Here is a 111,498-nt window from a genome sequence, read left to right as displayed (position 1 = left end):
TCTGCATCGACACGCGCCACAGGATCACCTGCGATATGCCGCACTCGGAGGCGGCCTTGAGGGTGTCGTCGTTGTAGTTGCCGTACGGCGGGCGGAAGCGGACCGGCTTGGTGCCGAAGCGCTTCTCCAGGTGTTCCTGCTGGCCGCATATCTCCTTCTTCTGCGCCGCGAAGGGCAGGGTCCGGAGGTTCGGGTGCGTCAGGGTGTGGTTGTTGATCGTGCTGCCGGAGCCGTTGTCACGGAGCTTCTCGAAGTGCCCGTAGTCCGACGAGGCGATGTTGTCCGTCAGGAACATGCTGATCGGCAGCTTGAGGTCGGCCGCCATCTTCAGGAACTCGGGGTCCTTCTCCGCGCCGTCGTCGAAGGTCAGGAAGACGACCTTGTCGCCGGCCGGGACGGGTATTCGGTCCACCACCTGGGCCTTGCCCGGGGCGGCCGGGGCGATGGCGGGCTTCTGGGCCGGCTTCGGGGCGAACTGGAGGGGGGACTTCAAGCCCCACTTCTTGTACGCCTCGTCGCCCGGCATGCCGGACGACGGTGACGGCGACGCGGCCGCCGTCGGCGGCCGCGTCGTCTCCGGAGTCTTGCCGCCCAGCCTCTCGACCGGGTCCACGCTGTCCCCGCACCCCGTCAGGGACAGCGCGAGCGCGCCGGCCGCCAGCGTCCCGGCCACGAACCGGCGCGCGTACCTCACAAGTAGTCCTCCAGGCGAGCCACGGCGTACCCCTTGTCCGTGACGGTCTTCATGACATGACGGATCATGTCAGGCATGGACCCCTTCCAGTCCTCCCGCCCTCGGAAATGAGTCAGGATGATGTCTCCAGGGTGGAGGTCCCGGTCCCATTCCCGCCAGTCCATGCGGTTCGGGAAGGCCTCCGCGTTCCACAGCGGGACCGCCTTGATGCCGCAGGACTTCGCCGCGCGCAGCGTGTCCTCGTTGTAGTTGCCGTACGGCGGCCGGAACAGCGTCGGCCGTTTGCCGAACTGCTTCTGGATCGTGTCCTGCTGCCCGCAGATCTCCTCGTGCTGCGCCTCGTACGAGAGCGCCGGCATGTAGCGGTGGTTGAGCGTGTGGTTGTTCAGGGAGACGCCGGCGGCCTGCATCTCCTTGAAGTAGGGATAGTTGTCGCGGATGAGGTAGTCGCTGAGGAACGCCGTGTACGGGATCTTCAGCTCCTGCATCATCTTCAGGAACTCGGGGTCCTTCTCCGCGCCGTCGTCGATCGTCAGGAAGACGACCTTGTCCTCCGTGGGGACGGTGGTGAAGACGGGCGGGAGGTCCTCCTGGCCCTCGACCTCGAAGCCCTCGCGCGTGGTGATCTCCGGCTTCGTCTTGGGCGCGGCCGGCGCGGTCAGCGGCGGCTTGGCCAGCTTCCACTTCTTCGCCGCGGCGACCCGGGCCTGCTGGGCGGCCTTCTGCTGCTCGGCGGGGTTCGCGACCGCGCCCGCGGCGCCCGCGGGCGCGTCCGCGGGCTTGCCGCCCTTGCGGGCGGGAGCGGAGTCGGCGGCGGAGCCGCATCCCGTTCCGAGGGCGGCGACCAGCAGTGCGGCCAGCGCCACCCCGACGCGGCCGCGCGGACCCGCCGCGGACCGGTGACCATGAAGCGTCTTATGTTCGTTTTGTCCGACTAGCTGCATAGCAGCGCATCCTGGCACCCGCCACGCGCGCTTCCCGGACGACACCTCGCGCCGCGCTGCCACGTTCCTCCGACCGGCCCACACGCACCCGCCACCGGCGGGGGAGCCGACAATGGAGGCGTGACCCCCGAAGACTTCGCCGCCCTCCTCACCCCCGAGGGCCGCGCCCTCCTCGACTCGCTCCGCGACCACGACCCGGCCCAGGAGCTCGCCCTCGCCACCCGGCTGCGCCGCGAGCACCCCGCCGCGCTGGTCTCCGCCGCGCTCGGGCAGGCCCGGCTGCGGCAGCGCGCGGTGGCGAAGTTCGGGGCCGAGGACGCGTTCCGGATGTACTTCACGCCCGGCGGCGGCGAGATGGCCACCCGCGCCCCGGTGGCCTCGTACCGCGCCGAACGGCTCGCGGAGCTCGGCGTGCGCAGCGTCGCGGACCTGTGCTGCGGCATCGGAGGGGACGCCCTCGCCCTGGCCCGGCTCGGCATCCGCGTCCTCGCCGTGGACCGCGACCCGCTGACCGTCGCCGTCGCCCGCGCCAATGCCGAGGCCCTGGGGCTGGCCGAGCTCATCGAGGTCCGCGAGGCGGACGTGACCGACATCGACGCCTCCGGGTACGAAGCCGTCTTCCTCGACCCCGCCCGGCGGTCCGGCCGCGGCCGGACCTTCGACCCCGAGAGCTACTCGCCGCCGCTGTCGTGGGCCGTCGAGGCCGCCCGTACGGCCAAGTACGCCGCCATCAAGGTCGCCCCCGGGATCCCGCACGAGGCCGTGCCGGCGGAGGCCGAGGCCGAGTGGATCTCGGACCAGGGGGACGTGAAGGAGGCCGTGCTGTGGTTCGGGACCGCGCCCGGCACCGTACGCGCCACCCTGCTGCCGGGCCCGCGCACCCTGCACACCACCGATCCGCTGCCCGACCCCGAGGCCGGGCCGGTCGGCCGCTACCTCTACGAGCCCGACGGCGCCGTGATCCGCGCCCACCTCGTCGCCGAGGTCGCCGAGCAGCTGGCCGGCCGGCTCATCGACCCGACCATCGCGTACGTCACCGCCGACGAACTGCGCGCGACCCCGTACGCCACCGCGTACGAGATCACCGACGTGCTGCCGTTCGGCCTCAAGAAGCTGAAGGCGCTGCTGCGCGAGCGCGGGGTCGGCATCCTGACCGTCAAGAAGCGCGGGTCGGCCATCGAGCCCGAGGAGCTGCGCAGGAAGGTCAAGCCGCAGGGGCCGCACTCCGCGACCGTCTTCCTGACCCGGGTCGCCGGGGCCCCGTCGATGCTGATCGGCTCGCCCGTCGGCGCGCCGTAGCACCGCCGACCGGCCCGCCCGCCGGTCAGTGCGCCGCAGGAACGCCGACCGGCCCGCCCGCCGGTCAGTGCGCCGCCGCGCCGCCGCTCTGCGCCGCGGCGCCGCCGCGGAAGGCGCGCACCGCCCACCGGTAGTGCGCGCCGGCCTTCCCGAGGCCCAGCAGGCCGGTGATCCACAGGATCATGCCGAGGCCCATGTAGTACGTGACCTCCCCGTACGTGGTGACGCCCGGGCGGGCCGTCGCCGCCGAGCCGAAGGTCACGTACAGCCCGAACGCGCCCAGCGCGAAGGAGGTCAGCAGCCAGGTCAGGCTCCGCCCCGGGGCGCGGACCCCGGCGTCGGCCGCCGGATCCCGGTCCGACTCGGCCCAGGCGCGCAGCAGCTGGTCGACCAGCCGGTCCCGCCGGGCGCCCCGGGCGAACCAGAACCCCGCCGGGATCAGCACGCCCGCGCCGAGCAGGCCGAAGATCAGGCCGAAGACGTACGAGAACGGGTCGCCCGGCGTCTCGAAGGAGATCAGGGCCATCGCGACGAAGGACCAGCCGAGCGCGAAGACGGCGGCGACGGCCCAGAGCAGCAGCAGCCGCCCCAGGCCCAGGCTGCGCCGGCCCAGGTCCTTCAGGAAGCGGGCGCGGTCGGCGCGTACGGCGTTCTCGTCCAGCCAGTCGCGCAAGTGGGCCGGAGGCGGTGGAGGCGGCAGGTCACGGCGAGGCATGCTCATGACGATAACGGCAGCGGGCCCGAGTCCCGCTCACGAGTCGCTGGAGGGCGCCTCGCGTGTCAGGTTCCGCTGGTCTCCACCGACTCGAACCGCCAGCGGTGCACCGGACGGGTGACCAGATCGGCTGCGGGCTCCGGGAGTTCGGGCAGTTCCGCCGCCACGCCTTCGGCCGCCTCCCACCACGTGACGACCAACACCCGGTCCTGCGGGGCCCGCAGGAGCTCGCGGCGCACCGGATCGCGCTCCAGCACCTGCGAACGGGCCCACTCCAGCAGCTCGTTGCCCCGCCCGGCGGCGGCCCGGGCCTCCCACATCAGCGCGACGGTGCTCATCAGTACAGGTTGTCCTTGCTCAGCTCGTGCACGTGGTCGTGGTCGTGGGAGTGGCCCTGCGCATGGGCGGTACCCGGCACGTGCGGGTCCGTCACCGGGAGGGAGGAGTCGGCCGACAGGTCCCAGTCCGAGGCCGGCCGGTTGCGCTTGACCATCTCCGCGCCCAGCGCCGCCACCATCGCTCCGTTGTCCGTGCACAGCTTCGGCCGCGGCACCCGCAGGATGATCCCCGCGGCGTCGCAGCGCTCCTGCGCCAGCGAGCGCAGCCGGGAATTGGCCGCCACACCGCCGCCGATCATCAGGTGGTCGACGCCCTCGTCCTTGCACGCGCGGATCGCCTTGCGGGTCAGCACGTCCACCACGGCCTCCTGGAAGGACGCCGCCACATCGCGCACCGGCACCTCCTCGCCCGCGTTCCGCTTCGCCTCGATCCAGCGGGCGACCGCCGTCTTGAGGCCGGAGAAGGAGAAGTCGTACGCCGCGTCGCGCGGCCCCGTCAGCCCGCGCGGGAAGTTGATCGCCTTCGGGTCGCCCTCGCGGGCGAGCCGGTCGATGACCGGGCCGCCCGGGAAGCCCAGCTGCAGTACGCGGGCGATCTTGTCGAAGGCCTCGCCGGCCGCGTCGTCGATGGTCGCGCCCAGCGGCCGTACGTCGGAGGTGATGTCCGGGGCGAGCAGCAGCGAGGAGTGCCCGCCGGACACCAGCAGCGCCATGGTCGGCTCCGGCAGCGGCCCGTGCTCCAGCTGGTCCACGCAGATGTGCGAGGCCAGGTGGTTCACCCCGTAGAGCGGCTTGCCGAGCGCGTACGCGTAGGCCTTGGCCGCCGAGACGCCCACCAGCAGGGCCCCCGCGAGGCCGGGACCCGCCGTGACGGCGATGCCGTCGAGGTCGCGGGCGCTGACCCCGGCCTCCTTCAGGGCGCGCTCGATGGTCGGGACCATCGCCTCCAGGTGGGCCCGGGAGGCCACCTCGGGCACGACGCCGCCGAAGCGGGCGTGCTCGTCGACGCTGGAGGCGATCGCGTCGGCCAGCAGGGTCGTGCCGCGGACCACGCCGACGCCGGTCTCGTCGCAGGAGGTCTCGATGCCGAGGACGAGCGGTTCGTCAGCCATTGCTCTCAGTGCTTTCAGTCGTCGCTTGTGCGGGGTCGGTCAGGCGCATCACGAGCGCGTCCACGTTGCCGGGCTGGTAGTAGCCCCGCCGGAAGCCGATCGGCTCGAAGCCGAAGCGCTCGTAGAGCTTCTGGGCCCGGGTGTTGTCCACCCGTACCTCCAGCAGCACCTCGGCGCACTCGAACGCGGTGGCGGCGCGCAGCAGGTCGGTGAGGAGCCGGGCGCCGAGCCCGGTCCCCCACTGGTCGCGCGCGGCCGCGATGGTCTGTACGTCGGCCAGGTCACCGGCGGCGGCCAGCCCGGCGTAGCCGACGATGCGGCCGGTGGCGGGGTCGTCGGCGACCACGTAGCGGCGGGTGGCGCGCGGGCCGCGGGCGTGGGCGAGCTCGGACCAGAACATGCCCGCGGACCAGGCGTCCTCGGGGAACAGCTCGTGCTCCAGTTCCAGCACGGGCTCGATGTCCCACCAGCGCATCTCGCGCAGTACCGCTGTCGGTGCCGTCACTGCGGGGTGACCACCTTGTAGTTCTTGGGCACCTGCGCGTCGGGCCGGCGCAGGTAGAGCGGCGTCGGAGGAAGGAACTCCGCCCCGGCCGCGAGCCGTTCCACGGCCAGGGAGGCGAGCGCGGCGGCGCTCTGGTGCTCGGGGGCCCGCGCGTCCGTGAAGACGTCCGGGTACAGCAGCGCGCCCTGGCCCACCGCGGGCACCCCGGCGACCCGCTCGGCGATGTCGGCCGGGCGGTCCACGGCGGGCTCGCCGACGCGCGTGCGCGGGTCCTCGTACCGGGCCCAGTAGACCTCCTTGCGCCGCGCGTCGGTGGCGACGGTGAAGGGGCCCTCGATCCCGGCGGCGCCCGCGGCGTACGCGAGCCCGTCGAGGGTGCACAGGCCGTGCACGGGGATGCCGAGCACGGTGGCGAAGGTGGAGGCGGTGACGAGGCCCACGCGCAGCCCGGTGTAGGGGCCGGGGCCGACGCCGACGACGATGCCGGTGAGGGCGTCGAGCTTCAGCCCGGCCTCCGCGAGGACCTTGTCGACGGAGGGCAGCAGGAGCTCCCCGTGGCGGCGGGCGTCGACCTGGTTCGACTCGGCGAGGACGGACTCGCCGTCGTGCAGGGCGACGGTGACGGCGGGCGTGGCGGTATCTACAGCGAGCAAGAGCACGCGAACAGCCTACGACTCCGGGGGCCCGGGCCCTCGCGGCCGGTCGCGGGGCACCCCGGCTGCTACCTTCGACCCAGGTATCGGCCGAGCCCGGGCCGGGGCACGCAGGCGCTGCCCGGCAGGCGCTCCGGCGCAGGGGAAGCACGGGAGAGGTGGAGCAAGGTGGCACGCAGCAGCTCGGGAATCGTGGCCGGGCTCACCGTGGTGGCGATCGCCGCCGTCGGCTTCCTCGGTTACCAGGCCTCCGCGACCGCGCCCGCGCATCCCCCGAAGGCGGCGGCGCCGCCCGCGGCCCCCTCCCCCGCACCGTCCGCGCAGGCGCCCGAGCAGGCGAAGCCGGCGGCCGTGCCGGCCGAATCGGGCACCGGCTCGCGCGTCGTGTACTCGGTGAGCCAGAAGCGGGTGTGGCTGGTCAACGAGAGCGGTCAGGAGCCGAAGTCCTTCCAGGTCAAGCCCAGCACGGCGCACCCGAAGCCGGGCACGTACCTGGTGAACTCGCGCTCGGGCGCGGTCACCGGCTCGGACGGGGTACCCATCGAGCACGTCGTACGGTTCGCGACGGCGGACGGGGTCGTGGTCGGGTTCAGCTCCCGGGTGGACGGCCAGATGCCCGAGCCCGACCAGAGCAAGAAGACCGGCGGCATCCGGATGACGCGGGCCGACGGCGATGCCATGTGGGCCTTCGCGACGATCAACTCGAAGGTCGTCGTCCTTCCCTGATTGACGGCCGCCGCGACCGGCGCGACCGCCCGGCCACCGCCGCCGCGGATTCACCCGTACGGACTACGGCGCAGGGCAGGGCAGCAGCAGCGGCAGGTGCAGGTGCAGAACGCACGCGGGCTTCTCAGGCCGCCTCGGACTCCGGGGCGGCCTGTTCGCGTACGTCCACCGGGTCGGCCCCCGGCGCGTCCGAGGCCTCCCGCACGGGAGGCGTCGAGACGGCGGTGGCTGCCGCGCCCGCGGCGAGCAGCGCCCCCATGGGCACGACGGACGGGCGGGGGTCGCGCTGCACTCCTGCTGCGGACATGGCTCCTCCTGGCTTGGGCCGGCCCGTACTTAGGCAAACCTAACCAGCCCTCCGTACCATGTGACCACGCCGGACTCCATCGGCGCAATATCTTGCCGACGAGTTGTCGGTACGTTTGTTACAGCGCGGCCAGCGCGCCCGGAGCGGACCAGCGCGCCCCGATGCCGCGCACCGAGACCTCCCGTACGTCGTCGAGGACCTCCTCGTGGCCGACCGCCCGCGCGATCACCACGTGCAGCCGGTCGTCGGAGAGCTCCTCGACCTTGCCGTCGCCCCACTCCACGACGACCACGGACTCGGGCAGCGAGACGTCGAGGTCCAGGTCCTCCATCTCGTCCAGCCCGCCGCCCAGCCGGTACGCGTCCACGTGGACCAGCGCCGGTCCGCCGCTCAGCGAGGGGTGGACCCGGGCGATCACGAAGGTCGGCGAGGTCACGGCGCCCCGTACGCCCAGCCCCTCGCCCAGGCCCCGGGTCAGCGTGGTCTTGCCCGCGCCGAGCTCCCCGGTCAGCAGGACGAGGTCGCCGGGGCGGAGCAGGCCGGCGAGGGTGCGGCCCAGCTCCTGCATGGCCTCGGGCGAGCCGACGGTGATGCGCGCCTCGGCGTCGGCCGTCTCAGTTCCCTGCTGCGGTGCCTGACGGTGCGGCGCTCGGGGCGCTTCCAGCGGTACTTCTTCCATGCCCGCCAACGTTAGTCGCTGCGGGCACCGCGCCGGTGCGCGCCAGCAGGTCGGTCAGCAGCCCGGTCACCGTGTCGGGGTACTCCAGCATCATCAGGTGCCCGGCGGACTCCAGGACCGCCAGCTCGGCGGCCGGCAGCGCGTCCTTGATGGCCTGGCTGTGCGCGGCGGGGGTGACCATGTCGCGGTCACCGGCGATGACGGTGACGGGGATGTCGGCGAACCGCTGGAGGGCGGCGCTCTTGTCGTGGATCTGGAAGGCCGGGTAGAACTCGGCGACCACGTCGATCGGGGTGGCCTCGATGAGCCGCTCGGCGAAGCGCGCGACGCCCGGGTCCACCTCGCGGGGGGCGCCGAACGAGTACATCTTGATCATGCCGGCGAAGAGGTCGGCGGTGGCCCGCCGGCCCTTCTCGACGAGCTCCACCTGCGAGCCGAGCGCCTTGAGCACGGGCGGCAGGATGCGCCGTACGGCGCCCATGCCGACCGAGGGCAGCCCGTACGTCACCTGGTCGAGGTGGCCGCTGGACGTGCCGACCAGGGCCACGCCGATCACCCGGTCGCGGATCAGCTCGGGGAACTGCTCGGCCAGCGCCATGATCGTCATGCCGCCCATCGAGTGGCCCACCAGGATCAGCGGGCCCTCGGGCGCGGCGGCGTCGATGACGGTCTTCAGGTCGCGGCCGAGCTGGTCGATGGTGACGCGCTCGCCGTCGGCCTGGGCGAAGCCGCGCGCGCTGCGGCCGTGGCTGCGCTGGTCCCAGTACACGGAGCGGACCAGGCCGCGCAGGGCGGAGCGCTGGAAGTGCCAGGAGTCCTGGGCGAGGCAGTAGCCGTGGCAGAACACGACGGTCGGCGCGGCCGGGTCCTTGCGGCGCAGCCGGCCCCGCTTCTTGGGGCCCTCGGGCGGCTCGTCGACCTCGTAGTAGAGCTCGGTGCCGTCCTCGGCGTAGCAGGCTCCCGGCGTCCCGCGCAGCGAGCCGTAGTCGCCGGTGGCGTCGAGCGCGAGGCGCGCCTTGCGGCGCATGCCGCGCCCGACCGTGATCCGTTCGACCGCGACCCCGGCCGCCGCGCCTGCGGCTATCACGCCGATCGCGGCGCCGGCCCAGCCCGCCTTGCGCCAGTTCTCGCTCACGCCGTCCTCACTCAGCCCTCAGCCGCCCAGGTAGACCCGGGGAACCCGCACCCCGACACGGGTGACGATCTCATAGGCGATCGTGTGTGCCGCTTGAGCCCAGTCCTCGGCGGTGGGCTCGCCGTGCTCGCCGCTGCCGAAGAGGACGGCCTCGTCCCCGGCGCGTACCAGGTCGCCGCCCAGGTCGACGACGAACTGGTCCATGGCGACGCGGCCCGCGACGCGGCGGACCTTGCCGCCGACGGAGACGGGTCCGCTGCCGGAGGCGTGCCGGGGGATCCCGTCGGCGTACCCGGCGGGGATGAGGGCGAGGTTCGTCTCGGCCTCGGTGACGTAGTGGTGCCCGTAGCTCACCCCGTGGCCGGCGGGCACGGTCTTGACCAGCGCGACGGAGGCCTTGAGGGTCATGGCGGGCCGCAGTCCCAGCTCCTCGGCGGTGCCGAGCTCGGGGGCCGGGGAGACGCCGTAGACGGCGAGGCCGCAGCGGACGAGGTCGAAGTGGCTCTCGGGCAGGGTCAGGGTCGCGGGCGAGTTGGCGATGTGCCGGACCTCGGGCTCCACGCCCTCCTTCTCGGCGTACGCCAGCATGTCGCGGAAGGAGGCCAGCTGGAGCGCGATGGAGGGGTGGCCGGGCTCGTCGGCGCAGGCGAAGTGCGACCAGATGCCGGTGATCTTGACGGTGCCCTCGGCCTGGGCGGCGACGGCCGCGCCGACGAGCTCGGTCCAGTCGGCGGGCTGGCAGCCGCCCCGGCCCAGGCCGGTGTCGGCCTTGAGCTGGATCCTGGCCGTGCGGCCGGCGGCGAGCGCGGCCTTGCGCACCTCGTCGAGGGCCCACATCCCGCTGACGGAGATGTCCACGTCGGCCTCGACGGCCGCCTGCCAGGGCCCGCCGGGGGTCCACAGCCAGCACAGGATCGGTCCGGTGATCCCGGCGGCGCGCAGGGCGAGCGCCTCCTCGGGGAGGGCGGTCCCGAGCCAGGCGGCACCGGCGTCCTGGGCCGCGCGGGCGCACGGGACCGCGCCGTGGCCATAGGCGTCCGCCTTGACGACGGCCATCAGCTCGGCCCGGGGTGCCCGCGCGCGCAGGGCGCGTACGTTCGCCCGTACGGCGTCAAGATCGATCTCGGCGTACACGCGCGTCGGTGTCTCGTTCATCGCCCCCAGTCTCTCAGAGCGGGGCCGTGGCCCGCGCGACCGCCGTTCACACGCCGACATATTGGACGATTTTCACCCCTGATGACACATCAGGGGTGGTGGGACCGGCCTCGGATGTCGCGCCAGGCGTCCGGGAGGGACTCCGCGATCTGCTGGGCGAGGAGCGGGGCTCCGGAGGCGGCCCGGCGCCCCGCCAGGCCGTGCACGTACGCCGCCACCGACGCGGCGTCCGGCGCCGCCAGCCCCGAGGCCAGCAGGGATCCCGCCAGGCCCGACAGGACGTCGCCGCTGCCCGCGGTCGCCAGCCACGGGGTTCCCGTCGGGTTGACCCGGACCGGGCCGCCCCCGGCGGGCGACACCAGCGTCGTCGATCCCTTCAGCAGGGCCGTGGCCCCGTACCGCTCCGCCAGGGACCGTACGGAGGACAGCCGGCCCGACTCCACCGCCTCGCGGTCCACGCCGAGCAGCGCCGCCGCCTCCCCCGCGTGCGGGGTCAGCAGGGTCTCGGCCGGCCGGGCCCGCAGCACCGCCGGCTCCAGCCCGCGCAGCCCGTCCGCGTCCACCAGTACGGGCACCGGGTCGGCCAGGGCCCCGGCGACCTCCCCCGCCCGGCCCTCGCCCAGCCCCGGACCGACCACCCACGCCTGTACCCGGCCCCGCCCGATCAGCGTCTCGGGGTACCGCGCGAGCACGGCGTCCGCCGCCGGGCCGACGTACCGCACGGCGCCCGCGCCGCCGCGCAGCGCCCCCGCGACGGCGAGCACCGCCGCGCCCGGGTACTGCACCGACCCGGCGACGATGCCGACCACGCCCCGCCGGTACTTGTCGCTCGACGCCGCCGGAGCCGGCAGCAGCGCCGCCACGTCGGCGTGCTGCAGGGCCTCCGCGTCCGGTTCCGGCAGCGCCAGCCCGATGTCCACCAGGCGCAGCGCGCCCGTGCGCGAAGCCCCCGGGTCGATGAGCAGCCCCGGCTTGTACGCCCCGAAGGTCACCGTGACATCGGCGTGGACGGCCGCTCCGGCCACCTCGCCGGTGTCCGCGTCGACCCCGCTCGGCAGGTCCACCGCGACGACGACGGCGCCGGCCGGGATCCGCTCCACCAGCGCCGCCGCGGCCGGCCGCAGCCCGCCGCGGCCGCCGATGCCGACGAGCCCGTCCAGGACGAGGTCCGCCCGGCCGGGAACGGCCCGCGCGACCCGGCCCCCGGCGGCCAGCAGCGCCCGCAGCCCCTTCGCGTGCACCCGCTCGGGGTCCATCGGGACGGCCGTCACCCCGGCGCCGCGCCGGGCGAGGCGGGCGCCCGCGTACAGCGCGTCGCCGCCGTTGTCCCCGGGCCCGACGAGCAGCACGACGCGCGCCCCGTACACCCGGCGCAGCAGTCCGGCGCAGACGGCGGCCAGCCCGGCCGCCGCGCGCTGCATCAGGGCGCCTTCCGGCAGCCGGGCCATCAGCTCGCGCTCGGCGGCCCGTACGGTCTCCACGCTGTAAGCAGTACGCATGGCACCAGCCTGCCCGAAAAGGAGGCTCAGCCCTCGGCGATCACCACGGCCGAGGCGATGCCCGCGTCGTGGCTCAGCGAGATGTGCCAGGACTTCACGCCCAGCGCCACCGCCCTGGCCTCGACCGTGCCCGAGACCCGCACCCGCGGCTGCCCGGTCTCCTCCACGTACACCTCGGCATCGGTCCACAGCATCCCGCCGGGCGCGCCGAGCGCCTTGGCGAGGGCCTCCTTGGCCGCGAACCGGGCGGCGAGCGAGGCGATGCCGCGCCGCTCGCCGCTCGGCAGCGTCAACTCGGAGTCGACGAACAGCCGCTGCGCCAGTTGCGGCGTCCGGGCCAGCGACTCACCGAACCGCTCGATCTCGGCAACGTCGATTCCCACTCCGATGATCACAACGCCAACTCGCTTCGCTCACTCCACCGTCACGGACTTTGCGAGGTTACGCGGCTGGTCCACCTCGTTGCCCCGCGCCGTCGCCAGCTCGCAGGCGAAGACCTGCAGCGGCACCGTCGCCACCAAGGGCTGGAGCAGCGTCGGCGTCGCGGGGATCCGGATCAGGTGGTCGGCGTACGGGACGACCGCGTGGTCGCCCTCCTCCGCGATCACGATGGTCCGCGCCCCGCGCGCCCGGATCTCCTGGATGTTCGACACGATCTTGTCGTGCAGCACGGAGCGCCCGCGCGGCGACGGCACGACCACGACCACCGGCAGGTCCTTCTCGATCAGCGCGATCGGGCCGTGCTTGAGCTCGCCCGCCGCGAAGCCCTCGGCGTGCATGTACGCCAGTTCCTTGAGCTTGAGCGCGCCCTCCAGCGCCACGGGGTACCCGACGTGCCGGCCGAGGAACAGCACGGTGTTCTTGTCCGCCAGCGAGCGCGCCAGCTCCCGGACCGGCTCCATGGTCTCCAGTACGGTGTCCACGGCCGCGGCGATGTCGGACAGCTCGCGGATCACCGTCTCGATCTCGTCGCCCCACTTCGTCCCCCGCACCTGCCCGAGGTACAGCGCGACCAGATAGCAGGCCACCAGCTGCGTCAGGAACGCCTTGGTCGAGGCGACGGCCACCTCCGGACCGGCGTGCGTGTAGAGCACGGCATCCGATTCGCGCGGGATCGTCGACCCGTTCGTATTGCAGATGGCCAGCACCTTGGCCCCCTGCTCACGCGCGTGCCGCAGCGCCATCAGGGTGTCCATGGTCTCGCCGCTCTGCGAGATCGCGACCACCAGCGTCCGCTGGTCCAGGATCGGGTCGCGGTAGCGGAACTCGCTCGCCAGCTCCGTCTCGCACGGGATGCGGGTCCAGTGCTCGATGGCCAGCTTCGCGATCATGCCCGCGTGGTACGCCGTACCGCACGCCACGATCACGACCTTGTCGACCTCCCTGAGCACCGAGACGGGGATGCGCACCTCGTCCAGGCTCAGCGAGCCGCTCGCGTCGATCCTGCCCAGGAGGGTGTCGGCGACGGCCTTCGGCTGCTCGGCGATCTCCTTGAGCATGAAGTAGTCGTAACCGCCCTTTTCGGCCGCCGAGGCGTCCCAGTCCACGTGGTACGCCCGCACGGACGCGGGCGCACCGGCGAAGTCGGTCACCGTGACCCCGTCGCGGCGGAGTTCGACGACCTGGTCCTGCCCCAGCTCGATCGCGGACCGGGTGTGGGCGATGAACGCGGCCACGTCCGAGGCGAGGAAGTTCTCGCCTTCCCCGACGCCCACCACCAGGGGGGAGTTCCGGCGGGCCCCGACCACCACGTCCGGCGCGTCGGCGTGCACCGCGACCAGCGTGAACGCGCCCTCCAGCCGCCGGCACACCTGCCGCATGGCCTCCGCAAGGTCCCCGCCGGCCTCGAACCGCTCGGCCAGCAGGTGGGCGACCACCTCGGTATCCGTCTCGGACTCCAGCCGGTGCCCGCGCCCGGCCAGTTCGCCGCGGAGCGCGGCGAAGTTCTCGATGATGCCGTTGTGGACGACGGCCACCCGGCCCGCGTTGTCGAGGTGCGGGTGGGCGTTGACGTCGGTGGGCCCGCCGTGGGTGGCCCAGCGGGTGTGCCCGAGTCCCGTGGAACCGGCCGGCAGCGGGTGCCCGACCAGTTCCTTCTCCAGATTGACCAGTTTTCCGGCCTTCTTGGCGGCGACCAGCCCCCCGTCCGCGAGCACGGCGACGCCCGCCGAGTCGTAGCCGCGGTACTCCAGCCGCTTGAGTCCGGCGATGACCACATCGAGCGCCGACTGCGCTCCCACGTAACCCACAATTCCGCACATACGGCGCAGCGTACGCGGAAGCGAGCCGCCTGCCCCGTACCTGAACAAGACGAAAAACCCGCCCCGGCGAATGCGCCGGAGCGGGATTGACGTCGTTCGAAGACCCGTACGGGCCGGACCTCAGCCGAGCTTCTTGGCCTGGATCTCGACGACGGCCTTCGGCTGCTCGGCGGAGCCGCTCGGGCTCACGGCCGAGAAGGTGGCGATGATGTTGCCCTTGCGCACGACCACGAGCTCCGTGGAAGCCTTCTCGCCGTCCACGTCGGCCACCGCGGTGTAGGCGAGCGCCTCGTCGCCCGCGGTGACCGGGGCGCCCGGGACCACCTTGGAGATCTTGAGGGAGTCACCGGCCTGGCTGCCCGTGTAACCGCCGGCGCAGGCCGTGGCCGCCGCCTTGACGGAGGCGAAGGCCGCGTCGGCGCCCTTGCCCTCGTACGAGGCGAGGGCGATGGACGTGACGGTGGCGCCCAGGACGTCGCCCGCGGACTTCGGCAGGGCGACCGCTTTGGTGCCCGCCCTGCCCGCCGGGGTGCCGACCGGGGCCGTGGACTGCGCCTTGACCAGCGGCAGGCACTCGGGCTTGTCGCTCCCGGCGCTTGCCGCCGCCGCGAGTTCGGCCGGGGTGGCCGCCCGGACCGCGTGGGTCGGCAGCTCGGCCTGCGTCACCAGCAGCGCGACCAGCTCGGCGTCGGTCTTCGCCTTCGCCGCCGGCGCCGCCGAGGTCGCCGCGCCGGAGGGGGTCGGCGTGGCGCCGCCCACCTTGTCGTCCGCCTTGTCGGAACCACAGGCGGTGGTCAGCAGCGCCAGGGACACCGCGGAAACGGTCAGGACGGTACGACGGACAAGAGTGCTGCGCACGAAAAAATCTCCCCCAGAAACCAAAAACGGCAAGCGGCGGCCGCAAAGAGGCCGCGGTGATCACAAATCTACGGGCGGCTCCGACGACCGCCACCGCTTTTCCGCCCGCGCGCCCCCGATCGTGACCGGGGTGAGACCCCGGGGCGCGGCCCTCCGCCACGTGACCGACCCCACCACCCACAACCGCCCCCGAGCCACGACAATGGCCCTGTGATCACTTCGCCGCCACGAAGCACGCCGCCGGAGAGCGCGATGGAGCGCCCCGACCGCCCCGAGCGACCCCACCGCCGGGCCGAGGTCTCCCCGTACGTCGACCTCACCCGCGACGAGTGGAGCGCGCTGCGCGAGCGGACCCCGCTCCCCCTCACCGCCGAGGAGGTCGAGCGGCTGCGCGGCCTCGGCGACGTCATCGACCTCGACGAGGTCCGGGACGTCTACCTGCCGCTCTCGCGCCTCCTCAACCTCTACGTCGGCGCCACGAGCAACCTCCGCGGCACCCTCAACACCTTCCTCGGCGACGCCGGCAACGGCCACGGCGCCCAGCAGGGCACCCCTTTCGTCATAGGGGTCGCCGGCTCCGTCGCCGTCGGCAAGTCCACCGTGGCCCGCCTCCTCCAGGCCCTCCTCGCCCGCTGGCCCGAGCACCCCCGCGTCGAGCTGGTCACCACCGACGGGTTCCTCTACCCCATGAAGGAGCTCCAGCGGCGCGGGCTGACCTCCCGCAAGGGCTTCCCGGAGTCGTACGACCGCCGCGCGCTCACCCGCTTCGTCGCGGACATCAAGGCGGGCAAGGACGAGGTCAGCGCCCCGGTCTACTCGCACCTGATCTACGACATCGTCCCCGGCGAGAAGCTCGTCGTGCGCCGCCCCGACATCCTGATCGTCGAGGGGCTCAACGTCCTCCAGCCGGCGCTGCCCGGCAAGGACGGCCGTACGCGCGTCGCGCTCGCCGACTACTTCGACTTCAGCGTGTACGTGGACGCCCGGCCCGAGGACATCGAGCGCTGGTACCTCAACCGGTTCCGGAAGCTGCGCGAGACCGCGTTCCAGAATCCCTTCTCCTACTTCCGCAAGTACACCCAGGTCTCCGAGGAGGAGGCGATGGAGTACGCGCAGACCATGTGGCGCACGATCAACAAGCCGAACCTCCTGGAGAACGTCGCCCCCACCCGCGGCCGCGCGACGCTCGTCGTGCGCAAGGGCCCGGACCACAAGGTCCAGAAGCTCAGCCTCCGCAAGCTCTGACCCCGCCGCCGACTAAGGTGCGGCCATGCTGCACCTTCGGTTGATCACACCGGCCGACCGGACCGACGCCGTGGTCTCGGTCATCGAATCGACGGTCGGCACCACCCACCTGGTCGTACTGCCGGGCGCCGCCCGCGATCCGCGCGGCGACCTCGTGCTGTGCGACGTCGCCCGGGAGGCGGGGGACGAGCTGCTGCACGAGCTCAGGGAGCTGGGCGTCGAGGAGGACGGCTCGATCGCCGTCGAGAACATCGACCTGTCGCTGTCCCGGCGGGCCGACGCGGCCGAGGAGGAGGCCCCGGGCGAGGGCGCCGACGCGGTGCTGTGGGAGCAGCTGACCGAGGCCACGCACGAGGAGTCCACGCTCACCATCACGTACGTCGCGTTCATGATCATCGCCACGATGATCGCGGCCTGCGGCGTGGTCCTCGACAACGCCGTCCTGATCGTGGGCGCGATGGCGGTCGGCCCGGAGTTCGGTCCGCTCGCCGGAGTCTGCACCGGCGTGGTGCGGCGCCGGCCGCGGCTCGCGCTGCGGTCCCTCACCGCACTGCTGATCGGTTTCGCCGTGGCGATCGCCGCCACCACCGTCTTCAGCCTGGGGATGGACGCCATCGGGCAGTTCCACGCGGGGATGCTGGACCGGCCCCGCCCGAACACCGGCTTCATCTGGCAGCCGGACTCGTTCTCCTTCGTGGTGTCGCTGCTCGCGGGGATCGCGGGAGTGCTGTCCCTGACCTCGGCGAAGTCCGGGGCGCTGGTGGGCGTCGCGATCTCGGTGACCACCGTCCCGGCGGGCGCGAACGCCGCCGTGGCGCTCAGCTACGGGGAGTTCGCCCAGATGTGGGGCTCCGCCGAGCAACTGCTGCTCAACCTCGGCGGGATCATGCTGGCCGGCGTCCTGACCCTGTACGGCCAGAAGGCGCTGTGGCGGACCCAGCGCGGCCGGTGGTCCCGCCGGCCCACGACCTGAGCGGATCCCGCCGCGAACGCCGTCGGCCCCGCCCTCCGGGATCAGCGGGAGGGCGGGGCCGACGCGGAAAGGGACCTCGGACCGGTCCGGGCCGTCTAGCCGAGCGCCGACTTCACGGCGTCCGCGAGCCGCCCGGCGACCGCGCGGGCCTGCTCGATGTCGGCGGCCTCGACCATCACCCGTACGAGCGGCTCGGTACCCGACGGACGGAGCAGCACCCGCCCGGTGGTGCCCAGCTCGCGCTCGGCGTCGGCGACGGCCGCGGCCAGCTCCCCGGAGGTCGCGACCCGGGACTTGTCCACGTCGGGGACGTTGATCAGCACCTGCGGCAGCCGCCGCATGACACCCGCGAGCTCGGCGAGCGAGCGGCCCGTGGCCGCGACGCGGGCCGCGAGCAGCAGGCCGGTGAGCGTGCCGTCGCCGGTCGTGGCGTGGTCGAGGATGATCACGTGGCCGGACTGCTCGCCGCCGAGCGCGTAGCCGTTCGCCTTCATCGACTCCAGCACGTACCGGTCGCCGACGCCGGTCTGCACGACCTCGATGCCCTCGCCCTCCATGGCCAGCTTGAAGCCGAGGTTGGACATCACGGTGCCGACGACGGTGTTGCCGCGCAGCTGCCCGGCCTCGCGCATGGCCAGGGCCAGCACCGCGAGGATCTGGTCGCCGTCGATCTCGGCGCCGGTGCCGTCGACAGCGAGGCAGCGGTCCGCGTCGCCGTCGTGCGCGATGCCGAAGTCGGCGGCGTGCTCGACCACGGCCTGCTTGAGGAGCTCCAGGTGGGTGGAGCCGCAGCCGTCGTTGATGTTGAGGCCGTCGGGCTCGGCGCCGATGGTGACGATCTCCGCGCCGGCCCGGGTGAAGGCCTCGGGCGAGACGAACGCGGCGGCGCCGTGCGCCTCGTCCAGGACGATCTTCAGGCCGTCGAGGCGGTTGGGGAGGACCCCGATGAGGTGGGCGACGTACTTGTCGAAGCCCTCGGTGTAGTCGGAGACGCGGCCGACGCCGGCTCCGGTGGGCCGGTCCCACGGGGCGCCGGTGCGGTGCTCCTCGTAGACGGCCTCGATGCGGTCCTCCAGCTCGTCGGCGAGCTTGTGGCCGCCGCGGGCGAAGAACTTGATGCCGTTGTCGGGCATCGCGTTGTGGCTGGCGGAGAGCATCACGCCGAGGTCGGCACCCAGCGCACCGGTGAGATACGCCACCGCCGGGGTGGGCAGCACACCGACGCGCAGGACGTCCACGCCCGCGCTCGCGAGGCCCGCGACGACCGCGGCCTCCAGGAATTCGCCGGAGGCGCGGGGGTCGCGGCCGACGACCGCGGTCGCCCGGTGGCCCGCGAAGGTGCCCGCCTCGGCGAGTACGTGGGCAGCTGCCACGGAGAGGCCGAGCGCGAGCTCAGCCGTCAGATCCGCGTTGGCGACGCCGCGTACACCGTCCGTCCCGAAGAGTTGTCCCACTGTTGTCCTCCCGAGTTCACGCTTCGTTTGTGACCGCTTGTGACATGTATTTGCCGCTTGTGGCGGTAAACGAACCGCCCCGGCAGCACAGAGAGTGCTGCCGGGGCGGTTTGTTGCTGAACAGCAGGCGCAGATTAACGCTTGCTGTACTGCGGAGCCTTACGGGCCTTCTTGAGACCGGCCTTCTTGCGCTCGACCGCACGGTCGTCGCGGGAAAGGAAGCCGGCCTTCTTCAGCGCCGGGCGGTTGTTGTCGACGTCCGCCTCGTTCAGGGCGCGGGCCACACCGAGGCGCAGGGCGCCGGCCTGACCGGAGACGCCGCCACCCGCGATGCGGGCGATGATGTCGTAGCGACCGTCGAGCTCGAGGAGCTTGAACGGCTCGTTGACTTCCTGCTGGTGCACCTTGTTGGGGAAGTAGTCCTCAAGGGTGCGACCGTTGATCTTCCACTTGCCGGTGCCCGGAACGATCCGGACGCGGGCGATGGCGTTCTTGCGACGGCCCAGGCCGGCGGCCGGCTGCGGGTCGCCGAAGCGGCCGGCAAGGGACTCGGAGGTGTAGTCGCCCTCGACGACGACCTCAGACTCGGTGGTGTACTCCTCGACGCCCTCGAACTCTTCGACGGGGGTCTCGGCGGTGGTCTCGGCCACGATGCTCCTCAGAATTTTCTACGTCTTAGGGGGTGGCCGGAACTACTGCGCGACCTGGGTGATCTCGAACGGCACCGGCTGCTGGGCAGCGTGGGGGTGCTGGTCGCCCGAGTAGACCTTCAGCTTCGAGAGCATCTGACGGCCCAGGGTGTTCTTGGGGAGCATGCCCTTGACGGCCTTCTCGACGGCCTTCTCCGGGTTGTTCGCCAGGAGGTCGTCGTAGCGCACCGAACGCAGACCGCCCGGGAAACCGGAGTGGCGGTACGCCATCTTCTGGGACGCCTTGTTGCCGGACAGGTGCACCTTGTCGGCGTTGATGATGACGACGAAGTCGCCCATGTCCATGTGAGGCGCATAGGTCGGCTTGTGCTTGCCACGCAGGAGGGCAGCGGCCTGGGTCGCCAGACGGCCGAGGACAACGTCCTGGGCGTCGATGACGAGCCACTGGCGCGAGATGTCGCCGGGCTTGGGGCTGAACGTACGCACGCGTATGCCTTCGCTTCTTCAGTGGTGGTATCCCACGGGCGCAAGCCCCACGGGAAGGTCCTGACAGGGTCACCACGGACGATCACGACAGCCCTCGTTCACATCAGGGACGCAACCCGTGTGAACCGCTGGTCATCGGTCCGGTGGACCGGCGTAAGGCCCTTTCACGTGAGAATGAGCAAGCCAATACGCATAACAAACCAGCAGGATACCCAAGCAGACCCGTACGGGTCAAAACGCGGTCCGCGATGCCGATTCTGCTGGCGTCGCGGCGCACTCCGGTTCGGTCCTGGGTGGGGACCCCGCAGTTGTTACGGGTCCCAGAGTAACCCGACCGGAGAGCAACGCACGACGCGCCAGCAGAATCGCCAGCCCGCACAGGGTGGCGCAGTCCTTGAAGGCGCGCCGCTTGTGGGCCAGCTCCGAGGGCCACGGGATCAGGGCCACCTGGGGCGCCAGGGCCAGCCAGAACCAGGGCGAGCGGGGCATCGAACCGGGCCGCACCCCCGAGGCCAGCAGCAGCGGCAGCACCACCAGGAGGTAGTGGTCGAAGGAGGGACGGGAGACCAGGAATGCGGCGAGCATCACCATGCAGGCCGTCTCCACCAGCCGCAATTGCCCCTGGTCGCCCGCCTCGCCCTCGGCGGAGTCCGGCCGCCGCCAGCGCCGCCAGGCGCCCCACAGCCCGGCCGCGGCCCCCGCGAAGGCCACCGCCACCGCCACCGGCTGCGGCACCCCCAGCCGCGGCAGCACCGCGATCGGCGAGGCGTCCCAGGGCAGGGCGTAGGCGTCCTGCCCCTGGAAGAGGAACGGCAGGGTCTTGGTGAAGAACAGCGACGGGCTCGGCATCAGCAGCGCCCCCACCAGCGAGGCCCCCAGCGGCACCAGCACGGCCGCGGCCAGCCCCCGCCACTGCCGGGCCAGCAGGAACAGCAGCCCGATCGGCACCAGCATCGGTTTGCAGGCGATCGCCAGCCCCACCACCAGGCCCGCCGCCGCCCACTGCCTGCGGTGCGCGAGCAGCAGCGCCACCGGCAGCGCGGCCGCCGATATGGCCGTCCAGTTGCCGATCAGCACGAGGTTCACGTACGGCTTGTAGGCCAGGGCCAGCACCGCGAAGCCGCCGACCGCCAGCCGCGAGCGCAGCGGCACCGAGAACAGCCGCAGCGAGGCCAGCCAGCCCGCGCCCAGCAGCCCCGACATCCCCACCGGGAGCAGCCAGCGCAGCACCGTCTGCGGCAGCAGTGCCTCCGGTACCGCCATCAGCACGGCGCTCGGCAGGTACAGGAACCGCTTGTCCTCGTACGGGGAGCCGCCGTCCAGCAGCGTCCGCGCGGCCTTGACCACGAAGGCGTTGTCCGAGCCCCAGTTCTCCCGCAGGCTCGTGGAGACCGCGATGCCGAGCACCACGGCCAGGGCCACGGCCCGCAGGGGCCCGGACGCCGGCCGGAGCAGCCAGAGCACCAGCCGGTGCCCGAACGCCGGATCCCTTACGGTGTCCCATCCCCTGAGCCAGCCGTCAGGCCGCAGCCGCACAACGCCTCCCGATCGACCCGCCCGGGGGCAGTCTCCCCCCAGCGCTTCCGCTCGACCCTACGTTCGTCCCCAACGGGTTCCCGAGACCCGTTCCCACCGCCGCCCTCGCACCCCTCGGCCCCAGGGGGCCTCAGGGGCTTCGGACGGCTGCGCCGGACTCCGTCCGCCGAGCGGGGCCGAACACCCGTGTCAGCGGCGGCGCTCCACGCGCCGCTCGTCCCAAACGGGTTCCTGAGTCTCTCGCACAACACCGTCGGAACCGAAGACCAGGAAACGGTCAAATGTCCGCGCGAACCACCGGTCGTGCGTGACGCACAGCACAGTGCCCTCGTACGACTCCAGACCGTCCTGGAGCGCCTCCGCGGACTCCAGGTCCAGGTTGTCGGTCGGCTCGTCCAGCAGCAGCGCCGTGGTACCCGCCAGCTCCAGCAGCAGGATCTGGAAACGCGCCTGCTGGCCGCCCGACAGCCGCTCGAACGGCTGCTCCCCCTGGCGCTCCAGCTCGTAGCGGCGCAGGACGGCCATGGCGGGGCCGAGCGGCTTCGCGGCCTCCGTCCACAGGATGTCGACGAGCGTGCGGCCGAAGAGCTCGGGGTGGGCGTGCGTCTGCGCGAAGTGACCGGGGACCACCCGGGCGCCCAGCTTGAAGCCGCCCGTGTGCTTGACGTCCTCGCCCGCCAGCAGCCGCAGGAAGTGCGACTTCCCGGAGCCGTTCGAGCCGAGCACCGCGACCCGCTCTCCGTAGAAGACCTCCAGCGAGAACGGCTTCATCAGCCCGGTGAGCTCAAGATTCTCGACGGTCAGCGCGCGCACGCCGGTCCGGCCGCCCTTCAGGCGCATCTTGATGTCCTGCTCGCGCGGCGGCTCCGGCGGCGGGCCGGCCTCCTCGAACTTCTGGAACCGCGTCTGCATCGCCCGGTAGCGCGAGGCCATGTCGGGGCTGCTCGCCGCCTGGTTGCGCAGCCGCAGGACCAGCGCCCTCAGCCGGGCGTGCTCCTCGTCCCAGCGCCGCTTGAGCTCCTCGAAGCGCGCGAAGCGCTCCTTGCGGGCGTCGTGGTACGTGTCGAAGCCCGCGCCGTGCACCCACACGTCCGTGCCCGTGGGGCTCGGCTCCAGGCTGATGATCTTCTCGGCAGCCCGGGACAGCAGCTCCCGGTCGTGGGACACGAAGAGCACCGTCTTGCGGGTGGCCTTCAGCTGCTCCTCCAGCCACCGCTTGCCCGGGACGTCCAGGTAGTTGTCCGGCTCGTCGAGCAGCAGCACCTCGTCCGGTCCGCGCAGCAGCGCCTCCAGCACGAGCCGCTTCTGCTCACCGCCCGACAGCGTGCGCACCTCGCGGAACTGCGCGGCGTCGTACGGGATGGCCAGCGCGGCCATCGTGCAGACGTCCCACAGGGTCTCCGCCTCGTAGCCCTGTACGTCGGCCCAGTCGCTGAGCGCCTGCGCGTACGCCATCTGCGCGGACTCGTCGTCCACCGTCATGATCAGGTGCTCGGCGCGGTCGACGGCCTTCGCGGCCTCCCGGATCCGCGGCTGGGCCACCGAGACCAGCAGGTCCCGTACGGTCGTCTCGTCCCGTACGGAGCCCACGAACTGCGACATCACGCCGAGGCCGCCGCTGACGGTGGTCCCGCCGCCGTGCGGCTGGAGGTCGCCGGAGATCAGCTTCAGCAGGGTGGACTTGCCGGCGCCGTTCGCCCCGACGAGGGCGACGACCGACCCCTCCCCCACGCGGAAGGAGACGTCGGGGAGCAGGACCCGCCCGTCGGGAAGGTAGTACTCCAGGTGGCTGGCTTCGAGATGTCCCATGCGGGGCATTGTCCAGGCCCGGCGCCGATCCGCCCAAACGGATTCGGCGGCGGCCGCCGGCGGGTCAGCAGCAGCCGGCGCCCGGGAGGGTGCGCATGTTGCGCGCCTCCTTGCTGCGGGCGGCCAGCAGCTCGTCCGCCGGGTAGCCGACCTCCTCCAGGGTGAGCCCGTGCGGCTTCACGACGTGCACCGAGGAGTCCCGTACGGCGGCCCGCAGGACCTTCCCCGGCCAGTCGGTCGGCCGGTGCCCGTCCCCGACGTGCAGCAGGGCGCCGACCAGCGAGCGGACCATGTTGTGGCAGAAGGCGTCGGCGCGGACGGTCGCGGTGACGATCCCGTCCTCGGCGCGCTCCCAGCTGAGCTGCTGGAGGGTGCGGATGGTCGTGGCGCCCTCGCGCTTCTTGCAGTACGCGGCGAAGTCGTGCTCGCCGAGCAGCGCGGCGGCGGCCTCGTTCATGGCGTCCACGTCCAGCGGCCACTGGTGCCACAGCACGTGCCCGCGGCGCAGCGGGTCCACGCCGCCCTGGTGGTCGCCGACGCGGTAGGCGTAGCGGCGCCAGATGGCGGAGAACCGGGCGTTGAAGCCCTCGGGGGCCTCGGCGGCCTTCCACACCCGTACGTCGTGCGGCAGCCGGCCCGCGAGGCGGCGCAGCAGCTTGTCGTGGTGCTCGGCCCACACCTCGTCGCGCACGTCGAACTGGGCGACCTGCCCGCGCGCGTGCACGCCCGCGTCGGTCCGCCCGGCCACCGTCAGCTCGACCGGGTCCGGCAGCCGCATCACGGTCTGCAGGGCCGACTCCAGCTCGCCCTGGACGGTCCGCAGCACGCGCTGCTTCGCCCAGCCGGAGAAGTCCTTCCCGTCGTACGACAGGTCCAGCCGTACCCGGACGTGCCCGGGCTCCACCTCGTCACTCACGTGACCGATCCTCTCAGAAGCTCAAGAACGTCAGAAAACGCAGAACGGGCCCGCCCCGGGAAGGGGCGGGCCCGTTCAGAGCCGATCAAGCAAGCTCGATCCCGAAGCGGGATCAGGCCTCCTTGGTCTCCTCGGCGGGGGTCTCGACAGCCTCCGCCTCCTTGACCGCGCGCTTGGTGGCGGCCTCGGCCTCACCGGTGGCCTGCTGGGCGACCGTAAGGGCCTCGACCAGCTCGATCACGGCCATCGGGGCGTTGTCGCCACGACGGTTGCCGATCTTGGTGATGCGCGTGTAACCACCGGGGCGGTTCTCGTAGCGCGGGGCGATCTCGGTGAACAGCGTGTGCACGATGCTCTTGTCCGTGATCGTCTGCAGCACCAGGCGACGGTTGTGGATGTCGCCCTTCTTGGCCTTGGTGACCAGACGCTCGGCGTAGGGACGCAGGCGGCGGGCCTTGGCCTCGGTGGTGGTGATGCGGCCGTGCTCGAAGAGCGCCTTCGCGAGGTTCGCGAGAAGGTGCTTCTCGTGCGCGGCGCTGCCGCCCAGACGGGCACCCTTTGCGGGACGCGGCATGGTGTTACTCCTTCATATCTGCACCGGCCGTGTCAGGTACCGGTGTCAGTTCCCCCGCGGCGGCTGCCGCGGGAAAGTTCTACGGGTGGTGCTCAGTACTGCTCGGTCTCCACGAAACCGGCGTCCGCGTCGTCGTCGGCGCCGAAGGCGTCGGCGGCGGCGGTCGGGTCGAATCCGGGCGGGCTGTCCTTGAGGGCCAGGCCCATGCCGGCCAGCTTCGCCTTGACCTCGTCGATCGACTTCGCACCGAAGTTGCGGATGTCGAGCAGGTCGGCCTCGGAGCGGGCGACGAGCTCACCCACGGAGTGGATGCCCTCGCGCTTGAGGCAGTTGTACGACCGAACGGTGAGCTCGAGCTCCTCGATCGGCAGCGCCAGGTCGGCGGCCAGGGCGGCGTCCGTCGGGGACGGGCCCATGTCGATGCCCTCGGCGTCGATGTTGAGCTCGCGCGCCAGACCGAACAGCTCGACCAGGGTCTTGCCGGCGGACGCCATGGCGTCGCGCGGGCGCATGGCCTGCTTGGTCTCGACGTCGACGATGAGCTTGTCGAAGTCGGTGCGCTGCTCGACTCGGGTCGCCTCGACCTTGTAGGTGACCTTGAGGACCGGGCTGTAGATGGAGTCGACCGGGATGCGGCCGATCTCCTGGCCCAGCTGCTTGTTCTGGACGGCGGAGACGTAGCCGCGACCGCGCTCGACGGTCAGCTCCATCTCCAGCTTGCCCTTGCCGTTGAGCGTGGCGAGGACGAGGTCCGGGTTGTGCACCTCGACACCGGCCGGGGGCGCGATGTCGGCAGCGGTGACCAGGCCGGGACCCTGCTTGCGCAGGTACATCACGACCGGCTCGTCGTGCTCCGAGGAGACGACCAGCTGCTTGATGTTGAGGATGATGTCGGTGACGTCTTCCTTGACACCGGGCACGGTGGTGAACTCGTGCAGGACGCCGTCCACGCGGATGCTGGTGACAGCGGCACCCGGGATCGAGGACAGGAGCGTGCGGCGCAGCGAGTTGCCGAGGGTGTAGCCGAAGCCCGGCTCGAGCGGCTCGATCACGAACCGCGAGCGGTACTCGTCGACGACCTCTTCGGTCAGCGAAGGACGCTGAGCGATAAGCATGTGTGTTCCTTCAGTCGTGGACGCCCACTATTTGACGCCCGACGGGTAAAGCCAGGTACTGCAAGGGTACGGGCGGCACGTCCCCCCGAAGGGGTTCGTACCGCCCGGACACTCAAAGACGCACAAGTGCGTCCGCTGCGTCAGACGCGGCGGCGCTTCGGCGGGCGGCAGCCGTTGTGCGGGGTGGGGGTGACGTCCTGGATCGAGCCGACCTCGAGGCCGGTGGCCTGGAGGGAGCGGATCGCGGTCTCGCGGCCGGAGCCCGGACCCTTGACGAAGACGTCAACCTTGCGCATGCCGTGCTCCTGCGCGCGGCGGGCGGCCGACTCGGCGGCCATCTGCGCGGCGAAGGGGGTGGACTTGCGCGAGCCCTTGAAGCCGACGTGGCCGGCGGAGGCCCAGGAGATCACGTTGCCCGAGGGGTCCGTGATCGAGACGATCGTGTTGTTGAACGTGCTCTTGATGTGGGCGTGCCCGTGAGCGACGTTCTTCTTTTCCTTGCGGCGCACCTTCTTGGCAGCGCCCTGACGACCCTTGGGGGGCATCTAAATCTCCTACGGGAGGTGGTCGGTCCTACAGCGCAAGACCGCTGAACAGGACTACTTCTTGCCCGGCTTCTTCTTACCGGCGATCGCGCGACGCGGGCCCTTGCGGGTACGCGCGTTCGTGCTGGTGCGCTGACCGTGCACCGGGAGGCCGCGACGGTGGCGGATGCCCTGGTAGCACTGGATCTCGATCTTGCGGCGAATGTCGCCCTGGATCTCGCGGCGGAGGTCACCCTCGGTACGGAGGTTGGCGTCCACGTACTCGCGGATCTTGACGAGGTCCTCTTCGGCCAGGTCACGAACGCGGGTGTTCGGGTTCACGCCGGTGGAGGCGAGGATCTCCTTGGACCGGGTGCGCCCGATACCGAAGACGTAGGTGAGTGCGATCTCCACGCGCTTTTCGCGCGGGATGTCAACACCGGAAACGCGTGCCACAAATGGCTCCTGTGTGTTCGGGGGTCTTCCGCAGAACCACTCCCGACCGCCGACCACCCTGATGGATGGTGGTACGTCCGGGTCCCCGGCCCCCGCCGGAGGTGCCGCCGGCCCTTCTCAGGGCTGGGCGGGTTCTGCGTATGTACGTTTTCTTACGTCGCGCGAAGAACTGCGTAGTGCAGGTCGGTCGGCGTGCGTCAGCCCTGGCGCTGCTTGTGGCGCAGGTTGTCGCAGATGACCATGACCCGACCGTGACGGCGGATCACCTTGCACTTGTCGCAGATCTTCTTGACGCTCGGCTTGACCTTCATGTTGGTGAGGTTCTCCGGGTCAGTGCCACCACCCGCACCGGGACGAGACGTCCGGGCAGGAGTGAGGACAAGATCTACTTGTATCGGTAGACGATCCGGCCACGCGTGAGGTCGTACGGAGACAGCTCCACAACGACCCGGTCATCCGGGAGGATGCGGATGTAGTGCATACGCATCTTGCCGCTGATGTGCGCGAGGACCTTGTGACCGTTCTGCAGTTCCACCTTGAACATCGCGTTCGGGAGGGACTCGATCACGGTGCCCTCGATTTCGATGGCACCTTGCTTCTTGGCCACGCTTCGCCCTTCGAATCGGCTACCTTGATCAGCTCCCTGCTTCGCATGCGGACATGCGGGTGCAAAGGAGCCGACGAGTCAGTCTACGTCAGGGCACCCAGAAAGACGAATCCGGAAAGTTTGCCCCACAGCGTAGATCATTAACCGAGCGGGTCCGGCGCGGTGGTGACGCCGTACTCCGCCAGCTTCGCCTTGCCGCAGTCCGGGCTGGTCAGGACGATGGGCCCGGCCTCGGTCAGGGCGATGGAGTGCTCCCAGTGCGAGGACCAGGTGCCGTCCGTGGTGATGACCGTCCAGTCGTCCGCCAGGACCTCCGTCTGGGGGGTGCCCAGGGAGACCATCGGCTCGATCGCCAGGCAGACGCCCGGGACCAGCTTGATGCCCTTGCCCCGCTTGCGCGAGACGTAGTTCAGCAGGTGCGGGTCCATGTGCATCTCGGACCCGATGCCGTGGCCGCCGTAGTCCTCGATGATCCCGTACTTGCCGGTCGCGGGCCGCGGCTGGCGGCGGATGTAGCCCTCGATCGCCTTGGAGATGTCCACGAGGCGGTTGCCGAGCTTCATGGCCGCGATGCCGGCCCACATCGACTCCTCGGTCACCCGCGAGAGCTCGATCAGCTCCGGAGCGTGACCCGTGCCCACGAAGGCCGTGTACGCGGCGTCGCCGTGCCAGCCGTCGACGATCGCGCCGGCGTCGATCGAGATGACGTCGCCGTCCTTGAGGACCGTCTTGTCGTCCGGGATGCCGTGGACCACGACCTCGTTCACGGACGTGCAGATCGTCGCGGGGAAGCCGCCGTAGCCGAGGAAGTTCGACTTGGCCCCGGCATCCGCGATGACCTTGCGGGCCACCATGTCCAGATCCCGCGTCGTGGCGCCCGGTACGGCCGCCTCACGGGTCGCCGCGTGGATCGCGGCGACGACCAGCCCTGCCTCGCGCATCTTCGCGATCTGCTCGGGGGTCTTGATCTGGACCATGGGTAGTGCCTTCCACCTTCGGACTTCGGTCTGCGTTCATGCCGGTGTGCCGGTCGTCTCAACAGTACGGCCGCGGGGTCCTGGGGACACCGCGGCCGTTCTGCTCACCACAAGGTTGCTACTTCTTGAGCGCGTCCATCGCACGCTGCGTGACGTCCGCGACCTCGCCGAGGGCGGGGATCGTCACCAGCAGGCCCTGGGCCTTGTAGTAGTCGATGATCGGCTCGGTCTGCGTGTGGTAGACCTCCAGCCGGTTGCGCACCGTGGCCTCGGAGTCGTCGTCACGCTGGTACAGCTCGCCGCCGCAGGTGTCGCAGACACCCTCGGTCTTCGGCGCCGCGTACACGACGTGGAAGACGTGCGCGGAGTCGTTGCGGCAGATCCGGCGGCCGGCGATGCGCTTGACGACCTCGTCCTCCTCGACCTCCAGGTCGAGGACGGCATCCAGCTTCATGCTGGCGGCCTGCAGCATCTCGTCCAGCGCCTCCGCCTGGGAGACGTTGCGCGGGAAGCCGTCCAGCAGGAAGCCGTTCACGGCGTCCGGCTGCTCCATCCGGTCCTTGGCCATGCCGATGGTGATCTCGTCGGGGACGAGGTCACCGGCGTCCATGAACGCCTTCGCGCGCTGGCCCAGCTCGGTGTTCTGGCTGATGTTGGCGCGGAAGAGGTCGCCCGTGGAGATGTGCGGGATCGACAGGTTCTTCGCAAGGAACGCGGCCTGCGTTCCCTTGCCCGCACCGGGCGGTCCGACGAGGACGATTCGCATCAGCGGAGGAACCCTTCGTAATTGCGCTGCTGGAGCTGGCTCTCGATCTGCTTCACGGTTTCCAGACCCACACCCACGATGATGAGGATGCTCGTCCCGCCGAACGGGAAGTTCTGGTTCGCTCCGAAGCCGGCCAACGCCATCGTCGGCACAAGAGCGATGAGACCCAGGTACAGCGACCCCGGCCAGGTGATCCGGTTGAGCACGTAGCTCAGGTACTCGGCGGTGGGTCGACCGGCACGGATACCCGGGATGAACCCACCATACTTCTTCATGTTGTCTGCAACTTCCTCGGGGTTGAAAGAAATCGCCACGTAGAAGAACGCGAAGAAGACGATCAGGAGGAAGTAGGCCGCGATGTAGTACGGGTGGTCGCCCTTGACGAAGTGCTTCTGGATCCAGGTGGCCCAGCCGGCGGTCGAGCCGCTGAACTGCACGATCAGCGCCGGGATGTACAGCAGCGACGAGGCGAAGATGACCGGGATGACACCGGCCTGGTTCACCTTGAGCGGGATGTACGTCGAGGTGCCCCCGTACGCGCGGCGGCCGATCATGCGCTTCGCGTACTGGACCGGAATCCGACGCTGCGCCTGCTCGACGAAGACGACGAGCGCGACCATGGCCAGGCCGACGAGGATGACCACGCCGAACTCGACCCAGCCGTCGGCGATCTTGCCCTGGAGCTTGATCTGCCACAGGGCACCGATGAAGCCGGCGGCGATCGAGATGAACATCAGGATCGACATGCCGTTGCCGATGCCGCGGTCCGTCACGAGCTCACCGAGCCACATGACGACACAGGTGCCCGCGGTCATGGTGATGACCATGACGATGGTGGTGAAGATCGACCGGTTCGGGACGATCTGGCTGGCGACCTGGCAACCCTGGAACAGGGCACCAGTGCGGGCGGTGGCGACGAGGCCGGTGCCCTGCAGGATCGCGAGTGCGACCGTCAGATAGCGCGTGTACTGAGTGATCTTCGCGGTGCCGGACTGACCCTCTTTTTTGAGGTTCTCCAGTTTCGGGATGACCACGGTCAGCAGCTGCAGGATGATGCTCGCCGTGATGTACGGCATGATGCCGAGCGCGAAGATCGTGATCTGCAGCAGCGCACCGCCGCTGAACATGTTGACGAGACCGAAGAGGCTGTTGCTGCTCCCGGCCTGGTCCACACAGATCTGAACGTTCTTGTAGCTCACGCCGGGTACCGGGATGTGGGACCCGAGCCGGAACAGCACGATGATGCCGAGCGTGAAGAGCAGCTTCTTGCGCAGGTCGGGCGTCTTGAACGCCCGGGCGAACGCGGTGAGCACGGTGCCTCCTGCGACCCCCGCGCTACTGCGTCAGAGGTGACGGTCTGAGGGATCGACGAATACGTACAAGCAAAGGTGCAGGCCACCTTACCGGCGACTGCGCCCCCCGTGGAACGACCAACCGGGGATGCCCCATATGTGAGGCATCCCCGGTCGGGTTTCTAGCTATCTGTCACCTGGTTCGTCTTAGACGAGCTCGGTGACGGTGCCGCCGGCAGCGGCAATCTTCTCCTTGGCGGAGGCGGAAACGGCGTCAACCGAAACCGTCAGCGCCACGGAGATCTCGCCCTGGCCCAGGACCTTGACGAGGCTGTTCTTGCGCACCGCGCCCTTGGCGACCAGGTCGGCCACCGTGACCTCTCCACCCTCGGGGTAGAGAGCGCCGAGCTTGTCCAGGTTGACAACCTGGAACTCGGTGCGGAACGGGTTCTTGAAGCCCTTGAGCTTCGGCAGACGCATGTGGAGGGGCATCTGCCCACCCTCGAAGCGCTGCGGGATCTGGTAACGGGCCTTCTGGCCCTTCGTACCACGACCGGCCGTCTTACCCTTCGACGCCTCACCACGACCGACACGGGTCTTCGCGGTCTTGGCGCCGGGGGCGGGACGGAGGTTGTGGGCCTTCAGCGGGCTGTTCTCAGCCATGATTAGTCAACCTCCTCAACCGTCACGAGGTGGCGGACGGTGTGAACCATTCCGCGGAACTCGGGGCGGTCCTCCTTGACGACCACGTCGTTCAGGCGCTTGAGCCCGAGCGAACGCAGCGTGTCGCGGTGGTTCTGCTTGCTGCCGATGTACGACTTCGTCTGCGTGATCTTGAGGCGGGCCATTAGACACCCGCCCCAGCACGCGCACGAAGCAGGGCCGCGGGGGCGACGTCCTCGAGGGGCAGACCACGGCGAGCCGCGATCTCCTCGGGACGCTGCAGGCCCTTGAGGGCCTCCACGGTCGCGTGCACGATGTTGATCGCGTTGTCGGAGCCGAGCGACTTCGACAGGATGTCGTGAACGCCGGCGCACTCCAGAACGGCGCGCACCGGGCCACCGGCGATCACACCGGTACCGGGGGAAGCAGGCTTCAGCAGGACAACGCCGGCCGCCTTCTCGCCCTGGATCGGGTGCGGGATGGTGCCCTGGATGCGCGGAACCTTGAAGAAGTTCTTCTTGGCTTCCTCGACACCCTTGGCGATGGCCGCGGGAACTTCCTTGGCCTTGCCGTAACCGACACCTACAGTGCCGTCACCGTCGCCCACCACGACCAGCGCGGTGAAGCTGAAGCGGCGACCACCCTTGACAACCTTGGCGACGCGGTTGATCGCGACAACGCGCTCAACGTAAGCGGTCTTCTCGGCGGCAGGGCCACCGTCGCGACCCTTCCGGTCCCGCCGCTCGCCGCCACCGGCACCGCTTCCGCGGCGCTGGGGTCCAGCCATTGGATTACCTCTCTCTGTTACGTCCGTGAGTCCCGGAACCGGGGCTTAGAACTTCAGCCCGGCTTCGCGGGCGGCGTCAGCCAGAGCGGCAATGCGCCCGGCGTATCGGTTGCCACCGCGGTCGAACACGACGGTCTCGACACCCGCGGCCTTGGCACGCTCGGCGACGAGCGCGCCGACAGCCTGGGCCTGCGAGCTCTTGTCGCCTTCGCCACCGCGGATCGAAGCGTCCAGGGTCGACGCGGACGCCAGGGTGTGACCCTGGAGGTCGTCGATGACCTGAGCAACGATGTTGCGGTTGGAACGCGTCACGACGAGGCGCGGACGCTCCGCCGTACCCGAGACGTTCTTGCGGATGCGGATGTGGCGGCGAGCCTTGGCAGCGCGCTTGTACGCGTCGCCCTTGGCGATCTTCACACCGTATGCCATGGCTACTTACCAGCCTTTCCGACCTTGCGGCGGATGACCTCGCCGGCGTACTTGACACCCTTGGCCTTGTACGGGTCGGGCTTCCGCAGCTTGCGGATGTTGGCGGCGACCTCGCCGACCTTCTGCTTGTCGATGCCCTCGACCGAGAACTTGGTGGGCGACTCGACCTTGAAGGAGATGCCCTCGGGCGCCTCGATCAGGATCGGGTGGCTGTAACCAAGCTGGAACTCCAGAGCGGAGCCCTTCGCGGCGACGCGGTAACCGACACCGCTGATCTCGAGAGCCTTGACGTATCCCGTGGTCACACCGGTGATCATGTTCGCCACCAGCGTGCGGGACAGGCCGTGCAGGGCCTTGTTCTGACGCTCGTCGTTGGGGCGGGTGACGTTCAGAACGCCGTCCTCACCCTTGACGATCTCGATCGGCGCGGCGACGGTGTGCGAGAGGAGACCCTTGGGGCCCTTCACCGCGACCGTGCGGCCATCGATGGTGACGTCCACACCGGCGGGAACCTGGATGGGGAGCTTGCCGATTCGCGACATTGCTTTTCCTCCGTTCCCGACTACCAGACGTAGGCGAGGACTTCCCCACCTACGCCCTTCTTGCCTGCCTGCTGGCCGGTGAGGAGACCGTGGGACGTGGAGATGATCGCCACGCCCAGGCCGCCGAGCACCTTCGGCAGGTTGGTGGACTTTGCGTACACGCGCAGACCGGGCTTCGAGATCCGCTTGATGCCCGCGATGGAGCGCTCACGGTTCGGCCCGAACTTCAGCTCGAGGACGAGGTTCTTGCCGACCTCGGCGTCCTCGACCTTCCAGCCGGTGATGAAACCCTCCTGCTTGAGGATCTCCGCGATGTGCGACTTGATCTTGCTGTGCGGCATCACGACGGTGTCGTGGTACGCCGAGTTAGCGTTACGCAGACGGGTCAGCATGTCTGCGATCGGGTCAGTCATGGTCATGAAGTGGCCTTCGGCCTCTCTCGCCGGGGTTTCCTGTATGCGCCATCCCTCTCCCCACTCAGTGGCGGGACGGGTGCGGTGCGGGGACCTACGGCGTAGTAAGTCGTTATGGACGGCGGACGCCCAACCCCACAAGCCTACGGCATGCGGAGCAGGGCACCCACCGACCAGATGCTTACCGAGAGTCTCTGGAACTTCCCAAGTCCTTGCGGACTGGAGGGAATTACCAGGAGCTCTTGGTCACGCCCGGCAGCTCGCCACGGTGAGCCATCTCACGAAGGCAGACGCGGCACAGGCCGAACTTGCGGTACACGGAGTGGGGACGACCGCAGCGCTGGCAGCGGGTGTACGCACGCACACCGAACTTGGGCTTGCGGGCAGCCTTCGCGATGAGAGCCTTCTTCGCCATCTCGCTTACGCCTCCTTGAAGGGGAAGCCGAGGTGACGAAGGAGCGCGCGGCCCTCAGCGTCGTTGGTCGCCGTGGTGACCACGGTGATGTCCATACCCCGGGTACGGTCGATCTTGTCCTGGTCGATCTCGTGGAACATGACCTGCTCCGTGAGACCGAAGGTGTAGTTGCCACGGCCGTCGAACTGCTTCGGCGACAGACCACGGAAGTCACGGATACGCGGCAGCGCGAGCGACAGCGTACGGTCCAGGAACTCCCACATGCGGTCACCACGGAGGGTGACGTGGCAGCCGATCGGCTGACCCTCACGCAGCTTGAACTGCGCGATGGACTTGCGGGCCTTCGTGACGGCCGGCTTCTGACCGGTGATCGTCGTCAGGTCGCGGATGGCGCCGTCGATCAGCTTGGAGTCGCGGGCGGCGTCGCCCACACCCATGTTGACCACGATCTTCACGAGACCGGGGATCTGCATGACGTTCTCGTACGAGAACTCCTCACGCAGCTTGCCCGCGATGTCCTCGCGGTACTTCGTCTTGAGACGCGGAGTGGTAGCCATCAGATGTCCTCACCCGTCCGCTTGGCAACGCGGATCTTGTTGCCCTCGTCGTCGAAGCGGAAACCGACGCGGGTAACGACCTTCTGGCCGTCCTTCTCCACAACCAGCTGAACGTTGCTGACGTGGATCGGCGCCTCGGTGATCACGATGCCACCGGTCTGCGAACCACCAGCGGTCTGACCGGCCTTGGTGTGCTTCTTGACCCGGTTGACACCCTCGACGAGGACGCGGTTCTCGCTGGGCATGGCCGCGATGACCTTGCCCTGCTTGCCCTTGTCCTTACCGGTGATGACCTGGACCAGGTCGCCCTTCTTGATCTTCATGCTTACAGCACCTCCGGCGCGAGCGAGATGATCTTCATGAACTTCTTCTCGCGCAGCTCACGGCCCACGGGGCCGAAGATACGGGTGCCACGAGGGTCGCCGTCGTTCTTGAGAATGACAGCGGCGTTCTCGTCGAAGCGGATGTACGAGCCGTCCTGGCGGCGGCGCTCCTTGACGGTGCGAACGATGACCGCCTTGACGACGTCACCCTTCTTCACGTTGCCACCGGGGATCGCGTCCTTGACGGTGGCGACGATGACGTCACCGATGCCCGCGTAGCGGCGACCGGAGCCACCGAGAACACGGATGCAAAGGATCTCCTTGGCACCAGTGTTGTCGGCGACACGCAGTCGCGACTCCTGCTGGATCACGTCTATCTCCTGTTTGTCTGCCGGTTCCCGGCGGGGGCTTCACTCCGAGGAGCGAGGCCCCCACCGAGCCTGGCGGAACTGACCTGAGGGAAACCCCTCAGGTGATTACTTGGCCTTCTCGAGGATCTCGACGATGCGCCAGCGCTTGCTCGCCGACAGCGGACGCGTCTCCATGATGAGGACGCGGTCGCCGACGCCGGCAGCGTTCTGCTCGTCGTGAGCCTTGAGCTTGTTCGTACGGCGGATGACCTTGCCGTACAGCGCGTGCTTGACGCGGTCCTCGACGGCGACGACGACGGTCTTGTCCATCTTGTCGCTGACGACGAGACCCTCACGGGTCTTGCGGAAGCCGCGCTCGTTCGTCTCAGTCACGTTCTTCTCGCTCATCAGGCGCTCTCCACCGTCTCGATACCGAGCTCACGCTCGTGCATCAGGGTGTAGATGCGAGCGATGTCCTTACGGACGGACTTGAGCCGGCCGTTGTTCTCCAGCTGACCCGTGGCCGCCTGGAAGCGGAGCTTGAACAGCTCCTCCTTGGCCTCGCGCAGCTTGCCAACGAGCTCCTCGTTGCCGAGCTCACGCAGCTCGGACGCCTTGGTTCCCGTCGCCATCACGACTCACCTGCCTCGCGCCGAACAATCCGGCACTTCATCGGAAGCTTGTGAGCAGCGCGGGTGAGCGCCTCACGAGCAATCTTCTCGTTCGGGTAGGACAGCTCGAACATGACCCGGCCCGGGTGCACGTTCGCGATCCACCACTCGGGAGAACCCTTACCGGAACCCATGCGGGTCTCGGCCGGCTTCTTCGTCAGCGGACGGTCCGGGTAGATGTTGATCCAGACCTTGCCGCCACGCTTGATGTGGCGGGTCATCGCGATACGAGCCGCCTCGATCTGGCGGTTCGTCACGTAGGCGGGGGTGAGCGCCTGGATGCCGTACTCGCCGAACGAGACCTCAGTACCGCCCTTGGCCATACCGCGGCGCTTCGGGTGGTGCTGCTTGCGGTGCTTGACCCTACGAGGGATCAGCATGTCGGTCAGGCCTCCGTTCCGGTGCTCTCGGCCGGAGCGGCGGCGGGAGCGTCGGCCTTGGGGGCCTCGGCACCAGCAGCCTGCTGCGGCTTGCGGCCACCACGGCCGCCGCGCTCGCCACCACGGCCACCACGGCCGGCGGGACGGTCGCCAGCGCCGGCACCACGGGCCGGGCGGTTACCCGCACGGGCCGCAGCGTTCTCGGCGCGAACCTCGGCGATGTTCTTGACGTCGCCCTTGTAGATCCAGACCTTCACACCGATACGGCCGAAGGTGGTCTTGGCCTCGAAGAAGCCGTAGTCCACGTTCGCGCGCAGCGTGTGCAGCGGCACACGACCCTCGCGGTAGAACTCGGAGCGGGACATCTCGGCGCCGCCGAGACGGCCGCCACACTGGATCTTGATGCCCTTGGCGCCGGCCTTCATCGTGCCCTGCATGCTCTTGCGCATGGCACGACGGAAGGAGACGCGGGAGGAGAGCTGCTCGGCAACGGCCTGGGCAACCAGCTGAGCGTCGAGCTCGGGGTTCTTGACCTCGAGGATGTTCAGCTGGACCTGCTTGCCCGTGAGCTTCTCGAGGTCACCGCGGATGCGGTCGGCCTCGGCGCCACGGCGGCCGATGACGATGCCCGGACGAGCGGTGTGGATGTCCACACGCACGCGGTCACGGGTGCGCTCGATCTCAACCTTCGAGATGCCGGCGCGCTCCATGCCGGACGTCATCATCCGACGGATGGCGACGTCTTCCTTGACGTAGTCCTTGTACAGCTTGTCGGCGTACCAACGCGACTTGAAGTCGGTGGTGATGCCGAGCCGGAACCCGTGCGGGTTTACCTTCTGGCCCATTACCGGGAACCTTCCTTGCTGCTGACGACCACGGTGATGTGGCTGGTCCGCTTGCGGATCCGGTAGGCACGGCCCTGGGCACGCGGACGGAACCGCTTCAGGGTCGGGCCCTCGTCCACGTACGCCTCGCTGATGACCAGCGTGGAGGCGTCCGGGTGGTTGTAGTTGTGTGCGGCGTTGGCAATGGCGCTGTCCAGCACCTTGCCGACCGGCACGCTCGCGGCCTGCGGGGCGAAACGCAGGACCGCCTGAGCCTCCGTGGCATCCATGCCACGGATAAGGTCCACCACGCGGCGGGCCTTCATGGGCGTGACGCGGATGTACCGCGCCTGGGCCCTGGCTTCCATGGTTGTCCCTTCGGTGTAAGTCATAGTCGTTACCACCCCGCCTTTAGCGGCGCTTCGACTTCCGGTCGTCCTTGACGTGGCCGCGGAAGGTGCGAGTCGGCGAGAACTCGCCGAGCTTGTGGCCGACCATCGACTCGGTGACGAACACCGGGACGTGGGTCTTGCCGTTGTGCACCGCGATGGTGTGACCCAGCATGGCCGGGATGATCATCGAGCGACGGGACCAGGTCTTGATGACGTTCTTGGTACCAGCTTCGTTCTGAGCGTCCACCTTCTTAACGAGGTGTCCGTCGACGAAGGGTCCCTTCTTGAGACTGCGCGGCATCTAAACCCGCTCCTAGCGCTTCTTGTTCGTCTTGCGGCGGCGGACGATGTACTTGCTCGAAGCCTTCTTCGGCGAGCGAGTACGACCCTCCTTCTGACCCCACGGGGAGACCGGGTGACGACCACCGCTGGTCTTGCCCTCACCACCACCGTGCGGGTGGTCAACCGGGTTCATCGCGACACCGCGGACGGAGGGGCGAACGCCCTTCCAGCGCATGCGGCCGGCCTTGCCCCAGTTGATGTTCGACTGCTCGGCGTTGCCGACCTCGCCGACCGTCGCGCGGCAGCGCGCGTCGACCAGGCGGATCTCACCGGACGGCATACGAAGGTGGGCCATCGTGCCCTCCTTCGCCAGCAGCTGCACGGAGGCACCCGCGGAACGGGCGAACTTGGCGCCACCACCGGGACGGAGCTCGATCGCGTGGATCGTGGTACCGACCGGGATGTTGCGGAGGGCCAGGTTGTTGCCGGGCTTGATGTCGGCCGTGGGGCCGTTCTCAATCCGGTCGCCCTGGGACAGACCGCGGGGAGCGATGATGTAGCGCTTCTCGCCGTCCGCGTAGTGCAGGAGCGCGATGCGCGCCGTGCGGTTGGGGTCGTACTCGATGTGCGCGACCTTGGCCGGCACGCCGTCCTTGTCGTGACGACGGAAGTCGATCACGCGGTAGGCGCGCTTGTGTCCGCCACCCTGGTGGCGAACGGTGATCCGACCGGTGTTGTTACGGCCGCCCTTGCTGTGCAGCGGGCGAACCAGCGACTTCTCCGGCGTGGACCGCGTGATCTCGACAAAGTCGGCGACGCTGGAGCCACGACGGCCCGGGGTCGTCGGCTTGTACTTGCGGATACCCATTTCTCAGTCCTCGTCCGATTCCGGACGACTAGACCTCCGTTAGGAGGCCTGGCCGCCGAAGATGTCGATTCGGTCGCCCTCAGCGAGGGTCACGATGGCGCGCTTGGTGTCAGCGCGCTTGCCGAAACCGGTCTTGGTGCGCTTGCGCTTACCCTGACGGTTGATCGTGTTGACCCCGGTGACCTTGACCCCGAAGACCGCCTCGACGGCCTGCTTGATCTGGGTCTTGTTGGAGCCGGGCGCGACGATGAACGTGTACTTGTTCTCGTCCAGCAGCGCGTAGCTCTTCTCCGAGACAACCGGCTTGATCAGCAGGTCGCGCGGGTCAGTGAAGGTCTTGCTGGTAACGGTCGCCTCGGACATCAGGCGTCGCTCCCTTCGGTCTCATCGGCCTTGGGGCCAGACACGAAGGACTCGAGCGCGGCCTGGGTGAAGACCACGTCGTCAGAGACGATCACGTCGTACGTGTTCAGCTGGCCCGGCTCCAGGATGTGAACCTGGGGCAGGTTGCGGGCGGACAGCCACGCGGCCTCGTCGGCGCGCTCGACGACCAGGAGCAGGTTCTTGCGCTCCGAGATCTTGCCGAACAGCGTCTTGGCGGCCTTCGTGGAGACGGCACCCTCGACCACGCCGGTGACGACGTGGATGCGGGAGTGACGCGCACGGTCCGAGAGGGCACCACGGAGGGCGGCGACCTTCATCTTCTTGGGGGTCCGCTGCGAGTAGTCACGCGGCTGCGGGCCGTGGACGACGCCACCGCCGGCGAACTGCGGAGCGCGGGTCGAACCCTGACGGGCGCGGCCGGTGCCCTTCTGGCGGTACGGCTTGCGGCCACCACCACGGACTTCGCCACGGGTCTTCGTCTTGTGCGTGCCCTGACGGGCAGCAGCCAGCTGAGCGACGACGACCTGGTGGATCAGCGGAACGCTGGTCTTCGCGTCGAAGATCTCCGCGGGGAGCTCGACGGTACCGGCCTTGTCGCCTGCCGGCGAAAGGATGTCAATGGTGCTCATTAACCTCAAGCCCCCTTGGCCGCGGTACGGACCAGGACGAGGCCGCCGTTCGGACCGGGGACTGCGCCCTTGATGAGGAGCAGACCCTTCTCCGCGTCTACCGCGTGGATGGTCAGGTTCTGGGTGGTGACGCGCTCGTTGCCCATACGACCAGCCATGCGCATGCCCTTGAAGACACGCCCAGGGGTGGCGCAGCCACCGATCGAACCGGGGGAGCGGTGCTTGCGCTGCACACCGTGACCGGCGCCGAGGCCCCGGAAGTTGTGCCGCTTCATGACACCGGCGAAGCCCTTGCCCTTGCTGTTGCCCGTGACGTCAACCTTGACGCCGGACTCGAACACCTGGGCGGTGATCTCCTGGCCGAGCGTGTACTCGCTGGCGTCGGAGGTGCGGAGCTCCACCAGGTGGCGGCGCGGGGTCACGTCGGCCTTGGCGAAGTGGCCCTTGAGGGGCTTGTTCACCTTGCGCGGGTCGATCTCGCCGAAGGCGATCTGGACCGACTCGTAGCCGTCGATGTCGTTCGTACGGACCTGGGTAACGACGCAGGGCCCGGCCTTGACGACGGTCACCGGGACGACACGGTTGTTCTCGTCCCAGACCTGGGTCATGCCGAGCTTCTCGCCCAGGACGCCCTTGATCTGCTTTGCCATCTTCTCGACGCCTCTCAGAGCTTGATCTCGATGTCAACGCCGGCCGGAAGGTCCAGGCGCATCAGCGAGTCAACGGTCTTGGGCGTCGGGTCGAGGATGTCGATCAGGCGCTTGTGCGTGCGCATCTCGAAGTGCTCGCGCGAGTCCTTGTACTTGTGCGGCGACTTGATGACGCAGTACACGTTCTTCTCAGTGGGCAGCGGCACCGGGCCTGCGACCGACGCACCAGTGCGGGTCACCGTCTCGACGATCTTCTTCGCCGAGGAGTCGATGACCTCGTGGTCGTAGGCCTTGAGCCGGATGCGGATCTTCTGTCCCGCCATGGCTACTCCGTAGTCCTGTCTGTTGTGGAAACGCTCTGGCCCTCGGTCGGCTGTGGATCTCTCCACCGCTTCTCTCCGACCCACGCGGTCGGGCGTGTCGCACTCCCTCTACAGAAAATTCCCATACGGAAATTCCCTCGTCCAAGGGGGTGCGGCCCAAGGCCGCGGTTCGGGGGAGAAACACCCACCGAGCGCCTGGCGGGCACCGTGCTGACGCTTCCCAGAAGATTCCCGTACGTCCGCCCCATTGCTGCCCCGAGAGGCAGGTAAAGGCGACGAGTACTGTGGGACTCGCTTCCGGTCCTCCCGGCGGGAGGCGCGCAGCATCGGCACTCAGCCGAGCAACTTGAGTAGTCTGCCATACAAGACACGTACTGCGCCAATCGGGCCGAAGAGAATACCCCTCCCCGGTGAGTGGTCAAACCGCGCCACGCGACGGAACGGCCCGGGCCCCGCCTGGGGTCCGCCCGGGCCGTCCCACGGGCCTCAGCTGCGCGAGAGAGTCCCGCAGCCCTCCCGGTCGCCGGAGTCGATGGCCTTGCTGCGGTCGTACGGGTCCACGGGCGTCCCGGAGGGGGCGGGACCCGCCTGCCGGTCCTCGTCGAAGACGGGGTGCAGGAATCCGTCGTGGACGTCGCAGGCGGTGTTGGCGAGGTCGACGTTCGTCTTCTCCAGCCAGATCTTGCCGGCGGTGGCCTGCCACTTGCGCGGGTCGGCGATCGAGAAGGTGATCTCGCGCCGCACGATGGCGCGCTCCACCTGCTCGGCGCCCGGCTTCGCCTTCACGAAGGGGTGGACGAAGGTGTAGTCGGCCAGCACGTTGGCCTGGCCGGCCTCCTTGCCGGGCTCCACCCACATCCGGCCGCGGACCTTGACCACGTCGCCCGCGGGCTTCAGCTCGGCCGGCTTGACCCGGGTGAACAGGTGCAGCGGGTCGTTCTCCTTCGTCGGGGCCGTCAGCGAGCCCTCCAGGCGGCTCAGCTCGTCCTCCAGCTTCGGATCGAGCAGCTCCAGCGCCGCCGCCGGCCGCTCCCCGCGCAAGGTCGCCGGGTCGAGGTTGGCCGAGACCAGGAACTGCTTGGCCTTCTCCAGCGCGTCGGCGACCTGCTCCTTGCTCATCCCGCCGACGGCCTGGGCCTCCGGGAGCTCGATCCCGGCTGCTCCGTCGGCCCACTGGAGGGCCGGAGAGCCCCTGAAGGGGTCCTTGAGCGTCGGCCGGTCCGCAGCGGGGGCCGAGGGCGGGGCGCTGGGCCGGGCGGTCTCGGCGGGCAGCGGCTCGCGGGCCTTCTCGTCCCGCCCGGCCTTGCCGGTGACCCGGTCGATGACCAGTTCCGGGCGTACGGCGATCAGCGCGAGGGCCGCGATGAAGACGACCGCCGCCGCGGCCTTGAGCCGCCGCTTGCCCCTCCCCCGCCGCTCCCTCTCCTGCCAGGCCGGACCGGTGCGCCAGCCGGCCGGCTCCGCGGGCTCGGCGCGCAGCCGCGCGGTGACCATGCGCTGCCGGGCGGAGGGCTCCTGCGGGGCCTGGCCCGCGCCCGCCTGGGCCTGCTCCAGGAACCGGGCCCACTCCTCGTCGGAGAGCGCCGGCCTGTCGTCGTTGTCGTTCGTTCCCATGTCCCACCCCTGGAAAAGGCGGGGCCCCCAGGACCAGCTCCCGAGGGCCCCGCCGAAACGTCTCTGCTACTTGCTGAAGCAACCCGTGATGTCGGCGATCAGGTCACCCGCGGAACGCGGTCGCCGGCCGTGCCGGTCGACCGGCCGATGGTCAGGACGCCGCCGCAGACGCCACCGGAGGCGGCTTCGACGCCCGGCCGCACCGGCACGCCCTTGACGGCGGCGACCTCCGGCTGCGCGGCAGGGCCGGAGGCGCGGAGCGGGTCGGGCCGTGCGGAGAGCCGGTTGTGCGTCCGCCCGGGGCGTCGAGGGAACGGCCGGGACGGAGGCAGCCCGGGGACGTCCGGGCCGCGCCGCCGTCACCTCTTCTGGGCGTCCTTCTCCTTCTGAGCGGCTTCCTTGCGGGCCTGCCGGTCGGCCTCGGCGTCGCGCTCGATGTCCGCCCGCGAGCGCACGCGCTTGGGGGCCTCCATCCCGCAGACGCTGGGCCAGTCGTCGGCCACGATGCCGGCGCACCAGATGAAGTCCTGGATGGGGCCGGGCTTCCAGTCGTCCTTCTCGATGTCCCAGCAGTTCTCGCGGGGCGAGAAGCGCGGGCAGCTGCCGTCGCGCTGCTTGATGACGTGTGCGCGGTACGCGTCGATGCCCATCGAGTCGACGTCGGACGAGGGCATGTAGCGGTTGACCGACCAGGACGCGCCCATGGTGGCGAACAGGGCGACCACGCACACCATCCCGGCGGCGAGCTGGCGGACCACCCGCGGCGGGATGACCCGGGCGAGCCCGGCCCCGGAAGCGGAATCCGAAGCGGGGCCCGAAGCGGGGCCCGAAGCGGAACCGGCCCCGGCGCCGCTCGGGCGCAGCATGCGCTCGACCCACCCGGAGCCCCGGTTGACCACGGCCATCATGCCGAGCACGGCGAGGATCATCAGGCAGTACATGATGATCCACGTGGTGCGCGGGTAGAGCTGGATGGCCTTGTCCTGGGCCATGTGCCCGGCGAACCAGAACCGGGCGAGCCAGGCGCCGGCCAGGACCGCGGCCGCCGTGCGCACCATGATGTTGCGCATCCCGAGGCCGAGGCCCAGGCCCACCCCGAAGAGCAGCAGCAGGGCGAACCCGCTCTGGCCGGCCATCTCGCCGGCCACCGGCCAGGTCTGGTACGTGAGGGTCCCGGACCGGTCCGAGACCCAGCCGAGGACGTACCCGGGGTCGGCGTACACGGCGAGGAAGGCGTAGCGGTCGGGGTTCTCCGAGCCCAGCCGGGCCATCTGGTAGATCAGCGGGGCGCCGACGATGCCGGCCGACAGCAGCGTGACCCCTATGTAGAGGCCCGCCTTCTTGGCCGTCGCCGCGCCCTGGCGCCACGGGAAGAAGAACAGCGCGGCCACGAGGGCGCCCGGCGCGGCCCAGATGTACCAGCCGGAGTACCAGAGGAAGAGCGCGCCGAAGGTCACGCCGAGGACGAGGCCGCGCAGCAGCAGGTGCCGCGTGCCGCGCCGGCCGGCCAGGCGCATCTCGCGCAGCCAGTACCCGAGCAGCGGCAGCAGCACGATCATGACGATGTGGCTGTACGGGCGGATCGGGTCGAGGAAGAGCACCGCGGCCGGAACCGCGATCAGCAGGGCCCAGAAGGGCCGCAGCAGTATCCGCCAGGCCAGATAGGCCATCGGGCCGGCGACGGCGGTGAAGAAGATCTGGAGGTCGTGCAGGGCGAAGCCGGTCTCGCCGCGGCCGTTGTAGCGGATCTTCGCCCACAGGGCCATCAGGGCCGGGAAGGCGGGCGGGTAGATGCCCGACATCCCCTCGTGGTGCAGGAACGAGTTGGCCATGTCGATCAGGACGCCCGGGTCACCCTCCTGGCCGCCCAGCGGGTGGGGCGTGCCGTGCAGGGCGACGACGATTCCGCCGGCGATCACGCCGGTGGCCAGGCCGGCCAGGGCGGCGCAGACCAGGCGCTTGACCAGCTGGTGGCGCCGGGCCGGTCCCCGGTGGGCGGTGTAGAGCAGCAGTCCGAGCAGCGGCAGCCCGATGAGCGCGGCGTACAGCTGGAGCGTGGCGAGGCCGCTGACCTGGCCGAGGCGCACGATCGGGTTCACGTTGACGTGGCGGCTCAGCAGCATGTAGCCGAGGGCCGCCGTGAGGCTGACGACGCCCTCGGCGACGGCGAGCACGCGGCGCCGGGACGTCCAGGGGCGACGGGCCGCCGAAAGGGAGGAGACCGGTCCGGCGTCCGGGGTCCCGGTACCGGTCCGGCTGTGCGCCGTGCCGGATGTTCCGACGACCTCGGGGGCCAGGTGTGTCATCTCAGTCCAATTCCGTCGCGGGTGTCAGTCGGCGCGCTGACCGGCGGTGAACGCGTGCTTGGCGAGCGTACGAACGCCCTCCCGGTGGCCGCGGAGCAGGGCGCCGGGGAGCATCGTGATGGCGTGGAAGCGGGAGGCGCTGTGGAAGCGGGCCGCCCGCGCGGCCTTGGGCCAGCCCCGGCCGTCCATCCGGTCGGCCACGGCGGAGAAGTACCGCTCGGCCTCGGTGAAGCGGGTTCCGGAGAAGGCCTGCACCGAGGACTCGCTGACCGCGTGGCGGCGGTACTGGAACACCGTCGTGGACTCGTCGATCAGCATCTGCTCGCCGATTTCGAGGAGGTCGACCACGAGGGCCAGGTCCTGGATCACCGAGTACTCGTCGCGGAAGTTGACTCCGCGCAGGGCCTCGCCGCGCCAGCAGATGGACGGGAAGTACAGCCAGTTCCCGCGCAGCACGCTGGTGGCGAGCTCCTCGCCGCCCATCAGGCGCCGGCCCTTGACCTGCGGTGCGTACAGCCGCCGCTTGGTCTGGTCGGCGAGCCCGTACGCGACCTGCCCGGTGCCGTCGATCACCTCGACGCCGGGCTGGACCATGCCGATGCCCGGGTTGTCGGTGATCAGGGCGCGGACGGTCTCCAGGTAGTGCGGGTGCAGCAGGTCGTCGCAGCCCATGATGACGACGTAGTCGGCCTCGGAGAGCCGTACGCACTTCTGGAAGTTCTTGGTGATGCCGAGGTTCTGCTCGTTGCGGGTGTAGTGGACCCGCTCGTCGCCGAGGGCCTCGAACCAGCCCGGGACGTCCGGCTCCTTGCCGTCGTCGATGACGACGAGGCGGAAGTCGGGGTCCGTCTGGGCCAGGACGCTGCGGACGGCGTCCTGCATCAGCTGCACGTCCCCGTAGTAGGGGAGCATGAAGTCGAAGGTCACCACGGGACGTCAGGCCTTCACGGTGTCGGAGTCGACGGGCTCGGACTTCGGCTCGGACTTCAGCTCGGCCTCGGTCACGACGGCGGCGGCCTCGGTCACGACGGCTTCGGTCACGACGGCCTCGGTCACGACGACACCGGCGGGGGTCCCGCCCAGGCGCGCGTCGTTGTGCCGTGCGCCCTCGGCCAGGGCCACGGTCCTGGCCAGGTCGGTGAGCTTCTTCTCCAACGAGCGGAAGCGGAGGAAGGTGTTGAGGGTCAGGAAGCCCATCGCCAGCACCATGACGTACAGCACGAGGTCGGTGCCGCGGCCGACGCCGAGCTGGTGCGCCACCCACGTGACGTCCGTGGGGCGGAGCACCGCGTACACGTTGACGATGACGAACACCGAGAACGCGATGCGCTTCCAGGCACGGTTCTTCGCCTGGCCCCACGTCCGTATGAACATGAGGGCCATCGACACCGAGCCCGCGATGAGCAGCAGCTGGATCCAGAAGTACTTCATCAGCGGCTTCGCTCCCGCATCGTGATGTCAAAGATGATGTTGACGCCGTTGATCAGGGACTGGCCCTTGGCGCGCGAGTACTCGGTGTAGAGGATGTCCACGGGGACCTCGGTGACGCGCAGACCGGACCCGGCCAGGTAACCGACGATCTCCGACGCGTGCGCCATGCCGTTCATGGTGATGTTCAGCTGCTCGGCGGCCTTGCGGCTGAGCACGCGCAGGCCGTTGTGCGAGTCGGTGAGCTTCAGCTTGCGGGCGGTCGGGCTGACCGTCGCGGCCGTACGCAGCACCACGCGCTTGATCCACGGCACTTGGCCGTTCTGCTCGATGAAGCGCGAGCCGAGGACCACGTCGGCCTCGTCGTCGCGCAGCACCTGGACCATCTTCTCGACGTCGTGCGTCTGGTGCTGGCCGTCCGCGTCGAACGTCGCGAAGTAGCGGGCACCGGGCTGCGTGAGGGCGTACTTGAGGCCGGTCTGGAGGGCGGCGCCCTGGCCGAGGTTGACGGGGTGGCGCACCAGGTGGGCGCCGGTCGTCGCGATGTGCTCGGCCGAGTTGTCGGAGCTGCCGTCGTCGACGACGACTATGTTCGGGAAGGTCTTGCGCGCTCCCTCGACCACATCGGCGATCACCTGGCCCTCGTTATAGGCCGGAATGACCAGCCAGACATCGTCGTATTGGGACACGGTAGCTCCAGCGGAATGTGGCACGTGCGCGTGCTCGGTGATCGGTGGGACGTCGGAAGCCGGCATGGTCACTCCCCGACCGCTCCGGCGCCCAGTGGGCTTGCGGCGACCTTGTGCCCGGGTCCTTCGGTCGCGCCCGGATCCGCTCCGGGGAACCTCAGCCTCAGCACCGCCAGCATACCGAGCACGGTGGCGAGGGAGCCGAGAGCGTAGGCCAGGATGACGCGCAGGGCCACTTCGCCCGGTGCGAAGGTGACACCGATCAGGACGACGGTGCCTGCGGCCCAGCAGAGCAGTTGCAGGTTGTGCCGCTTGAATACCATCAGCGCCTGGCCGAGGACCATCGCGAACATGTACGCCACGGTGCCGGCGGACAAAAGGAAGAAGTCGAGGCAGCCCAGTACGGGTCCGGCGTCGAACAGCACCTTGATCAGCCACGGGCCGAGCACGGTCGCGGGCACGCCGCCGAGCAGCCCCAGCAGCCCGACGACCACGCCGATCCGGCGCAGCATCGCGGAGAACGCCGCCCGGTCGCCGGCCGTGTAGGCGGCGGTGAGCCCGCCCAGCAGCGAGGCCTGGAGCGAGCCGAAGACGAACAGCGGCACCCGGGCCAGGACCAGCGCGTTCAGCAGTGCCGCGATCAGCACGCTGTCGGTGGGGGCGAGCAGCTTGGTGCTCATCACCGCGGCGTTGACGACGACCTGGGACAGCAGGGTCGAGCAGATCAGCAGGCCGAGGCCGGCGGTCAGTTCGCGCCAGGCGATCTCCTCGCCGGGCTCCACGGCGCGCAACAGCGTCGGCAGGGTGACCAGCGTCGCGGCGATCGGCGCGACGGCCAGGACCAGGCTGAAGGCGAGCGCCGAGTGCAGCCCGGCCACCGCGCAGCCGAAGGCGAGGGCGATGCGCAGCCCGCCGTCGACGGCCAGCTGCGCCCCGTACGCGCCGAACCGGCCGAGGCCGGCCAGGACTCCGCGGGTCAGGTAGCAGACGGCCATGCCGGTGAACGCCCCGCCGAGGGCCGCCACCAGGCCGCGGTCGCCGCGGAACAGCAGGTCCGCGATCGGGCCCGCGCCGAGCGCGAGGACGAGCAGGGTCGCGCCGAGGATGCCGGAGGTCAGGAGGGTGGCCCGGCGCAGTACGGGGGCCGCGCCCTGACCGTGCACCACGCGGGCGGCGACGATCCGGGTGAGCTCCTGCTCGATGGGGAAGAAGATGCCGAGCCCGAGCGCCATGACGATCGTCCACAGCACCGAGACGTTCGCCATGGCGTCCGTGGACAGGCTGTGGCCGGCCACGCCCAGGTGGACGTACGAGGCCGCACCGAGCACGACAGTGCCGCCGGCCACCGCGACGGTGCCCGGCGGCAGCGCCGCGGTGAGCCTGCTCAGCAGGGACTTCATCCCGTACTGCCGTTCGCGGCGCAGTTCCTGGCGGCGTCGGCCAGCGCGGTGAACGCGGGGGCGGCCAGCGCCTCGGCGAGCTGCTCGCGCCAGTCGGCGAGCGGGGCGAGCCCCGCGCCGGCCCAGCGCTCGTGCGCGAGCACGCTGAACGCGGGGCGGGCGGCCGGGCGGACGAACGCGGCGGAGGTGGTCGGCCGGATCCGCTCCGGGTCCAGCCCGCTCAGCCGGTACGTCTCGCGGGCCAGCCCCATCCAGGTGGTCCGGCCGCTCGCGGTGCCGTGGTAGATCCCGCTCTTGGCCGAGCCCTTCAGCGCGGCCAGGCCGAGCTCGACCAAGTGGCGGGCCAGCGCGTAGGACCAGGTGGGCTGGCCGTGCTGGTCGTCGACGACGTCGAGGGTGTCGCGCTGGGCGGCCAGCTTGAGCATGGTGGCGACGAAGTTCGGCCCGTGCTCGCCGTACAGCCAGGCGGTCCGGACGATGTAGCCGTCCTGCGGCAGCAGTTCGGCGACGGCCTGCTCGCCGAGCAGCTTGGAGCGCCCGTACGCGTTGAGCGGGCCGGTCTCGGCGTCCTCGCGGTACGGCTCGGTGGCGTCGCCGGGGAGCACGTAGTCGGTGGAGACGTGCAGCAGGCGCACCCGGGCGGCGGCGCAGGCCTCGGCGAGCACGCGCACGCCCGTGCCGTTGACGGCGGTGGCGGCCTCCTCGGCCGTCTCCGCGCCGTCCACGTCCGTCCAGGCGGCGCAGTTCACGACGACGGCCGCGCCCTCGACGGCGGCCCGGACGGAGGCCGGGTCGGTGATGTCGAGGTCGGCGCGGCGCAGGCCCACGGCCTCGATCCCGGCGTCCTTCAGGACGGACAGGACGTCCTGGCCGAGCATCCCGGCGGCACCGGTGACGAGCCAGCGTCCGGCTCGCGGGTTGGTCTTCACTTCTGGAGGGCCGCCTTCGCCTTCAGCGGCTCCCACCAGGCACGGTTCTCGCGGTACCAGTCGATGGTGGCCTTGATGCCGTCCTCGAAGGTGACCTGCGGGGCGTAGCCGAGCTCCGCGCCGATCTTGCTGATGTCGATGGAGTAGCGGAGGTCGTGGCCCTTGCGGTCCTCGACCTGCTCGACCATGTCCCAGCCGAGCCCGGCCGCTTCGAGCAGCACGCCCGTGAGCTCCTTGTTGGTGAGCTCGGTGCCGCCGCCGATGTTGTAGACCTCGCCGGCCCGGCCCTTGCGCATGGCCAGGTCGATGCCGCGGCAGTGGTCGGAGACGTGCAGCCAGTCGCGCACGTTGCCGCCGTTGCCGTACAGCGGGACCTTCTTGCCGTCCATCAGGTTCGAGACGAACAGCGGGATGACCTTCTCCGGGAACTGGTAGTGCCCGTAGTTGTTGGAGCAGCGCGTGACCACGACGTCCATGCCGTGCGTCCGGGCGTAGGCCAGGGCCAGCAGGTCGGACGAGGCCTTGGAGGCGGAGTACGGGGAGTTCGGCACCAGCGGCCACTCCTCGGTCCAGGAGCCCTCGCTGATCGAGCCGTACACCTCGTCGGTGGAGATGTGGACGAAGCGGCCGACGCCGTGCTTGCGGGCGGCGTCCAGCAGCACCTGCGTGCCCACGACGTTGGTCATCACGAACGGGCCGGCACCGGCGATCGAGCGGTCCACGTGGGACTCGGCGGCGAAGTGCACCACCACGTCGTGCCCGGGCATCACCTGGTCGACGGCCTCGGCGTCGCAGATGTCGCCCTTGACGAACTTGTAACCGGGGTGGTTGGCGACCGGGGCGAGGTTGGCCTCGACGCCCGAGTAGGTCAGCTTGTCGAATACCGTGATCTGGGCCGATGCGTCTGCACCGAGCTGCTGGCGGACGAATTCTGAACCGATGAAGCCGGCGCCGCCGGTCACAAGGATGCGCATAATACGAAGAGTCTAGCCGCTCGTACACCACCCACCCGGACCGGACCGCCGCGCCCCCCCGCGCTCTCGCATAGGGTTGGGCCCATGCGTGGAATTCTCTTGGCCGGTGGCACCGGATCCCGACTCTGGCCGCTGACCCGGGCAGTCTCGAAGCAGCTGCTCCCCGTCTTCGACAAGCCGATGATCTACTACCCGCTCTCCACCCTGGTCATGGCCGGAATCAGCGAGATTCTCGTCATCACCACGCCGGAGGACCGTGCGCAGTTCGAGCGACTGCTCGGCGACGGCTCCCAGTTCGGCATCCGGCTGGAGTACGCGGTCCAGGAGCGCCCCGAGGGCATCGCCCAGGCGTTCGTGCTCGGCGCCGACTTCATCGGCGACGAGTCCGTCGCCCTGATCCTCGGCGACAACATCTTCCACGGCAGCGGCCTCGGCACGCGCCTGGCGGAGCACACCGAATCCAAGGGCGGCCGCGTCTTCGCGTACCCGGTGGCCGACCCGACCGCGTACGGCGTGGTCGAGTTCGACGAGAACGGCCAGGCCATCTCCATCGAGGAGAAGCCGGTCAAGCCCAAGTCCCGCTACGCGGTGCCGGGTCTGTACTTCTACGACAACCGCGTCGTCGAGATAGCCCGCAACCTGAAGCCCAGCGCGCGCGGCGAACTGGAGATCACCGCGGTCAACGACGCGTACCTCCAGGCCGGTGAGCTGAATGTCACCATCCTCGACCGCGGTACCGCCTGGCTGGACACCGGGACCTTCGTCTCCATGGTCCAGGCCTCGGAGTTCGTCCGCGTGATCGAGGAGCGCCAGGGCTTCAAGATCGGCTGCATCGAGGAGGCGGCCTGGCGGGCCGGCCTGATCGACTCCGCGCAGCTGCGCGAACTGGCCCAGCCGCTGCTCAAGAGCGGTTACGGCGACTACCTGATCGGCCTGCTGGAAGAGGAGTCCTCCCGGTGAAGTTCCGCCAGCTCTCGATAGAGGGCGCGTACGAGATCACCCCGCAGCTGCACGGCGACCCGCGCGGCCTGTTCACCGAGTGGTACCGCTTCGACAAGCTGTCCGAGGTCGTCGGGCACCCGCTGAACCTGGCGCAGGCGAACCTGTCGGTGTCCTCGCGCGGCGTGGTCCGCGGCATCCACTTCGCCGACGTGCCGCGCGGCCAGGCCAAGTACGTGACCTGCGTGCGCGGCGCCGTGCTCGACGTCATCGTGGACCTGCGGGTCGGTTCCCCGACGTTCGGCCGCTGGGAGGGTGTCCGGCTGGACGACGTGGACCGCCGCGCGGTCTACATCCCGGAGGGCCTGGGCCACGGGTTCTGCGCGCTGAGCGACGACGCCACGCTTTCGTACCTCTGCTCGGAGACGTACAACCCGACCGGCGAGCACTCGGTTCACCCGCTCGACGCGGACCTGGGCATCGAGTGGCCGGCCGACGTGCCGCTGCTGTCCGCCCGCGACGAGGCCGCGCCGACGCTGGCCGAGGCGATCGAGTCGGGCCTGCTGCCTGACTACGCCGCCTGCAAGGAGTTCACCGAGTCCCTGCGCGTGACCGGCTGACGGCTCCCCCGCAGGACCACGCGAGAGGGCCGCACCCCGTGATCGGGGGTGCGGCCCTCTCGCGTACGCCGTGAGCCGTACACCGTGAGCCGTGACCCGTACGACGTGGCCCGTATGCCGTAACCCGTACGACGAAGGGCCCCTTCCCCGCCGCCGAGGCGGTGGGGAAGGGGCCCTTCTGTCAAACATGGTGCCCGCTCGCGCGAGCTACCAGGTCAGAGCACGAATTACTTCGTGATCTTGATGACCTGGCCGGCGCCGACCGTACGACCACCCTCACGGATGGCGAACTTCAGGCCCTCCTCCATGGCGACCGGCTGGATCAGCGCGACCGTCATCTCGGTGTTGTCGCCCGGCATGACCATCTCCGTGCCGGCCGGCAGGGTGACGACACCCGTGACGTCCGTGGTACGGAAGTAGAACTGCGGGCGGTAGTTGTTGAAGAACGGGGTGTGACGGCCACCCTCGTCCTTCGACAGGATGTAGGCCTGGGCCTCGAACTCGGTGTGCGGCGTGACCGAACCGGGCTTGATGATGACCTGGCCGCGCTCGACGTCCTCGCGCTTGATGCCACGGAGGAGCAGACCGACGTTCTCGCCCGCCTGGCCCTCGTCGAGCAGCTTGCGGAACATCTCGATACCGGTGACCGTGGTGGTGGTCTTGGTCTCCTTGATACCGATGATGTCGACGGTCTCGTTGACCTTCAGGACACCACGCTCGATACGGCCGGTGACGACGGTACCGCGACCGGTGATCGTGAAGACGTCCTCGACGGGCATGAGGAACGGCTTCTCGGTGTCACGCGGCGGGGTCGGGATGGCCTCGTCGACGGCGGACATGAGGCCGAGAAGCTTCTCGCCCCACTCCTTGTCGCCCTCAAGGGCCTTCAGCGCGGAGACGCGGACGACCGGAAGGTCGTCGCCCGGGAACTCGTACTCGGAGAGCAGCTCACGGACCTCGAGCTCGACGAGCTCCAGGATCTCCTCGTCGTCCACCATGTCGGCCTTGTTCAGGGCGACGACGATGTAGGGGACGCCGACCTGGCGGGCCAGGAGCACGTGCTCCTTGGTCTGCGGCATCGGGCCGTCGGTGGCGGCGACCACGAGGATCGCGCCGTCCATCTGCGCGGCACCGGTGATCATGTTCTTGATGTAGTCCGCGTGACCCGGGCAGTCGACGTGGGCGTAGTGACGCGCCTCGGTCTGGTACTCGACGTGCGCGATGGAGATGGTGATACCGCGCTGGCGCTCCTCAGGAGCCTTGTCGATCTGGTCGAAGGCCGAGGCCTCGTTCAGGTCCGGGTACGCGTCGTGCAGCACCTTGGTAATGGCGGCCGTGAGGGTCGTCTTACCGTGGTCAATGTGACCGATGGTGCCGATGTTGACGTGCGGCTTAGTCCGCTCGAACTTCGCCTTCGCCACGGGGGTCCTCCTGGAGAGTGGTTCTGTACGCCTTACAGATCGGCGCCAGGTGATCTTTGCTGGAAAGCCGGCCGGTCCCCGGGGCAACGGGAGTGACTCCTGTTGCCCCAGAGGCTGCCGGTGACAAGCCTAAAGCGTGTACTCGGAAGAGTTACTCGCCCTTGGCCTTCGCGATGATCTCCTCGGCGACGTTCCGGGGAACCTCGGCGTAGGAGTCGAACTGCATCGAGTAGCTGGCGCGACCCGAGGTCTTGCTGCGGAGGTCGCCGACGTAGCCGAACATCTCCGAAAGCGGCACGAGGCCCTTCACGACGCGAGCGCCGTGACGCTCCTCCATGGCCTGGATCTGGCCACGGCGGGAGTTGATGTCGCCGATGACGTCACCCATGTAGTCCTCGGGCGTGGTGACCTCTACGGCCATCATCGGCTCCATGAGCACGGGGGACGCCTTGCGCGCGGCCTCCTTGAAGGCCTGCGAACCGGCGATCTTGAACGCGAGCTCGGAGGAGTCGACCTCGTGGTAGCCACCGTCGAGAAGCGTGACGCGGACGCCCGTCATCTCGTAGCCGGCCAGGATGCCGAACTGCATGGCCTCCTGCGCACCGGCGTCGACCGAAGGGATGTACTCCTTCGGCACGCGGCCACCGGTGACCTTGTTCACGAACTCGTACGCCGGACCATCGGCGTCCGTGATCGGCTCGATCGCGATCTGCACCTTGGCGAACTGACCGGTACCACCGGTCTGCTTCTTGTGGGTGTAGTCGTGACGCTCAACGGTCCCACGGATCGTCTCGCGGTACGCGACCTGCGGCTTGCCGACGTTGGCCTCGACCTTGAACTCGCGCTTCATACGGTCGACCAGCACCTCAAGGTGCAGCTCGCCCATACCGCCGAGGATGGTCTGGCCCGTCTCCTCGTCCGAGTGAACGTGGAAGGAGGGGTCCTCCTCCGCCAGGCGCTGGATGGCGACACCCAGCTTCTCCTGGTCACCCTTGGACTTGGGCTCGATGGCGACCTGGATGACCGGAGCCGGGAAGTCCATGGACTCCAGGATCACGGGCTGCTTGTCGTCACACAGCGTCTCACCGGTGGTGGTCTGCTTCAGGCCCATGACGGCGACGATGTCACCGGCGCCCACCGCGTCGATCTCTTCACGCTTGTTGGCGTGCATGCGGTAGATCTTGCCGATGCGCTCCTTCTTGCCCTTGACGGAGTTCAGCACCGAGGTGCCGGCCTCCAGGCGGCCCGAGTAAACCCGGACGAAGGTGAGCTTGCCGAGGTGCGGGTCGCTCATGATCTTGAACGCCAGCGCCGCGAGGGGCTCCTCGTCGGACGGCTTGCGCTTCACGACCACCTCGGCGTCGCGGACGTCGTGGCCCTCGATGGCCTCGATGTCCAGCGGCGACGGCAGGTAGCGGACGACGGCGTCGAGCAGGGGCTGAACGCCCTTGTTCTTGAACGCCGTGCCACAGAACACCGCGGTGATCGTGGGCTCGCCCTTGCCCTTGCCGGAGCCGAGGATGATGCGACGGACGGCGGCGTGCAGCTGCTCGACGGAGGGCTCGTTGCCCTCCAGGAACAGCTCCATGATCTCGTCGTCGTTCTCGGCGACGGTCTCGACCAGCTTGCCGCGCCACTCTTCAGCGGCCTCGGCGTGCGTGGCCGGGATGTCGACGATGTCGTACATCTCGCCCTTGGTCGCCTCGGCGGACCAGACGAACGCCTTCATCGTGACGAGGTCGACGACACCCTGGAAGTCGGCCTCGGCACCGATGGGGAGCTGCATGACGATCGGAACCGCACCGAGGCGGTCCTTGATCATGTCGACGCAGCGGTGGAACTCGGCGCCGGTACGGTCGAGCTTGTTGACGAAGCAGATACGCGGGACGCCGTAGCGGTCCGCCTGACGCCAAACGGTCTCGGACTGCGGCTCCACACCGGCGACACCGTCGAACACGGTGACGGCGCCGTCGAGGACGCGGAGCGAACGCTCCACCTCGACGGTGAAGTCAACGTGACCCGGGGTGTCGATGATGTTGATGGTGTGGTCGACGTCCTCGAGCGGCCAGTGGCAGGTCGTCGCGGCGGACGTGATCGTGATGCCGCGCTCCTGCTCCTGCTCCATCCAGTCCATCGTGGCAGCGCCATCGTGGACTTCACCGATCTTGTAAGACACACCGGTGTAGAACAGGATGCGCTCGGTGGTGGTCGTCTTGCCCGCGTCGATGTGGGCCATGATGCCGATGTTGCGCACCTTGGCCAGGTCAAGCGAAGTGGTAGCCATATCGGCTCAGTCTTCTCTCGGTCTCGATGTGGGTTGGGACTACCAGCGGTAGTGCGCGAAGGCCTTGTTGGACTCGGCCATCTTGTGCGTGTCCTCGCGCTTCTTGACGGCCGCACCGAGGCCGTTCGAGGCGTCGAGAAGCTCGTTCATCAGGCGCTCGGTCATGGTCTTCTCGCGGCGGGCGCGGGAGTAACCCACGAGCCAGCGGAGAGCCAGGGTCGACTGACGACCCGGCTTGACCTCGACGGGAACCTGGTAGGTCGCGCCACCGACACGGCGGGACTTGACCTCGAGGGACGGCTTGACGTTCTCCAGCGCGCGCTTCAGCGTGATGACCGGGTCGTTGCCGGTCTTCTCGCGGAGGCCTTCCATGGCGCCGTAAACGATGCGCTCGGCGGTGGAGCGCTTGCCGTTCAGGAGGATCTTGTTGATGAGCGACGTCACCAGAGGAGATGCGTAGACCGGGTCGATGATGACCGGGCGCTTCGGGGCGGGGCCCTTACGAGGCATTCTTACTTCTCCTTCTTGGCGCCGTAGCGGCTGCGGGCCTGCTTGCGGTTCTTGACAGCCTGGGTGTCAAGCGCACCGCGGATGATCTTGTAACGAACACCCGGCAGGTCCTTCACACGGCCACCACGCACGAGCACGATCGAGTGCTCCTGCAGGTTGTGTCCCTCACCCGGAATGTAAGCGGTGACCTCGATGCCGGAGGTCAGACGCACACGCGCGACCTTACGGAGCGCCGAGTTCGGCTTCTTCGGGGTGGTCGTGAACACACGCGTGCAGACGCCACGGCGCTGGGGCGAAGCCTCAAGCGCGGGCGTCTTCGTCTTCTCGACCTTGTCCTGCCGGCCCTTACGGACCAGCTGCTGGATCGTAGGCACTACTTCTCCGGTTTCTGTGTGCCGTGTAGTGAAGCTAACCTGGAACTTTGCCGACCCACGCGGTCGGGTGTGTCGGATCCGGCGGAGCTCCGCGCAAGCACGGAAACGCATGGATCGCGGTGGCTGATCCGGCTCTCATGCGGTTGATGGACACGCACGGGAGCCCAGGCACACCCCAGGCACAAGGTCTGAGCGTACCTACCGCATCCCATCCGGTCAAAACAAAGCCCCGCGCGGGACAAGTGCGACATCGCCGCCGGTCATGTGCCGCTTGGGCGAGACCCGGGTGTGGCGCTGCCGACTCGCGCATGTGGTAAAGGCGTGCTAAGCGGAGGCGGACGGGGCGGCCGCCCGCGAGAACTAAACTGCCCCAGCGATTCACTTGATCCAGCCGATTCAGCTGATCCACCCCGAACTCGGCACGGGCAGTCACGAGCATGCAGGGAGCGGGACATTGCGGACGGTCACCTCGGAGACGACGGCGACGGACGGTCCGGTCCTCCCCTCGCCCCGCCGCCGGCACCCGCGGCTCGGCCGCCTGCCCGACCGCCTGCGCGCCCGCCCGTACGGGCCCCTGCTGGCGTTCCTGATCACCTCGGCCGCGTTCTGCTCGGCCTGGGTCGCCCGCGGCACCTTCCCCTTCGGCAACACCGGCCGGGCCATCAACGACCAGGCCAACCAGTACGTGCCGTTCCACCGCGCGCTGTGGGACCTGGTCCACGGGCAGGCCGCCGGCGACGTGCTCTTCACCTGGCGCGGCGGCTTCGGCCAGCAGTTCCTGTCCGACTACTACACGTACCTCGGCAACCCGTTCTCCTGGCTGGCCGTCCTGGTCCCGCGCGCCCACGTCGACCTCGCCGTCTTCGCGATCACCCCGGTCACGATGGGCACCGCCGCCGCCGTCATGACGGTCTACCTCGGCAAGCTGCACCCCGGCCCGTGGTGGCAGCGCGGGGTGCTCGGCGCCTGCTACGGGCTCTGCGGCTGGGCGCTCAGCGACGCCTCGTACATCCCGATGTGGCTGTGGGGCCTGGTCGCGCTGCCGCTGCTCGGCATCGCGGTCGAGTGGTGCCTGGAGGAGCGCCGCTGGCCGGGGGTGGCGCTGTTCGTCGCGCTCGCCTGGTTCGGCAACTTCTACACCGCGATGATGGCCACGATGGCCGCGTGCGTGCTGCTCGCCATCCGCCTGATCACCCGGGACATGACCGGCCGGCAGCGGCTGCGCGCCCTGTGGCGGGCCTCGACGGCCGCCGGTACGGGCATCCTGCTGACGCTCCCGCTCCTGCTGCCCTCGTTCCTCTCCAGCGGCTCCGCCCAGCCCACCCAGGCCGGGGCCTTCGAGCCCGTACGGATCGAGCTCTTCCTGGCCGGGATGCTCCCGGCCACGCACCTGTGGGGCGGCCGGCCGCGGCTGTACGTGGCCTCGCTGGGCCTGATCCTCGCCGGATCGTTCCTCTTCAACGCCGCCATCGCCCGCCGGACCCGCCTGGTGTGGGCGGCGGCGACGCTGCTCGTCGTCGCCTCGTTCCAGTTCCCGCCGACCCAGTACGTGTGGCACGGGCTGGCGGTGCCGAACGGCAACCCGTACCGCGAGGCCTTCGTCTTCAGCGGCATGGTGGTAGTCCTGGCCTGGCTGGCCCTGGCCCACCGCCCGCGCCCGCTGCACCTGGCGCTGACGGCCGCCCTGCTGGTGGCGGCCACCTTCGTACTGCGCCGCGCCGACGACTTCGGCGGCTGGACCTGGCCGGCGGTGCTGGTGGGCGGGGGCGTCTCGCTGCTGGCCCTGGTCATCCTGGCGCTGGGCGAGAAGCGGCGGTACCTGATCCCGGTGGCCGCCGTCCTCATGGTCGGCGTGGTCTTCGCGGAATCCACGGTGGCGGCCGCCAGTGCGGACGCCCGCCGCAGCCGGGAGCGCTGGGCGAAGCCGGTCGCCACCTCGAACGGTTCGATCAACGCGCACTTCGATGCCGTCCGGCAGGTGGACGGCTGGCCCGCGTACCGGACCGACTCGGGCGCGCCGCAGAGCTCGTACAACGACGCCCTGGCCCTGCGCGCCGAGGGCCCGCAGTACTACAGCAGCTACCTGCCGGAGGCCACGTACCAGGCCCTGGAGCCCCTCGGCTACGGGTTCAAGAACGACGGCCGGACCTTCTTCGGCGCCGACAACCCGGTGCTCGACGCGATCTTCTCGATCGGCGCCCGGGTCCGCCCGGGGGCCGCTCCGCACACCTGGACGCACGAGAAGTTCCCCGCTCCCCCGCTGGTCACCGTCCGTACCGGGTCCTACGCCTCCCCCCACCCGGCGGACAGCGTCTACGCCCGCCAGGAGAACCTCCTCGGAGCCACCGTCTACCAGGTCCCGCAGGTCACCCGCGGGGGCACCGCCACCGAGCAGACGTACGCCGCCCAGTGCACCCCGGGCTCCGAGGCGTACTGGTTCTCCCCCGAGCTCTACGGCACCCTCACCACCGGCGGCGCGCAGAAGCCCCTCGAAGACCGGATGACGGGCGTGATCAGCCTGGGCAAGGTCCCCGCGGACGGCGAGGTCGCGGTCGCGGTCCGTACGCGGACCGAGGGCGCGACGGCGGGCGAGCACCCCGTCGGCTGCCTGGACCGCGCCGCCCTGGACACGGCGATCACCTCCCTGAAGTCCACCGGCGCCACCCGCGTCACCGCCGGCGGCCACTCCATCGAGGCCACCCTCCCGAAGGGCGCCACGGGCACGGCCGTCTTCGCCATGACCGACGTCCCGGGCTGGCAGTGCACGGCCCCGGTGAGGAACTTCCACGGCCTGGTGGCCACGGACATCCCCGCAGGCACCGACAAGCTCTCCTGCACCTTCACCCCGAAGGGCCTCCGCCCGGGCCTGGCCGCCGCCGCCCTCGCCCTGCTGACCCTCACCGCGGTCACGGTGGCGGGCCTGCGCCGCCGCCGGCGCCCGGACGCGGGCACAGGCACGGGCACGGGCGCGGGCGCGGGCGCCTGACCGGGCACTGTCCGTGATCGTCGGGTCCCAATCGGGTGGTTCCGGATCTGCGAAGGGCCCGCGGTCAGTACATTGACCGCCCTGACCGATCGGGGCGGGGGCCGCATGGCTGTGGAGAGCGTCCCGGGCGACGGAGGGCTGGACGACCGGGTCCCCTTCCTGGCCCGGCTGGAGAACGAGGACGGTACGGCGTTACGCGCGCTCGGCCGTGAGCTGGCCTTCGCGCCGCGCGACCGTCTGATCCACCAGAACGAACCCTCGGCGCACATCCTGCTGGTCCTGCACGGCTGGACCAAGGTGACCGCCGCCGCCCCCAACGGCTACCAGGCGCTGCTCGCCCTGCGCGGGCCCGGCGACATCCTCGGCGAGTCCGCCGCCCTCACCGGCCGCGTCCGCTCCGCCACCGTGACCGCGCTGGAGCCGGTCCGGGCCGTGGCCGTCGACCACCAGGCGTTCCGCGCGTTCCTCGCGGCTTCCCCCGCGGCCGCCCTCCAGCTGCTCGCCCTCACCTCGGACCGCACCCGCGCCGCCGACCGGCGCCGCCTGGAGTTCGCGTCGCTGAGCGTGCGCGAGCGCCTCGCCGTCCTGCTCCTGGACCTGTCCGGGATGCACGGCCGCTCCACCCCCGCGGGTGTCGAGCTGACCGTCCCGCTCACCAAGGAAGAGCTCGCCGGAGCCGTCGGGGCCTCCCGCGAGATGGTCCAGCGGGAGCTCAAGGAGCTCCGCGAGCGCGGCGTCGTGGTCACCGGACGGCGCGCGCTGGTGATCGTACGGCCGGACGTCCTTCGCAGGATCGCCCGCTCCCAGCCGCCGGCGTAGCCGCCACCTCCGGACCGGCGGCGCCTTCAGTGCACGGCGTCACACTCCGGGTGCGTCATCCGCCCTCACGGCGGGGCGCCCGCCTGCCCCACTCTCTTGTCACAGCAGGGATCCACCGGGATCCACCACGAGAGGCGATCATGAACGACCCACTCCCCCGCACCATCCTCCTGGTCGACACCGAGCGCTACAGCGACCGCGACGACGTCCAGCAGGCCTTCCTCCGCCGCATGCTCTACGGCGTGGTCGACCGGACCCTGCTGGCCGCCGGGATCGACCGGACGTTACGGATGCGCGCCGACCGCGGCGACTCGATCATGGAGCTGATCGATCCGAGCGCGCCGCTGACCACGCTCCTGCGCGCCCTGCTGACCGAGGTCCCCGCCCAGCTGCGCGCCGTGAACCGGCTGGCGGCCAGCTCGGCGCAGATCCGGCTGCGGGCCGTGCTCGCGACCGGGTACGTCGCCGTCGACGAGTTCGACGGCTGGGTGGGCACGGACCTCAACCACGCCTGCCGGCTGCTGGACGGCGAACCCCTGAAGCAGGCCCTGCGCGAGCGCGCGGACGACTACGCGCTCTGCGTCTCGGAGCCGGTGTACGAAGGCATCGTGCGGCACGGCCACACCGGAATCCCGGCCGACGGATTCACCTCGGTCACCATGCCCAGCAAGAACGGCCCGCTGGGCGCGTGGCTGTACGGACCACTGCCGAAGGGGGGCCCGGCGCCGGAGCCTGAGGGGGACTCCGGCGCCGGGACGGGGACGGGGACGGGGACCGCGAACGGGACCGCCCCGGCGCCCGGGCCGGCGAACCAGATCAGCGGCGGGGTGTTCGGCGGCGTCAACCACGGCATCGCCGGCGGCACCTTCCACGGCGACATCCGGCTGGGCGGCGGTGACCCCCGATGAGCACCCCGGCTGCGGACGCCCCCTTACCGGCCGAGGGCCCCGACCCGGAGCAGACCCCGGCCGAGCCGGCTGCCGCGGAGGAGGCGCAGCCCCAGAGCGCCTACGACGCCCGGCGCGACCTCCTCCGCGACATCCCCGACGCCATGCGCGGCGGCGTCGGCGGCGGGGTCTTCGGCGGCGTCAACCAGGGCATCAGCGGCGGCACCTTCCACGGCGGCGTCACCGTGAACCACGTGACGGTCGGCGGCCCCGCACACACCTCCGGTGAGGTCCCGAGAGCCGAGGTCGCACGCCTCGCCAGGGTGTTCACCGAGGACGGCAGCAACTTCGGGGACCTGCTGGAGCAACTCCGCAAGCAGCGCGTCCTGGTACTCACCGGCCCCCGTTCCACGGGCCGGCGCACCGCCGCCCTCCTGCTGCTGCGGCACCTGGGGACCCCTTCGATCCGCTCGCTGGACCGCAGCACCTCCCCCGAGGACCTGGCCGAGCGGCTCGCCGCCGGAGAGGCGCGCGGGTACGTCCTGTGCGACCCGATCACCACCCGGAACCAGCCGCTGCGCGACACGCACCTGCTGGCGGCCCGGGACAAGCTCGGCGACGACGGCTTCCTGGTGATCACCGCCGGTCCGCACACCCACCTGGAGGGCGTCTCCGGCCGCGCGTGGCGGCCGCCGGGCGCCGCGGCCGTCCTGCGCTCCTCGCTGCGCGCCCAGGTCGACGACGAGGGCGAATTGCAGCGGCTGCTCGCACTGCCCGCCGTCACCGACTTCCTCGCCGGCCACCACCAGCTCCGCGAGGCCGCGCGCTTCGCCGACGTACTGGGACGCCACTCCCGCCACGGGAGCGACGCGTCGGAGATCGAGGCCTTCTCCCAGGGCGCCCTGGAACAGCAGATCCAGGAGTGGTTCGAGGACGCGGACGGGACGCTGCACCTGCGGGAGAAGGCCTTCCTCGTCGCCCTCGCCGCCTTCCACAAAGGGCCGTACGCCCTCACCGCCGAACTCAGCGACCTGCTGTTCGGTCTCCTCCAGCGCACCGAGGACCCGGCTCTGCCGCCCGCCGTCCCCGTCTTCGGCACCAACCCCGCCAAACGCCTCCAGCTGGCCCGGGCCATCCGCTACCCGAAGGAGGAGCAGACCGAGTGGGGCCCGGTCACCCAGTCGATGGCCGCCTTCGAGGACGACCGGCTCGCGGCGGTCCTGCTCCGCGAGGTGTGGACCGGTCACCCGTCCGCCCGCCCCGCCCTGGTCGGCTGGCTGCGGCTGCTCGCCGCCGACGGGCGGTCCTTCGTACGAACCCGGGCCGCGTCCACCGTCGCCGTACTGGCCCTCCACGACCTGCCCTCCGCGATGGCCCTGGTCATCGAGGAATGGGCCCGCTCCGACCGACCGTGGCTGCGGATCGGCGCCGTCAACGCCCTCGCGCTCGCCCACGTCATCGGTACCCCGAACATCCCGCGGATCATCGACCGCTGGTGCGCCGACGAGGACGCCCACGCCCGCCTGCGCTGGGCCGCGATCCGCGTCCACGGGCTGATCGGCGAGGAGCGGCCCGTCGAGACCGTCGAAGCCCTGCGCGTGGCCGTCCGGCGCGACGGGAACGACGCGGCGATGCTGATCGAACTCGCCCAGTCCGTCGAACTGCTGCTCCTCTCCGACGCGCGCGACGAGGTCCTCGCCGAGGTGCTGCGCACGCGCGACGACGACCGGGCCGCCGTCGACCTCGCGATCGACGGCTTCCTGCGCGCCTGCCGGCACACCGAGGACGACGAGTCGTACGGCCGCCCGCTGGTCCTCGCCTGGTATGCCAGGGCCGCCACCGAGCGGCCGCCGTCCGCCCGCGGGATCGCCGAGCTGTGGCGGGCCGCCCTCGACCGCCTCCAGAACCAGGACGCCCTCGACCTGCTGCACGACTGGGTCGTGGCCGCGGACCACGACCACGACACCGAATGGGCGCTCGCCGCCCTGCTGCCCGCCCTGGTCACAGGCGCCAACGAGCGCGACCGGCTGCTCCACCTCCTGCGCTTCGGGGGCCACGGGGCGGTCCCCGCCGCCGCGGAGCGCCTGCTGACCGTACTGACGACCCACCGAACCTGATCCGAGGAGAAGCCGCACGATGTCCGATCCCCGCCGCCACCCCGACTGGGAGCAGCCGGCCGACCGGCACACCCAGCTGATCGACCCGGTGATCACCGTCCAGCAGCTCGCGCGGTTCGAGGTGTTCCGCAAGCTGCAGACCCGCATCGACCACGCCCTGGTCTTCGCGACCGCCAAGGGCGGGTACGTCGCCTTCCTGCCGCCGCAGCGGCCCGGCTCCACCCGCGGCTACACGGCGGTCTACGAGGTGGACACCGGGGTCCACCACTTCCGGTCGGAGATCGAGATCCCCAGCGATAACGACGCGTTCCAGTTCGTCGTGGTCGTGGAGATCAGCTGGCAGGTGACCGACCCGGCCCGGTTCGTGGAGAGCCGTCACCGCGACGTGCCCCGGCTGCTGCTCGGCGAGCTGGAGCAGGCCGCACGGCCGGTCGCGCGGCGCTTCTCCATCGCCCGGAGCGCCGACGCCGAGGGGGAACTGCTGCGCGCGCTGCCCGCGGCCGGCCCGCTCGGGCGCGCGTGCGGTCTCCAGACCACGTGGACCGTGCGGCTGCGGCGCGACCAGGAGAACATCGACCACCAGCTGCGCATGCAGGCCATCCACCACGGCACCGACGAGCAGATCCTCACGGAACAGCTCGGCATGCGCTACGACGCCCAGCTCGACCAGCGGGCCCGGCAGCAGGACGCGCTCACCACGGAGCGGGCGCTGGCCTACGGCGACCGGCAGCACGAGCTGGTCCTGCGGCAGCAGCAGTGGGAGCACCAGCAGCGCCTGGAGCTGAGTCGCCAGCAGGCGGAGCTGCAGCGGGTCGAGGCCGAGAAGATCGCCTTCTACCAGTGGCACCTGGAGCAGGGCGGGGTGCACGCCTGGGCCCTCCACCTGGCCCAGCACCCCGAGGACTCGGCCCTCGTCATGCGGACCATGCGTGAGGACCAGCTCCAGATGATCCGGGACCAGATGAGCCTGGTCAGCCAGGTGCTCGGCGACGGCGGGGCCGAGCGGCACGAGTTACAGGGACCCAAGCAGCTGGCGCTGCGGGCCATGAACGACATCCTGAACCAGCGCCTCCCCGGTGTCCCCCACGACCCGGCCCCGCCGTATCCGGGCCGGCTCCCGGCACCGCCCGCGCAGCCGCCCGCGCAGCCGCCCGTGCCGACCGCGCCGTACGGGCCGGCCCCGACCTTCGCCCAGTGGGAGCCCCCGCCCGGGTACGGGACCGCTCCCGTACGGCCGCCGGCCCCGGCCGAACCCACGGCCGAACCCGCAGCCGAACCCACGGCCGGCCTCGCGGCCGAACCGCAGACCGGGCCCGCGGCCCAGCCCCAGGCACGGCCGCAGCCGCAGGACCCGGCCGACGACGGGAAGCCGCACCCGTGACCGCGGCCCAGCCCCAGCCCCAGCCCCAGCCCGCGCCTGCGGCACCGGCACCGGCAGGCGGCGAGGCCGCCACCCGGCTCCTCGCCGACCTGCGCGGCGAGATAGCACGGGCCGACAGCAAGGCCTCGGTACTGGTCGGCGCCCTCGGCATGACCGCCGGAGTGATCAGCGCCCTGCTCGCCGGCAAGGGGTGGCGGCCGGGCACGCTCTCCGCACCCGGTACGGCCGTGTGGTGGACGGGGACAGCAGCCCTCGCCGTGGCCCTGCTCGCCCTGCTGCTGGCGGTGCTCCCCCGGTACCGCCCGGCCGATTGGCGGCCGGGCTCCCCGCTCTCGTACTTCGGCGACATCCGCTCGGCGGTCCGCCAGGGCCGCCTCGCCGAGGCCCTCGCCGACACCGACCGCGACCCCGCCGCCTCGCTCAGAGCGGCTCTCGCGGAGAACAGCCGGATCGCCGCCCGCAAGCACCAGTGGATCAGGGCCGGCCTGTTCGCCTTCTGCACCGCCACGGTGCTGCTCCCCGCCGCCCTGCTCATCGGCTGACGTCCCCGCCAGACACGACGAAGGATCCACCGTGAACCAGCCACCCGAACCCCAGTACCCGCAGTACCCCCAGGGCCCGCAGTACCCGCAGAGCCCGCCGCCTCCCCCGGCCCACCCGCAGCAGCAGCCCCAGGCGCCCGCGTACCCCCAGCAGCCCCAACCGGCTCAGCCCCAGGCACCCTCGTACCCGCAGCCCGCCTATCCCCAGTACCCGCAGTACCCGCAACCCCAGCAAGCCCAGCAGCCCGCGTACCCCCCGTACCGGCCCGCCCCCGCAGTCCCGTTACCCGCCCCGGCGGCCCCGCTGGACGACCTGGAATACCAGAACGCCCCCGGCACCCGCGTCCACCGCAAGGCCTACCAGCGCAGCGCGGACGCCACTGCCTTCGGCCAGCTCGCCCTGCACGTCCCCGGGTTCCTGATGAGCCTGATGGTGGTCCTGCTGCTCGCCACCCTCCTGGAGGCCGTGTCCGGCCTGCCCTACTGGGTGCCCACGCTGCTCTGGATCGCCTCCGGGGCCCTCGTGTTCCACCGCCCCAGCGAGGGCTTCTTCGCCCGCCACCTGCTGCGCCTCCAGCGCCCGCTCGCCCACGAGCTCGCCGCGCTCGCCCCGGTGTGGCGCGAGGTCACGGCCCGCGCCGGAGTCGACGGCGACCGCTACGAGCTGTGGATCGAGGACACCGACCACCTGAACGCCTACGCGGCCGCAGGCCACATCGTCGGCGTCACCCGGTACGCCCTGGAAAAGCTGCCCAGGTCCCAGCTCGCCGCCGTGCTCGCCCACGAACTGGGCCACCACACCGGCGGCCACGCGTGGTCCGGGCTGCTGGGCTGGTGGTACGCCCTGCCCGGGCGGTTCGCCTGGCAGGTCGTCCGGGCCGTGACCTTCTTCGTCATCCGGTTCACGAGCTTCTTCTCGTACGTCGCCGCAGGACTGATGATCATCTTCGTCGGTCTTTTCACCCTCCTGACGATCACCGCCACCTACGGGATCCCGCTGCTGCTGCTCGTGATGCCCTACCTGATGGCGGCGGTGGGCCGGCGGGCCGAGCTGCGCGCCGACGGGCACGCCGCCGCCCTCGGCTTCGCACCGATGCTCGCGCAGATGCTGCACGGGGTGATGGTCCAGGAGGAGCAGGAGAAGCAGGCGGTCCTCGCCCGGACGGGGAAGCCGTTCACCGAGCCCGGCCCCCTGTCCCGGCTGCTCTCCACGCACCCCGACCACAGGACCCGGCTGCACCACCTCCAGCCGTACCTACAGCCCCCGCGCTGACGCATCCGATCCACAACGCGCCGCAGGGCGGCCACCCTCTCGGGTGACCGCCCTGCGGTTACGTACTCTGCGTGACTCAGCCGTTGTACGGGCCGTAGTCGTAGTCCTCCAGCGGGACAGCCTGGCCGGAGCCGGTGCCGAAGGGCGAGTAGTCGATGTCGTCGTAGCCGACGGCCGAGTACATCGCGGCCTTCGCTTCCTCGGTGGGCTCGACCCGGATGTTGCGGTAGCGGGCGAGGCCCGTACCGGCCGGGATGAGCTTACCGATGATGACGTTCTCCTTGAGGCCGATGAGGCTGTCGGACTTGGCGTTGATCGCCGCATCCGTCAGGACTCGGGTCGTCTCCTGGAAGGAGGCGGCCGACAGCCAGGATTCCGTCGCCAGCGAGGCCTTGGTGATACCCATCAGCTGCGGACGGCCGGAGGCGGGGTGACCGCCCTCGGTGACCACACGACGGTTCTCGGTCTCGAACTTCGAGCGCTCGACGAGCTCGCCCGGCAGGAGCTCCGCGTCGCCGGACTCGATGATCGTCACGCGGCGGAGCATCTGCCGGATGATGATCTCGATGTGCTTGTCGTGGATCGACACGCCCTGCGAGTTGTAGACCTTCTGGACTTCGCCGACCAGGTGGACCTGGACGGCACGCTGGCCGAGGATGCGCAGCACGTCGTGCGGGTTGGTGGCACCCGCGGTGAGCTTCTGGCCCACCTCGACGTGGTCGCCCTCGTGCACGATGACCTTGGCGCGCTTCGAGATCGGGAACGCCGTCTCGTCGCTGCCGTCGTCGGGCGTGATGACGATCTTCTTCGTCTTCTCGGTCTCCTCGATCCGCACGCGGCCGGCGGCCTCGGAGATCGGGGCGACACCCTTCGGGGTACGGGCCTCGAAGAGCTCGACGACACGCGGCAGACCCTGCGTGATGTCGTCACCGGCCACACCACCGGTGTGGAAGGTACGCATCGTCAGCTGGGTACCGGGCTCACCGATGGACTGGGCGGCGATGATGCCGACCGCCTCACCGATGTCGACCAGCTTGCCGGTGGCGAGCGAGCGTCCGTAGCAGAAGGCACAGGTGCCGACCGCGGACTCACAGGTCAGGACCGAGCGGGTCTTGACCTCCTCGACGCCGTTGGCGACCAGGGCGTCGATCAGGACGTCACCGAGGTCGACGTTGGCCGGCGCGATGACCTTGCCGTCGATGACGACGTCCTCGGCCAGCATGCGGGCGTAGACGGACGTCTCGACGTCGTCGGCCTTGCGCAGCACGCCGTCCTCGCCGCGAACGGCGATCTTCAGCTTCAGGCCGCGCTCGGTGCCGCAGTCCTCCTCGCGGATGATCACGTCCTGCGAGACGTCCACCAGACGACGGGTCAGGTAACCCGAGTCGGCGGTACGCAGGGCGGTGTCCGCCAGACCCTTACGGGCACCGTGCGTGGAGATGAAGTACTCCAGAACGGTGAGGCCCTCACGGAAGGACGCCTTGATCGGACGCGGGATGGTCTCGTTCTTCGCGTTCGACACCAGACCACGCATACCGGCGATCTGTCGCATCTGCATCATGTTTCCTCGGGCACCCGAGTCAACCATCATGAAGATGGGGTTCGTCTTGGGGAAGTTCGCGTTCATCGCCTCGGCAACCTCGTTGGTCGCCTTGGTCCAGATCGCGATGAGCTCCTGCGTGCGCTCGTCCTTGGTGATCAGACCGCGCTCGTACTGCTTCTGGACCTTCTCGTCCATCGCCTCGTAGCCCGCGACGATGGCCTTCTTGGCCTCGGGCACGACGACGTCGGAGATGGCCACGGTGACGCCCGAACGGGTCGCCCAGTGGAAGCCGGCCGCCTTCAGGTTGTCGAGCGTCGCCGCCACGATGACCTTGGGGTAGCGCTCCGCCAGGTCGTTGACGATCTCGGAGAGCTGCTTCTTGCCCACCGAGTAGTCGACGAACGGGTAGTCCTCGGGCAGCAGCTCGTTGAAGAGCGCACGGCCCAGCGAGGTCTTCAGACGGAAGCTGTCGCCCGGCTGGAACTCCTGCTCGCCCTCTTCGGCTACCGGCGCCGCCCAGCCGCGCGGCGGGATGGTGCCCACCGGGAAGCGGATGTCGACGGACGACTGCAGCGCGAGCTCGCCGGCGTCGAACGCCATGATCGCCTCGGCCGTGGAGCCGAACGCGCGGCCCTCGCCCTTGGTGTCACGGAGTTCACCGTCGGTGGTCAGGAAGAACAGACCGAGGACCATGTCCTGGGTCGGCATCGTGACCGGACGGCCGTCGGCGGGCTTCAGGATGTTGTTCGAGGACAGCATCAGGATGCGGGCCTCGGCCTGCGCCTCCGCGGAGAGCGGCAGGTGCACGGCCATCTGGTCACCGTCGAAGTCCGCGTTGAACGCGGTGCAGACGAGCGGGTGGATCTGGATGGCCTTGCCTTCGACCAGCTGGGGCTCGAAGGCCTGGATGCCGAGGCGGTGCAGCGTGGGCGCACGGTTCAGCAGAACCGGGTGCTCGGCGATGACCTCTTCGAGCACGTCGTACACGACCGTGCGGCCGCGCTCGACCATGCGCTTCGCCGACTTGATGTTCTGCGCGTGGTTCAGGTCGACCAGGCGCTTCATCACGAACGGCTTGAAGAGCTCCAGCGCCATGGCCTTGGGCAGACCACACTGGTGCAGCTTCAGCTGCGGACCGACGACGATCACGGAACGCGCGGAGTAGTCCACGCGCTTGCCGAGAAGGTTCTGACGGAATCGACCCTGCTTGCCCTTGAGCATGTCGCTCAGGGACTTCAGCGGACGGTTGCCGGGGCCCGTGACGGGGCGGCCACGACGACCGTTGTCGAACAGGGCGTCCACGGCCTCCTGAAGCATGCGCTTCTCGTTGTTCACGATGATCTCGGGGGCACCGAGGTCGAGGAGACGCTTCAGACGGTTGTTGCGGTTGATCACGCGGCGGTACAGGTCGTTCAGGTCGGAGGTCGCGAAGCGGCCACCGTCCAGCTGCACCATCGGACGGAGGTCCGGCGGGATCACCGGCACGCAGTCCAGAACCATGCCCTTGGGCTTGTTGCTGGTCTGCAGGAACGCGGAGACGACCTTGAGGCGCTTGAGCGCTCGGGTCTTCTTCTGGCCCTTGCCGGTACGGATGATCTCGCGGAGGCGCTCGGCCTCTTCGTCGAGGTCGAAGGACTCCAGGCGCTTCTGCAGCGCCGCGGCACCCATGCAACCGTCGAAGTACGTGCCGAAGCGGTCGCGCAGCTCGCGGTAGAGCAGCTCGTCGCCCTCAAGGTCCTGGACCTTGAGGTTCTTGAAGCGCGCCCACACCTCGTCGAGGCGGTCGATCTCGCGCTGGGCGCGGTCACGGAGCTGCTTCATCTCGCGCTCGGCACCCTCGCGCACCTTGCGGCGCACGTCGGCCTTGGCGCCCTCGGCCTCGAGCTCGGCCAGGTCGGTCTCGAGCTTCTTGGCACGGCCTTCGAGGTCCGCGTCACGGCGGTTCTCGATCTGCTGGCGCTCGACGGAGACGTGGGCCTCCAGCGACGGGAGGTCGCGGGTGCGGCGCTCGTCGTCCACGAACGTGATCATGTACGCGGCGAAGTAGATGACCTTCTCGAGGTCCTTCGGCGCGAGGTCCAGCAGGTAGCCGAGGCGCGACGGGACGCCCTTGAAGTACCAGATGTGGGTGACGGGAGCGGCAAGCTCGATGTGGCCCATCCGCTCACGACGCACCTTGGCGCGCGTGACCTCGACGCCACAGCGCTCACAGATGATGCCCTTGAAGCGGACACGCTTGTACTTGCCGCAGTAGCACTCCCAGTCCCGGGTCGGACCGAAGATCTTCTCGCAGAAGAGTCCGTCCTTCTCGGGCTTGAGGGTGCGGTAGTTGATGGTCTCCGGCTTCTTGACCTCGCCGTGCGACCAGGTTCGGATGTCGTCCGCGGTGGCAAGGCCGATCCGCAGCTCGTCGAAGAAGTTGACGTCGAGCACTGTGCGTCAATCCCTCTTTCGGGGTCGAGTCTCAATCATGGTCTGAACGGTCCCGGGGATGACGGGGGGCTCTTGAGCGAGCCCCCCGTCAGGCCCGTCAGACCTCTTCGACGCTGCTCGGCTCGCGCCGGGACAGGTCGATACCGAGCTCCTCCGCCGCGCGGAAGACGTCCTCGTCGGTGTCGCGCATCTCGATGGACATGCCGTCCGAGGACAGCACCTCCACGTTGAGGCAGAGCGACTGCATTTCCTTGATGAGCACCTTGAAGGACTCGGGAATGCCCGGCTCGGGGATGTTCTCGCCCTTGACGATGGCCTCGTAGACCTTCACGCGGCCGGTGACGTCGTCGGACTTGATGGTCAGCAGCTCCTGGAGGGCGTAAGCGGCGCCATAAGCCTCGAGCGCCCACACCTCCATCTCACCGAAGCGCTGGCCACCGAACTGCGCCTTACCACCCAGCGGCTGCTGCGTGATCATCGAGTACGGACCGGTCGACCGAGCGTGGAGCTTGTCGTCGACCAGGTGGTGGAGCTTGAGGATGTACATGTACCCGATCGAGATCGGGTCCGGGAACGGCTCGCCGGAGCGGCCGTCGAACAGGCGCGCCTTGCCGGACGGGAGGACCAGGCGGTCCCCGTCGCGGTTCGGGATCGTGTGCTCGAAGAGGCCGGCGAGCTCGTCCTCGCGGGCACCGTCGAACACGGGGGTGGCGACGTTGGTGCCGGGCTCGACGCGGTCGGCGCCGATGACCTTCAGCCGCTCGGCCCACTCCTCGCCGAGGCCGGAGACGTCCCAGCCGCGGCTGGCGAGCCAGCCGAGGTGGATCTCCAGGACCTGTCCCGGGTTCATTCGGGACGGGACACCCAGCGGGTTCAGGATGATGTCGACCGGCGTGCCGTCCTCAAGGAAGGGCATGTCCTCGATCGGAAGGATCTTGGAGATGACACCCTTGTTGCCGTGGCGGCCGGCGAGCTTGTCACCGTCGGTGATCTTGCGCTTCTGGGCGACGTAGACGCGGACCAGCTGGTTCACGCCCGGAGGAAGCTCGTCGCCCTCCTCGCGGTCGAAGACGCGGACACCGATGACCTTGCCGATCTCACCGTGAGGGACCTTGAGCGAGGTGTCGCGCACCTCGCGAGCCTTCTCACCGAAGATCGCGCGGAGCAGGCGCTCCTCCGGGGTCAGCTCGGTCTCACCCTTGGGCGTGACCTTGCCGACGAGGATGTCGCCGGCGACGACGTCCGCACCGATGCGGATGATGCCGCGCTCGTCGAGGTCGGCGAGGACCTCCTCGGAGACGTTCGGGATGTCCCGGGTGATCTCCTCGGGGCCCAGCTTGGTGTCACGGGCGTCGACCTCGTGCTCCTCGATGTGGATCGAGGAGAGGACGTCGTCCTGTACGAGGCGCTGCGACAGGATGATCGCGTCCTCGTAGTTGTGGCCTTCCCACGGCATGAACGCGACGAGCAGGTTCTTGCCGAGGGCCATTTCGCCCTCTTCGGTGGCCGGGCCGTCGGCGAGGACCTGGGCCTCGACGATCCGGTCGCCCTCGTTGACGATGACCTTCTGGTTGACCGAGGTGCCCTGGTTCGAGCGGGAGAACTTGGCGACGCGGTACGTGGTGTACGTGCCGTCGTCGTTGGCGACGGTGATGTAGTCGGCCGAGACCTCTTGGACGACACCGTCCTTCTCCGCCTTGATCGAGTCGCCGGCGTCGACCGCACAGCGGTACTCCATGCCGGTGCCGACGAGCGGGGCCTCCGCCTTGATGAGCGGAACGGCCTGGCGCATCATGTTCGCGCCCATGAGGGCGCGGTTGGCGTCGTCGTGCTCGAGGAAGGGGATCATCGCGGTCGCGACGGACACCATCTGGCGCGGGGAGACGTCCATGTAGTCGACGTCGTCGCCGGCGATGTAGTCGATCTCGCCGCCACGACGGCGGACCAGTACGCGGTTCTCGGTGAAGCGCATCTCGTCGTTCAGGCCGGCGTTGGCCTGGGCGATGACGAAGCGGTCTTCCTCGTCGGCGGTCAGGTAGTCGACCTCGTCGGTGACGACGCCCTCGACGACCTTGCGGTACGGGGTCTCGACGAAACCGAACGCGTTGACGCGGCCGTAGGAGGCGAGCGAGCCGATCAGACCGATGTTCGGGCCTTCAGGGGTCTCGATCGGGCACATGCGGCCGTAGTGCGACGGGTGAACGTCTCGGACCTCGAAGCCGGCCCGCTCACGGGACAGACCACCGGGACCCAGAGCCGAGAGACGACGCTTGTGCGTCAGACCCGACAGCGGGTTGTTCTGGTCCATGAACTGCGACAGCTGGCTGGTGCCGAAGAACTCCTTGATGGAGGCGACGACCGGCCGGATGTTGATCAGGGTCTGCGGCGTGATCGCCTCGACGTCCTGCGTGGTCATCCGCTCGCGGACGACGCGCTCCATACGAGCCAGACCCGTGCGGACCTGGTTCTGGATGAGCTCGCCGACGTTGCGCAGACGACGGTTGCCGAAGTGGTCGATGTCGTCGGTCTCGACGACGATCGAACGGCCCGACTCACCGGTCGTGTCGGTCTCGCCCGCGTGAAGCTTCACGAGGTACTTGATCGTCGCGATGATGTCGTCGGTGGTGAGCACACCGGCGTCCAGCGGCTCGTCGGCGCCGAGCTTCTTGTTCACCTTGTAGCGGCCGACCTTGGCGAGGTCGTAGCGCTTGGGGTTGAAGTAGAGGTTCTCGAGCAGCGTCTGAGCGGCCTCGCGGGTCGGCGGTTCGCCCGGACGCAGCTTGCGGTAGATGTCGAGCAGCGCGTCGTCCTGGCCCTGGGTGTGGTCCTTCTCCAGGGTGGCGCGCATGGACTCGTACTCGCCGAACTCCTCGAGGATCTGCTCGGTGGTCCAGCCGAGAGCCTTCAGGAGGACGGTGACGGACTGCTTGCGCTTGCGGTCGATGCGGACACCGACCATGTCGCGCTTGTCGATCTCCATCTCCAGCCAGGCACCCCGGGACGGGATGATCTTGGCGGAGAAGATGTCCTTGTCGGACGTCTTGTCGATGGAGGAGTCGAAGTAGACACCGGGGGAACGGACGAGCTGCGACACCACGACACGCTCGGTGCCGTTGATGACGAAGGTGCCCTTGTTGGTCATGAGCGGGAAGTCGCCCATGAAGACCGTCTGAGACTTGATCTCTCCGGTCTCGTTGTTCGTGAACTCGGCAGTGACGAACAGCGGAGCCGCGTACGTGAAGTCGCGCTCCTTGCACTCGTCGACGGAGTTCTTCGCCGGCTCGAAACGGTGGTCGCGGAAGGTCAGCGACATCGACCCGGAGAAGTCCTCGATCGGCGAGATCTCCTCGAAGATCTCTTCCAGACCGGACTTGGTGGGGACGTCCTGTCCACTCTCAAGCGCCGACTCGACGCGAGACTTCCAGGCGGCATTGCCGAGAAGCCAGTCAAAGCTCTCGGTCTGCAGCGCCAGGAGGTTCGGAACCTCGAGGGGCTCCTTGATCTTTGCAAAGGAGATGCGCAGCGGGGCGGTGCTGGCACCGGTGTTCGTATTGGTCGAGGCGTTGCGCGAGGCGGCCAAGAGGGGGTCCTTCCGAGGGCTCGGACTCACTACGCGCGTACCGGTCCCAGCTGACACAGAAGACGTCCCGCCTGATTCGGCCGAAAAGACCTGGTCAGGGCGTATCGATCAAGTGTGCTCGAGCGTGGGCATGCCCCTGGCGACGGGCAGGGGGCAGCTAACAGGCAGCGCAAAGGGTCAGTGTAGCCACTTGGCTCACTGATGTCCAGACCAGGTTTCCGGAAACCGGCAACAGGCCTTCCCCATGTCGTTGAAACCAACCCTGCAACCCTGCGTCCAACACGCGACCCTCATGGCTCTCGCACACAGAGCGCGTATCAGTACTGCCCTCTTCGTAGTCGATCCATGCCTCGGATCGTCGATCCGTGCCCCGGATCTCGGACCGAGCCGATCGATCCCACAACGGGACTGAGAATTGCGCGCCGCGTGCCGTTCGTCAAGGCCCCCTGCTCCGTGCGGATCAGCTCAGGACCCGGCTCCGGGGCAACGATGATCACCCTACTCCCCAACGAGACCAGGGCAAGTCAGGCACTGCGGGTACGCCAAAGGGCGACCACCCTTACGGGTGATCGCCCTTGGTTGAGGCCCCAGGAGGGCCTCAGAGGTGTTACTTGACCTCGACGGCCGCACCGGCGCCCTTGAGGGCCTCGGCGGCCTTCTCGGCGGCGTCCTTGGCAACCTTCTCGAGGACGGGCTTCGGGGCGCCGTCAACGAGGTCCTTGGCCTCCTTCAGACCCAGGGAGGTCAGCTCGCGCACGACCTTGATGACCTGGATCTTCTTGTCGCCCGCACCGGTGAGGATGACGTCGAACTCGTCCTTCTCCTCCTCGGCCTCGGCAACCGGGCCCGTGCCGGCCGGACCGGCAACGGCGACGGCCGCGGCGGCGGTGACGTCGAACTTCTCCTCGAAGGCCTTCACGAACTCGGAGAGCTCGATGAGGGTCATCTCCTCGAACTGGGCGAGGAGGTCGTCCTGAGAGAGCTTCGCCATGATGGGCGATCCTTCCACTAATTCGGCAGGTGCCGGATGTATATAGAGGCGGGCGTAACGGCCCGCTACGACCCACGCACTAGGCGGCGTGGATCAGTGCGCGAGCCGAATTACTCGGCACCGCCCTGCTCGGCGAGCTTGACGCGAAGCGCTTCCGCGGTGCGGACGAACTTCGACGGCAGCGCCTGGAAGAGCGAGGCAGCCTGAGACTGCTTGCCCTTGAACGCGCCGGCCAGCTTGCTGAGCAGAACCTCGCGGGACTCGAGGTCCGCAAGCTTCTTGATCTCATCGGCGGTGAGCGCCTTGCCATCAAGGACACCCGCCTTGATGATGAGATTCGGGTTGTCCTTGGCGAAGTCACGCAGGCTCTTCGCCGACTCCACCGGGTCACCGGTGATGAAGGCGACCGCGGTCGGACCAGCGAAGTGCTCGTCCAGCGCGGTGATCCCGGCCTGGTTGGCCGCAATCTTGGTCAGCGTGTTCTTCACCACGGCGTACTGGGCGTTCTCACCGAGAGAGCGACGCAGCGTCTTGAGCTGCGCGACGGTGAGACCCCGGTACTCGGTCAGCACGGCGGCGTTCGAGCTCTGGAACGCGTCCTTGAGCTCGGCTACCGATGCAGCCTTGTTGGGCGTCGGCATGGTGCGTTCGCCTCCTTCCGGGTGATGAGGACCGCTCAGAAGGGGCTGACATACGAAACGCCCCGGCGCAGGCGCCAGGGCGTAGCTCAACCGGAACGAGTTCCGGGAACTTTCCAAGGTCACCTGCGCAGGACGTCCGCAATTGGCGGATCCTTCGGCCGCCGCACCCTCACGGGCACGACAACGACCAGCGGTCTTTGGCTTCTCCGGAAGAGTACGTGAACCGGCCGACCCGAGGCAAATCGCCTCGGAAACGCCGGGGAGCGCCGGGGAGCGCCGGGGAGCGCCCGGGAATCCCGGGCGCTCCCGGGGTGGCTCAGGAGCCGCCGAGCCCGCCCAGCCCCGCGTCCTTCAGGGTCTGGTCGGCCTCCTTCAGCGTGTCGTCGACACCCTTGAGCTTGCCGTCGATGCCCTTCATCACGTCGTCGAAGTCGGCCACCTGGTCCGCGGGCGGCGCGGTGACCGGCGCGGTCGTGCCGAAGCCGGAGAACTTCGCCGAGACCTTCGTCGTGCCGTCCTTGGTGCCCTGGGCCGAATCGACGCGGACGGGGTAGCCGTCCTTGCCGATCCACAGGTCCACGTCGAGGGTGACGTACTCCTTCAGCGCCTCGTGGAGGTACTGCCGGTTCGCCGCCTCCATCACCTTGGTGGACTCGTCCGCCGCGAGCAGGTCGGCGTTGGTGAGGCTGGCCTTGAGGTGCTTGGCCTCCCCGCCGTCCATCTGCTCGGTGCCGACCAGCGTCAGCTTCTGCTGGCCCAGGAGCACGGCGAGGTAGTCGGCCGGGTCGTCGTTGAACCGGGAGCGGGGCTTGCCGCCCTTGTTCAGGTTCATCTTCATCCAGGACTTGCCCTCCAGGGGCTTGTCCGAGTGGGTGTAGATGACGTCGCCGATCATGACCTGGTTGGCGCCGTCGCCCTTGTCGTCGATGCCGGTGCTCGACGGGTACCAGCCCTTCGTGCCCGTGAGCTGTTCGGCCTTGCCGCTGCCCGTGGTGATGGTCATCTCGTACTTGGCGAACTTGGCGGCCACCGTCTTCGCGTAGGACGCCTTCACCGCGTCCGCCGGCGTCTCGGCCTTCGCCGCCGTCTTGCCGTCGGCCTTGCCGTCCGTCCTGCCGTCGGCCTTGTCGGTCCCGCAGCCGGTGAGGCCGCCCACGAGCAGTGCGGCCCCCGCCGCCGCGATGCCGGCCCGCGTCAGTACAGCCGTGTTCATTGGTGTTCCCCCATGGGTGGTTCTGGTGGTTCTGGTGGTTCTGGTGTTGCGAAAGGCGGTGCGGCCGGTCGGGCCCCGCGGCAGGTCAGGCCCCGGCGCCGGCGCCCGCGGCGCCCAGCTCCTTGAGCTTCCCGAACAGGTCGAGCGTCTCGTTCTCGGGCGGGGTCTGGACGGTCGCCGTCGTCGCGTAGTCCGAGTAGGAGGCGTCCAGGTCGACGGAGCCTTCGGGGGTCCCGATGCCGACCTTCATGCGGGCCGGGTACCCGTCCTTGTTCACCCAGACGTCCATGTCGTAGCCCTTGATGCCGGCCTTCTTCATGGCCTCGGTGAGCTTCGTACGGTCGGCCTCGGGCAGCGTCTTGGAGCCCTCGTTCGCGGCGAGCATCTCCGCGAAGGTCAGGGTGCCCTTGTAGTGCTGGGTGTCGGCGTCCCCGACCTTCTCGGAGCCGACGAGCTTCACGTTCGGCGAGGCGAGCAGCAGGGCGAGCTGCTTGGCGGGGTCCTGGCTCTGGTCCATCCCGGCCATGCCGCCCATGCCGCCCATGCCGCCCATGCCGCCGAGCCGCTTCAGCGCCTCGGCGTCTCCCGAGCCCTCGGCCGCGGCCTTCATGTCGAGCTTCATCCAGCGCTTGCCGTCCATGGCCGCGGACAGCGGAGAGTCGGTCGGCATCTCCATGTACATGACGTCCTTGGACATGACCATGCGCATGGAGTCGATGCCGGTGGTACCGAGCCCGCCCTTCATGGTGATGTCCATGACCTGCGGGTCCCACCCCTGGACGCCCGTCATCTCGATGCCCTCGCCGCCGAGGGCGCCGGACATCTTCATGGTCATGTGCACCTTGGCCGACTTGGCGGCCGAGGTCTTCCGGTAGGCCGCGGTGAGGGCCTCAGTGGCCGAACCGCCCGCCACGGGCGCGCTGGGCTGCGGCGCGGCCGAGGCGCCGGCAGCCTTGCCGGAGCCGTCCTTCTTGCCGCTCTCGCACGCCGTGGCCCCACCCACGAGCAGCACGGCCGCCAGCGTAGCGCCGGCGGCCTTCCTCCGGTACGCAGCGCGGTATGCAGCGCGGTATGCAGCGCGGTATGCAGCGCGGTATGCAGACATAGAGATCCCCACCCCTGTGTGATCGTTCGCTTCGCACCGACCCTACGTTCCCCTGTCGGGCCTTCGCGCGCCGGTTACCGACCAGTTCGGCACATGTGGTCCGAAACACGGAAAACGGGCCCCTCGCCACCCTGTGAAGGGGGCGAGGGGCCCGTTTCAGCCACTCAGGTGAGCCGGGGGCTCAGCGGAGCTCAGACAGCGGCCGGGTCTTCCTCGACGAGGAGGTTCCGGGTGCGGTTCGAGTCCAGCTGGATGCCGGGGCCCATCGTGGTGCTCAGGGCGGCCTTCTTGACGTAGCGGCCCTTCGCGGCGGACGGCTTCAGACGAAGGATCTCGTCCAGGGCCGCACCGTAGTTCTCGACCAGCTGCTCATCGGTGAAGGAGACCTTGCCGATGATGAAGTGCAGGTTCGAGTGCTTGTCGACACGGAACTCGATCTTGCCACCCTTGATCTCGGTGACAGCCTTGGCAACGTCCATGGTGACGGTGCCGGTCTTCGGGTTCGGCATCAGGCCACGGGGACCGAGCACGCGGCCGAGGCGGCCGACCTTGCCCATGAGGTCCGGAGTGGCGACAACCGCGTCGAACTCGTTCAGGCGGTTGCCCTTGGCGATCTCGTTGATCAGCTCGTCGTCGCCGACGATGTCGGCGCCGGCGGCTTCCGCGGCCGCAGCACGGTCACCGGTCGCGAAGACCAGGACCCGGGCGGTCTTACCGGTGCCGTGCGGGAGGTTCACGGTGCCACGGACCATCTGGTCGGCCTTGCGCGGGTCGACACCCAGGCGGAAGGCGACCTCGACGGTGGCGTCGAACTTGGTCGTGGAGGTCTCCTTGGCGAGACGGACGGCCTCGAGCGGGGCGTACAGCTTCTCCCGGTCGACCTTGGCGTCCGCAGCGCGGAGAGTCTTGCTGCGCTTCACTTCTGCTCCTGTATTTCGGCTTCAGGCATGGAGTCGTGGTGCGGACCAGCGCTTGGTCCTACCACTGGTGGTGCTGGGGGGTGGCTGGATCAGCCTTCGACCGTGACGCCCATCGAGCGCGCGGTGCCGGCGATGATCTTCATCGCGGCGTCGACGTCGTTGGCGTTGAGGTCGGGCATCTTCAGCTCGGCGATCTCGCGGACCTGGGCGCCGGTGAGCTTGGCGACCTTGGTCTTGTGGGGCTCGCCGGAGCCCTTCTCGATGCCCGCGGCCTTCAGGATGAGGCGCGCGGCCGGCGGAGTCTTGGTGATGAAGGTGAAGGTGCGGTCCTCGTAGACCGTGATCTCCACCGGCACGACCATGCCACGCTGCGACTCGGTCGCGGCGTTGTAGGCCTTGCAGAACTCCATGATGTTGACGCCGTGCTGACCGAGCGCGGGGCCGACCGGCGGAGCCGGGTTGGCCGCACCGGCCTTGATCTGGAGCTTGATAAGCCCCGTGACCTTCTTCTTCTTGGGAGGCATTGCTCTCTCCGGGTCCTAGTGAGAGTTTTTCGCCGCCAATCCGGTCATCCGGATGGAGGCATACCGCACCACGATAACGGGTATCGGAGCGGGGCTAAAAACCGAGCAGGTCAGACCGCCCTTCACGGGGCGATCTGACCTGTCCGGAAGCGTTGGCTCAGAAGATCGTCAGTTCTTCTGGATCTGGTCGAAGCTGAGCTCGACCGGGGTCTCGCGACCGAAGATCTCGACGAGGCCCTTGACCTTCTTCGAGTCCGGGTTGATCTCGTTGATGGTCGCCTGCAGCGTCGCGAACGGGCCGTCGGTGACGGTGACCGAGTCGCCGACCTCGAAGTCCAGGACCTCGATGGTGCGCTTGACCGCGGGGGCCGGCAGGCCGGCGTCCTCGGCGGCCTGCTTGGCGGCCTTCTCCTGCGCCTCCGGGGCGAGCATCTTGACGATCTCGTCCAGCGTCAGCGGGTACGGGTCGTACGCGTTGCCGACGAAGCCGGTGACACCGGGGGTGTTGCGGACGACGCCCCAGGACTCGTTCGTCAGATCCATGCGGACGAGAACGTAACCGGGCAGCTTGTTCTGCCGGACGTTCTTGCGCTCGCCGTTCTTGATCTGGACGATCTCTTCCTCGGGCACCTCGGCCTGGTAGATGAACTCCTCGACGTTCAGCGAGACGGCGCGCTGCTCCAGGTTGGCCTTCACGCGCTTCTCGTAGCCCGCGTAGGTGTGGATCACGTACCACTCGCCGGGCAGGAGGCGCAGTTCGTCGCGCAGGGCCTGGATGGGGTCGACGGGCTCGGCGTCGGCGGCCTCCTCGGCCTCCGCCCCGTCCTCGTCGGCCTCGTCCTCGACGTCGCCGGCCTCGGCGGTGACGGCATCCTCAGCGGCGTCGTCGTCGGCCTCGGTGTCGTCCGCGACCTCGTCAGCCTCGTCCTCGACGTGGAGCGCGGCCTCTTCGGCGGCGACACCGGCTTCGGCGTCGGCCAGCTCGGCCTCGTCGGGGTCCACAGCGTCTGCCGCCTCGACGATGTCGAGCGCGTCCTCGACGGACTCGACGGAGTCGGGGCTCGCGTTCAGGTTCGGGTCAGACACGGTGGCTGCTTCTTCCTGGATACAAAAGGTGGTCGAACATGCGAAAACGGGCGGCACCCATCAAGGCGCCGCCCTCCGCGGGGATCAGCCGAAGACGAACTTGATGGCTTCCTGGAACCCATAGTCAATCACGGTCACCAGACCGATCATGATGACGACGAAGACAATCACCACGGTGGTGTACGTCGTGAGCTGGTTGCGCGTCGGCCAGACGACCTTGCGGAGTTCCGCGATGATCTGGCGGTAGAACAGCGCGAGCCGACCCAGAGGACCCTTCTTCCCGCGCTTGCCGCCCTTGCGGGCCTTCTTCTCGCGGGTGTCATCCTCGGCGTCAGGCATGTCGATGGAGCCCAGGGCGTCCGTCACGTCTCTCACCTGAATCCGGGTCGTGGCCGTAGCCGCGCCCGGTTGCGCCGCACGGCGTTGCATCGAAGTACGTACCTGCGCACACGTCCGAGAAGGAGTGTGGAGCAGGGCCGGAGGGACTCGAACCCCCAACCGCTGGTTTTGGAGACCAGTGCTCTACCAATTGAGCTACGACCCTTTGTTGCGTCCCCCAACCTACCGCATCCAGACGGGTGCACGGAGTGCTCGACTCTGGAGTGACCGGCAGGGGCCAACGAGAGGTGAGTGTACGTGGTCCTGGACCTGACGTCGAACAGAGCGGTTTCGCGACTGGTCCGTCCGATGACTGAAACGGCGTGCGGGGCCTCTGAGACGTCTGGGACGATTGGCCTCATGACCTCCGAAACGCCTTCCGCCGAGCGCCGCGTCTCCGCCCGCATCGGCGCCATTTCCGAGTCCGCCACCCTCGCCGTGGACGCCAAGGCCAAGGCCCTCAAGGCCGCCGGACGCCCGGTGATCGGCTTCGGTGCCGGCGAGCCCGACTTCCCGACCCCCGACTACATCGTCGAGGCAGCGGTCGAGGCCTGCCGCAACCCGAAGTACCACCGCTACACGCCGGCGGGCGGCCTCCCCGAGCTGAAGACCGCGATCGCCGCGAAGACGCTGCGCGACTCGGGCTACGAGGTCGACGCGTCGCAGGTCCTGGTGACCAACGGCGGCAAGCAGGCGATCTACGAGGCGTTCGCCGCGATCCTGGACCCGGGTGACGAGGTCATCGTCCCGGCCCCGTACTGGACCACCTACCCCGAGTCGATCCGCCTCGCCGGCGGTGTCCCGGTCGAGGTCGTCGCCGACGAGACCACCGGCTACCGCGTCTCCGTGGAGCAGCTGGAGGCCGCCCGCACCGAGCGCACCAAGGTCGTCCTGTTCGTCTCCCCGTCGAACCCGACCGGAGCCGTGTACTCCGAGGCCGACGCGGAGGCCATCGGCCGCTGGGCCGCCGACAAGGGCCTGTGGGTCCTGACCGACGAGATCTACGAGCACCTGGTCTACGGCGAGGCCAAGTTCGTCTCCCTGCCGGCGATCGTCCCCGAGCTCGCCGACAAGTGCATCATCGTCAACGGCGTGGCCAAGACGTACGCGATGACCGGCTGGCGCGTGGGTTGGATCATCGGCCCGAAGGACGTGGTGAAGGCCGCGACCAACCTGCAGTCGCACGCCACCTCCAACGTCTCCAACGTGGCCCAGGTCGCGGCGCTCGCCGCCGTCTCCGGCAACCTGGACGCCGTCCACGAGATGCGCACGGCCTTCGACCGCCGCCGCCAGCTGATCGTCCGGATGCTGAACGAGATCGACGGCGTGTTCTGCCCGACCCCCGAGGGAGCGTTCTACGCGTACCCGTCGGTGAAGGAGCTCCTCGGCAAGGAGATCCGCGGCAAGCGCCCGCAGACCTCCGTCGAGCTGGCCGCGCTGATCCTGGACGAGGCCGAGGTCGCGGTCGTCCCGGGCGAGGCCTTCGGCACCCCCGGCTACCTGCGCCTGTCGTACGCCCTGGGCGACGCGGACCTGGTCGAGGGCGTGTCCCGCATCCAGAAGCTGCTGGCCGAGGCCAAGGCCTAGAGCGGCCCGCGGCAAGGTCTGAGCGGCGCAATCCCGACGGGGGCTGCGCCGCTCAGGTGCGTCGCGGCCCCGCTCTCGCGTTCGAGCAAGCCCCCAATCGGTAAAACCCCCTCCCGCCGAGCGCAGTGGTACGGCAGGATCACCGGATGGAGCACGTACGCGATCTCACGCTTCTGCCGAAAGCCCACCTCCACCTGCACTTCACCGGGTCGATGCGCCCCTCGACCCTCCTGGAGCTCGCCGACAAGTACGGCGTGCGCCTCCCCGACGCGCTGACCGCCGGCGAGCCGCCCAAGCTCCGCGCCACCGACGAGCGCGGCTGGTTCCGCTTCCAGCGGCTGTACGACGCCGCCCGCTCCTGCCTCCGCGAGCCCGAGGACATCCGCCGCCTGGTCCGCGAGGCCGCCGAGGAGGACGTACGGGACGGCAGCGGCTGGCTGGAGATCCAGGTGGATCCCACCTCCTACGCCCCCCTGCTCGGCGGCATGATCCCGGCCGTCGAGATCATCCTGGACGCCGTCGACGCGGCCTCGCGCGAGACCGGCCTCGGCATGCGGGTGCTGATCGCCGCCAACCGCATGAAGCACCCCCTCGACGCCCGCACCCTCGCCCGCCTCGCCGTCCGCTACGCCGACCGCGGCATCGTCGGCTTCGGGCTCTCCAACGACGAGCGCCGCGGCATGGCCCGCGATTTCGACCGGGCCTTCGCCATCGCCCGCGAGGGCGGTCTGCTCGCGGCCCCGCACGGCGGCGAGCTCACCGGCCCCGCCTCCGTCCGTGACTGCCTGGACGATCTGCACGCCTCCCGCATCGGCCACGGCGTACGGGCCGCCGAGGACCCCCGGCTGCTGAAGCGGCTCGCGGACCGGCAGATCACCTGCGAGGTCTGCCCGGCGTCGAACGTCGCCCTCGGGGTCTACGAGCGGCCCGAGGACGTCCCGCTGCGCACCCTCTTCGAGGCCGGGGTGCCGATGGCGCTGGGCGCGGACGACCCGCTGCTGTTCGGGTCCCGGCTGGCGGCGCAGTACGAGATCGCCCGCCGCCACCACGCCTTCACGGACGCGGAGCTCGCCGAGCTGGCCCGGCAGTCGGTGCGCGGCAGCGCCGCGCCGGAGGACGTACAGGACAAGCTGCTGGCCGGGATCGACCACTGGCTGGCCACCTGAGACTCCCGCCCGAGGCTCACCGCGTGAGCCGCAGGTCGCCCTCCCAGCAGTCGGCCCGTACCCGGTCGCCGTCGGGGAAGCCGATCTCCAGCTGCGTGCGCCCGGTCTCCGGCGCCGCGAACTCGGCCACGGTGGCCACCGTGTCCCCGAGGTGCCGCAGGAAGGGGTGGTCTCCGAGGTCCTCGCCGACCTCGATCCGGCCCCACTCCCCCATGTCGTACGGCTCGTGGGGCGGGGCGGATTCGACGATGAGGCACCAGTCCGACCCGGTGGTGATCCTGGTGGAGTCGCCCTCGCTGTCGATCAGCCAGACGTCGAGCGGCGCCTCGGAGCGTTCGCCCTCGTAGACGTGCCAGGACGCGACGATCCTGCTGATCGTGCGCCCCACCAGGCGGGTGGGGTCCGTACCGGCCCCGTGCAGTGGACAGAGCATGGCGGCCGGGACTCCTCAGATGCTGACGCCGACCGTCACCGGCTCGTTGACGAGGGTGACGCCGAAGGCCGCGTGGACGCCCGCGACGACCTCGCGGGCCAGGGCGAGGAGGTCCTCGGTGGTGGCCTCGCCGCGGTTGGTCAGCGCGAGGGTGTGCTTGGTGGAGATCCGGGCGGGGCCGGCGCCATAGCCCTTGGTGAAACCGGCCTTGTCGATCAGCCAGGCCGCGCTGGTCTTCGTACGGCCTTCGCCGGCGGGGTAGGCGGGCGGGGCGGCCTCGGAGCCGAGCCGGTCCTGGACGCGGGTGAGGAAGGCGGCGTACGCCTCGTCGCTCAGGATCGGGTTGTGGAAGAAGGAGCCCGCGGACCAGGTGTCGTGGTCGGCGGGGTCGAGGACCATGCCCTTGCCGGCGCGCAGCCGCAGTACGGTCTCGCGGGCGGTGGCGGCGGGGACCCGGTCGCCGGCCTCGACGCCGAGGGCGCGGGCGGTCTCCGGGTACTTGATCGGCGCGGAGAGGCCGCCCGCGTCCTCCAGGGCGAAGCGGACGCGCAGGACGACGTAGCGGTCGGGCTGGTCCTTGAAGGTGCTGTTGCGGTACCTGAACGCGCACTCGGCGGCGGTGAGGGTGACCGTCTCGCCGGTGGTGCGGTCGTACGCGACGACCTCGGTGATGGTGTCGCAGACCTCTTGGCCGTACGCCCCGACGTTCTGGATCGGGGTGGCGCCGGCGGAGCCGGGGATTCCGGCGAGGCACTCGATGCCGGCCAGGCCCGCATCGACGCTGCGGGCGACGGCGTCGCTCCAGTTCTCGCCGGCGGCGAGCTCCAGCCGCGTCCCGTCGAGGTGGAAGCCGGTGGTCGCGATGCGCAGGGCGGTGCCCTCGAAGCCGCGGTCGCCGATGACCAGGTTGCTGCCGCCGCCGATGACGAGGAGCGGGGTGCCGCTCTCGTCCGCGGCGCGGACGGCTTCGACCACCTCGGCGTCGGTGGTCGCGGTGACCAGACGGGTGGCGGGACCACCGAGGCGGAAGGTGGTCAGGGGGGCGAGGGGGGCGTCGTGGAGTTCCTGCACGGGGACAAGAGTACGGTCCGTACCCCTCGCATCCCTGCGGGGCCACGGACCGTACGTCACGAGCGGGCGGCCTCCTCGGCGAGCCGCCGTTCGGCTTCGGCCCAGCTGACCGGGAGGGCCGAGGCCGGGGCGGTCCAGAAGGTGAAGGCCGATTCCCGCATGAACGCGGCGGCGGCGCGGGAGCCGGAGCGGTGCGGCTCGCTGCGGGCGAAGCGGTAGAGCGCGCCCGGGTCCTCCCAGGCGGAGAGGGTGAGGAAGGTCCGGCCGAGGACCCGGGCGCGCAGGGCCACGCCGTGGGCGCCGGGGGCCTTGCGGATCTGGAGGATGATGCCGGGCGACTTGAGGAAGAACCGGATGGCGCCGGCCAGGGTCCGGGTCTCGAAGCGGGAGGCCATGACGTAGACCTCGGCTCCGGGAGCGGGCGGGGTGGGCGTGATCCAGGGGACGTCGGGCATGAGGTGCGCTCCTTTCGGTCGGGCCGTTCCGGGCGGTCAGCGGGTGGCGGGGACCTTGGCGGGGGTCGCGGATCCGGTGTCGGAGGTGTTCCCGACGGCGACCGGTGCGGGGATGCTCGGGTTCCGCTTGCCCGGGACCAGGAGGGCGAAGGCCGCTGCCACGGCCACCGCGACGGCGCCGATCCACAGCGCGGGCACGGTCCCGTCGGTGAAGGCCTGCGGGGACTCGTAGCCGCCCTGGGCCGAGAAGACCGAGGCCAGGACCGCGACGCCGAGGGCTCCGCCGACCTCGCGCAGGGCGTTGTTGGCGCCGGAGGCCTTGCCCTGGTCGGCGGGGGACACGGTGGACATCAGGATGTTGGAGGCGGGGGCGAAGTACAGGCCCATGCCGATGCCGCTGAGGATCAGCGCCGGGAGCTGGGCGGCGTACGAGACGTCGGTGCTCAGGATCATCGCGAACCAGCCGAGGCCGAGTGCCTGGAGGGCGAGCCCGACGGCGACGACGGGGCGGCCGCCGACCCGGTCGGAGAGGATGCCCGCGATCGGGGCGACGACCATCGGCATGGCGGTCCAGGGGAGCATGCGCACGCCGGCCTGGGTGGGCGAGTAGCCGGCGACGCCCTGGAGGAACTGGCTGAGCAGGAAGATCGAGCCGAACATGCCCAGGTACATCAGCAGGCTGGCCGTGTTGATCCCGAGGAAGCCGCGGTTCAGGAAGAGGCGCATGGGCAGCATGGGGTTCGCGTTGCGGAAGCCGTGGACGACGAACGCGCCGACGAGCGCGGAGCCGGCGATCAGGCCGGTGAGCACGGGGCCGCTGGTCCAGCCGTGGGCGTTGGCGTTGACGAGCGCGTAGACGATGCCGAAGAGGCCGCCGCTGATGAGGAGCGTGCCCGGTACGTCGAGACGGGCGTTCGGGGCGGTGGACTCGGCCAGCTTGAGGCGGGCGAGCGGGATCAGGGCCAGCCCGATCGGGACGTTCAGCCAGAAGATCCACTGCCAGGAGATGTGCTCGGTGAGGGTGCCGCCGACGAGCGGGCCGCTGGCGACGGCGAGGCCGCCGACGGCGCCGAAGATCCCGAGGGCCATGCCGCGGCGGGCGGCCGGGACGGTGGCGGTGAGCAGGGTGAGGGTGAGCGGCATCATGACCGCGGCGCCGACGCCCTGGACAGCGCGGGCGGCGATGAGTTCGTTGATGCCGGGCGAGAGGGCGGCGACGGCGGAGGCACCGGTGAATATCGCGAGGCCGGCCATGAAGAGCCGGCGCCGCCCGAAGCGGTCGCCGAGGGCCGCGCCGAACATGAGGAGGACGGCGAAGGTGAGCGTGTACGCGTTCACCGTCCACTCCAGGTCTTCCAGCGCACCGCCGAGGTCCTTGCGGATGGCGGGGAGGGCCGTGGTGACGACGAGGTTGTCGAGGGCGGCCATGAAGCCGGCGACGGAGGTGAGGACGAGCGCCCAGACGGCGGACCCGCTGAGTGCGGTGCCCTGGGCGGCCTGGGTTCCCTGAGTGCTCCGTGTGCTCTGTGTGCTCCGTGTGCGCTGGGCGGCTTGGGCGGCTTGGGCGGCTTCGGTGTCGTGCGAGGAGTTCACGATGTCCCCCTGAGGGTGAGAACTGGCTTGTTAGTTATCACTGACTAACTTTCGGGCCCATGAAAAAGGGCCGCGGAGGCCGGACGGAGCCTCGCCCGGGGGGCTCACTCCCCCGGCTGATCCTCCCGGCTCTGGACGCGGGCGGAGGGGTACAGCCCCGCCCAGACCCGGTGCCCGGGCGGGAAGCCCATGGCGGCCAGGTTGTTGATCAGCATTCCGTAGGCCATGAAGGTCGTGGTCTCGTTCACATCGCCGCCGAGCGGGACGTGGACGGTGTCCCAGAGCTCCATCCAGCCCTTGCGGACGAGCTCGCCGAGCTCGTGGTCGCCGGTGGCCTCGGCCGCGCCGACGGCGACGTACATCTGGAGCTGCATCTGGAGCTTGTCCGGATCCTCGGTGATGAGCCGCGCGTACGCGTTCGCCATGGCAAGCCCGGCCTCTTCGCCCTCCAGCCCCTCGGCGGCGGCCGCGAACACCGCACGGGTGTCGCGCAGGCAGCGCTCGGCAGCGGCGAGGAAGATGGCCGACTTGTTGGGGAAGAGCCGGAACAGGTACGGCTGCGAGACGCCCACGCGCTTGGCGATCGCCTCGGTGGAGGTCCCGTGATAGCCGCCGCGGGCGAACTCGTGCATCGCCGCACGGATGACGCTCTCGCGCCGCTCGTCCGCACTCATCCTTGCCATGGATACAAAGTTAGTACTCAATCACTAACTTAGTCAACCCCCGGACGTGTCGCGCGTCACGCCGGGCCCGTGTCACGAACCGGGCGGCAGCTTGCATCTCGTGGTCGTCAACACCCAGTGGAGGAAGGCGAAACGATGAGCGCACGGCACGGAGCGGACGGCACGGCCACCACCACCCACCGCGTCCTGGTCCTGGGGGCGGGGTACGCGGGGATGTCCGCGGCCATCCAGCTCGGCGCCCGGGTGGGGCGGCGCGAGGACGTGGAGGTGACCCTGGTGAACGCGCAGGAACGATTCACCGAGCGGCTGCGGCTGCACATGACGGCCACCGGGCAGCAGCTCGCCGGGCTGAGCATCCCGGAACTGCTGGAGGGTACGGGCGCGCGGTTCGTCCGCGGCTGGGTGACGGCGGTGGACGCGGACGCGCGGACGGTCCGGATCGACGACGACCGGGTCCTGCACTACGACACCCTGGTGTACGGGCTGGGCAGTGTGGCCGACCTGGCGGCGGTACCGGGCGCCGCGGAACACGCCCACACCCTGAACAGCGCCGAGGACGCCGAGGTACTGGCCGACCGGCTGACGCGGCTCGCCGGCGGCACGGTGGTCGTCGGCGGCAGCGGGCTGACCGGCGTCGAGTCCGCCGCGGAGATCGCCGAGCGGTACCCGGAGCTGAACGTCGTCCTGCTCGGCCGGCAGGAACCCGGCGCCGCCATGACCCCGAAGGCCGGGGCCTATCTGCGGGCCGCGCTCGACCGCCTGGGCGTGGCGGTGCGCAGCGGGGTCGAGGTGGTGGAGGTGCTGCCCGACGGGGTCGTACTGGCCGGGGGCGAGAGCGTCCCCGCCGACGCGGTGCTGTGGACCAGCGGTACGCGGGTGCCGGCGCTGGCGGCCGCCGCCGGGCTGGCCGTCGACGAGCACGGCCGCATCGTCACCGACGCCGCGCTGCGGTCGGTGTCGCACCCGGAGGTGTACGCCGTGGGCGACGCGGCCGCGATCCGCCAGGGCTACGGCGTCATGCACGGCACCTGCCAGGGCGGCATGCCGACCGGTGTGCACGCCGCGGTGTCGATCGTCCGCGCGCTGAAGGGCAAGCGGCCCCGGCCGTTCCGCTTCGGCTACTACCACACGCCCGTGAGCCTGGGGCGCCACGATGCCGTGGTGCAGTTCACCCGCCCCGACGACAGCCCGCGCCGCATGTACCTGACCGGCCGCGCAGCGGCCCGGTATAAGGAGACGGTGACTGCCGCACCCTGGCCGACGTACGGCCGTATGAAGAAGATGCCGGCCTCGGGGGCCGTTTGGCCGCGAGGCGGCCGCTTCACCCGGAACGGGGCGCTCCGATGACGGGCCGGTCCGCCGACGTGGACACCGCCACCGCCACCGCCACCGACACCGACGCCGACCAGCAGGTGTTCCACCGGCACCGGAACCTGCTGTTCTCCGTGGCCTACCGCATCCTGGGCACCGCGGCCGACGCGGAGGACGCGGTCCAGGACGCCTGGATCAAGTGGTCGGCCGCCGACCGCTCCCAGGTGGCCGAGCCCAAGGCGTACCTGACGCGGATCGTGTCGAACGTGGCGCTGGCACGGCTGCGGTCCACCCGGCACCAGCGCGAGACCTACGTCGGTCCGTGGCTCCCCGAGCCCATCCTCACCACGGGCGACACCGCCGAGACCGTCATGGACGCCGAGTCGGTGTCGATGGCCGTGCTCGTCGTACTGGAGACGCTCAGTCCGCTGGAGCGCGCGGTGTTCGTGCTGAAGGAGGTCTTCGACTTCAGCCACGCCGAGATCGCGGAGACGCTGGAACGCTCCGAAGCGGCGGTGCGGCAGGCCGCGCACCGGGCCCGCGAGCACGTACGGGCCCGCCGGCCGCGTTTCGCCGCCGACCGGACGCGGCAGCGCGAGGTCACCGAACGGTTCTTCGCCGCCACGACCGGCGGGGACGTCAACGCCCTGATGGAAGTGCTGTCCCCGGACGTCACCTTGTGGACGGACGGCGGCGGCAAGGTCCGTCAGGCCATGCGTCCGGTCGTGGGCGCGCAGACGGTGGCCGCCTGGTTCGCCGCCATCGGTACGGTCACGTACCAGGGCATCGGCCCCGCCGACATGAGGGCCGAGCTCGTCGAGATCAACGGCGGCCCGGGCATGGTGTTCAGCGGACCGGACCGCGTGGTCGCCACGGTCACCTTCGACTTCGGCGCCGACGGCCGCATCTCCGCGATCCACAACGTCGCCAACCCCGACAAACTCCGGGCCGTCGCCGGGGGCACCGCCCACGGCATCGGCACGCGCTGAGCGAGCCCGAGCGGGATCCGCCCCGCTCGGCACTCGGCTCGGCGCGCGCGGGGGCTGAGGCCAGGGTCGCCCTCAGGCCAGGGCGCCCCCAGGCCAGGGCGCCCCCAGGCCAGGGCGCCCTCAGGGCAGGGCGCCCTCAGGCCAGGGTCACCCCTCAGGCCAGCGTCACCAGGGCCCGGGACATGCCCAGGACCTTCTGACCCGCGCTCATCGCCGTCAGGTCCACCCGTACGCGGTTGTCGTCCAGCTTCGCCGCGACCTTGGCCGTGACCTCGATCAGCGCGCCCGTCCCGTCGTTCGGGACGACGACCGGCTTCGTGAAGCGGACCCCGTACTCGACGATCGCACCCGGGTCGCCGACCCAGTCGGTGACCACGCGGATCGCCTCGGCCATCGTGAACATGCCGTGCGCGATCACGTCCGGCAGCCCGACCTCCACGGCGAACTTCTCGTTCCAGTGGATCGGGTTGAAGTCGCCCGAGGCGCCCGCGTACCGCACCAGTGTGGCGCGCGTCACGGGGAAGGATCCCGCCGGCAGCTCGGTGCCGACCTCGACGTCGGCGTACTTGATCTGCGCGGTCATCTCAGGCCTCCTCGGGGGCGCGGGAGACGAGCTTCGTCCACGCCGTCACCACGTGCTCGCCGGTCTCGTCGTGGACCTCACCGCGGATGTCGATGATGTCGTTGCCGGCCATCGACTTCACGGCCTCGATCGTGGAGGTCACCGAAAGCCGGTCACCGGCCCGCACGGGCCGCGCGTACGCGAACTTCTGGTCGCCGTGCACGACGCGGCTGTAGTCCAGACCCAGCTGCGGGTCCTGCACGACCTGGCCCGCGGCCGCGAATGTGATCGCGAACACGAAAGTCGGCGGGGCGATCACGTCCAGGTGACCGAACGCCTTGGCGACATCGGGGTCGGTGTAGACGGGATTTTCGTCACCCACCGCAACCGCGAATTCGCGGATCTTCTCCCGGCCGACCTCGTACGGATCGGTGGGCGGGTAGCTCCGACCCACGAAGGACTGGTCGAGCGCCATGGCTCCCTACCTCCTGTTGGAAAAAGTCGGTCACATGCGGAAACGATCAAAGACCGACGATCACGGAAACGACACGAGGCCGCCCCCCGATGAAGGGGACGACCTCATGACGGTGCCTGTATTCCGAGACTTCGCTGGGGTCAGCGGGTCTCGCGGTGCGCGGTGTGCGAGTTGCAGCGCGGGCAGTGCTTCTTCATCTCCATGCGGTCCGGGTTGTTACGCCGGTTCTTCTTGGTGATGTAGTTCCGCTCCTTGCACTCCACGCAGGCCAGCGTGATCTTCGGGCGGACGTCGGTGGCAGCCACGTGAGTGCTCCTTGACGGACTATGGGACGGATGAACGCATAAAAGAGTAGCCGATCGGGAGACCGACCCCGCAATCGGCTACTGTGGGTAGCGGCGACCGGACTTGAACCGGTGACACAGCGATTATGAGCCGCTTGCTCTACCGACTGAGCTACGCCGCTTTGATGTGATCAGCTCCCCACCCGAGGGTGGGGAACCTCTCTCACCAGAGCCCCAATGCGGAATCGAACCGCAGACCTTCTCCTTACCATGGAGACGCTCTACCGACTGAGCTATTGGGGCGAGCGATGAAGACATTACACGGTTGCCCGCCCATCGCCCAAATCCTTTGCGGGGACTGGCCTCCGAGGGGGCGGCCAAGGCTTTCCCGATCGGCCCCCGAGCGTCACCGAGGCCCATTTCGGGGCAGATTGTGTCCGGGCTCACAATCCCAGACACCCCGCGAGGCACTCCGGGCACGCCGAGCAGCCCGATCCCGGACGAGGAAACACCCGCGGCGAGGAAGCACCCGCCCGCGCCGGGCGCACACGCGGCCGCCCCGGCGCGCAGGCACCACACCGGTACGACTATTGCGCTCCTCCGCGAAGCGGGGACCCCCGCGCCCTAGGCTCTGAGCACGCTGCGTGATCTTGGGCCGCGGGCCGCGGCCACTCGGCCCAGGAACCGCCCGAGCCACCGCAGGAGCGCGATGTCCGACAGCCAGCCGCAGCAGCCGCCCCACTCCCCGCGCAACGGCCGCGGCGAGGGCGGCGGCGGCCACGGGCCTCAGCGCCCGCCCGGCCACGCGAACGCGGCCGCCGCCGAGTCCACCACGCTCCTGCTCGCCGGGGCCCGCCTCACGGACGGCCGTACGGTCGACGTCCGGCTCGGCGGCGGCCGGATCCAGGCCGTCGGCACCGCGGGCAGCCTGCCCTCCCCGTCGCTCGCCCGGGTCGACCTCCGCGGCTACCTGCTGCTCCCCGCCCCCGCCGAGCCGCACGCCCACGGGGACACCGCCCTGACCGCCGACGGCGAGGGTCCCGTCTCGTACACCCCCGACGAGGTGCAGCGCCGGGCCACCGAGGCCGCCCTGCTCCAGCTCGGGCACGGCGCCACGGCCGTGCGCTCCCACGTCCGGATCGGCGACGTGCACGGGCTCGGCCCCATGGAGGCCGTGCTCCAGGCCCGCCGCTCGCTGCGCGGGCTCACCGACCTGACCACCGTCGCCGTTCCCCGCCTCCTCACCGGCGCGGCCGGCGCCGACGGGCTCGCCATGCTGCGGGACGCCGTCAAGATGGGCGCCTCCGTCATCGGCGGCTGCCCGGACCTGGACCCCGACCCGACGGGCTTCCTCGAAGCCGTCCTGGAACTCGCCGCCGAGCACGGCTGCCCCGTCGACCTGCACACGGACGGTGACGATCCCGGCCGCCTGGCCCGGCTCGCCGCGATGGCCGGCGGACTGCGCCCGGGGGTGACGATCGGCCCCTGCGGCGGTCTGTCACGGCTCCCGCTGGACGTGGCGCACCGGGCCGCCGATCAGCTGGCCGCGGCCGGCGTACGGGTGACCTGCCTGCCCCAGGGCGACTGCGCGGCCCTGGAGCGGCGCGGCCTGCGCACCGCGCCCGTACGGCTGCTGCGCGCCGCCGGGGTCCGGGTCGCGGCCGGCAGCGGGGCGCTGCGGGACGCCGGGAACCCGGTCGGCCGCGGCGACCCGCTGGAGGCGGCGTTCCTGCTGGCCTCCCAGGGCGGGCTGCGGGCGCCGGAGGCCTACGCGTCGGTCAGCGGCGCCGCCCGGGAGGCCATGGGCCTGCCGGAGGTCCGGGTGGAGGCCGGCTTCCCGGCAGAGCTGCTGGCCGTACGGGGGGACCGGATCGCGGGCGTGCTGTCCCTGGCGTACAGCCGGATCGTGATCCACCGCGGCCGGGTGGTAGCCCGGACGAGTGCCGTACGGGAGTACTGCGACTCGGCGGTCGCGGTGGCCCTGGACCTGCCCCGGCAGGGCCGTACGGAGTCCGGTCCCTGAACCTCCGCCGGCCCGGCGGCGGAGACTTTCGCGGGCGGGGGCGCCCGGCTCGTCGTACGGTCGGGGCATGCGCATCGTCATCGCGGGTGGACACGGTCAGATCGCGCTGCGGCTGGAGCAGCTGCTCGCCGCGCGCGGGTACGAGGTCGCGGGCATCATCCGCGACCCGGCGCAGGGCGACGACCTGCGGGAGGCGGGCGCCGAACCGGTGCTCTGCGACTTGGAGTCGGCTTCGGTCGAGCATGTGGCGGGCATTCTGCAGGGCGCGGACGTCGCGGTGTTCGCGGCCGGCGCGGGCCCCGGCAGCGGCGTGGCCCGCAAGGACAGCGTGGACCGGGGCGCGGCGGTGCTGTTCGCGGACGCGGCCGAACGGGCGCGGGTACGGCGCTTCCTGATGGTCTCTTCGATGGGCGCGGACGCGCACCACGGGGGCGACGAGGTCTTCGACGTCTACCTGCGGGCGAAGGGCGAGGCGGACGACCACGTACGGACGCGGCTGGGCCTGGAGTGGACGGTCCTGCGGCCCGGCCGGCTGACCGACGACCCCGGGAACGGGCAGGTGCGGCTGGAGGCGCGGACGGGCCGCGGGGCGGTTCCGCGCGACGACGTGGCGGCCGTGCTGGCGGAGCTGGTCGAAACCCCGGCGACGGCCGGACTGACGCTGGAGCTGACCGAGGGATCGACCCCGGTCTCGGTGGCCGTCAAGGCCGTCGCGGGCAACTGAGGTTCAGAACTCGGCGGTCACCTTGTCGTCGGAGCGCCCGACGGAGTCCTGCTGGTACTGGTCCTCATAGGCCTGCCGGATCCGCTCGATGCGCGCGCTGCGCTCCTCGGCCTCCTTCTCCGGGTAGAGCAGCACCACCTCGTACGAGGTCTCGCGGATGACCTTTCCGGCCCGCTGCCACTGGCCGTGCCCGTCGAGGATCGTGAGCCCCTCGGGGAAGGCGGGGGTGATCTCCCGGTCCAGGAAGCCCATGAACTCCTGCTCCGCGACGGAGGCCCGGCCGGGGCGCTCGGTGCCGAAGTAGAGGGTGGTCTCCTGGTAGGGCTCGCCCACATGGCTGTGCAGTGCCGCCCCGACCAGGGCCGGGATCCCGGCTCCGAGGAGGGCGAGGAGCACGCCGCCGCCCACCCTCCCGCGCGTGTCAGAAATGAAGTTCACGTCCGGAGAACGAACAGGAGACCCGGACGATGCGGTCGGCCGGATCGTTGGGCCATACGAGGAGACCCCCGCCACTGCGTTTCCGCAGTAACGGGGGTCTCACATCGCGTGGCGGCGCCAGGGTTCGAACCTGGGTAGGCTGAGCCGGCAGATTTACAGTCTGCTCCCTTTGGCCACTCGGGCACACCGCCATGATCGCTGCCATTTTTCCGCCTCGCGGCGGTGCTCCCTGGCAACGACGTAAACGATACCTGATGCTCGGGGGTGCTTCGCCACCGGATTGATCAGCACCGGGGGCGGGTGCGGTGGCTAGGCTTTGCCAGTGGGCCGGGGATGTCCGGCCGCGCCCTCCGGGGCAATGACAGCCGACTTCAAGGAGCCACAGCACATGGCCGACTCCAGTTTCGACATCGTCTCGAAGGTCGAGCGGCAGGAGGTCGACAACGCCCTCAACCAGGCCGCCAAGGAACTCTCGCAGCGCTACGACTTCAAGGGCACCGGCGCCACCATCGCCTGGTCCGGCGAGAAGATCCTGATGGAGGCGAACTCCGAGGAGCGCGTCAAGGCCGTCCTCGACGTGTTCGAGACCAAGCTGGTCAAGCGCGGGATCTCGCTGAAGGCGCTCGACGCCGGCGAGCCGCAGCTGTCCGGCAAGGAGTACAAGATCTTCGCCTCGATCGAGGAGGGCATCTCCCAGGAGAACGCCAAGAAGGTCGCGAAGATCATCCGGGACGAGGGTCCCAAGGGCGTCAAGGCCCAGGTCCAGGGCGAGGAGCTGCGCGTCAGCTCCAAGAGCCGTGACGACCTCCAGGCCATCCAGGCCCTCCTCAAGGGCAAGGACCTCGACTTCGCGATCCAGTTCGTGAACTACCGCTGATCGCGGTCTCCCACCTGCCGTCCGGCGGCCCGGCGGTCCTCCTCGGACCGGCGGGCCGCGGCTGTTTCCCCGGGGCTCGACTTTCTCGGGGGCGTGCGGATCATGTGCCCGGCGTGCGCGGCGCGTGCGCCTCAGTGGCCCCCAATGAGCACTTGGGCAACCGTGCCCGCGCCCGCCAACCTGGCGGTATTCATCACCGCGGGGCAGGGGAGGGACACGGATGCCTGAGGTCGGCACGTTTCGCGAAGACTTCGGGGCGTCCGTCGTCGTCGCCCTCGTCGCGCTGCCGCTGTGCGTGGGCGTGGCCGTCGCCTCCGGCGTGCCCGCGGAGCTGGGGATCGTGACCGGGGTGGTGGGCGGCCTGGTCACCGGCTGGTTCCCGGGCAGCTCGCTCCAGGTGAGCGGGCCGGCGGCCGGGCTGACGGTGCTCGTCTACGAGGCGGTGCACACGCACGGGGCCCGCGCCCTGGGGGTCCTGGTGCTGGCCGCCGGGGTGCTGCAACTGTGCATGGGGGCGCTGCGGCTCGGCCGGTGGTTCCGGGCGATCTCCGTGGCCGTCGTGCACGGGATGCTCGCCGGGATCGGACTCGTGCTGATCGCGGGGCAGCTGTACGCCCTGGGCGGCGTACCGGCCCCCGGCGCGACCCTGGAGAAGCTCGCCGCGGTGCCGGCGCTCGCCGCCGAGGCCGACTGGGCCGCCGTGGCCCTCGGGGCCGGGACCATCGCCGTCCTCGTGGCCTGGCGCCGGATGCCGGCCCGGCTGCGGCTCGTACCGGGCGCGCTCGTCGGGGTGGCGGCCGCCACCGCCGTGTCGGTGATGCTGCGGCTGCCCGTCGAGAAGGTGACGGTGACCGGCGTCCTGGGGGCCATCGCCCCGCCCGGCTGGGCGGACTTCGGGCTGCTGGCCTCCGCCGGGGCGCTCGGCACCGTGATCGCCCTGACGCTGATCGCCTCCGCCGAGACGCTGTTCAGTGCGGCCGCCGTCGACCGGATGCACGACGGGCCGCGGACCCACTACGACCGGGAACTCGTGGCACAGGGCGTCGGCAACACCGTCTGCGGACTGCTCGGGGCGCTGCCGATGACGGCCGTGATCGTGCGCAGCGCGGCCAACGTGGAGGCCGGGGCCCGCACCCGGGCCTCCCGGGTCATGCACGGCGGCTGGCTGCTGCTGTTCGCCGTCGCGCTCCCCCAGCTGCTCCAGATCGTGCCGCTCGCCGCGCTGGCCGGGGTGCTGCTGCACGCCGGATGGAAGCTGCTGCCGGCCCGGGCCGTCGCCGGCCTGTGGCGTACGCACCGGGGCGAGGCGGTGGTGCTGGTGGCGACGGCCGCCTCGGTCGTGGCCACCAACCTCTTCGAAGGGGTGCTGATCGGCCTGGGGCTCGCCGTGGTCAAGGCGGCCTGGGAGACCTCCCACGTGCACATCGAGGAGGTGTGGGAGGGCGGGGAGCTCCACGTCCAGGTCCTGGGGAGCGCCAGCTTCCTGCGGCTGCCGAAGCTGCTCGACGACCTGGACGCGCTGCCCGCCGGACACCCCGTACGCCTCGACCTGAGCGGGCTGCGCCACCTCGATCACGCCTGCCTGACGGCCCTCAACGGCTGGGAGCAGAACCGGACGCCGCTGACCGGCCGCGAAGGCGTCATCTAGCGCGGTTACCCTCCGCCCGTGGACAACGAGTTGAAACGCACGCTGGGGGTCTTCGACGCCGTCGTCGTCGGGCTGGGCGCCATGGTCGGGGCGGGCATCTTCGCCGCGCTCGCCCCGGCCGCGGGCGCGGCGGGGCCCGCGGGCGGCGCGCTGCTCGCGGCCCTGGCGGTGGCGGCCCTGATCGCCTACTGCAACGCGCACTCCTCGGCGCGGCTGGCCGCCCGCTATCCGGCCTCCGGCGGGACCTACGTGTACGGGCGGGAACGGCTCGGGCCGTTCTGGGGATACCTGGCCGGCTGGGGCTTCGTCATCGGCAAGACCGCCTCCTGCGCGGCGATGGCGCTCACCGTGGGGGCGTACGTGTGGCCGGGGCAGCAGCATGCCGTGGCCGTCGCCGCGGTGGTGGCGCTGACCGCCGCGAGCTACGGCGGCGTGCAGAAGTCCGCCCGGATCGCCCGGGTGATCGTGGCGGTGGTGCTGGCCGTGCTGGCCGGGGTCGTGGTGGTGTGCCTGACGTCCGGCGCGGCGGACGCGGGACGGCTCGGCGGCCTGGGCGGGGGCGGCGCCGGCGGTCTGCTCCAGGCGGCCGGGCTGCTGTTCTTCGCCTTCGCGGGGTACGCCCGGATCACCACCCTGGGCGAGGAGGTGCGTGATCCGGAGCGCACGATCCCGCGGGCGGTGCCCCTCGCCCTGGGGATCGCCCTGCTCGTGTACGCCGCGGTGGCGGTGGCGGCGCTGTCGGTGCTGGGCGCCGGGGCCCTGGCGGCTTCGCCGGCCCCGCTGGCCGACGCGGTACGGGCGGCCGGCCTGCCCGGACTGACCCCCGTGGTCCGGGTCGGGGCGGCCCTGGCGGCGCTGGGCTCGCTGCTGGCCCTGGTGCTCGGGGTGTCGCGGACCACCCTGGCGATGGCCCGGGACGGCCATCTCCCCCGCGCGCTGGCCGCCGTACATCCCCGGCATCAGGTGCCGCACCATGCGGAGCTCGCCGTGGGTGCGGTGGTCGCGGTGCTCGCGGCGACCACCGATCTGCGGGGCGCGATCGGTTTCTCGTCCTTCGGGGTGCTGGCCTACTACGCGATCGCGAACGCTTCGGCGTGGACTCTCGATTCAGCTGTCAAGGGCCGGGCCGTGGCAGCGGTCGGGCTGTCCGGCTGTGTCGTCCTGGCCTGCGCGCTGCCGGCCGCGTCGGCGGTCGCGGGGGCGGTCGTGCTGGCGCTGGGCGCGGTGGCCTACGGGGTGCGTGCGGGGTTCACGCGCGCGGCGTGAACGCCCGCCCGGGTATCTCCCGCTGCGTCAACTGCTCGGTCCCGTCCATGCATTCATCGTGACCTACGTCACTGACAATCGCCCCGACCTGCGCACATGCCCGCAGAGCCGTCGTCAGTTCCCGTTCCGCCCGGGGCCCTTGCCCGCGTCGTCGTCCCGCGCCGAGTCGTACCCGATGAAGTACGTGGGCCGGCGCTGCACCGCGGTGTAGATCCGGCCGATGTACTCGCCGAGCAGCCCCACGCAGATCAGCTGCACACCGCCGAGGAACAGCATGGCGACGAACAGCGAGCTCCAGCCGGGCACGGTCTTGCCGAGCAGGAAGACCACGAGGGTCCAGGCGATCATCACGAAGCAGGTGACGAAGCTGATGACGCCGAGCCAGGTCGCCAGCCGCAGCGGCGCGGCCGAGAAGTTGGTGATGCCGTCCACGGCGAGGCGGATCATCTTGCTCAGCGGGTACTTGGTCTCGCCCGCCACCCGCTCGCCCCGGCGGTACGCCACCTGCCCGCTCGGGAAACCGAGCCACGGCACCAGCAGCCGGTAGACCTGGTGCTGGTCGGGCAGGGACTTGAGGGCCTCCACCGCCTCGCGGCTGAGCAGCCGGAAGTCCCCGGCCTGCGCGGGCACCTGCTTGCCGACCATGCGGCGCATCAGCCAGTAGTAGGCGGCGGCGGTGCGGCGCTTGAAGCCGGTGTCGGTGCTGCGGTCGGAGCGGACGCCGTAGACGATGTCGAGGTTCTCGGACCGGGCCAGGTCCAGCATCTCCGGGATCTTCTCCGGCGGATCCTGGAGGTCGGCGTCGATGCTGGCCACGTACGCCCCGACCGAGCTGTGCAGCCCGGCGCGCAGGGCGGCCTGGTGGCCGGAGTTGCCGCGCAGCCGGACGACGCGGAGCTCGGGCCAGTCCGTCCGGAACTTCTCCAGGAGTTCGGCGGTCCGGTCGGTGCTTCCGTCGTCGACCGCGAGGACCTCGTACGGGACGCCGGTCTCGTCGAGCACCGGGCGCAGGCAGCTCACCAGGGCGGGGAGGGCCTCTTCCTCGTTGTACATCGGCACGATGACCGAGAGGGTCGTGACCGTGCTCGCACCCAACACTGGTTCTTCCTGCCCGTGAGTTCTGCCCGTGAGTTCTGCCCGAGTTCCTGCGCCGCCCTGCCGCCTACCGGGACGCGAACGGCGCGTCGGTCGGGACGATCTCACGGCCCAGCGGGAGCAGGGACAGCGGGACCATCTTGAAGTTGGCGATGCCGAACGGGATGCCGATGATCGTCACGCACAGGGCGATGCCCGTGACGATGTGGCCGAGGGCCAGCCACCAGCCCGCCAGGACCAGCCACAGCACGTTGCCGACGCAGGACCCCGCGCCCGCGTCGTGGCGCTCGACCGTGGTGTAGCCGAAGGGCCACAGGGCGTACAGGGCGATGCGGAAGGACGCGATGCCGAACGGGATGCCGATGATGGTGATGCACAGGAGCACGCCCGCGAGGCAGTAGCCCAGGAACAGCCAGACGCCGCTGAGAACGAGCCAGATGATGTTCAGGATGGTCTTCATTGGCTACGTCCTGCCATCTGTTCGAGCCGGGCGATGCGCTCGGCCATCGGAGGGTGCGTCGAGAACATCTTAGAAAGGCCCTGTCCCGGGCGGAACGGGTTGGCGATCATCATGTGGCTCGCGGTCTCCAGCCTGGGCTCGGGCGGCAGCGGCAGCTGCTTGACGCCGGCGTCGAGCTTGCGCAGGGCGCTGGCCAGGGCGAGCGGGTCGCCGGTGAGCTGGGCGCCGGACGCGTCCGCCTCGTACTCCCGCGAGCGGCTGATGGCCAGCTGGATCACGCTGGCGGCCAGCGGCCCCAGGATCATGATCAGCAGCATGCCGATGATGCCGGGCCCCTCGTCGTCGTTGGACCGGCCGACCGGGATCAGCCAGGCGAAATTCACCAGGAACATGATGACGGAGGCGAGGGCTCCGGCGACGGAGGAGATCAGGATGTCGCGGTTGTAGACGTGGCTCAGCTCGTGGCCGATCACCCCGCGCAGCTCGCGCTCGTCGAGGATGCGCAGGATGCCCTCGGTGCAGCAGACGGCGGCGTTGCGCGGGTTGCGGCCGGTGGCGAACGCGTTGGGCGCCTCGGTCGGCGAGATGTAGAGCCGGGGCATGGGCTGGCGTGCGGACGTGGAGAGCTCGCGCACCATGCGGTAGAGCTGCGGGGCCTCGAACTCGCTGACGGGGCGGGCGCGCATCGCGCGTAGAGCCAGCTTGTCGCTGTTCCAGTACGCGTACGCGTTCGTCCCCAGGGCGACGAGGACGGCGATGATCAGGCCGCCCCGCCCGAAGAAGCTTCCGATGAGGATGATGAGTGCGGACAGCCCGCCGAGGAGTACGGCGGTCTTCAGCCCGTTGTGCCGGCGGTGCACGGTACGCCCTCCAAATGGTGCGGCAGGGGAGCCCCGTCCTGGATCTGAGGGTCTACGGTCCAGTGGACCCTCCCTCCCTGCTCAACGCGAGGTGAGCGCGCCTGGTTCCCGGGGCACGGCGGGCCGGCCGCCCGGGAGACCCGGGCGGCCGGGGTACGGCGGGGGCGGGGCGGGCGCTGGGCCGTACGGGTCACGGCGCACGGGCTCACCGGCGCACGGGCCGCGCCGCGCCACGGGGCTGCTGCGGGCCCGCGGGCCTACTGCGGGAACAGGCTGCCCGCCGCGAAGCGCAGGACCAGCTGCGGGGCGGCCGACAGCACCACGGCGGTGACCGCGGTGACCGCGATCGCGGCGGTGACCGGCCACGGGGCCTTCGTGCGGGCGCCTTCGGCGGCGGTCTCCGGAGCGCGGAAGAGCAGCGCCGTCCAGCGCAGGTAGTAGTACAGGGCGATGACGACGTTGACCGCCATGACCACGGCGAGCCAGCCCAGGCCCGCGTCGACCGCGGACCGGAAGACGGTGACCTTGGCGAACAGCCCGATGATGCCCGGCGGCAGGCCGGCCAGGCAGAGCAGGAAGAAGGCCAGCGAGAGGGCGGCCAGCGGGCGCTCGGCGTACAGCCCGCGGTAGTCGCTGATCCGGTGGAGCGGCTTCGTACGGCCGACGAGGGCGGCCACGGCGAAGGCGCCGAGGTTCACGGCGGCGTACATGAGGGCGTACGCGACGGTGGAGCCGATCTGGTCGCGCCCGGAGTACGCGGCGGCGGCGATCGGGACGAGCAGGTAGCCGGCCTGGCCGACGGAGGACCAGGCGAGCAGCCGTACGGCGCTGTTCGGCCGGTCCGCGCGCTGGCGCAGGGCGGCGGCGTTGCCGATCGTCATGGTGAGCGCGGCGAGGACGGCGAGGGCCGGGCCCCAGACGTCGGAGTACGCGGGGAAGGCGATCACCGTGACGAGGATGAGGCCGGTGAAGCCGACGGCCTTGCCGACCACGGAGAGGTAGCCCGCGATGGGCAGCGGCGCGCCGACGTAGGTGTCGGGGACCCAGAAGTGGAAGGGGACGGCCGCGGTCTTGAAGGCGAAGCCGACGAGGGTGAGCGCGACGCCGGCCATGGCGAGGGTGTCGAGCTGCCCGGGGACGTCTTCGAGCCGGTCGGCGATCTGCGTGAGGTGCAGGGAGCCGGTGGCGGCGTAGACGAAGCTGACGCCCATCAGCGACACGGCGGTGGCGGTGACGGAGGACAGGAAGAACTTGAGGGCGGCCTCGGAGGAGAGGCGGTCGCCGCGGCGCATGCCGACGAGGGCGAAGGCGGGCAGCGAGGCGACTTCGAGGGCGACGATCAGGGTGGCGAGGTCGCGGGAGGCGGGCAGCAGGGCGGCGCCGGCGGCGGAGGACAGCAGCAGGAACCAATACTCGCCGGCCGGCATGCGCGCGTCGCGGACGGCGGTGACCGACAGCAGGGCGGTGACGAGGGCGCCGGCCAGTACCAGGAACTGGATGACGAGCGTGAAGTGGTCGGCGGTGTAGCTGCACGCGCCGGGGTCGGTGGTGAGGCAGAAGGTGGCGCGGTCGCCGGCGCGCAGCGGCAGCAGGGCAGCGGTCGCGGCGGCGAGGCCGGCGACGGAGAGCCAGCCGAGCAGCGGCTTGCGCCGCTCCGGTACGAAGAGGTCGGCGACCAGGACGATCAGGGCGACGGCGGCGGGCAGGACCACGGGGGTGATCGCGAGCCAGTCGACGCTCTGGACGAGGCTCGTCGTCCCGGCGGCCGGGGCCGCCGGCGGGGCGGACAGAACGGAGGCCGTCAGGGCCGTCATGCGTTGCCTCCTGCGAGGAGCTTCTGGACGGCCGGGTCGGTGAGGCCGAGGAGGACGGCGGGCCACAGGCCGGCGAGGACGGTGAGGGCCACGAGCGGGGTCCAGGCGGCGAACTCGTAGCGCTGGATGTCGGCGAGTTCGAGCGCGGGTCCGGTGCCTGCGCCGGACCCGGACCCGGACCCGACCACGGACCCGGCCACGGCCGTGTGCTCGGGCCGGGCATGGGGGTCGCCCATGCAGACGCGCCGTACGACGATCAGCAGGTAGGCGGCGGTGAGCAGGGTCCCGAACGCGCCGAAGGCCATGTACGTGAGGAAGGCGGGCCGGGAGAGGCCCTCCGCCGGGTCGAACGCGCCGAACAGGGCCAGCATCTCGCCCCAGAAGCCGGCCAGGCCGGGCAGTCCGAGGGAGGCGACGGCGGCGAAGGCGAGGAAGGCGCCGAGGCGGGGGGCGCGGCCGTAGAGGGCGGCCCCGGTGGCTCCGGCGAGGGTGTCGAGGTCGGCGGTGCCGTAGCGGTCCTTGAGGGCGCCGACCAGGAAGAAGAGGAGGCCGGTGATCAGGCCGTGGGCGATGTTCGCGAACAGCGCGCCGTTGACGCCGGTGGGGGTCATGGAGGCGATGCCGAGGAGGACGAAGCCCATGTGGCCGACGGAGGAGTACGCGATGAGGCGCTTGAGGTCGCCCTTGTTGCCCTTGCGGGCGAGCGAGAGGCAGGCGAGGGACCCGTAGACGATGCCGACGGCGGCGAAGGCGCCCAGGTAGGGGGCGAAGGTCGCCATGCCGTCGGGGGTGACGGGCAGCAGGATGCGGACGAACCCGTAGGTGCCCATCTTGAGCAGGACGCCGGCCAGCAGGACGGATCCGACGGTGGGGGCGGCCGTGTGGGCGTCGGGCAGCCAGCTGTGCAGCGGCCACATCGGGGTCTTCACGGCGAGGCCGAGGCCGATGGTGAGGACGGCCAGGAGCTGGGTGGTGTGGCTCAGTTCGCGGCCGTTGTCAGAGGCGAGTGCCACCATGTCGAATGTGCCGCTCGTCACACCGATGAGCAGCAGGCCGAGCAGCATGACCACGGAGCCGAGGAGGGTGTAGAGGATGAACTTCCAGGCGGCTGCCTGCCGCTGAGCACCGCCCCAGCGGGCGATGAGGAAGTACATCGGGATGAGGACCATCTCGAAGGCGAGGAAGAACAGCAGCAGGTCGAGGACGGCGAAGGTCGCGAGGGTGCCGGATTCGAGGACCAGGAGCAGGGCGACGAAGGCCTTCGGGGAGGGGCCTTCGGGGAGCTTGAAGTAGCTGTAGAGCGCGCAGAGGAAGAACAGCAGCGCGGTCATCAGGAGGAGGGGGAGCGAGATGCCGTCGACGCCGAGGTGGATCCGGACGTTCAGCGCCTGGATCCAGCTGATGTCCGTGGTCGCCTGGAAGCGGGCCGGGGTGTCGTGGTCGAAGCCCAGGGCGAGGGCGATGGCCGCGGCGAGGATCACGCCGGTCACGGTCACGCCGTGGCGCAGCACGGCCTGTTCGGGGCTCTTGCCCTTGAGTCCGGGCGGGGCGGGCAGGAGGGCCGCGGCCGCGCCGAGGAGCGGTGCGGCCACGACGAACGCCAGAAGGAACTGCATCACGGACGGGCTGATATCAATCACGGCTGACTCACGGCTCACGATCCGGCGTTGACGTTGGCGAGGACGGCGGTGGCGATCGCCAGGACCACGGCGCCGGCGAGCAGGGCGCTCAGGTAGCTCTGTACGTTGCCGGTCTGGGCCCGGCGTACGAGGCTGCCGAGCAGCCGGGGGCCGGCGCCCGCGCCGCTGACGTACGTGTCCACGACCTCGCGGTCGAGGAAGCGGACGAGGCTCGCGGCGGCGCGGACGGGGCGGACGAACAGCCGGTCGTAGACGGCGTCGAGGTGGAAGCCGTCGGCCGCGTGGCGGTGCAGCGGGCCCAGGAGGGCCCGGCCGGGGTCTGGGGCGGGACCCGCCGGGACGACGGGGTGCTCGTGGGTGACCTCCGCGACCTCGGGGGTCTCGGCCGCGGATTCGGCGGCCGCGGTGGCCGCGGACACCCCGGCGGCCACGGCGGCGGGCTGCTCGGTCGCGCCCGCGGTGGCGCCGGGGGCGGGTCCGGCCGCGGCGGGAGCCGTGGCGGCCTTCGCGGTGGCCCGCTGCCACAGGGCGTAGGTCAGGACCGCGCCGACGACGGCGGCTCCGGTGCCGAGGACGGAGGTGGTCAGCGTCGGGGTGAGCTCCCGGCCGTCGAACCAGTCGGCGATCGGGCCGGCGGCGAGGCCGAGTCCGAGGGACGGGACCGCGAGCACCCACAGCACGCCGGTCATGGCGACGGGCTCCTTGCCGTGCTCGGGGGCGGCGGCGCCCCGGCCGCGGAAGGCCATCAGCCACAGCCGGGTGGCGTAGGCGGCGGTGAGCAGGGCGGTCAGCACGCCGGCGACGAGGACGAGCCAGCCGGCGGCGCTGGGAGCGGACTCCGAGTGTCCGGTGGCGGCGTGCTCGGCGGCGACGAGGACGGCTTCCTTGGAGAAGAAGCCGGCGAAGGGCGGGATCGCGGCGAGCGCGAGCAGCGCGATCGTCATGGTCCAGAAGGCGTCGGGGATGCGCTTGGCCAGGCCGTCCATGCGGGACATGGCTGCCAGGGAGTTCGTCCCGGCGGCGTGGATGATCACGCCCGCGCCGAGGAAGAGGAGCGCTTTGAAGACGCCGTGGGACAGGAGGTGGAAGACGGCGGCGGCGCGGTCGCCGACGGCCAGGGCCCCGGTCATGTAGCCGAGCTGGCCGATCGTGGAGTAGGCGAGCACGCGCTTGATGTCGTCCTGGGCCAGGGCGGCGAGGCCGGAGCCGACCATCGTGACGGCCGCCATGACGGCCATGACCACCAGGGCGGCGGCGGAGGCCGCGAAGACCGGGAGGAGGCGGGCGACGAAGTAGACACCGGCGGCGACCATCGTCGCGGCGTGGATCAGCGCGGAGACCGGGGTGGGGCCGGCCATGGCGTCGGGGAGCCAGGTGTGCAGCGGGAACTGCGCGGACTTGCCCGCGACTCCGGCGAGCAGCAGCAGGGCGATCAGCGTGGGGTGGTCGAGGCCGCCCGCGGCGACGGTGCCCAGGACCTTGGGGATCTCGAAGGAGCCGGCGTCGGCGGCGAGCGCGAACAGGCCGATCAGGAAGGGGACGTCGCCCAGCTTGGTGACGAGGAAGGCCTTCAGGGACGCGGAGCGGGCCGCTTCGGTCTCCCAGTAGTGGCCGACGAGGAAGTACGAGCAGATGCCCATGACTTCCCAGCCGACCAGCAGGACCATCAGGTCGCCGGTGTAGACGACGAGCAGCATGGCGGAGGTGAACAGGGAGACCAGAGCGGCGTACGAGGGGTAGCGCGGGTCCTCGCGGAGGTACGCCGTCGAGTAGACCTGTACGCAGGTGGCGACGAGGCCGACCAGCACGGCGACGAGGACGGCGAAGCCGTTCAGGTAGAGCGAGAGGTCGATCGGCACGGAGCCGGTCGGGGTCAGCTCGGTCGAGGCGGTGATCGGCCGGCCGCCGCCCTGGCGGACGGCGACGAGCACGGCCAGTACGGCCGAGGCCAGCACCGGCAGCACGGCGAGGGGCCGGACGAACCCGGGGGCGCGGCGGCCGAGCAGCAGTCCCGCCACCGCGCCCAGGAAGGGCAGGAGCGGGACGAGGACCGCGAGGGTCGTGGTGCTCACGCGGTGACCTCGCTCTGGTTCTTCGGGGCGGGCTGGTCGTTCGGGGCGGGCTCGTGGCCCTCGGCGGTGTCGCGCAGCCGGTCGATGTCCGAGGTGCCGCGGTTGCGGTACACCATCAGCACGATCGCGAGGCCGATGCCGATCTCGGCGGCGGCGATGGCGATCGTGAAGAGGGTGAGGGCCTGGCCGGCGTGCAGGGCGTCGCGCAGCCAGACGTCGAAGGCCACCAGGTTGAGGTTGACGGCGTTGAGCATCAGCTCGACGGACATCAGGACCAGGATGGCGTTGCGGCGGGCGAGCACTCCGTACAGGCCCGTGCAGAAGAGGAGCGCCGCGAGCACGGCGGGGTAGGCGAGGTGCATCAGCGCTGCTGCCCCTTCGTGTTGTCGTCGGACCCGTCGGCGGGGGCGTCCCTGCGGGAGAGCACGATGGCGCCGATCAGGGCCGCGAGGAGGAGGACGGAGAGCGCTTCGAAGGGCAGCACCCAGTGCTGGAAGAGGATCTCGCCGGAGACCTTCGTCGAACCCTGGGCGGGGCCGTCGAGGTCGATCCAGGTGGTGCGGAAGGCGTCGACGACGACCCAGACGAGGGACGCGGCCGCGACGAGGGCGACGCCGAGGGCGACCATGCGGTTGTTCGAGTCGGCGTCCGGGGAGCGGCCGATGGGGGCCTTGGTGAGCATCAGCCCGAAGAGGAGGAGGACCACCACGGATCCGAGGTAGATCAGGACCTGGACCCAGGCGATGAACTCGGCGGTCAGCAGCAGGTACTCGACGGCGATGCCGCCGAGGGCGACGACCAGCCAGAGGGCGGCGTGCACGAGCTGCTTGGTGGTGACGGTGACGGCGGCCGCGCCGAGGGTGGCGAGGCCGACGAGGACGAAGGCGATCTCGACGCCGGTCGGGGAGAGGAACCCGTGGCCCGTCGCCGCGGCGGCCAGGGTGGTGGCCGCGGGGGTCAGATCGGTCACGCGTCTCCCTCCGGGGTGGTGGGGGTGTCGGTCTCGGGCGTCGTGGGCGCGGTGGTTTCGGCGGCTGCGGCGGCGGCTGCCGCGGCGGCCGCGGCTTCGGCCTTCTCCACCGCCTTGCGGGCGGCGGCGATCTCCTTGGGCTCCTCCGCGGCCGGGTCCAGCGCGGGCGGGGCCGGGACGGTCCACATCCACTCGCGCAGCTTGTCGCGCTCGTGGGTGAGTTCGAGGATGTCCGTCTCCGCGTACTCGAACTCCGGCGACCAGAAGAGGGCGTCGAAGGGGCACACCTCGATGCAGATGCCGCAGTACATGCAGAGGGAGAAGTCGATGGCGAAGCGGTCGAGGACGTTGCGGCTCCGCTCGCGGCCGCCGGGGGCGGCGGCCGGGACCGTCTCCTTGTGGGAGTCGATGTAGATGCACCAGTCGGGGCACTCGCGGGCGCACAGCATGCAGACCGTGCAGTTCTCCTCGAACAGGCCGATGACCCCGCGGGTGCGGGGCGGGAGCTCGGGCTGCACTTCGGGGTACTGGGCGGTGTGCGCGCGCTTCGTCATCGTGCGCAGGGTGACGGCGAGGCCCTTGGCCAGGCCGGATCCGGGGATGGGCATCAGCTGATCGCCACCTTCACGATGCCGGTGAGCGCGATCTGGGCGAGCGCGAGCGGGATGAGTGTGGTCCAGGCGAGCTTCTGGAGCTGGTCCTCGCGAAGGCGGGGGTAGCTGACGCGGAGCCAGATCACCACGAAGGCGAGGACCGCGGTCTTGAGGAGCGTCCAGACCCAGCCGTCGGCGATCGGGCCGTGCCAGCCGCCGAGGAAGAGGACGGTGGTGAGGGCGCAGAGGACGACGATGCCGGCGTACTCGGCGAGCAGGAACAGCGCGAAGCGCAGGCCGGTGTACTCGGTGTACGCGCCGAAGATGATCTCGGAGTCGGCGACGGGCATGTCGAAGGGGGGCCGCTGGAGTTCGGCGAGGCCGGCGGTGAAGAAGACGAGCGCGCCGGTGATCTGCCAGGGGAGCCACCACCACTGGAAGGCGCCGACGATGCCGGGGAGGGACACGGTCCCGGCGGCCATCGCGACGGAGGCGGCGGCGAGCAGCATGGGGAGCTCGTACGCGAGGAGCTGGGCGGCGGTGCGCAGGCCGCCGAGCAGGGAGAACTTGTTGGCGGAGGCCCAGCCGGCCATGAGGCTGCCGAGGACGCCGACGCCCATGACGGCGAGTACGAAGAACAGCCCGGCGTCGATGACCTGGCCGACGGCGCCCTCGCCGGGGCCGATGGGGATGGCGACGAGGACGAGGAGGTACGGGAGCAGGGCGACGGCGGGGGCGAGCTGGAAGATGCGGCGGTCGGCGCCCGCCGGGACGATGTCTTCCTTCTGCGCGAACTTCACGCCGTCGGCGACGAGCTGGGCCCAGCCGTGGAAACCGCCGGCGTACATGGGGCCGAGGCGGCCCTGCATGTGGGCCATGACCTTGTGCTCGGTCTGCCCGACCACGAGCGGGAGCACGAGGAACACGGCGAAGACGACGATGAGTCGCAGCGCGACGTCGAGGACGTCGTTCACGCGTCGCCTCCGTTGGTGTCGGATTCGGATTCGGGGGTGCCGTCGGGCGCGGACTCCGCGCCGGGGGCGGGCTCCGGCTCGGCGGCGCCGGGCCGCGGGCCGGCCTCGGGCGTCGCCTTCGGCTCGCCCTGCGGGCCCGGGTCGGCCGCGGGTGCCGGGTCGGCCGCGGGGGCGGCCTCGGGCGCGGGTGCCGGTTCCGTGAAGGCGGGCTGGGGGTTGTGCCAGGGCGCGTCCGCGCTGCGGGGGGCGGGGCGTCGGCCCGGCGCCACCGTGCGGCCGCGGATCGCCTGGTCCTCCGGACGCGGGGGCGCATCGGCCTGCCCGGCCCCGCCTTCCGGCTCCGCCGGGGGGACGGCCTGGCTGGCCGAGCCGTCCGCCACCGAACGGGTACGGCGCGGCGGGCGCGGCGGGGCCTCGGCTCCGGGCGCACCCTCGGCCCCGGGCTCCGCCGGAGGGACGGCCTGGCTGGCCGAGCCGTCCGCCACCGAACGGGTACGGCGCGGCGGGCGCGGCGGGGCCTCGGCTCCGGGTGCGCCCTCGGCCCCGGGCTCCGCCGGAGGGACGGCCTGGCTCGTCGAGCCGTCCGCCACCGAACGGGTACGGCGCGGCGGGCGCGGCGGGGCCTCGGCTCCGGGTGCGCCCGCGCCCGCGGCTGCCGCGCGGGGGGTGCGGGCGGCGCGCGCGGGCCGGGTCGGGGCCGGGGGGAGCTGGCCCTTCAGCGGGCCCCATTCGTTGGGGTCCGGGACGCCCGGCGGAAGCATCTGGCGGCGCTTGGGGGCGTCGGGGTCGTGCGCCTCGCCCGGCTCCTTGGCTCCCGGCCAGGCCTTCGCGACGCGCGCGGCCAGGACGAAGTCCTTCCGCAGCGGGTGGCCTTCGAAGTTCTCCGGGAGGAGGAGGGGGACCAGGTGCGGGTGGTCCGTGAAGACCACGCCGAACATCTCGTACGTCTCGCGCTCGTGCCATTCGGCACCCGCGTAGACCGCGACCGCGGAGGGGAGGGAGGGGGCCGTGTGCGGCACCGTCGTACGCAGGAGCAGGCGGCGTACGCGGTGGTTCTCCAGGGACACGACGTGCGCGCAGACGCGGAAGCCCGTGCCCGGCTCGTCCACCGCGCTCAGCCAGTCGAAGTACGTGCAGCCCAGCTTGTCCCGGGCGATCTCCAGCGCCGGGATCCAGCTTCCGACCGGGACGTCCACCGTCAGGACCTCGTACGCGTACGAGGCGGTCGCTTCCGCGCCGAAGATCGTGGCGGCCGCGTCGGGGAGGGAGTCGTAGAGGTTCATGCGCCCGCTCCGGGGGCCGGCGGGGGCTTGACCAGGCCGCTCGTGAGCTGGGCCGTCGAGGGGTCCGTCGCGTAGCGGTCCGCCAGCGACTCCCTGGCGATCTTCTCCTGGAGCTTGAGGATGCCCTGGAGCAGCGCCTCCGGCCGCGGCGGGCAGCCGGGGACGTAGACGTCGACCGGGATGATCTGGTCGACGCCCTTCGTCACCGAGTACGAGTCCCAGTAGGGGCCGCCGCAGTTGGAGCAGGCTCCGAAGGAGATGACGTACTTCGGCTCCGGCATCTGCTCGTACAGCCGCTTCACGGCCGGTGCCATCTTGTCCGTCACCGTGCCCGAGACGATCATCAGGTCCGCCTGGCGCGGGCCGGGCGCGAACGGGATGACGCCGAGCCGGATGAAGTCGTGCCGGGCCATCGACGCGGCGATGAACTCGATCGCGCAGCAGGCGAGGCCGAAGTTGAAGACCCACAGGCTGTAGCGGCGGCCCCAGTTCAGAACCACCTTCATGGGCTCGGGCGCGAGGCGGGAGAGGACTCCCAGGCGCTTGGGCTCCGGGAGCAGCTGGGGCTCGGCCGGTGTCCCGGCCGGTGTCACGTCCATTCGAGGACGCCCTTCTTGTACGCGTAGAGCAGGCCGACGGCCAGGAAGCCCAGGAAGATGAACATCTCCACGAGCGTGGTGGCGCCGTAGCCGGCGGCGGCGAACACCGTCGCCCACGGGAAGAGGAAGATCGAGTCGACGGCGAAGATGACGTAGAGGAACGCGTAGACGTAGTAGCGGACCTGGGTGTGCGCCCAGCCCTCGCCGACGGGGTCCACGCCGCACTCGTACGTCAGCAGCTTCTCAGGGGTCGGGACGACCGGTCTCAGCAGGCGGCCCGCGCCGAACGCGACGGCCACGAAGAGCACACCGAGGACTGCCAGCAGGCCGACGACCGAATAACTCCGGAAATAGTCCGCCGCGAGCACGGTTACGGTCGATACCGTTGGGTCGGGCACGTCCGTTCCTCGCTCCTTGGCCACTGTCGATGATCTGGTACGGACGGGAGTCTAGGGCCTGGTCCCCACAGGGTGGGGTTATCCCCCGTTTACAGCGGCCCGGCTCCCCCATGGCACCGGCGGGCCGGAATTGGCAGGCTGGGGCGCATGACCGCGCCCATTCAAGTCTCCCACCCGAGCCCCGACAACGACCGGCCTCCGCCCGTACGCCCCGCCCTGGGGGCCGTGGCGTGGAAAGAGACCGTCCATCTGCTGGGCAATCTTCCGCTCGCGCTCGTCGGTTTCGTCTACACGGTGACCATGGTGGCGACCGCGGGCGGCCTGTCCGTGACCGCGATCGGCCTTCCGCTGCTCGCGGTCGGCCTGCTCGGGTCCCGCCAGTTGGGACGGCTGGAGCGGGCGCGGGCGCGCGTACTGCTGGGCGTACGGGTGGAGGAGCCGACTCCGCTGCCGGGGCTGCGGCGGGTCGGCGGGTTCTTCCCCTGGCTGTGGGCGGGCCTGAAGGACCCGGTGGCGTGGCGGACCGTGCTGTACGAGCTGGTGCGGCTGCCGTGGGGGGTGCTGACGTTCACGGTGGCGCTGGTGGGGCTGCTGGTGCTGTGGCCGGTCCTGCCGTACGTGGTGCGCTGGCTGTCGAACGTGGACCGGATGATGGTGCGGGGGCTGCTGTCGCCCTCGGACGAGCTGGAGCGGCGGATCGCGGAGCTGGAGTCCGACCGCGGGGTGGTCGTGGACACGGCGGCGGCCGACATGCGGCGCATCGAGCGGGACCTGCACGACGGGGCGCAGGCGCGGCTGGTGGCGCTCGCGATGGGGCTGGGCCTGGCCAAGGAGAAGCTGCTGGAGGATCCGGACGCGGCGGCGGCGATGGTCGACGAGGCGCACGGGGAAGTGAAGCTGGCGCTTCAGGAGCTGCGGGACCTGGCGCGGGGGATCCACCCGGCGGTGCTGACGGACCGGGGTCTGGACGCGGCGCTGTCGGCGGTGGCCTCGCGGTGCGTGGTGCCGGTGAAGGTGGGGGTGGATCTGGAGGAACGGCCCGCGGCCGCGATCGAGGGGATCGCGTACTTCACGGTCTCGGAGCTGCTGCAGAACGTGAGCAAGCA

Annotated in this window: 118 protein-coding genes and 4 tRNA genes (1 of these 122 only partly in view); 23 read left to right on the top strand and 99 right to left on the bottom strand. The window is 70.4% G+C overall.

Annotation, left to right across the window (positions count from 1 at the left end; all coding sequences use genetic code 11):
• Positions 1 to 694, bottom strand: the 5' portion of a protein-coding gene (locus tag ADK52_RS01810; protein WP_053687994.1) for a polysaccharide deacetylase family protein. The gene continues 176 nt to the left of window position 1, outside the view; 694 of the gene's 870 nt are visible here — the first part of the coding sequence; the start codon lies at positions 692 to 694; its stop codon lies beyond the left edge, outside the window.
• Positions 691 to 1,638: a polysaccharide deacetylase family protein gene (locus ADK52_RS01805; RefSeq protein ID WP_053687993.1), complete on the bottom strand. Its 948-nt coding sequence runs from the start codon at positions 1,636 to 1,638 to the stop codon at positions 691 to 693. Before ADK52_RS01805 ends, ADK52_RS01810 begins: the two co-directional genes overlap by 4 nt.
• Before the next feature lie 120 nt (positions 1,639 to 1,758).
• Between ADK52_RS01805 and ADK52_RS01800 the strand changes: the two genes are divergently transcribed.
• Positions 1,759 to 2,937 carry a THUMP-like domain-containing protein gene (locus tag ADK52_RS01800; protein ID WP_053687992.1) on the top strand — a complete coding sequence of 393 codons (1,179 nt, stop codon included), beginning with the start codon at positions 1,759 to 1,761 and terminating at the stop codon, positions 2,935 to 2,937.
• A gap of 64 nt (positions 2,938 to 3,001) precedes the next feature.
• On the opposite strand, the gene ADK52_RS01795 is transcribed toward ADK52_RS01800, so the two are convergent.
• The 5 genes from ADK52_RS01795 to tsaB all read right to left on the bottom strand — a co-directional run bounded on the left by ADK52_RS01795 (position 3,002) and on the right by tsaB (position 6,266).
• Positions 3,002 to 3,652 (bottom strand): hypothetical protein, encoded by a 651-nt coding sequence (locus ADK52_RS01795; RefSeq protein WP_063783748.1) that lies wholly within the window; start codon positions 3,650 to 3,652, stop codon positions 3,002 to 3,004.
• Between the two features lie 65 nt (positions 3,653 to 3,717).
• The gene (locus ADK52_RS01790; RefSeq protein ID WP_053687990.1) at positions 3,718 to 3,990 is read right to left on the bottom strand and encodes a hypothetical protein; all 273 of its coding nucleotides are present in this window, start codon (positions 3,988 to 3,990) and stop codon (positions 3,718 to 3,720) included.
• Positions 3,990 to 5,102 (bottom strand): tRNA (adenosine(37)-N6)-threonylcarbamoyltransferase complex transferase subunit TsaD, encoded by a 1,113-nt coding sequence (tsaD, locus tag ADK52_RS01785; RefSeq protein WP_053687989.1) that lies wholly within the window; start codon positions 5,100 to 5,102, stop codon positions 3,990 to 3,992. The genes ADK52_RS01790 and tsaD overlap by 1 nt, the downstream gene beginning before the upstream one ends.
• On the bottom strand, positions 5,095 to 5,607 hold the full coding sequence (gene rimI / locus ADK52_RS01780; protein ID WP_053687988.1) for a ribosomal protein S18-alanine N-acetyltransferase: 513 nt from the start codon (positions 5,605 to 5,607) through the stop codon (positions 5,095 to 5,097). Before rimI ends, tsaD begins: the two co-directional genes overlap by 8 nt.
• Positions 5,604 to 6,266: a tRNA (adenosine(37)-N6)-threonylcarbamoyltransferase complex dimerization subunit type 1 TsaB gene (gene tsaB, locus ADK52_RS01775; RefSeq protein WP_053687987.1), complete on the bottom strand. Its 663-nt coding sequence runs from the start codon at positions 6,264 to 6,266 to the stop codon at positions 5,604 to 5,606. The genes rimI and tsaB overlap by 4 nt, the downstream gene beginning before the upstream one ends.
• Before the next feature lie 162 nt (positions 6,267 to 6,428).
• On the opposite strand from tsaB, the gene ADK52_RS01770 reads away from it, so the two are divergent.
• A complete protein-coding gene (locus ADK52_RS01770; protein ID WP_053687986.1) occupies positions 6,429 to 6,986 on the top strand; it encodes a hypothetical protein in 558 nt (185 codons plus the stop codon).
• Positions 6,987 to 7,110: 124 nt separating this feature from the next.
• Here the strand turns inward: ADK52_RS01770 and ADK52_RS41060 are convergent, their stop codons facing one another.
• The 8 genes from ADK52_RS41060 to ADK52_RS01735 all read right to left on the bottom strand — a co-directional run bounded on the left by ADK52_RS41060 (position 7,111) and on the right by ADK52_RS01735 (position 14,880).
• Entirely contained in the window at positions 7,111 to 7,293 is a 183-nt protein-coding gene (locus tag ADK52_RS41060; RefSeq protein WP_107089941.1) for a hypothetical protein, read from the bottom strand.
• Positions 7,294 to 7,411: 118 nt separating this feature from the next.
• Complete coding sequence (gene tsaE / locus ADK52_RS01765; RefSeq protein WP_420714776.1) at positions 7,412 to 7,957, bottom strand: tRNA (adenosine(37)-N6)-threonylcarbamoyltransferase complex ATPase subunit type 1 TsaE; 546 nt, start codon at positions 7,955 to 7,957, stop codon at positions 7,412 to 7,414.
• Positions 7,908 to 9,107, bottom strand: coding sequence for an alpha/beta fold hydrolase (locus ADK52_RS01760; protein ID WP_078987809.1), 1,200 nt, complete (start codon positions 9,105 to 9,107; stop codon positions 7,908 to 7,910). The genes tsaE and ADK52_RS01760 overlap by 50 nt, the downstream gene beginning before the upstream one ends.
• A gap of 18 nt (positions 9,108 to 9,125) precedes the next feature.
• Positions 9,126 to 10,262, bottom strand: a complete 1,137-nt coding sequence (gene alr / locus ADK52_RS01755) for an alanine racemase (protein ID WP_053687983.1) — start codon at positions 10,260 to 10,262, stop codon at positions 9,126 to 9,128.
• Positions 10,263 to 10,351: 89 nt separating this feature from the next.
• On the bottom strand, positions 10,352 to 11,761 hold the full coding sequence (locus ADK52_RS01750; protein ID WP_053687982.1) for a bifunctional ADP-dependent NAD(P)H-hydrate dehydratase/NAD(P)H-hydrate epimerase: 1,410 nt from the start codon (positions 11,759 to 11,761) through the stop codon (positions 10,352 to 10,354).
• A gap of 26 nt (positions 11,762 to 11,787) precedes the next feature.
• Positions 11,788 to 12,156, bottom strand: a complete 369-nt coding sequence (locus ADK52_RS01745) for a holo-ACP synthase (protein ID WP_053687981.1) — start codon at positions 12,154 to 12,156, stop codon at positions 11,788 to 11,790.
• 18 nt (positions 12,157 to 12,174) lie between these two features.
• Entirely contained in the window at positions 12,175 to 14,022 is a 1,848-nt protein-coding gene (gene glmS, locus ADK52_RS01740; RefSeq protein WP_053687980.1) for a glutamine--fructose-6-phosphate transaminase (isomerizing), read from the bottom strand.
• 120 nt (positions 14,023 to 14,142) lie between these two features.
• Positions 14,143 to 14,880, bottom strand: coding sequence for a sensor domain-containing protein (locus ADK52_RS01735; protein ID WP_063783746.1), 738 nt, complete (start codon positions 14,878 to 14,880; stop codon positions 14,143 to 14,145).
• Positions 14,881 to 15,132: 252 nt separating this feature from the next.
• Here ADK52_RS01735 and coaA point away from each other — a divergent pair, with 252 nt between their 5' ends.
• The gene (gene coaA, locus ADK52_RS01730; RefSeq protein ID WP_053687978.1) at positions 15,133 to 16,125 is read left to right on the top strand and encodes a type I pantothenate kinase; all 993 of its coding nucleotides are present in this window, start codon (positions 15,133 to 15,135) and stop codon (positions 16,123 to 16,125) included.
• A 25-nt stretch (positions 16,126 to 16,150) separates the two neighbouring features.
• Positions 16,151 to 17,098: a DUF389 domain-containing protein gene (locus tag ADK52_RS01725; protein WP_053687977.1), complete on the top strand. Its 948-nt coding sequence runs from the start codon at positions 16,151 to 16,153 to the stop codon at positions 17,096 to 17,098.
• Between the two features lie 95 nt (positions 17,099 to 17,193).
• On the opposite strand, the gene glmM is transcribed toward ADK52_RS01725, so the two are convergent.
• The 44 genes from glmM to rfbB form a co-directional block, all read right to left on the bottom strand.
• Positions 17,194 to 18,552, bottom strand: coding sequence for a phosphoglucosamine mutase (glmM, locus tag ADK52_RS01720; RefSeq protein WP_053687976.1), 1,359 nt, complete (start codon positions 18,550 to 18,552; stop codon positions 17,194 to 17,196).
• 134 nt (positions 18,553 to 18,686) lie between these two features.
• A complete protein-coding gene (gene rpsI / locus ADK52_RS01715) occupies positions 18,687 to 19,202 on the bottom strand; it encodes a 30S ribosomal protein S9 (RefSeq protein ID WP_030154718.1) in 516 nt (171 codons plus the stop codon).
• A gap of 42 nt (positions 19,203 to 19,244) precedes the next feature.
• A complete protein-coding gene (gene rplM / locus ADK52_RS01710) occupies positions 19,245 to 19,688 on the bottom strand; it encodes a 50S ribosomal protein L13 (protein WP_030154717.1) in 444 nt (147 codons plus the stop codon).
• 231 nt (positions 19,689 to 19,919) lie between these two features.
• Entirely contained in the window at positions 19,920 to 21,224 is a 1,305-nt protein-coding gene (locus ADK52_RS01705; RefSeq protein ID WP_053687975.1) for a glycosyltransferase family 87 protein, read from the bottom strand.
• 189 nt (positions 21,225 to 21,413) lie between these two features.
• On the bottom strand, positions 21,414 to 23,033 hold the full coding sequence (locus tag ADK52_RS01700) for an ATP-binding cassette domain-containing protein (RefSeq protein WP_053687974.1): 1,620 nt from the start codon (positions 23,031 to 23,033) through the stop codon (positions 21,414 to 21,416).
• A gap of 64 nt (positions 23,034 to 23,097) precedes the next feature.
• A complete protein-coding gene (gene truA, locus ADK52_RS01695) occupies positions 23,098 to 23,949 on the bottom strand; it encodes a tRNA pseudouridine(38-40) synthase TruA (RefSeq protein ID WP_030154712.1) in 852 nt (283 codons plus the stop codon).
• 112 nt (positions 23,950 to 24,061) lie between these two features.
• Positions 24,062 to 24,523, bottom strand: coding sequence for a 50S ribosomal protein L17 (gene rplQ, locus ADK52_RS01690; protein ID WP_030154710.1), 462 nt, complete (start codon positions 24,521 to 24,523; stop codon positions 24,062 to 24,064).
• Between the two features lie 92 nt (positions 24,524 to 24,615).
• Positions 24,616 to 25,638 (bottom strand): DNA-directed RNA polymerase subunit alpha, encoded by a 1,023-nt coding sequence (locus ADK52_RS01685; protein ID WP_007265920.1) that lies wholly within the window; start codon positions 25,636 to 25,638, stop codon positions 24,616 to 24,618.
• A 140-nt stretch (positions 25,639 to 25,778) separates the two neighbouring features.
• A complete protein-coding gene (gene rpsK, locus ADK52_RS01680) occupies positions 25,779 to 26,183 on the bottom strand; it encodes a 30S ribosomal protein S11 (RefSeq protein WP_003956432.1) in 405 nt (134 codons plus the stop codon).
• A gap of 54 nt (positions 26,184 to 26,237) precedes the next feature.
• Positions 26,238 to 26,618 carry a 30S ribosomal protein S13 gene (gene rpsM / locus ADK52_RS01675; RefSeq protein WP_007265919.1) on the bottom strand — a complete coding sequence of 127 codons (381 nt, stop codon included), beginning with the start codon at positions 26,616 to 26,618 and terminating at the stop codon, positions 26,238 to 26,240.
• Positions 26,619 to 26,815: 197 nt separating this feature from the next.
• Positions 26,816 to 26,929 carry a 50S ribosomal protein L36 gene (rpmJ, locus tag ADK52_RS01670; protein ID WP_003956441.1) on the bottom strand — a complete coding sequence of 38 codons (114 nt, stop codon included), beginning with the start codon at positions 26,927 to 26,929 and terminating at the stop codon, positions 26,816 to 26,818.
• Positions 26,930 to 27,003: 74 nt separating this feature from the next.
• Complete coding sequence (gene infA, locus ADK52_RS01665; protein WP_003956442.1) at positions 27,004 to 27,225, bottom strand: translation initiation factor IF-1; 222 nt, start codon at positions 27,223 to 27,225, stop codon at positions 27,004 to 27,006.
• A 140-nt stretch (positions 27,226 to 27,365) separates the two neighbouring features.
• Positions 27,366 to 28,202: a type I methionyl aminopeptidase gene (gene map / locus ADK52_RS01660; RefSeq protein WP_030154708.1), complete on the bottom strand. Its 837-nt coding sequence runs from the start codon at positions 28,200 to 28,202 to the stop codon at positions 27,366 to 27,368.
• A gap of 118 nt (positions 28,203 to 28,320) precedes the next feature.
• Positions 28,321 to 28,968 (bottom strand): adenylate kinase, encoded by a 648-nt coding sequence (locus ADK52_RS01655; RefSeq protein WP_053687973.1) that lies wholly within the window; start codon positions 28,966 to 28,968, stop codon positions 28,321 to 28,323.
• Positions 28,968 to 30,281, bottom strand: coding sequence for a preprotein translocase subunit SecY (secY, locus tag ADK52_RS01650; RefSeq protein WP_030154705.1), 1,314 nt, complete (start codon positions 30,279 to 30,281; stop codon positions 28,968 to 28,970). The genes ADK52_RS01655 and secY overlap by 1 nt, the downstream gene beginning before the upstream one ends.
• Before the next feature lie 186 nt (positions 30,282 to 30,467).
• Positions 30,468 to 30,923: a 50S ribosomal protein L15 gene (gene rplO, locus ADK52_RS01645; RefSeq protein ID WP_030154704.1), complete on the bottom strand. Its 456-nt coding sequence runs from the start codon at positions 30,921 to 30,923 to the stop codon at positions 30,468 to 30,470.
• 2 nt (positions 30,924 to 30,925) lie between these two features.
• Entirely contained in the window at positions 30,926 to 31,108 is a 183-nt protein-coding gene (rpmD, locus tag ADK52_RS01640) for a 50S ribosomal protein L30 (protein WP_005313525.1), read from the bottom strand.
• Positions 31,108 to 31,710 carry a 30S ribosomal protein S5 gene (gene rpsE / locus ADK52_RS01635; protein ID WP_048476518.1) on the bottom strand — a complete coding sequence of 201 codons (603 nt, stop codon included), beginning with the start codon at positions 31,708 to 31,710 and terminating at the stop codon, positions 31,108 to 31,110. Before rpsE ends, rpmD begins: the two co-directional genes overlap by 1 nt.
• A gap of 45 nt (positions 31,711 to 31,755) precedes the next feature.
• On the bottom strand, positions 31,756 to 32,139 hold the full coding sequence (gene rplR / locus ADK52_RS01630; protein ID WP_030008471.1) for a 50S ribosomal protein L18: 384 nt from the start codon (positions 32,137 to 32,139) through the stop codon (positions 31,756 to 31,758).
• A 2-nt stretch (positions 32,140 to 32,141) separates the two neighbouring features.
• Positions 32,142 to 32,681 carry a 50S ribosomal protein L6 gene (gene rplF / locus ADK52_RS01625; RefSeq protein WP_030154703.1) on the bottom strand — a complete coding sequence of 180 codons (540 nt, stop codon included), beginning with the start codon at positions 32,679 to 32,681 and terminating at the stop codon, positions 32,142 to 32,144.
• A 20-nt stretch (positions 32,682 to 32,701) separates the two neighbouring features.
• On the bottom strand, positions 32,702 to 33,100 hold the full coding sequence (gene rpsH, locus ADK52_RS01620; protein WP_007265911.1) for a 30S ribosomal protein S8: 399 nt from the start codon (positions 33,098 to 33,100) through the stop codon (positions 32,702 to 32,704).
• Positions 33,101 to 33,323: 223 nt separating this feature from the next.
• Positions 33,324 to 33,509 (bottom strand): type Z 30S ribosomal protein S14, encoded by a 186-nt coding sequence (locus ADK52_RS01615; protein ID WP_003956452.1) that lies wholly within the window; start codon positions 33,507 to 33,509, stop codon positions 33,324 to 33,326.
• 5 nt (positions 33,510 to 33,514) lie between these two features.
• Positions 33,515 to 34,066, bottom strand: a complete 552-nt coding sequence (gene rplE, locus ADK52_RS01610; protein ID WP_030154702.1) for a 50S ribosomal protein L5 — start codon at positions 34,064 to 34,066, stop codon at positions 33,515 to 33,517.
• The gene (rplX, locus tag ADK52_RS01605; protein WP_053687972.1) at positions 34,066 to 34,389 is read right to left on the bottom strand and encodes a 50S ribosomal protein L24; all 324 of its coding nucleotides are present in this window, start codon (positions 34,387 to 34,389) and stop codon (positions 34,066 to 34,068) included. Before rplX ends, rplE begins: the two co-directional genes overlap by 1 nt.
• Positions 34,390 to 34,391: 2 nt before the next feature.
• A complete protein-coding gene (rplN, locus tag ADK52_RS01600; protein WP_003956455.1) occupies positions 34,392 to 34,760 on the bottom strand; it encodes a 50S ribosomal protein L14 in 369 nt (122 codons plus the stop codon).
• A gap of 105 nt (positions 34,761 to 34,865) precedes the next feature.
• Positions 34,866 to 35,147 (bottom strand): 30S ribosomal protein S17, encoded by a 282-nt coding sequence (gene rpsQ / locus ADK52_RS01595; protein ID WP_030026328.1) that lies wholly within the window; start codon positions 35,145 to 35,147, stop codon positions 34,866 to 34,868.
• Complete coding sequence (gene rpmC, locus ADK52_RS01590; RefSeq protein WP_008739703.1) at positions 35,147 to 35,371, bottom strand: 50S ribosomal protein L29; 225 nt, start codon at positions 35,369 to 35,371, stop codon at positions 35,147 to 35,149. Before rpmC ends, rpsQ begins: the two co-directional genes overlap by 1 nt.
• Positions 35,371 to 35,790: a 50S ribosomal protein L16 gene (gene rplP, locus ADK52_RS01585; protein ID WP_030026326.1), complete on the bottom strand. Its 420-nt coding sequence runs from the start codon at positions 35,788 to 35,790 to the stop codon at positions 35,371 to 35,373. The genes rpmC and rplP overlap by 1 nt, the downstream gene beginning before the upstream one ends.
• Before the next feature lie 5 nt (positions 35,791 to 35,795).
• Positions 35,796 to 36,635 carry a 30S ribosomal protein S3 gene (gene rpsC / locus ADK52_RS01580; RefSeq protein WP_007265905.1) on the bottom strand — a complete coding sequence of 280 codons (840 nt, stop codon included), beginning with the start codon at positions 36,633 to 36,635 and terminating at the stop codon, positions 35,796 to 35,798.
• Positions 36,635 to 36,982 carry a 50S ribosomal protein L22 gene (gene rplV, locus ADK52_RS01575; protein ID WP_007265904.1) on the bottom strand — a complete coding sequence of 116 codons (348 nt, stop codon included), beginning with the start codon at positions 36,980 to 36,982 and terminating at the stop codon, positions 36,635 to 36,637. The genes rpsC and rplV overlap by 1 nt, the downstream gene beginning before the upstream one ends.
• A gap of 43 nt (positions 36,983 to 37,025) precedes the next feature.
• Positions 37,026 to 37,307 carry a 30S ribosomal protein S19 gene (gene rpsS / locus ADK52_RS01570; RefSeq protein ID WP_030154697.1) on the bottom strand — a complete coding sequence of 94 codons (282 nt, stop codon included), beginning with the start codon at positions 37,305 to 37,307 and terminating at the stop codon, positions 37,026 to 37,028.
• Between the two features lie 12 nt (positions 37,308 to 37,319).
• Entirely contained in the window at positions 37,320 to 38,156 is an 837-nt protein-coding gene (rplB, locus tag ADK52_RS01565) for a 50S ribosomal protein L2 (RefSeq protein WP_030298213.1), read from the bottom strand.
• Positions 38,157 to 38,195: 39 nt separating this feature from the next.
• Positions 38,196 to 38,519 carry a 50S ribosomal protein L23 gene (rplW, locus tag ADK52_RS01560; RefSeq protein ID WP_030154694.1) on the bottom strand — a complete coding sequence of 108 codons (324 nt, stop codon included), beginning with the start codon at positions 38,517 to 38,519 and terminating at the stop codon, positions 38,196 to 38,198.
• Positions 38,519 to 39,169 (bottom strand): 50S ribosomal protein L4, encoded by a 651-nt coding sequence (rplD, locus tag ADK52_RS01555; RefSeq protein ID WP_030298210.1) that lies wholly within the window; start codon positions 39,167 to 39,169, stop codon positions 38,519 to 38,521. Before rplD ends, rplW begins: the two co-directional genes overlap by 1 nt.
• A gap of 5 nt (positions 39,170 to 39,174) precedes the next feature.
• The gene (rplC, locus tag ADK52_RS01550) at positions 39,175 to 39,819 is read right to left on the bottom strand and encodes a 50S ribosomal protein L3 (RefSeq protein WP_008739720.1); all 645 of its coding nucleotides are present in this window, start codon (positions 39,817 to 39,819) and stop codon (positions 39,175 to 39,177) included.
• A gap of 14 nt (positions 39,820 to 39,833) precedes the next feature.
• On the bottom strand, positions 39,834 to 40,142 hold the full coding sequence (gene rpsJ, locus ADK52_RS01545) for a 30S ribosomal protein S10 (protein WP_003948644.1): 309 nt from the start codon (positions 40,140 to 40,142) through the stop codon (positions 39,834 to 39,836).
• 486 nt (positions 40,143 to 40,628) lie between these two features.
• On the bottom strand, positions 40,629 to 41,756 hold the full coding sequence (locus tag ADK52_RS01540; RefSeq protein ID WP_053687971.1) for a hypothetical protein: 1,128 nt from the start codon (positions 41,754 to 41,756) through the stop codon (positions 40,629 to 40,631).
• Positions 41,757 to 42,115: 359 nt separating this feature from the next.
• The gene (locus ADK52_RS01535) at positions 42,116 to 44,062 is read right to left on the bottom strand and encodes a hypothetical protein (protein WP_053687970.1); all 1,947 of its coding nucleotides are present in this window, start codon (positions 44,060 to 44,062) and stop codon (positions 42,116 to 42,118) included.
• Positions 44,063 to 44,086: 24 nt separating this feature from the next.
• Positions 44,087 to 44,992 (bottom strand): glycosyltransferase family 2 protein, encoded by a 906-nt coding sequence (locus ADK52_RS01530; protein ID WP_107089940.1) that lies wholly within the window; start codon positions 44,990 to 44,992, stop codon positions 44,087 to 44,089.
• Positions 44,993 to 44,998: 6 nt separating this feature from the next.
• The gene (locus ADK52_RS01525) at positions 44,999 to 45,493 is read right to left on the bottom strand and encodes a DUF2304 domain-containing protein (protein ID WP_078987808.1); all 495 of its coding nucleotides are present in this window, start codon (positions 45,491 to 45,493) and stop codon (positions 44,999 to 45,001) included.
• Complete coding sequence (locus ADK52_RS01520; RefSeq protein ID WP_053687969.1) at positions 45,493 to 46,179, bottom strand: glycosyltransferase family 2 protein; 687 nt, start codon at positions 46,177 to 46,179, stop codon at positions 45,493 to 45,495. The genes ADK52_RS01525 and ADK52_RS01520 overlap by 1 nt, the downstream gene beginning before the upstream one ends.
• A 68-nt stretch (positions 46,180 to 46,247) precedes the next feature.
• Positions 46,248 to 47,579, bottom strand: coding sequence for a lipopolysaccharide biosynthesis protein (locus ADK52_RS01515; protein WP_182508576.1), 1,332 nt, complete (start codon positions 47,577 to 47,579; stop codon positions 46,248 to 46,250).
• Positions 47,576 to 48,508 (bottom strand): dTDP-4-dehydrorhamnose reductase, encoded by a 933-nt coding sequence (gene rfbD, locus ADK52_RS01510; protein ID WP_420714773.1) that lies wholly within the window; start codon positions 48,506 to 48,508, stop codon positions 47,576 to 47,578. The genes ADK52_RS01515 and rfbD overlap by 4 nt, the downstream gene beginning before the upstream one ends.
• Positions 48,505 to 49,482, bottom strand: coding sequence for a dTDP-glucose 4,6-dehydratase (rfbB, locus tag ADK52_RS01505; protein WP_053687968.1), 978 nt, complete (start codon positions 49,480 to 49,482; stop codon positions 48,505 to 48,507). The genes rfbD and rfbB overlap by 4 nt, the downstream gene beginning before the upstream one ends.
• 84 nt (positions 49,483 to 49,566) lie before the next feature.
• On the opposite strand from rfbB, the gene rfbA reads away from it, so the two are divergent.
• The gene (gene rfbA / locus ADK52_RS01500; protein ID WP_053687967.1) at positions 49,567 to 50,442 is read left to right on the top strand and encodes a glucose-1-phosphate thymidylyltransferase RfbA; all 876 of its coding nucleotides are present in this window, start codon (positions 49,567 to 49,569) and stop codon (positions 50,440 to 50,442) included.
• On the top strand, positions 50,439 to 51,041 hold the full coding sequence (gene rfbC / locus ADK52_RS01495) for a dTDP-4-dehydrorhamnose 3,5-epimerase (RefSeq protein WP_030873558.1): 603 nt from the start codon (positions 50,439 to 50,441) through the stop codon (positions 51,039 to 51,041). The genes rfbA and rfbC overlap by 4 nt, the downstream gene beginning before the upstream one ends.
• Positions 51,042 to 51,268: 227 nt before the next feature.
• Here the strand turns inward: rfbC and tuf are convergent, their stop codons facing one another.
• From tuf to rpsL, 4 genes are all read right to left on the bottom strand, one after another.
• Positions 51,269 to 52,462, bottom strand: coding sequence for an elongation factor Tu (gene tuf, locus ADK52_RS01490; RefSeq protein WP_053687966.1), 1,194 nt, complete (start codon positions 52,460 to 52,462; stop codon positions 51,269 to 51,271).
• 151 nt (positions 52,463 to 52,613) lie between these two features.
• Positions 52,614 to 54,746 (bottom strand): elongation factor G, encoded by a 2,133-nt coding sequence (gene fusA / locus ADK52_RS01485; RefSeq protein ID WP_053687965.1) that lies wholly within the window; start codon positions 54,744 to 54,746, stop codon positions 52,614 to 52,616.
• Between the two features lie 39 nt (positions 54,747 to 54,785).
• Positions 54,786 to 55,256: a 30S ribosomal protein S7 gene (gene rpsG, locus ADK52_RS01480; RefSeq protein WP_007265894.1), complete on the bottom strand. Its 471-nt coding sequence runs from the start codon at positions 55,254 to 55,256 to the stop codon at positions 54,786 to 54,788.
• Positions 55,257 to 55,258: 2 nt separating this feature from the next.
• The gene (rpsL, locus tag ADK52_RS01475) at positions 55,259 to 55,630 is read right to left on the bottom strand and encodes a 30S ribosomal protein S12 (RefSeq protein WP_007265893.1); all 372 of its coding nucleotides are present in this window, start codon (positions 55,628 to 55,630) and stop codon (positions 55,259 to 55,261) included.
• Between the two features lie 454 nt (positions 55,631 to 56,084).
• On the opposite strand from rpsL, the gene ADK52_RS01470 reads away from it, so the two are divergent.
• From ADK52_RS01470 to ADK52_RS01440, 7 genes are all read left to right on the top strand, one after another.
• Complete coding sequence (locus ADK52_RS01470) at positions 56,085 to 58,616, top strand: YfhO family protein (RefSeq protein WP_107089939.1); 2,532 nt, start codon at positions 56,085 to 56,087, stop codon at positions 58,614 to 58,616.
• A gap of 105 nt (positions 58,617 to 58,721) precedes the next feature.
• Positions 58,722 to 59,435, top strand: a complete 714-nt coding sequence (locus tag ADK52_RS01465; protein WP_053688016.1) for a Crp/Fnr family transcriptional regulator — start codon at positions 58,722 to 58,724, stop codon at positions 59,433 to 59,435.
• Between the two features lie 140 nt (positions 59,436 to 59,575).
• Positions 59,576 to 60,343: a hypothetical protein gene (locus ADK52_RS01460; RefSeq protein WP_053687963.1), complete on the top strand. Its 768-nt coding sequence runs from the start codon at positions 59,576 to 59,578 to the stop codon at positions 60,341 to 60,343.
• The gene (locus tag ADK52_RS01455) at positions 60,340 to 62,439 is read left to right on the top strand and encodes a hypothetical protein (RefSeq protein WP_053687962.1); all 2,100 of its coding nucleotides are present in this window, start codon (positions 60,340 to 60,342) and stop codon (positions 62,437 to 62,439) included. The genes ADK52_RS01460 and ADK52_RS01455 overlap by 4 nt, the downstream gene beginning before the upstream one ends.
• Positions 62,440 to 62,458: 19 nt before the next feature.
• Positions 62,459 to 63,820, top strand: coding sequence for a hypothetical protein (locus tag ADK52_RS01450; protein ID WP_053687961.1), 1,362 nt, complete (start codon positions 62,459 to 62,461; stop codon positions 63,818 to 63,820).
• A complete protein-coding gene (locus tag ADK52_RS01445) occupies positions 63,817 to 64,362 on the top strand; it encodes a Pycsar system effector family protein (protein WP_053687960.1) in 546 nt (181 codons plus the stop codon). Before ADK52_RS01450 ends, ADK52_RS01445 begins: the two co-directional genes overlap by 4 nt.
• Before the next feature lie 31 nt (positions 64,363 to 64,393).
• Positions 64,394 to 65,635 carry a M48 family metalloprotease gene (locus ADK52_RS01440; protein WP_063783745.1) on the top strand — a complete coding sequence of 414 codons (1,242 nt, stop codon included), beginning with the start codon at positions 64,394 to 64,396 and terminating at the stop codon, positions 65,633 to 65,635.
• A 76-nt stretch (positions 65,636 to 65,711) separates the two neighbouring features.
• Here ADK52_RS01440 and ADK52_RS01435 read toward each other — a convergent pair whose 3' ends face one another.
• From ADK52_RS01435 to ADK52_RS01385, 11 genes are all read right to left on the bottom strand, one after another.
• On the bottom strand, positions 65,712 to 69,611 hold the full coding sequence (locus tag ADK52_RS01435; RefSeq protein WP_053687959.1) for a DNA-directed RNA polymerase subunit beta': 3,900 nt from the start codon (positions 69,609 to 69,611) through the stop codon (positions 65,712 to 65,714).
• Positions 69,612 to 69,708: 97 nt separating this feature from the next.
• Positions 69,709 to 73,191, bottom strand: coding sequence for a DNA-directed RNA polymerase subunit beta (rpoB, locus tag ADK52_RS01430; RefSeq protein ID WP_030870161.1), 3,483 nt, complete (start codon positions 73,189 to 73,191; stop codon positions 69,709 to 69,711).
• A 607-nt stretch (positions 73,192 to 73,798) separates the two neighbouring features.
• The gene (rplL, locus tag ADK52_RS01425; protein WP_053687958.1) at positions 73,799 to 74,182 is read right to left on the bottom strand and encodes a 50S ribosomal protein L7/L12; all 384 of its coding nucleotides are present in this window, start codon (positions 74,180 to 74,182) and stop codon (positions 73,799 to 73,801) included.
• A gap of 110 nt (positions 74,183 to 74,292) precedes the next feature.
• Positions 74,293 to 74,823, bottom strand: a complete 531-nt coding sequence (gene rplJ / locus ADK52_RS01420; RefSeq protein ID WP_030008449.1) for a 50S ribosomal protein L10 — start codon at positions 74,821 to 74,823, stop codon at positions 74,293 to 74,295.
• Between the two features lie 316 nt (positions 74,824 to 75,139).
• On the bottom strand, positions 75,140 to 76,036 hold the full coding sequence (locus tag ADK52_RS01415) for a hypothetical protein (protein WP_053687957.1): 897 nt from the start codon (positions 76,034 to 76,036) through the stop codon (positions 75,140 to 75,142).
• 85 nt (positions 76,037 to 76,121) lie between these two features.
• The gene (locus ADK52_RS01410; protein ID WP_234343258.1) at positions 76,122 to 77,048 is read right to left on the bottom strand and encodes a hypothetical protein; all 927 of its coding nucleotides are present in this window, start codon (positions 77,046 to 77,048) and stop codon (positions 76,122 to 76,124) included.
• Between the two features lie 284 nt (positions 77,049 to 77,332).
• Entirely contained in the window at positions 77,333 to 78,061 is a 729-nt protein-coding gene (rplA, locus tag ADK52_RS01405) for a 50S ribosomal protein L1 (protein WP_030154662.1), read from the bottom strand.
• Between the two features lie 89 nt (positions 78,062 to 78,150).
• A complete protein-coding gene (gene rplK / locus ADK52_RS01400) occupies positions 78,151 to 78,585 on the bottom strand; it encodes a 50S ribosomal protein L11 (protein ID WP_030154660.1) in 435 nt (144 codons plus the stop codon).
• A gap of 168 nt (positions 78,586 to 78,753) precedes the next feature.
• Positions 78,754 to 79,671 carry a transcription termination/antitermination protein NusG gene (gene nusG, locus ADK52_RS01395; protein WP_053687956.1) on the bottom strand — a complete coding sequence of 306 codons (918 nt, stop codon included), beginning with the start codon at positions 79,669 to 79,671 and terminating at the stop codon, positions 78,754 to 78,756.
• Positions 79,672 to 79,755: 84 nt separating this feature from the next.
• Entirely contained in the window at positions 79,756 to 80,037 is a 282-nt protein-coding gene (gene secE, locus ADK52_RS01390) for a preprotein translocase subunit SecE (RefSeq protein ID WP_030154653.1), read from the bottom strand.
• Positions 80,038 to 80,142: 105 nt separating this feature from the next.
• Positions 80,143 to 80,215 (bottom strand) — tRNA-Trp (locus ADK52_RS01385).
• 194 nt (positions 80,216 to 80,409) lie between these two features.
• On the opposite strand from ADK52_RS01385, the gene ADK52_RS01380 reads away from it, so the two are divergent.
• A complete protein-coding gene (locus ADK52_RS01380; protein WP_053687955.1) occupies positions 80,410 to 81,636 on the top strand; it encodes a pyridoxal phosphate-dependent aminotransferase in 1,227 nt (408 codons plus the stop codon).
• A 146-nt stretch (positions 81,637 to 81,782) separates the two neighbouring features.
• Positions 81,783 to 82,802, top strand: a complete 1,020-nt coding sequence (locus tag ADK52_RS01375) for an adenosine deaminase (protein ID WP_053687954.1) — start codon at positions 81,783 to 81,785, stop codon at positions 82,800 to 82,802.
• Positions 82,803 to 82,818: 16 nt separating this feature from the next.
• Here the strand turns inward: ADK52_RS01375 and ADK52_RS01370 are convergent, their stop codons facing one another.
• From ADK52_RS01370 to ADK52_RS01350, 5 genes are all read right to left on the bottom strand, one after another.
• Complete coding sequence (locus ADK52_RS01370; protein WP_053687953.1) at positions 82,819 to 83,235, bottom strand: hypothetical protein; 417 nt, start codon at positions 83,233 to 83,235, stop codon at positions 82,819 to 82,821.
• A gap of 15 nt (positions 83,236 to 83,250) precedes the next feature.
• The gene (locus tag ADK52_RS01365; RefSeq protein WP_053687952.1) at positions 83,251 to 84,306 is read right to left on the bottom strand and encodes a UDP-N-acetylmuramate dehydrogenase; all 1,056 of its coding nucleotides are present in this window, start codon (positions 84,304 to 84,306) and stop codon (positions 83,251 to 83,253) included.
• Positions 84,307 to 84,362: 56 nt separating this feature from the next.
• On the bottom strand, positions 84,363 to 84,761 hold the full coding sequence (locus tag ADK52_RS01360; RefSeq protein WP_053687951.1) for a DUF3291 domain-containing protein: 399 nt from the start codon (positions 84,759 to 84,761) through the stop codon (positions 84,363 to 84,365).
• A 36-nt stretch (positions 84,762 to 84,797) separates the two neighbouring features.
• Complete coding sequence (locus ADK52_RS01355; RefSeq protein ID WP_078987804.1) at positions 84,798 to 86,354, bottom strand: DHA2 family efflux MFS transporter permease subunit; 1,557 nt, start codon at positions 86,352 to 86,354, stop codon at positions 84,798 to 84,800.
• 104 nt (positions 86,355 to 86,458) lie between these two features.
• A complete protein-coding gene (locus tag ADK52_RS01350) occupies positions 86,459 to 87,037 on the bottom strand; it encodes a TetR/AcrR family transcriptional regulator (protein WP_053687950.1) in 579 nt (192 codons plus the stop codon).
• A 135-nt stretch (positions 87,038 to 87,172) separates the two neighbouring features.
• Between ADK52_RS01350 and ADK52_RS01345 the strand changes: the two genes are divergently transcribed.
• Together ADK52_RS01345 and ADK52_RS01340 are read left to right on the top strand one after the other, a co-directional pair.
• Entirely contained in the window at positions 87,173 to 88,384 is a 1,212-nt protein-coding gene (locus tag ADK52_RS01345; RefSeq protein WP_053687949.1) for an NAD(P)/FAD-dependent oxidoreductase, read from the top strand.
• On the top strand, positions 88,381 to 89,337 hold the full coding sequence (locus tag ADK52_RS01340) for an RNA polymerase sigma-70 factor (protein WP_053687948.1): 957 nt from the start codon (positions 88,381 to 88,383) through the stop codon (positions 89,335 to 89,337). The genes ADK52_RS01345 and ADK52_RS01340 overlap by 4 nt, the downstream gene beginning before the upstream one ends.
• Before the next feature lie 154 nt (positions 89,338 to 89,491).
• Here the strand turns inward: ADK52_RS01340 and ADK52_RS01335 are convergent, their stop codons facing one another.
• The 5 genes from ADK52_RS01335 to ADK52_RS01315 form a co-directional block, all read right to left on the bottom strand.
• A complete protein-coding gene (locus ADK52_RS01335; RefSeq protein ID WP_053687947.1) occupies positions 89,492 to 89,920 on the bottom strand; it encodes a MaoC family dehydratase in 429 nt (142 codons plus the stop codon).
• A gap of 1 nt (position 89,921) precedes the next feature.
• Positions 89,922 to 90,374, bottom strand: coding sequence for a MaoC family dehydratase N-terminal domain-containing protein (locus tag ADK52_RS01330; protein WP_053687946.1), 453 nt, complete (start codon positions 90,372 to 90,374; stop codon positions 89,922 to 89,924).
• 140 nt (positions 90,375 to 90,514) lie between these two features.
• A complete protein-coding gene (gene rpmG / locus ADK52_RS01325; protein ID WP_007265873.1) occupies positions 90,515 to 90,679 on the bottom strand; it encodes a 50S ribosomal protein L33 in 165 nt (54 codons plus the stop codon).
• An 88-nt stretch (positions 90,680 to 90,767) separates the two neighbouring features.
• Positions 90,768 to 90,840, bottom strand: a tRNA-Met gene (locus tag ADK52_RS01320).
• 48 nt (positions 90,841 to 90,888) lie between these two features.
• Positions 90,889 to 90,961 (bottom strand) — tRNA-Thr (locus ADK52_RS01315).
• A 406-nt stretch (positions 90,962 to 91,367) separates the two neighbouring features.
• Between ADK52_RS01315 and ADK52_RS01310 the strand changes: the two genes are divergently transcribed.
• Both ADK52_RS01310 and ADK52_RS01305 read left to right on the top strand, forming a co-directional pair.
• Positions 91,368 to 92,681 carry an amidohydrolase family protein gene (locus tag ADK52_RS01310; protein ID WP_182508577.1) on the top strand — a complete coding sequence of 438 codons (1,314 nt, stop codon included), beginning with the start codon at positions 91,368 to 91,370 and terminating at the stop codon, positions 92,679 to 92,681.
• 67 nt (positions 92,682 to 92,748) lie between these two features.
• Positions 92,749 to 93,405 (top strand): SDR family oxidoreductase, encoded by a 657-nt coding sequence (locus ADK52_RS01305; RefSeq protein ID WP_053687945.1) that lies wholly within the window; start codon positions 92,749 to 92,751, stop codon positions 93,403 to 93,405.
• Positions 93,406 to 93,408: 3 nt separating this feature from the next.
• On the opposite strand, the gene ADK52_RS01300 is transcribed toward ADK52_RS01305, so the two are convergent.
• Both ADK52_RS01300 and ADK52_RS01295 read right to left on the bottom strand, forming a co-directional pair.
• Entirely contained in the window at positions 93,409 to 93,843 is a 435-nt protein-coding gene (locus ADK52_RS01300) for a DUF3574 domain-containing protein (protein WP_063783743.1), read from the bottom strand.
• Between the two features lie 109 nt (positions 93,844 to 93,952).
• Positions 93,953 to 94,034 (bottom strand) — tRNA-Tyr (locus tag ADK52_RS01295).
• Positions 94,035 to 94,231: 197 nt separating this feature from the next.
• On the opposite strand from ADK52_RS01295, the gene ADK52_RS01290 reads away from it, so the two are divergent.
• The 3 genes from ADK52_RS01290 to ADK52_RS01280 all read left to right on the top strand — a co-directional run bounded on the left by ADK52_RS01290 (position 94,232) and on the right by ADK52_RS01280 (position 97,634).
• A complete protein-coding gene (locus ADK52_RS01290; RefSeq protein WP_030163016.1) occupies positions 94,232 to 94,720 on the top strand; it encodes a YajQ family cyclic di-GMP-binding protein in 489 nt (162 codons plus the stop codon).
• A 220-nt stretch (positions 94,721 to 94,940) separates the two neighbouring features.
• A complete protein-coding gene (locus ADK52_RS01285; RefSeq protein ID WP_053687943.1) occupies positions 94,941 to 96,368 on the top strand; it encodes a SulP family inorganic anion transporter in 1,428 nt (475 codons plus the stop codon).
• An 18-nt stretch (positions 96,369 to 96,386) separates the two neighbouring features.
• On the top strand, positions 96,387 to 97,634 hold the full coding sequence (locus ADK52_RS01280) for an APC family permease (RefSeq protein ID WP_053687942.1): 1,248 nt from the start codon (positions 96,387 to 96,389) through the stop codon (positions 97,632 to 97,634).
• Positions 97,635 to 97,748: 114 nt separating this feature from the next.
• Here ADK52_RS01280 and ADK52_RS01275 read toward each other — a convergent pair whose 3' ends face one another.
• The 13 genes from ADK52_RS01275 to ADK52_RS01215 all read right to left on the bottom strand — a co-directional run bounded on the left by ADK52_RS01275 (position 97,749) and on the right by ADK52_RS01215 (position 110,392).
• A complete protein-coding gene (locus ADK52_RS01275; protein ID WP_267887231.1) occupies positions 97,749 to 98,729 on the bottom strand; it encodes a glycosyltransferase family 2 protein in 981 nt (326 codons plus the stop codon).
• A gap of 67 nt (positions 98,730 to 98,796) precedes the next feature.
• The gene (locus ADK52_RS01270) at positions 98,797 to 99,189 is read right to left on the bottom strand and encodes a YccF domain-containing protein (protein WP_053687941.1); all 393 of its coding nucleotides are present in this window, start codon (positions 99,187 to 99,189) and stop codon (positions 98,797 to 98,799) included.
• Positions 99,186 to 100,049 (bottom strand): zinc metalloprotease HtpX, encoded by an 864-nt coding sequence (htpX, locus tag ADK52_RS01265; RefSeq protein WP_053687940.1) that lies wholly within the window; start codon positions 100,047 to 100,049, stop codon positions 99,186 to 99,188. Before htpX ends, ADK52_RS01270 begins: the two co-directional genes overlap by 4 nt.
• A gap of 257 nt (positions 100,050 to 100,306) precedes the next feature.
• Positions 100,307 to 101,863, bottom strand: coding sequence for an NADH-quinone oxidoreductase subunit N (locus tag ADK52_RS01260; protein WP_078987802.1), 1,557 nt, complete (start codon positions 101,861 to 101,863; stop codon positions 100,307 to 100,309).
• The gene (locus tag ADK52_RS01255; protein WP_053687939.1) at positions 101,860 to 103,479 is read right to left on the bottom strand and encodes a complex I subunit 4 family protein; all 1,620 of its coding nucleotides are present in this window, start codon (positions 103,477 to 103,479) and stop codon (positions 101,860 to 101,862) included. Before ADK52_RS01255 ends, ADK52_RS01260 begins: the two co-directional genes overlap by 4 nt.
• A 38-nt stretch (positions 103,480 to 103,517) precedes the next feature.
• Positions 103,518 to 105,575: an NADH-quinone oxidoreductase subunit L gene (locus tag ADK52_RS01250; RefSeq protein ID WP_053687938.1), complete on the bottom strand. Its 2,058-nt coding sequence runs from the start codon at positions 105,573 to 105,575 to the stop codon at positions 103,518 to 103,520.
• Positions 105,572 to 105,937, bottom strand: coding sequence for an NADH-quinone oxidoreductase subunit NuoK (gene nuoK, locus ADK52_RS01245; protein WP_053687937.1), 366 nt, complete (start codon positions 105,935 to 105,937; stop codon positions 105,572 to 105,574). Before nuoK ends, ADK52_RS01250 begins: the two co-directional genes overlap by 4 nt.
• Positions 105,937 to 106,545, bottom strand: coding sequence for an NADH-quinone oxidoreductase subunit J (locus tag ADK52_RS01240; RefSeq protein WP_420714772.1), 609 nt, complete (start codon positions 106,543 to 106,545; stop codon positions 105,937 to 105,939). Before ADK52_RS01240 ends, nuoK begins: the two co-directional genes overlap by 1 nt.
• Positions 106,542 to 107,156 (bottom strand): NuoI/complex I 23 kDa subunit family protein, encoded by a 615-nt coding sequence (locus ADK52_RS01235; RefSeq protein ID WP_053688009.1) that lies wholly within the window; start codon positions 107,154 to 107,156, stop codon positions 106,542 to 106,544. Before ADK52_RS01235 ends, ADK52_RS01240 begins: the two co-directional genes overlap by 4 nt.
• On the bottom strand, positions 107,153 to 108,112 hold the full coding sequence (locus ADK52_RS01230; RefSeq protein WP_053687936.1) for a complex I subunit 1/NuoH family protein: 960 nt from the start codon (positions 108,110 to 108,112) through the stop codon (positions 107,153 to 107,155). The genes ADK52_RS01235 and ADK52_RS01230 overlap by 4 nt, the downstream gene beginning before the upstream one ends.
• On the bottom strand, positions 108,109 to 109,395 hold the full coding sequence (locus tag ADK52_RS01225) for an NADH-quinone oxidoreductase subunit C (RefSeq protein ID WP_063783742.1): 1,287 nt from the start codon (positions 109,393 to 109,395) through the stop codon (positions 108,109 to 108,111). The genes ADK52_RS01230 and ADK52_RS01225 overlap by 4 nt, the downstream gene beginning before the upstream one ends.
• Entirely contained in the window at positions 109,392 to 109,994 is a 603-nt protein-coding gene (locus ADK52_RS01220) for an NADH-quinone oxidoreductase subunit B (protein WP_053687935.1), read from the bottom strand. Before ADK52_RS01220 ends, ADK52_RS01225 begins: the two co-directional genes overlap by 4 nt.
• A complete protein-coding gene (locus ADK52_RS01215; protein ID WP_030163040.1) occupies positions 109,985 to 110,392 on the bottom strand; it encodes an NADH-quinone oxidoreductase subunit A in 408 nt (135 codons plus the stop codon). The genes ADK52_RS01220 and ADK52_RS01215 overlap by 10 nt, the downstream gene beginning before the upstream one ends.
• A gap of 147 nt (positions 110,393 to 110,539) precedes the next feature.
• Here ADK52_RS01215 and ADK52_RS01210 point away from each other — a divergent pair.
• A partial coding sequence (locus tag ADK52_RS01210; protein ID WP_053688008.1) for a sensor histidine kinase occupies positions 110,540 to 111,498 on the top strand: 959 nt, incomplete at its 3' end.

The sequence above is a fragment of the Streptomyces sp. WM6372 genome (genome assembly GCF_001279655.1).
GTDB lineage: Bacteria > Actinomycetota > Actinomycetes > Streptomycetales > Streptomycetaceae > Streptomyces.
Note: the sequence above shows the minus strand (reverse complement) of the source record. Positions and strands in the feature narration are given on the sequence as shown.

Excerpts from the sequence above, each read along its gene's own strand:
- ADK52_RS01805 (WP_053687993.1), bottom strand. The coding sequence starts at position 1,638 with ATGCAGCTAGTCGGACAAAACGAACATAAGACGCTTCATGGTCACCGG.
- ADK52_RS01795 (WP_063783748.1), bottom strand. The coding sequence starts at position 3,652 with ATGCCTCGCCGTGACCTGCCGCCTCCACCGCCTCCGGCCCACTTGCGC.
- ADK52_RS01790 (WP_053687990.1), bottom strand. The coding sequence starts at position 3,990 with ATGAGCACCGTCGCGCTGATGTGGGAGGCCCGGGCCGCCGCCGGGCGG.
- tsaD (WP_053687989.1), bottom strand. The coding sequence starts at position 5,102 with ATGGCTGACGAACCGCTCGTCCTCGGCATCGAGACCTCCTGCGACGAG.
- ADK52_RS41060 (WP_107089941.1), bottom strand. The coding sequence starts at position 7,293 with ATGTCCGCAGCAGGAGTGCAGCGCGACCCCCGCCCGTCCGTCGTGCCC.
- alr (WP_053687983.1), bottom strand. The coding sequence starts at position 10,262 with ATGAACGAGACACCGACGCGCGTGTACGCCGAGATCGATCTTGACGCC.
- ADK52_RS01750 (WP_053687982.1), bottom strand. The coding sequence starts at position 11,761 with ATGCGTACTGCTTACAGCGTGGAGACCGTACGGGCCGCCGAGCGCGAG.
- glmS (WP_053687980.1), bottom strand. The coding sequence starts at position 14,022 with ATGTGCGGAATTGTGGGTTACGTGGGAGCGCAGTCGGCGCTCGATGTG.
- coaA (WP_053687978.1), top strand. The coding sequence starts at position 15,133 with ATGGAGCGCCCCGACCGCCCCGAGCGACCCCACCGCCGGGCCGAGGTC.
- ADK52_RS01725 (WP_053687977.1), top strand. The coding sequence starts at position 16,151 with ATGCTGCACCTTCGGTTGATCACACCGGCCGACCGGACCGACGCCGTG.
- ADK52_RS01700 (WP_053687974.1), bottom strand. The coding sequence starts at position 23,033 with ATGGGACATCTCGAAGCCAGCCACCTGGAGTACTACCTTCCCGACGGG.
- rplQ (WP_030154710.1), bottom strand. The coding sequence starts at position 24,523 with ATGCCGCGTCCCGCAAAGGGTGCCCGTCTGGGCGGCAGCGCCGCGCAC.
- ADK52_RS01685 (WP_007265920.1), bottom strand. The coding sequence starts at position 25,638 with ATGCTTATCGCTCAGCGTCCTTCGCTGACCGAAGAGGTCGTCGACGAG.
- rpsK (WP_003956432.1), bottom strand. The coding sequence starts at position 26,183 with ATGCCCCCCAAGGGTCGTCAGGGCGCTGCCAAGAAGGTGCGCCGCAAG.
- rpmJ (WP_003956441.1), bottom strand. The coding sequence starts at position 26,929 with ATGAAGGTCAAGCCGAGCGTCAAGAAGATCTGCGACAAGTGCAAGGTG.
- map (WP_030154708.1), bottom strand. The coding sequence starts at position 28,202 with ATGGTCCAGATCAAGACCCCCGAGCAGATCGCGAAGATGCGCGAGGCA.
- ADK52_RS01655 (WP_053687973.1), bottom strand. The coding sequence starts at position 28,968 with ATGCGAATCGTCCTCGTCGGACCGCCCGGTGCGGGCAAGGGAACGCAG.
- rplO (WP_030154704.1), bottom strand. The coding sequence starts at position 30,923 with ATGGCTGAGAACAGCCCGCTGAAGGCCCACAACCTCCGTCCCGCCCCC.
- rpmD (WP_005313525.1), bottom strand. The coding sequence starts at position 31,108 with ATGGCCCGCCTCAAGATCACGCAGACGAAGTCGTACATCGGCAGCAAG.
- rpsE (WP_048476518.1), bottom strand. The coding sequence starts at position 31,710 with ATGGCTGGACCCCAGCGCCGCGGAAGCGGTGCCGGTGGCGGCGAGCGG.
- rplR (WP_030008471.1), bottom strand. The coding sequence starts at position 32,139 with ATGGCATACGGTGTGAAGATCGCCAAGGGCGACGCGTACAAGCGCGCT.
- rplF (WP_030154703.1), bottom strand. The coding sequence starts at position 32,681 with ATGTCGCGAATCGGCAAGCTCCCCATCCAGGTTCCCGCCGGTGTGGAC.
- rpsH (WP_007265911.1), bottom strand. The coding sequence starts at position 33,100 with ATGACCATGACTGACCCGATCGCAGACATGCTGACCCGTCTGCGTAAC.
- ADK52_RS01615 (WP_003956452.1), bottom strand. The coding sequence starts at position 33,509 with ATGGCGAAGAAGGCTCTCATCGCGAAGGCTGCCCGCAAGCCCAAGTTC.
- rplE (WP_030154702.1), bottom strand. The coding sequence starts at position 34,066 with ATGGCTACCACTCCGCGTCTCAAGACGAAGTACCGCGAGGACATCGCG.
- rplX (WP_053687972.1), bottom strand. The coding sequence starts at position 34,389 with ATGAAGATCAAGAAGGGCGACCTGGTCCAGGTCATCACCGGTAAGGAC.
- rpsQ (WP_030026328.1), bottom strand. The coding sequence starts at position 35,147 with ATGAGCGAGAAGAACGTGACTGAGACGAACGAGCGCGGCTTCCGCAAG.
- rpmC (WP_008739703.1), bottom strand. The coding sequence starts at position 35,371 with ATGGCGACGGGAACCAAGGCGTCCGAGCTGCGTGAGCTCGGCAACGAG.
- rplP (WP_030026326.1), bottom strand. The coding sequence starts at position 35,790 with ATGCTGATCCCTCGTAGGGTCAAGCACCGCAAGCAGCACCACCCGAAG.
- rpsC (WP_007265905.1), bottom strand. The coding sequence starts at position 36,635 with ATGGGCCAGAAGGTAAACCCGCACGGGTTCCGGCTCGGCATCACCACC.
- rplV (WP_007265904.1), bottom strand. The coding sequence starts at position 36,982 with ATGGAAGCCAGGGCCCAGGCGCGGTACATCCGCGTCACGCCCATGAAG.
- rpsS (WP_030154697.1), bottom strand. The coding sequence starts at position 37,307 with ATGCCGCGCAGTCTCAAGAAGGGACCCTTCGTCGACGGACACCTCGTT.
- rplB (WP_030298213.1), bottom strand. The coding sequence starts at position 38,156 with ATGGGTATCCGCAAGTACAAGCCGACGACCCCGGGCCGTCGTGGCTCC.
- rplW (WP_030154694.1), bottom strand. The coding sequence starts at position 38,519 with ATGTCCGAGGCGACCGTTACCAGCAAGACCTTCACTGACCCGCGCGAC.
- rplD (WP_030298210.1), bottom strand. The coding sequence starts at position 39,169 with ATGAGCACCATTGACATCCTTTCGCCGGCAGGCGACAAGGCCGGTACC.
- rplC (WP_008739720.1), bottom strand. The coding sequence starts at position 39,819 with ATGGCAAAGCAGATCAAGGGCGTCCTGGGCGAGAAGCTCGGCATGACC.
- rpsJ (WP_003948644.1), bottom strand. The coding sequence starts at position 40,142 with ATGGCGGGACAGAAGATCCGCATCCGGCTCAAGGCCTACGACCACGAG.
- ADK52_RS01540 (WP_053687971.1), bottom strand. The coding sequence starts at position 41,756 with ATGGGAACGAACGACAACGACGACAGGCCGGCGCTCTCCGACGAGGAG.
- ADK52_RS01535 (WP_053687970.1), bottom strand. The coding sequence starts at position 44,062 with ATGACACACCTGGCCCCCGAGGTCGTCGGAACATCCGGCACGGCGCAC.
- ADK52_RS01525 (WP_078987808.1), bottom strand. The coding sequence starts at position 45,493 with ATGAAGTACTTCTGGATCCAGCTGCTGCTCATCGCGGGCTCGGTGTCG.
- ADK52_RS01515 (WP_182508576.1), bottom strand. The coding sequence starts at position 47,579 with ATGAAGTCCCTGCTGAGCAGGCTCACCGCGGCGCTGCCGCCGGGCACC.
- rfbB (WP_053687968.1), bottom strand. The coding sequence starts at position 49,482 with ATGCGCATCCTTGTGACCGGCGGCGCCGGCTTCATCGGTTCAGAATTC.
- rfbA (WP_053687967.1), top strand. The coding sequence starts at position 49,567 with ATGCGTGGAATTCTCTTGGCCGGTGGCACCGGATCCCGACTCTGGCCG.
- fusA (WP_053687965.1), bottom strand. The coding sequence starts at position 54,746 with ATGGCTACCACTTCGCTTGACCTGGCCAAGGTGCGCAACATCGGCATC.
- rpsG (WP_007265894.1), bottom strand. The coding sequence starts at position 55,256 with ATGCCTCGTAAGGGCCCCGCCCCGAAGCGCCCGGTCATCATCGACCCG.
- ADK52_RS01465 (WP_053688016.1), top strand. The coding sequence starts at position 58,722 with ATGGCTGTGGAGAGCGTCCCGGGCGACGGAGGGCTGGACGACCGGGTC.
- ADK52_RS01460 (WP_053687963.1), top strand. The coding sequence starts at position 59,576 with ATGAACGACCCACTCCCCCGCACCATCCTCCTGGTCGACACCGAGCGC.
- ADK52_RS01455 (WP_053687962.1), top strand. The coding sequence starts at position 60,340 with ATGAGCACCCCGGCTGCGGACGCCCCCTTACCGGCCGAGGGCCCCGAC.
- ADK52_RS01450 (WP_053687961.1), top strand. The coding sequence starts at position 62,459 with ATGTCCGATCCCCGCCGCCACCCCGACTGGGAGCAGCCGGCCGACCGG.
- rplL (WP_053687958.1), bottom strand. The coding sequence starts at position 74,182 with ATGGCGAAGCTCTCTCAGGACGACCTCCTCGCCCAGTTCGAGGAGATG.
- rplJ (WP_030008449.1), bottom strand. The coding sequence starts at position 74,823 with ATGCCGACGCCCAACAAGGCTGCATCGGTAGCCGAGCTCAAGGACGCG.
- ADK52_RS01415 (WP_053687957.1), bottom strand. The coding sequence starts at position 76,036 with ATGAACACGGCTGTACTGACGCGGGCCGGCATCGCGGCGGCGGGGGCC.
- rplK (WP_030154660.1), bottom strand. The coding sequence starts at position 78,585 with ATGCCTCCCAAGAAGAAGAAGGTCACGGGGCTTATCAAGCTCCAGATC.
- ADK52_RS01380 (WP_053687955.1), top strand. The coding sequence starts at position 80,410 with ATGACCTCCGAAACGCCTTCCGCCGAGCGCCGCGTCTCCGCCCGCATC.
- ADK52_RS01375 (WP_053687954.1), top strand. The coding sequence starts at position 81,783 with ATGGAGCACGTACGCGATCTCACGCTTCTGCCGAAAGCCCACCTCCAC.
- ADK52_RS01370 (WP_053687953.1), bottom strand. The coding sequence starts at position 83,235 with ATGCTCTGTCCACTGCACGGGGCCGGTACGGACCCCACCCGCCTGGTG.
- ADK52_RS01360 (WP_053687951.1), bottom strand. The coding sequence starts at position 84,761 with ATGCCCGACGTCCCCTGGATCACGCCCACCCCGCCCGCTCCCGGAGCC.
- ADK52_RS01350 (WP_053687950.1), bottom strand. The coding sequence starts at position 87,037 with ATGGCAAGGATGAGTGCGGACGAGCGGCGCGAGAGCGTCATCCGTGCG.
- ADK52_RS01345 (WP_053687949.1), top strand. The coding sequence starts at position 87,173 with ATGAGCGCACGGCACGGAGCGGACGGCACGGCCACCACCACCCACCGC.
- ADK52_RS01340 (WP_053687948.1), top strand. The coding sequence starts at position 88,381 with ATGACGGGCCGGTCCGCCGACGTGGACACCGCCACCGCCACCGCCACC.
- ADK52_RS01335 (WP_053687947.1), bottom strand. The coding sequence starts at position 89,920 with ATGACCGCGCAGATCAAGTACGCCGACGTCGAGGTCGGCACCGAGCTG.
- ADK52_RS01330 (WP_053687946.1), bottom strand. The coding sequence starts at position 90,374 with ATGGCGCTCGACCAGTCCTTCGTGGGTCGGAGCTACCCGCCCACCGAT.
- ADK52_RS01310 (WP_182508577.1), top strand. The coding sequence starts at position 91,368 with ATGTCCGACAGCCAGCCGCAGCAGCCGCCCCACTCCCCGCGCAACGGC.
- ADK52_RS01305 (WP_053687945.1), top strand. The coding sequence starts at position 92,749 with ATGCGCATCGTCATCGCGGGTGGACACGGTCAGATCGCGCTGCGGCTG.
- ADK52_RS01290 (WP_030163016.1), top strand. The coding sequence starts at position 94,232 with ATGGCCGACTCCAGTTTCGACATCGTCTCGAAGGTCGAGCGGCAGGAG.
- ADK52_RS01285 (WP_053687943.1), top strand. The coding sequence starts at position 94,941 with ATGCCTGAGGTCGGCACGTTTCGCGAAGACTTCGGGGCGTCCGTCGTC.
- ADK52_RS01270 (WP_053687941.1), bottom strand. The coding sequence starts at position 99,189 with ATGAAGACCATCCTGAACATCATCTGGCTCGTTCTCAGCGGCGTCTGG.
- ADK52_RS01260 (WP_078987802.1), bottom strand. The coding sequence starts at position 101,863 with ATGACGGCCCTGACGGCCTCCGTTCTGTCCGCCCCGCCGGCGGCCCCG.
- ADK52_RS01255 (WP_053687939.1), bottom strand. The coding sequence starts at position 103,479 with ATGCAGTTCCTTCTGGCGTTCGTCGTGGCCGCACCGCTCCTCGGCGCG.
- nuoK (WP_053687937.1), bottom strand. The coding sequence starts at position 105,937 with ATGCACCTCGCCTACCCCGCCGTGCTCGCGGCGCTCCTCTTCTGCACG.
- ADK52_RS01225 (WP_063783742.1), bottom strand. The coding sequence starts at position 109,395 with ATGAACCTCTACGACTCCCTCCCCGACGCGGCCGCCACGATCTTCGGC.
- ADK52_RS01220 (WP_053687935.1), bottom strand. The coding sequence starts at position 109,994 with ATGGACGTGACACCGGCCGGGACACCGGCCGAGCCCCAGCTGCTCCCG.